Genomic DNA, 115,343 nt, shown 5'->3' with positions numbered 1-115,343 from the left:
GACCACATTATTATTTTCATCAAAAGCCAATGTGCCTGAGACATACACAATATTGTCTGCTTTGGTTGCAGGAACATAGGGTGCAAGTGGTAGGGATGTTCCTGCAGGAATAACAATTTGTTTAGACATAAGATGCTCCAAATCAAAAAAATTAGATAAAATTAAATGTATGAGTTAGGCAGATTGCTGTAGCAATGTTGATGCCGAACTAAAGGTTTCAATAAAACTATTGGTGTCAGATACCCATCCAAAAAAAGTTTTAATGTTATATAGGGCTGAGTCATGAGCCTCTTGAGGTCCGGCTTGATAACAAGCATCTTTAAGTGCAACACCGAAATATTCCAAAAAGAAACCATCACGTAAGGTCGACTCAACACAGACATTGGTGGCAATACCAACGAAGACTAAATTACGAATGCCACGGGCACGTAAAATGCTGTCGAGCGCCGTGTTAAAGAAACCGCTATAACGTGGCTTTTCAAGAATGATGTCTTGTGGGAGAGGTTGTAACTCATCAATTAAAGCAAAGTCCCAACCGCCTTTAGCTAAAAGTTGGCCTTGTAATTCGGGGCGTTTACGCATGGTTTTTAAGGCATTGGATTTATGAAAATTTGGTGAGCCTAAACCACCAGCTTCGACGTAGCCCTTATCCCAGCCATTTTGAAAATAGATGACCTGAATCCCTGCACTGTGTGCAGCATCAATCGCCTTTTTAATATTTTCGACTACAGGTTTAGTCTTTGACACATCAAAACCTGCTAAATCTAAATACCCACCTAAAGAGGTGTAGGCATTTTGCATATCAATGACAACAAGCGCAGTTTGTTCTGCTGCTAATTGAATATATTCAGGTTCGGCTTTCAACACTTTGCCTGTACCAATCTGTGCCGTGAATTCAGCACACACAATATTAGACATTTCATTCATGCGCTTTTCTCCAAAACAGTTGGTTCGGCTTGCTCTTTCAGTTCGGTAACGACACTTTCACGACATTTCATGAGCGGTTGAATACGTTGACCAAAATCTTCTACGCCTTGTAAAAAGTCATCAAAGGTCAACAAAATTCCCTCTGTCCCTTTAATCTCGGAAATTTGATCGAGCATTTCTGCGACATTTTTAAAAGAGCCAACAATGGTGCCCATATTGATATTGACGGGAGAAAGGCTAGAGGCCATGTGGCGAATATTGGTGTCAGTGCCAGACACTTTATCTTTTGCACCTTGATCTTGTAGCCAACGAATAGCTTCCATGTCCGCACCATCGTTATAGTGTTGCCACTTCTGCATTGCAGCTTCATCTGTTTCGGCAGCAATTACCATAAACAACACATAGGTCTGTACATTGCGTCCAGTTTTGTCGGTTTGAGCTTTTAAACGGTCATTAATTTCGGCATAGGCAGTTGGTGTGTTTAAACCTTTTCCAAAAACAAAATTGTAGTCGGCATATTTTGCGGAAAAAGCTAAACCTGCATCTGATTGTCCTGCACAGATAATTTTCATATCAGCTTGAGGCTGTGGTTTGACCTGACAATCATTCATCTGGAAGAACTCGCCTTTTAGGTCTGATTTTCCTGTTGCCCAAAGTTCACGTAAAACTTCAACATATTCAGATAAGTAGTCATAGCGCTTAGCAAAATATTCATCGCCAGGCCACATACCCATTTGGGAATATTCAGGCATTTGCCATCCGGTCACGACGTTTAGTCCAAACCGACCGTTAGAAATCGAATCTATGGTCGATGCCATACGTGCCACAATTGCAGGAGGCATGACTAATGTTGCAGCGGTTGCATAAATTTGGATTTTACTGGTGACAGCAGCGAGACCTGCCATGAGGGTAAATGTTTCAAGGTTATAGTCCCAAAACTCAGTTTTGCCACCGAAACCACGTAACTTAATCATGGAAAGTGCAAAGTCAAAACCGTAGTGTTCAGCACGTTGTACAATTTGTTTGTTTAACTCAAAGGTAGGTTTATATTGCGGTGCATTTTCTGAAAGCAGCCAGCCATTATTTCCAATTGGACAAAAAACGCCGATCTTCATCTTGATTCCCCATCGTGAGTTTAGGAAGTCGAACTGAAAGCTATAAAAGATATAATTTTCAGTATTTGTTTGTATTTTTAATAATGCATAGCGCGTGCCAACTTTAATATTTAAATATTTATCAATATCTTGTATTTATTGTTTGGTATAATTTTTATCAAATGGTAAAAAATAATGCGATTATGCACCAAGGAGGAACTAATTTGCTTCATTGTGCATCATTTGATCAATTTTACTTTTGGAAGGTGTATTACATCCAATTTTATAAAATAGCAGAATAAAAAAAGGCGACATTGAAGTCGCCGTGTAGATCTAAGGTATTTCTCTTTTGAGATTGAAGAGGGTGTTATGGACTTAATAACTCATTCCACCCGACAAGCCTCTTCAAAATTTAAACGGGGGAGGCGAGTATAAACTTTTTGAGGGTCGCCATAGCCGATATTAATAATGAGATTAATATGATGGTTTGTCCCTGCGAAAAATAGCTCATCCACTTGTTTCGCGTCAAAACCAGACATTGGACCTGTATCTAAACCTAAACTACGGCATGCCATAATCAAATATGCTGCTTGTAATGAGCTATTTCGAAAAGCAGTATCATGAGCCATTGTTTCACTGGATGTAAACCATGATTTTGCATCGGCATAAGGAAACAATTCTGGCAGTTTGTCATAAAATTTTGCATCGGTTGCAACCAAAACAGTGACAGGAGCTGTCATCGTCTTTTCTACATTGCCAGATGATAATGCTGGCTTGAGTTTTTGTTTAGCTTCAGGTGTTGTTAAAAATACAAAACGAGCAGGACTACAGTTGGCAGAAGTTGGTGCCATTTTGACTAAGGCATAAATCTGCTGAATTTGCTCAGGGCTGACGGCTTTGTCTAACCACGTGCTGTGGGTTCTAGCTTCTAAAAACAGTTGATCTAAAATATTTAATGTTTTTGTATTCATGATAAGGCCTTAATGCTATGGAAAAATTGAATGAAAGTTTGATTTAGTTGTTGGGGTTCGGTCACTGTTGAGGCGTGTGCGCCCGAGGGTAAAATGCAGAGTTGACCATGACCGAGTTTGGTAAAAAGATCTTGTGATTTATGTACAGGAACTAAAAAATCATCTTGATTGGCAACGATATGAATTGCAGTGTCTTGTAGTGCCTGTACGTGCTCTGCCTGTAATTCAAAATGCATTAATGCCTTGAGTCGGGCAAAGACATTTGTCTTGGGTGGAAAGCCTTGGAGTTGAATATCTTCGGTATTTTTAATATGGCTATGATTCTGAGAAATCCATACAGGAGGATACAAAAATAATGCCTGTGCACGCACATAGGCTTCAGCGCCCGCAGAGGCTAACAATGCGATACGGGCATCAAAACATTTTTGCGTATGGGCATCTAGTTCATCCCACGCATTAATCAGTGTAAGGCTGAGCATGGTAATTGAGCTAGATTGCAGTTGTTTTGAGAGTTCCATTCCGATGATGCCGCCTAAAGCATGCCCGATCATATGGAATTCATGAATTTGAAGATGTTCTAATAAGTGTAGTACTTGATTTGCCATGTCACACATATGGTAGTGTGCAGGTAATAAAGCACTGTCTTGGTGACAGCCTTCTTGGTCATAAGTCACGATGTTGAAATGCGTACTCAACGATTCAAGTTGTGGGCTCCAAAAACTAGCATGACCACCTAACCCAGATGAGAAAATCAAATAAGGGGCATCTTTTTGAGCTGAACACGGATAAATATAATATTTCATTTTTTACCATTTGATAAAATAATGAAAAATTCAAAAGCAATTTATATGCCTGAATTAATCAGTAATGGCAAATTGAGACAATATTTAGCGCAAAAGATTTAGATTGTAGAGGAAGGCAAATCAATGTGATGATTAAGCCAATGATATTTAGATTGAGCTGAGTAGGTGTCAGAAATGGATATCCAAATTAAAAGAATTTATGAAAAGGCCGACCCTAGTGACGGTAAGCGAGTTTTGGTTGACCGCCTATGGAGCAGGGGAATTAGTAAAGAGAACGCTCATTTAGATTTGTGGTTAAAAGAAGTGGCTCCTTCAACTGAACTTAGAAAGTGGTTCCATGCTGCAACACCAGATCATTGGGAAGAATTTAAGCAGCGTTATTTAAAAGAGCTTGAAACCAACTCCGCAGTTGAAGAGCTACAACACATCGTAGCAGAACATACAGTTACGCTTTTATATTCAGCAAAAGATGTTGAATATAACCATGCAATTATTTTGAAAGAATATCTATTAAGCAAAAAATCAAAATGAATATATAAATTTTTTTTTGGTAAAAGTCTTTTATTTAAAACTTTAAAAAATGAGTTGTATCTCGCATAATATACTTTTTGAGATTTTTTTCATGTCTTTGCCAAACTGCCCAAACTGCCCAAACTGCCCAAACTGCCAATCAGAATATACTTACCAAGATGGCGACTTATTGATTTGTCCTGAATGTTCACATGAGTGGAAAGAAGGAGAAGCATCGCTTACTGAAGAACAAGAAATTATTAAAGATGCGAATGGAAATGTCTTGGCAGATGGCGATAGTGTCACTGTAATCAAAGACTTAAAAATTAAAGGTTCATCTTCAGTCGTTAAAGTCGGTACAAAGGTAAAAACGATTCGTTTAGTTCCAGATGCAAGTGATGGTCACAATATTGATTGTAAAATTGATGGCATTGGTCAGATGAAATTAAAATCTGAATTTGTAAAAAAAGCTTAAACTGTTAATTATTATTACATTTCAGCAGAGATATATGTCTATATCTCTGCTTTTTAAATTCCTAACATCATTCTAATTTTATTACGAAAAAGTATAAAAAATGGGCTATCCAAGGAATATTTACGCCTTTATATTGTCATTAATAACAAATAACTTTCGTCCAGAATAATAACGAAAGTCATACCCACACCAACAAAAAAATGAGGTTTTTATGGCAGGATGGTACGAAATTTCGCAAGCGAGTGATGGTCAATATCGGTTTATTTTGAAGGCAGGAAATGGTGAACCTATTTTAAATAGTGAGCTATATAAGGCAAAAGCCTCTGCTGTAAATGGTATTGAATCTATTCAGAAAAATAGTGGTGATGACGACCGATATGAGCGTTTAACTGCAAAGAATGGGAAACCTTACTTCAATTTAAAAGCTGCAAATCATCAGATTATTGGCACGAGTCAGTTCTATGCGAGTGAAGCTTCACGAGATAAAGGAATTGAGTCGGTTAAAAACAATGGTTCATCGACAACTATTAAAGACTTAACTGTTTAAGCATAGATTTTTATGGTGATTTAAAAACTGTTTCTTTTAAGGGGCAGTTTTTTATTTGAGCAGAATAGTACGAAATTTAATATTGTGGTGGCGGCATGGATGCCGCTTGTATGGCTGCGGTAACATGGATGTACCGTCAGTCATACAAATGGTTTTGTTACTTTTGCCAAAACAAAAGTAAGGTATTGCCTATATAAATAACATTTGCATGTCACTACCATTTGACGCAGTGACATGCATGTAGTTAACGCGCTAACTTAGCTAAAAGCTCTTCTTTAGTTAAATTGCTCGCTTCAGCATCGCGGCGGCCTTTATATTCAAAAGTACCTGCATCAAGACCTTTTTCACCAATCACAATACGGTGTGGAATACCCATTAACTCAAGGTCAGAGAATTTAACGCCTGGGCGTTCATTACGATCATCAAGTAATACGTCAAAACCTTGAGCTTGAAGTTCTGCATAAAGTGATTCTGCTGCTTCAAGAGTACGTGGTGATTTATGCGCATTCATTGGAACAATTGCAATTTCAAAAGGTGCAATGGCTTGAGGCCAGATAATACCTTTGTCATCATAGTTTTGTTCAATTGCAGCTGCAACAACACGTGTTACACCAATACCGTAGCATCCCATAGTTACTGTAAATGGTTTGCCATCTTCACCTAGAACTTTACAGCCTAAAGCTTCAGAGTATTTAGTACCAAGCTGGAAAATATGACCTACTTCAATACCACGTTTAATTTGTAGTGTGCCTTTGCCATCTGGAGATGGATCGCCTTCAACCACATTACGTAAATCAAAAACTTCGCTAATTTGCGCATCACGTTCCCAGTTTACGCCAACTGCATGTTTGTCTGCTTCGTTTGCACCAGCAACGAAGTCTGAAAGAACAGATGCAGCACGGTCAACAATGACAGTTAAGCCTTTTTCGATTAAACCTTGTGGACCAGTAAAGCCAGCAGTTAAACCAAATGCTTGAAGTTGTTCTTCAGTTGCAAACGTAAGAGGAGCCGCAACTAAAGGATGCTTCTCAGCTTTAATCTCATTCAGTTCGTGGTCGCCACGTACAAATAGAGCAACGACAGGAACATTACCTTTTTCATCAGCAACACCTTGAACCAATAATGCTTTAACAGATTGCTTTGGATCTGTATTTAAGAATTGGCATACATCATCAATTGTTTTTTGGTTTGGTGTTTCAACCAATTTAAATTCTTGGGTAGGTGCTGCACGTTCACCAACTAAAACAGCCTCAGCCATTTCAACGTTTGCTGCATAATCAGATTCAGTTGAAAATGCGATGTCATCTTCACCACTAGCAGCCAATACGTGGAATTCGTGTGAAGCTGAACCACCAATAGAGCCTGTATCAGCTTGAACTGGGCGGAAATCTAAACCTAAGCGAGTGAAAATACGGCTATAAGTATCGTACATCACGTCATAAGTTTCTTGTAATGATTCTTGAGTTGCATGGAAGGAATAAGCATCTTTCATGATGAACTCACGTGAACGCATTACACCAAAACGTGGTCGAATTTCATCACGGAATTTGGTTTGAATTTGATAGAAATTTACAGGAAGCTGCTTATAACTTTTAAGTTCGTTACGCGCCATGTCTGTAATAACTTCTTCATGCGTTGGCCCAAGTACGAATGGGTTCGTATGACGATCTTTAAAGCGTAATAATTCAGGACCATATTGTTCATATCGACCCGATTCTTCCCAAAGACTTGCGGGTTGAGTCACGGGCATGAATACTTCCATTGCGCCTGAACGGTTCATTTCTTCACGAACAATCGCATCTACTTTTTTAAGCACACGTGTTCCCATCGGCAGCCATGTATATAAACCAGATGCCAATTTACGAATCATCCCCGCACGTAACATGAGCTGGTGTGAAATTACTTCAGCATCATTTGGGGTTTCTCTCAACGTTGCAAATAAAAAGCGGCTTGCGCGCATGGAAAAAGTCCTAAAAGTTAAGCGTTATAAAAACGCAGATTATACGATAATCGCTGCATTATGACATGAATCGTCGTGTTTGACGCAGCATAAAGTTTTTCAAGTCATCCAGATAAGTGAAAATGACGGGTACAACCACAAGAGTCAACAGAGTAGAGGTTATCACACCACCAATAACCGCATGAGCCATTGGTGCGCTTTGCTCACCGCCTTCGCCGAGACCTAAAGCTAAGGGAACCATTCCCATCACCATAGCACTTGTGGTCATTAAAATTGGACGTAAACGGGTCTTACCAGCTTGTAAAATAGCATCATAACGGCTCACACCCTGATCCATCGCTTTCTTAATAAAATCGATCAGCAAAATCGCATTTTTAGTGACAAGCCCCATCAGCATGATAATACCAATAATCGAAAACAGATTTAGGGTGCTTTGGAACAAGAATAGGGCAAGAAAAACACCAATTAATGATAATGGTAAAGACGCCATAATAGCCGCTGGATGAATAAAGCTATTGAACTGAGAACCTAACACAATATAGATAAATACAATCGATAGGGTAATAGCAGTTAATGCGTATCCCGCAGATTCAGCCATATCGGCATTTGCCCCTTGTGTATCAAATGTATAGCCTGCTGGTAGCTTAAATGCCTTTTGCATTTTGTCGATGTCTTGACCAATGTCTCCACTAGGGCGCCCTGAGGTATTTGCCTCAATAAGAACCTCGCGCTCAAGATCACGTCTGTTAATTTGCGAAGCCCCAAGCTTTTCTTCGGTCGTTGCGACTGCACTCAATGGAACTAATATATTTTGTCCGGTTGCATTGGTTTTATTAGAGTTGATATATAAATTTTGCACATCTTGCGGAAGCATACGTTTATTTTCATTTAAACGTAAATTCACATCATAAGTTTCGCCATCACGGTCTTCCCAAGTAGTGACATTATCACCAGCAATTAAAGGTCGAATGGCATTCGCAATTTGGGATACAGATAAGCCTAGGTCACTTGCCAATATACGATTAATATGGACACCCAAAGTCGGTTTAGGTTCTTTCAATGAACTTTCTAAATCAACTACGCCTTTAATTTTTTCCATTTCAGCGATAAAGCGATCTGAAATTTTCTGTAGTTCATTTAGGTCAGATCCTTTAATAGAAATCATGATGGGCTTTTGGCCGCCAGAGACAGAGTCTTGTGCTGCGGCAACAGAGGTCACTCGAATCCCTGCTACTGTTTGCAAACGATCACGGAACTCATTGTTGAGAGTATTAAGATCTGAGCTACGTTCTTGTTTTGGCTTTAAAGTCACCCCTAAACCAGCATGGTTTTTACCAGAGTCTACTTCACTGTTAACCACGCCATACGTAGAAACGACATCGGGGAATTGTCTAATAATTTGATCGACCTGATGTAATTTGGCTTGAGTATATTCTAAAGAAGAATCTACAGGGGTTTCGAACTGAATGCGGACTTCACCTTTATCTGGTGTAGGTACAAATTCGGTCCCGATGAGTTTAGACAGCCCTAATGCAGCAAATAATGAAGCGATTGCAACAATAACCGTGATTAAACGGAAGCGTAGAGCAAGCTTTAATAGCTTTTCATAAACATGAGTAAGCCGATCTAGCAAATTAGAAATATGGTTAAAAAAACGTTGTAGCCAATTATCTTTTTTCTTTACAGGATCTTTCCAATGAGCTGAAAGCATTGGGTCGAGCGTAAAGCTAATAAACATTGAAATTAAAACAGCCGTACTGACCGTCACACCAAACTGATAAAAGAAACGTCCAATCAGACCACCCATGAAGGCTACGGGTAGAAAGACTGCCACAATAGTCAGCGTGGTTGCGAGTACGGCTAAACCAATTTCTTTTGTCCCTTCAAGAGCTGCAGTCACATGATCTTTGCCGAGTTCAGTATGCCTGACAATATTTTCTCGAACTACAATTGCATCATCAATGAGTAAACCAATACTGAGCGATAAAGCTAACAGCGTCATCATGTTAATGCTAAACCCAAATGCCCAGATAAAAGTTAAGGTTCCGAGCAAAGTAATAGGTAAGGTTAGACCGGTAATCACTGTAGAACGGAAAGAGCCTAAAAATAATAAAACAATTAAAACTGCTAAAGCAGCACCTTCAATAATGGTTCGAACAACATCTTTGATTGAAGCGCGAATACCTTTAGAGCTATCAGCTACGACTTTGTAATCTAAACCCGCAGGCATTTGATCTTTTAATTTCTCTAACGTTTGATAAGTCTGATCGACGACTTTAATTACATTGGCATCGGAACTTTTTAAGATATCGACTGAAACTGCAGTTCTTCCATTATAAAAGGCACTCGATTGTAGTTCGGCTTGTGTGTCCTCAACGGTTGCCACTTGCTTTAAAAAAATGGGCGAACCATTTTTATTGGCAATCACCAAATCGCCAAATGCAAGGGGATGGATAACTTTCGATTGAATCTGTACGACCAGTTCAGAATTTTTTTGTTGTAAGGTTCCGGCAGGGACTTCAATATTTTCATTTTTTAAGGTGTTAATGACCTGATCAATACCAATGCCGTAGCTTTGTAATTGTGCAGGAATAACCTTTATTCGGATTTGCCGCTTTGCATCACCCAATAAATTCACATTACCGACACCTGAAACAGTTTTAAGCTGAGGCACAATTTTTTTATCTACATACGAACTTAATTGCGCCAAACTCATGCTGTTTGATTCAAATACGACTGACATGATTGGGCTGGAAGAAGGGTCATAGCGTTGCACAATCGGTGTATCAATTTCATCACGGAACTGTGCTGTGACAGGTGCAATTTTGTCACGGACATCCTGAGCAGCAATCGCCGAAGAAGTATCAAGATTAAACTCGGCAATCACCATTGAAAGGCCTTCACTTGAGCGTGAAGTAATCTGTTTAATCCCTGAAATTGTATTAATTTGATCTTCAAGTTTTTTTGTTATATCTGACTCAACCGCTTCTGGTGACGCACCCGTATATTGTGTAGTGACTACTACGAATGGGAAATCTATATTTGGAAACTCTTCGACAGTCATACGTTTCCAAGACGCCAACCCGAGTACCATTAAGCTGAGCATCATCATAATGGTAAAAACGGGGTATTTCACACTGATTCGAGTAAACCACATACGCTATTTGCTACCTTATTTATTTTTGTCGGTTGTAACCGTCACTTTTTTATTAATGTCGGAATCTTCAAATTGAATACGGCTGACCAGATCTGTACTTTGTAAACCTTCGACTAAAGCAATATTATCGTTATAACGCTGTTCAACCACTCGAATTTTAACTTTTTGAATGGTGTGATTGCGTATCACCCATACAAAAGGGTCATGTTGCATATTTTGAATGCTGTCTAAAGGAATAGTTTGGCCTGAATGAGTGTCATTGCGCAGAATATTTCCATTAATGAAAGCCCCAATGCTTAACGAATCAATTTTTTCTTTAGGAGCAGCGAAAAATTCGATTTGTCGGCTATCTTGATCGGCAACAGGTGAAATACGAGTAAGCGTTGCGTTTAATTGTTTTGAATTGCCCTGAATTTGATATTGAATGTTGCTACCTATCTTAAGCGCAGATTGTTGTTCAATAGGTAGCTTTGCCTGTATTTCAAGCTGATCTGGATTTACGATTTCAAATAGTGTTTGTCCAACTGAAACAGTTTGACCGGGTTCAACTTGTCGTTTAGTAATTACACCTGAAATTGGACTAGTAATAATTCCGTCCTGATCAGCTTTTTTAGCAATATCAACATTGGCTTGTTGTGCTTTTACACTTTCAAGTTGCCCTTTATAGTCCACCTGACTTTGTTCAAACTCGACCTGAGCAATAAAACCTTGATTGAATAATCTTTGTTTTCGATTCATTAAATTACGAGCAAGTTCAGCTTGTGATTGAGCCGATGCGAGGTTGGCGCGTGCTTGCGCTAATCTTGCAACATTGTCCTGATTATTCAATCTCACCAGAACTTGACCTTTTTGTACCTGTTGACCCACATTTGCCGTGACATTCGTCGCTGTTGCGCTGACTTGCGCCTGAATGGAACTTTGCTGAACCGCACGAATAGTTCCTGTAAATGCGGTTTGAGAGTCAAGTGCTCCTTGTTTAACTGCAATAAGATCTTGAGGAATAAGCTCAATTTTTACAGGAGCTGAGGCTGTGGTTTGAGTTGTTTCTTGCTTATTACATGCAGTTAAAATTAAACATAAACTAATAATACTCAGTTTAAAAAAAGTAGAAGGGGTGAGATGCATTGTGTGCATACAGCATCATCCTATAATTCAAATTTTATTTTGCCCCTATTCTTGATAAACCTTTGCAGTTATTCAAGCTTTTTTAAACGTTCGATAATATTTTCATACTCATTATTGGTTCGGTTATAGCTCTTGGAAAGGATTTCAAGTGTTTGTTTAACTCGATTAATATTATTTAGATTGTTCGCAATCAACGCTTTATGACGTTCAGGAATCGTTTCTCCTTTTCTGAAATACTCCATTTCCTGACGCTTAAATAAAATTTTGTCTTGTTGTAATTGATTAAGTTGTTCCTGCTGATAATTAATTTGCTTTTTTATAGACACTAATGCCTGATCTCTTTTAATCGAAGCGGTCTTACTATTGCTATAAGCTTTTTTTAATTTGATATCTTGTTCTTTATGCCTTGCCAATAATGCCCGTTGACTTGATTGATTTAAATCAGCTTCAGCATTATACGAGTGGTTTCTTTTTATCACTTGCATATTCCGATCAAGAGCTTCATAACCATAACGAATATGAGCGGGTGTGACGGATGTACTAATATTGGCAATACCATGTTGATCATAATAACGATACCAAACCGCTTTGGGCGTATCGGCAAGAGCAACACTAGACGGTAAGAAAAAGAGTGATCCGAAGGAAATAATGCCTATAAATACAGACAAGCAATTCCTGTAAAAGGCATATTTCATCCCATCATTCATTGAAAATCCCCAAAAAAGATAGCTAAGTCGCTTATTTTTAAATATTTAATCTTTATTATATTAATTATTATTTAGCTGAATAAAAATATAGTCATTATAAAAAAATTGATAATTTTAATTAAAGTGTGATGAGGTTAAAAGTTATTGTTTATAAATGAGAAAGTAGACAAAAAAGCCTCATTGAAAATAGACGACGAGATATGTTAAAAATGCGTGTAAATGTGTAAAAACAAATTTAAGTTAAATTGCATTTATATTTTATTTTTATGGGGATGGAAGATTAAATGGAAGATGCATTCCAAAATCTGAAAGTAATGGTGATTGATGACTCAAAAACCATTCGCCGTACAGCAGAAACCTTATTACAGCGCGAAGGCTGTGAAGTCATTACTGCTGTGGATGGATTTGAAGCTTTGTCCAAAATTGCAGAAGCAAATCCGGATATTGTTTTTGTCGATATCATGATGCCTCGTTTAGATGGTTATCAAACTTGTGCTTTGATAAAAAACTCTCAAAATTATCAGAACATTCCCGTTATCATGCTCTCTAGTAAAGATGGTTTATTTGATCAGGCAAAAGGGCGTGTGGTAGGTTCAGATGAATACTTGACGAAACCTTTTAGCAAAGATGAATTGTTAAACGCGATTCGTAATCATGTAAGTTCATAACCAGTAATTTGAGGGCAAAAAAATGGCACGTATTCTCATTGTAGATGATTCACCAACAGAAACTTTTCGTTTTAAAGAAATCCTAACCAAACATGGTTATGACGTGCTTGAAGCATCAAATGGTGCAGATGGTGTAACTCTTGCAAAGGCAGAGCAACCAGATCTTGTATTGATGGATGTTGTAATGCCGGGTGTAAATGGTTTTCAGGCAACACGTCAGATTACCCGTGATGAAGACACTAAGCATATCCCTGTTGTGATTGTGAGTACTAAAGATCAGGCAACTGACCGTGTATGGGGCAAGCGTCAAGGTGCAATCGATTATTTGATTAAGCCAATCGAAGAAAATCAATTGATTGATGTAATTAAACAATTTCTAAATTAACTCATCCATCCATAAAAACATAAATAACGGGCATTTTGTACCCGTTTTATAGGATCGAGTATGGCAGCGAATGGATTTATCGAGTTACTTCGTTTGTCTAAACGGGGTAATAAGAATTACGCTTCAGTTCAACATGAAGCACAGCGATGGTCAGGAATTGCTTTTGAAATGAGAGGGCAATACTTCGTCGCACCACTTGGGGAAGTGTCAGAAGTAATCTATCCGCCAAAATATACACCTGTTCCAAATACCCAAAGTTGGGTAAAGGGATTGGCAAATATTCGAGGAAGATTACTTTCAGTGTCTGATTTGGCGCATTTTATTTTAGGGCAACGAAGTTCATTTTCGTCAACTCAAAAAGTATTGTGTATTAGCCATCGCGACCAGTATGTGGGGTTGGTCGTGGATCAGGTTTTGGGGATTCAGCACTTTAATAAAAAAAGCTTTTTTTCTCAAAGCTTAGACTTAGAGGAAAATCTAAAAGAATATTGCCAAGGTTATTTTCATCAACATAACCAGCATTGGCATGTCTTTTTATTTAGTCGTTTATTGCAAAACCCACATTACATGAATGCATCGACAAAATTTATAAACTAATTTTTACGCTGTGAAAACAGAGTATTTTTCTGGGGAAAAGCTATGGGCTTTAAGCTTAAAAAGAAAGGCAGCAGTCGGGTTGCGTCCGAAAAATCGGGGGGCAATTTTATTGCAACAATCCAGTCAAGAATTGAGCAGTTTGCCAGTTTATTTGGGGAAAGTGAAAAGTCCAAGCCAATCCTATATGCAGCACTTTTATGTTTTGTGCTTGCATTAGTTTCTCTAGCTTATCTGTTTTATAACGTACCACGACATAACCAGTTAATTCGAAGTCTCGGTGAGTTACGGTTGTTATCTCAAACGATTTCTAAACAAGCAACTGAAGCAACTGAGTCTGGCTCTCAAGAAGCAATCACCAAGCTACAGCAGTCTCAAAAAGACTTTAATGAAAATTTACTTGAGATTGAAAATATTCACGGTAAGTCGAATGATGAATATCAAAAAGTTCAAGTTATGTGGACTGAACTTTCAAAAAACATTGATTTGATTTCAGCACATCAAAAAGTTCTTAACCAGCTATATGACACCAACATCTCTATTAGCGAGACGGTTCCTGAGATTCAGGCGGAATACAACTTGATGGTTGACCAAATGGCACGCCAAGGTTTGCCAAGTAGTCAGGTAATTATTGCTAAGAACCAAGTCTTCATTGCCGAACGTATTTTACGTTCTATTAACTCGGTATTGAGCGGTACCGATGGAAATGTATCGACTAGCGATTTTGGTGTAGATATTGATACGTTTGGTACGTACTTAAATGCTGAACTTAATGGTAATGCTGAATTGGGTGTAGACCGTATTGCTGATCCAGCCTTACGTGAGTCTTTAGAGAGTATTAAATCTGAATATGACAAAGTTTTAAAATCTGCTGCTGCCACGGTATTAAAAAATGGTAACCAGATTGTCAATGTTCGTCAGGCATCTTCTCAGATTTTCTCTAAATCAGATGTGATGTTAGATAACTTGGGACATTTATCTGATGTAGCAAGAAAGAACTGGCTTACTTTATTCTTGGGTGCGGTATTAATCAGTTCTTTAGCAGGCTTAATCTTCTCGGTATTTAAATTAATCACATTACGTAGTGTGATGGATAAGCAACGTGTTACTCGATTACAAGACGAGTATGACCGTAACCAAAACGCGATCTTACGTTTACTTGATGAAATCGCCGATCTTGCAGATGGTGACTTGCGTTCATATGCAACTGTATCTGAGGATTTTACAGGAGCAATTGCCGACTCGATTAACTTTGCGATTGACCAACTACGTGACCTTGTATCCCGTATTCATGAAACCTCTCAAGAAGTTGCTCGCTATACGCAAGATACGCAAAATATTACCAACCAATTAGCAGAGGCATCTGAGCATCAGGCTCAAGAAATTGCTGGTGCATCAACAGCCATGAATGAAATGGCGCAATCGATTGACCAAGTATCTTCAAATGCATCTGAATCTGCTGAGGTAGCAGAACGTTCGGTACAAATTGCCTCTAATGGTGCGCAAGTGGTAAACCGTTCGATTGAAGGTATGGATACAATCCGTGAACAGATTCAAGAAACGTCTAAACGTATTAAGCGATTGGGTGAGTCTTCACAAGAAATTGGTAATATCGTATCGCTCATTAATGATATTGCCGATCAAACAAACATTCTTGCATTAAACGCAGCAATTCAAGCATCTATGGCGGGTGAAGCAGGCCGTGGTTTCGCCGTGGTTGCTGACGAAGTACAGCGTCTTGCAGAGCGTTCTGCATCGGCAACTAAACAGATCGAAACTCTGGTTAAAACGATTCAGACCGATACAAATGAAGCTGTTATTTCGATGGAACAAACCACCACTGAAGTTGTGCGTGGTGCAAACTTGGCAAAAGACGCGGGTATTGCCCTGGATGAAATTCAAAAAGTATCGGGTGATTTGGCAAACTTAATTGCCAGCATTTCTGATGCAGCAAAACTTCAATCCGCATCTGCCAGCCACATTGCTACCACCATGACAGTCGTACAAGAAATTACTTCACAAACGACAACAGCAACCTTTGATACAGCACGCTCTGTTTCTGAACTAGCAAACATGGCAGAGTCATTACGTGAATCGGTAACGGACTTTAAATTACCTGATTAAATTGGGGATGAGAATAGCTGTTTCTGTACCGCTATTCTTCTAAAAAGTATTAACAACACCAGATAAATATTGGGGAAAACAGCTATTTTTCTGGTGTTGACTCTGTCGTTTTTCTCCATTTGGGAGACAAGCAAAAGAAGCCTTTGCTATGAAAGAAATATTAAAAACTTTAACTGAAGCAATGATGCTACCGGAAGATAGCTATTCTCAACAAGATGATGAATTTCTTGAAATCTTTGTCGAAGAAATTGAGGAAATTTTTGTTGAATTACAATCTTTGATTGACGAGTGGATGCAATCTGAAAATATTGCTAAGCTTATCGAAATCCGCCGTTATTTTCATACATTGAAAGGTTCTGGCCGGATGATTGGTGCCAAATCATCTGCTGAGCTTGCTTGGACTGTAGAAGATACGCTTAATCGGGTAATCAATCAGAGTCTCGGATTAACTCCTAACATCCAACAATATGTTCAGTTGGTATTTAAGTTCTATTTCTTTAAGTTAGTCGATGACTTCAAATCTAAAAAAGATCATAGCCTAGACTTTAGGCCCCTCATTTTATTGGGGCAACAATTACAACAACAGCAAAGTTTAGAACCCGCTTTAGACGAACTTTTATTATTATCAGATATCCTTACTGCTGAAACTCAAACTGGTTTAGAAACACATGATTTAGAACCAGAAACAGCTAAAGTTTTAACTATATCTACTCCAGAAGTCGCTATAGAAAATGAGCAGACCCTTGCTGAAACCTTAATTTTATTTATGGAAGAAGCAGAAGAACACTTAGCGACGATTGATCAGTTTTTAGAACAAGAAATACATCAGCATGAAAGTTATAATGCTTTAATACGTGCGTTACATACGTTACGCGGCAGCTCGGCCATGGCGCATGTTGAACCAATCTTTGATGCCAGTACCAAGGTTGAGCATTTATTTAAAACACTATTACAAGAAGAGCTTTCTTCTCACTCTGAAGAAATTTCATTACTCCGTGATTATCGTGAGTTTATTCGAAATAGTTTAGATCTATTGGCTGCACATTGTTCTACTGAGCAATTGGAATCTGATCTACAAAAATTTAATCAGATTTGGGATGCTTATATGGAGCAGCATGGTGAGCATTCAAGCCCGCTCATGCCTCCACATGGATTAGTGTCTCAGTTATTACAGCTAGATGTTGCTGAATTACTTGATGCGGAATTAGATTTTGAGAAGGGAATACGGACAGAGTTTCCTCATTATCTTGAACGGTTAAGTGAACAAGCAGATGTTTTGCTGCAACATACTCAATCGCAGGCAATGATTGGTTTATATGAATATACTAACCAGTTGAAAGAAAGCTATGACATATTACTTGAACGACCTGATTTATTACAATCAGACTATGTTTTTGAAATTTATCAAAAAGCGCACCAACAATTAATTCAATTATTTGATGCCTTAGCTGCGGGACAAAGAGTAAGTATTATTGAGCAACACCAAAATGTCTTGGAAGAGCTAAAACTATATACTCAATATATTCCAATTCTTAATATTGAACCAACCTTTAATACTGAAGTTGAACAAACAACGAATAAACCTCTGATAGAAAATGTATTCACTGATCAGGTCACAATAGGGCAAAGTGTACAACTAGATCGACAATTCATTTCGTCTGAGCATGTAAATCGTCATTTTGATCCAGATCTATTAGATATTTTTCTTGAAGAAGCTGATGAGTTGCTTGAAGGGATGGATACAGATCTTAATATTTGGGTTAAAGATCAAGAAAACTTTGCCGCTCTTAATAATCTGATGCGTTATTTGCATACCTTAAAAGGTGGGGCAAATATGATTCAGGCAACTTATATTGGTTTAATTGCACATGAATTAGAAAGTATTTATGAGCGATTAATTCAAAAACAGTTAATAGCTTCGTCTGCTCTCATTGATTTTATTCGACTAGTTCAAGATGACTTGGCTGACCGTCTTCAAATAGTACGTGAACAGCATCTAGATTATGCTGCTTCTCATACTATTCAAGCGCTTAAAAATGCAGCCCAGACCTATGATTCATTTAGTTCTACTGTTAAAGATGAGCAAACACAAACTGAAGCATATGTTATACCTGAATTAAATTTTGAAGCATTACAGCAAGAAGTAATAAATAATACGGCATTAAGCTTCAGTGAGTTAACTTCTGGTTCTGAGCAGATTGCCGAGTCTAATAATCAACTTGTTGAACACGCTGAATTACAAGTGCTTGATACTGACCAAGGCTATAAAGAAACTCTCCAAGATCAAGATATTAACTCTGTTGTCGAGCAGACGTTTATGGAGGAAGCGGCCGAACTATTAGAGATGGCCGATCACTTATTAAGACAATGGTTCGAGCAGCGTACAAACCGTAGTATCTTGCTTCAACTGCAAAGGGCAGTGCACAGCTTGAAAGGTGGTTCCCGTATGTTGGGACTTGAAACCGTACAAGCGATTGCTTATCAGCTCGAAAACGCTTTTGAACAGTTTGCGCTTCATCATTTTAGCTCAAATATCTATGACAACTTATTAGAGAGTGCAATTGTCTGGTTAAAAGAGGCAATTTTTAAACAAAATTATCAACACTTCGATGGTTTACAACAAAGTCTGGAAAATATTCAGTTCATTGAAACGGCAATTCAAATTCCTAGTAAGTTAACTAGAACGGATCTCTTTAGCTCGGAACCTTTAATGAGTTTTGTGCAAGGTGACGGTACAGAACCACCGCCAATGATGGGCGCGTGGGAGCACACAGAACGGCTTGATCAAAATAATGAGATGATTCGAGTTTCGGCAGATTTAATTGAAAAAATGATTGATCTGTCTGGTGAAAACTCGATTAACCGATCGCGAATTGAAATGGATTTAAGCCAATTTGGTCATACCTTAGCGGAAATGGAATTGGCTATTCAGCGACTTGCAAATCAGTTACGTCGAATGGAAGGCGAATTGGAAACCCAAATTATTGCAAAACACGGTATTGAGAACTCGCGTTATACGGAATTTGATCCTTTAGAGATGGACCAATATTCTTCATTAAATCAGTTATCAAAATCTCTTGCCGAGTCTGCATCGGATTTAGTAGATTTTAAAAATACATTATCTGAAAAGATCAGAGACACCGAAGGTTTATTGGTACAGCAATCGCGTATTCAGGCTGAAATTCAAGAAGGTCTTATGCGAACACGTTTAGTACCATTCTCTCGATTGCTACCTCGTTTACAAAGAATTGTAAGGCAGACTTCTACCGCGTTAAATCGACCAGCAGAGCTTTTTGTTAATAATACAGAGGGCGAGCTGGACCGGACAATGCTAGAGCGCTTGGTTACGCCACTTGAGCACATGCTTAGAAATGCAATTGACCATGGACTGGAAGACCGGGCGCAACGTGAGCAAGCGCAGAAGCCTGAAATTGGACGCATTGAACTGAATATTCATCGTCAAGGTACAGATGTTGTAGTTACATTTAAGGACGATGGACAAGGTATTGATATCGAGAAGGTTCGTCAAAAGGCATTAATATCTGGTTTGATTCACTCTGAACAAGTATTAGAACATCAAGATATTTTACAGCTGATTTTCCATCCTGGTTTAAGCACAGCCGATCAAGTCACTCAGATTTCAGGTCGTGGCGTAGGGTTGGATGTAGTGCAAAGTGATATTAAGGCCTTAGGTGGACACGTAAGTGTCGACTCTGTCTATGGGCAGGGCACTGTCTTTACCATACGTGTTCCAACGACAGTAGCCGTTAGTGATGCCTTAATGGTTAAAGTTGCTGATCAGCAATTTGCAATTCCATTGGCTCAAATTGATCGAATTGTGCGGGTTTCACCCGCCTCATTAGAGCAATATTTCGGAAGTGCACAAGAGTTCTTTGAATTTGAAAATAAGCGCTATCCACTACGTTATTTATCTGAGTTTATTGGTAATCAACCAATTCCGCGCTTAAGTGGAATGATGTATTCATTACCAGTATTAATGATTAAAGCAAATAATGGACAAACCGTTGCATTATTAGTTGACCAACTGATTGGCTCGCGCGCACAGATTGTAGTTAAACCAATTGGACAACAATTCTCTAGCATTGGCGCGATTGCAGGAGCAACTATTTTAGGTGATGGTCAAGTTTGCTTAATTTTAGATGGACAAAATATTGCTCGCCAAATTCAGTCTACTCGTCGACATAAGCCGCTTAATGAAACTATCTATAGACAACGCGAGTCTGACGAACGACGTCTTATCATGATTGTAGATGACTCGGTAACTGTACGTAAGGTGACGTCTCGCTTACTTGAACGTCAGAGCTATGATGTAGTCACAGCTAAAGACGGGGTTGATGCAATTGAACAGTTGGAAAATATTAAACCAGATCTCATGTTACTTGATATTGAAATGCCGCGAATGGATGGCTTTGAGGTGCTTAACCTCGTTCGACATCATGATCTACACCAAGATATGCCAGTGATTATGATTACATCACGAACTGGTGAAAAACACCGTGAACGAGCATTTGCTTTAGGTGTTAACCAGTACATGGGTAAACCTTTCCAAGAAGAAGACTTACTTCACAATATTGATGCCTTATTCATGACATTTGAAGGGGGACTTGCCTAATGCAAAGTAATATAACTACATCTTTAATTAATGAAATGGATCAGCAAGAGCTTCAGCATTTAATTACTGTCTCAACTGGTTTTATTGATGCATATATTATTGAGTGCCATCAGCAAGTGCCGATGCTATTGCCACAAAATATAGTGTTATCTGCTATGGATGTTAAAAATGGTATCAAGCATATTGAATGGCATGATGTAAAACTCCCTGTTTATTCGGTTCACAATGAAATGGATTCGCGAGCAGTAGCATTAGTCATTGAAAGTGAAGACATTAGTCAACGTTTTGCACTTATGTGTAAATCGATGCCAGTTTCAGTTCGTCTGCGTATTTCTGAAGTCGTAGATGAAAATGAAGATATACAAGAGTCTTTACAGCACCCAACTGTATTTAAATATGTACGTATGGACAATCAACGCTACTACGTTCCTAATTTGCAATATATCCAAAATTCATTTCATCTATAAAAAAAGGAACTCATTTCGAGTTCCTTTTTCTTATGAGAAATAAAACAATTTGTGGAGGATATTAAAATCTATATTCAGGATACTTAAACTAGAGTAAATTAATGAAATATGAAGATTTTTAAACTAATTAGGGAGGCGAATAATTGTATATTATACTTAAATATAATATATTTGTTGATATTTATTTTTAAGTATAATGACAATGGATATCGCTTCAATTAAAAATTTCATAGAAAAAAATAAAGTTAGACATTTATCAAATAAAGTTTTACATACTCATCCTTCACCTAAAATGTGGAAAACAGATTTACCAGAGAACGAAAAAAATTATTTGCTAAAGAATACCGAAGCTCAATATAAGTCTATAAATTTATATTTAGGTATTCCTTATTGTATTCCTACTGATCCACCTCATTGTGGATTTTGTCTTTTCCCTACTCAAGACTATAAAGGTAAAAAGGAAATAGACTATTATTTAAACTTTTTAAATAGAGAAGCTCATTTATATAAAGAATTTTATCAAGGCGCTCAACTAGAAAGTCTATATGTAGGAGGAGGTACACCTAATTTACTTCAACCTCATGATTATATAAAACTGGCTAACATTATATCATCCGTTTTTCCGGACATGGGGGTATCTACACCCATAGAAATGACTTTAGAAGGTATTCCTCAACTTTTTAATGAAGATAAAATAAGAGCAATTAAAGAAGCTGGTTTCAATCGAGTCAGTATGGGGGTACAACAGGTTAATGATGAGCTAATCGCTACCAGTGGTCGAAAACAAACAAGAAAGCAAGTTTTCGATGCGATTGAGTTATTTCACAAGTATTCTCTATCTTGCAATGTTGATCTGATCTATGGTTGGCCAAACCAATCGATTGAAGCAATGCTAGAAGATCTAGAAAGTATTGTTCAATCAGGAATAAAACATATTACTCATTATGAGCTTAATATTGCTGGTCGATCTGATTTTGCTACAAAACAAAAGCAGAATACGCCATCTATTGAGAGAAAAATTGAAATGTATAACATTGCAAAACAATTCTTAATAAGTAAAGGCTATAAACAAAAAACAGTATATGACTGGGAAAAACCAAATGATAATCATCTGATCTCAGAAAAATATTTATATGAAGATAATCTCCGAGACTGTTTACATGAAAATGGTCAAAATAAAATAACGACAATGAGCGGATTAGGCTATGCAGCGGTTAATATGAGATTATAGCCTAACTCATCAGAAATTAAGTCTGTTTCAGCAATGAACCACCGAAACCTAAATGAATATTATGATGCGATATCTTTGAATAAGCTTCCTATTGAACGTATGTTTGTTCATGATACTGAAGATGTAAAACTAATCTGGATATTCCAAGCATTACAAGAAATGAAAATTAATACTAAAAAATATGAGAAAATTTTTAGTAGTGATATTAAACTCGACTATAAGCCTATATGGGATGTCTTAGTTGAAGAAGGCTGGGTAGAGTATGGAGATGATTATATTAAAATTATTAATGAGGGTGAGTTTTATACTCCACTCATTCAAGCATTGCTAAGTCAACCTAGAATAAAGTCTTTACAAAAGTAGAAAAATAAATGTCAATTCATAAAGAACTACATATTTTAAAAACAGATGATCATGGCGAATTTGCTTTATGGGAAATTTCTAAAAGAAATAATTCTCTGATAAAAAAAGAAGCAATTTTCTTATCTCATGGTGCATTTTCGGATAAAACTGTCTGTATAGGCATTGCAGATTATTTGGCAAATCATGGTTATATTTGTTTTATTTTAGAGTGGCGAGGCCATGGTACTAGCCCAAAAACAGATATACCATTTAACTTTGAAACTGTTGCACTATATGAATATAAAACTGCATTCCATTATATTCAACAACATTTTAATATTACCTCATTACACTGTGTAACCCACAGTGGTGGAGGTTTATGCTTAACCATGTTCTTGATTAACTATCCTGAGTATTTAAAAAATATTCAAAGTATTACTTTTATTGCTTGCCAAGCATTTGGAGCGGTAAATAATTCCTTTGATTTTATTAAATTATTTTCTGCAAAACTAGTTGTAAAAGGTCTTGGTCAGATACCTGCTAATAAATTTAAGTTAGGAAGAGTAAATGAAAGCTATTACACGATGCGACCATGGTTTAATTGGAATTTGAAGCAAAATTTTATAAGTGAATATAAAAATATTGATTATAAAAAACATATGAGCTCTATTAGAGTTCCCATATATTCTATCTGTGGAACTGGCGATAAATTTATTGCACCTGTTAAAGGGTGTTATAAATATTTAGAGGCTTTTGAGAATAAAAATAATATATTTCGCGAATTTAGTGATTCTAATAATAACTTGGAAAATTATTCTCATAGTCGAATTGTACTTAGTCAAAATGCGGCTAAAGAAGTCTGGCCAACTATATTGCAATGGATAGATAAGAATTCCAAAGCAGCTTTTTAAGCTATTTATATTAAAACTAATTTTCTAGTTTATTGAATGTAAATAATATTCAACATTTTTAAAGAAGGTACTGATACTTTAAATATAAAAAAAAGCGCCCCAAAAAGGGCGCTTTTTCAATTTATTAGATCTTAACTTTTACTTAGCTAACAAATTTTCTAAAATTTGCTCATAAATATCGGTTAGTGGATCAAGGTCATGTACGTCAACATGTTCATTAATTTGATGAATTGTTGCGTTCAGAACACCTAACTCTAATACCTGTGCGCCTGTTGGAGCAATGAAACGTCCATCAGAAGTACCGCCACTCGTTGAAAGCTCGGTTTCTGTACCTGTTACGTTCAAAATTGCAGTCTGCGCCGCATTAACGAGTTCACCGACTGGTGTAAGGAACGGTAAACCAGAAAGATTCCACACGATTTCATACTGTAAACCGTGTTTGTCTAAAATTTCATGCACACGTTGTTTAAGTTGTTCTGCTGTCACTTCTGTTGAATAACGGAAGTTAAAAGTAACTTCCAATGTTCCAGGAATGACATTCGTTGCGCCAGTTCCAGCATGAATATTTGAAATCTGAAATGAAGTTGCAGGGAAATATTCATTTCCATTGTCCCAAACAGTTTGGCATAGCTCTGCCAAAGCGGGTGATGCCTCATGAATTGGGTTGCGTGCCAAATGTGGATAAGCTACATGTCCTTGCTTACCTTGAACCTTTAATACGGCATTAAGTGAACCGCGACGGCCATTCTTAACAATATCACCCAGTTTATGAGTGCTTGAAGGTTCACCAACTAAACACCACGTCATTTTTTCGTTACGTTTTTCAAGAGTCTCAATAACTTTAACCGTACCATTAATAGCAGGGCCTTCTTCATCAGAAGTAATTAAAAAGGCAATTGAACCTTTATGATCAGGATGTTTTGTGACAAAACGCTCAGATGCAACGACCATGGCTGCAAGAGCAGTTTTCATATCGGCCGAACCACGACCATATAATTTGCCATCGCGAATTTCAGGTATAAACGGATCTGAATTCCATGCTTCTAACTTACCTGTAGGAACTACGTCAGTATGACCGGCAAAACAAAATACAGGTTCTTCAGTTCCTCGGCGCGCCCAAAGATTATCAACTTCACCGAAACGCATTGGTTCAATATGAAATCCAATTTTGGCTAAACGGTCTGCCATGATGGTTTGGCATGTATGGTCAACAGGAGTAACAGAAGGCTGTTGTAACAGGTCTAAGCTAAGCGAGAGAGTATCTGAGTGGTTCATACCGAAAATTGCGTGCTGATCAGGTGAAATATAGTCCGATATAATAGGCGAATCTCTATAGGAAGGGTACGTAAAAATAAAAAAACCTTATCGGAAAGATAAGGTTTTTTCGTGACAACTCTAACTTACATTTTATCTTGTGTTTTTTCAGCAGTATTTGTTACGGCATCACCTGCTTTAGAAACATCTTGCCCAAAACCTTTAAACGTATTACACCCTGTTAAAATAACAGCAACCATTACAGACGCAGCTAAAACTTTTTTCATCATTTTCTCCGTTTAAATTTAATAATGAAGTAAATTTAGATTAAAAAACAAACGGAAAAAGAAACATGACTGTTTAATAGTAAAAACGTTATAAAATGTTTCTAGAAGCTTAAAACTTATTGTTAATTAGCTTAATTTTTGCAAGTTAGTGCGAAATCGACTTAATGTTTAAGTATGAAGGATGCCTAAACATATAAAATATGACCTCTTCACTACTTTTACAATATAAACCATCTGTCCACCAGTGCGCTGAATCTGAACTAGGCGATTGATTTGGACACAACCATTCGTGTCTTTCTAATCGATAAAAGGGAGAGTGTGGAATGGTAGTACCCCAATATCCTAAACGACGCTTTAAATTTATCCATTCTGGTAGCGACTTTTGAAAATTTAACTGAAGTGGCAAGTAGAGTTGTCCTTTTAAAACCGCAAAACGTTGTTCGATCTTAAAATTTAATGCTTCAGAGAACTGAAATTGCTTATTCGTAAAATGATAAAGTTTTTTGCTCAGAGTATCTTGGCGATTCAACCCAATCCATTGTTCTAAAAGTAAATCCGCTTCGCCTAAATAGTATTTTAGCGCGACTTCCCAGTGTTCAACTTGTTGAGTTTCTTTATTTAAAATCAAGAAATCTAACTCACCTAAAGTTATTGCTCCTTCAATTTTTTGAATACTATGACCCAACAATTGATATGGATGATAATTATCCTCTTGTAGCCAGAACCAAAGTAAATTCTCAAAGCGTAAGCCTAAGCGTGTACTTTTAAGTTGAGATAAAAACTGTATTAAAGGCTCTGGTGACTGATCGAGCTCTTTTAAACGTGGTAAATAATTTTGGAAATGCTCTTCCCATATTTCTGTGGGATGCAGCTTAAAGTGATGTTGTATAGAAAAACTTTTTGGTAATTGGCTAAGTAAATTCGGACTAGCGATACAAAAAGCCAGCTGTCGCACTATAGGATGTCGAAATTGAAGCCATGGTTCGAAATAGGAAGTTTTCACTGAGGCAATATTCATATATTTAATACTCGATGCAATTCATCCTAATTTCATAAGGGATCAACAAACAATATAAGAAAAACACTTTATACTAACGCTAACAGCAGGTTAAGGTTTATATATGCGAACATTGTTCTGGCGCTCTTTGGTCGTGATTTTTATCACACTAGGCATTATTGGAGCAATTTTACCAGGTATGCCCACAACAGTGTTTTTGATTCTGGCTGCATGGGCAGCTTCAAAGGGATGGCCACAAATGGATGACTGGTTATTAAATCATCCCAAATACGGTCCAACATTACGTGATTGGCGAGCCAATGGTACAGTGCCACGTAAAGCCAAGTGGATTGCAAGCATAATGATGGCAATCAGTGGCCTGATCATGCTATTTACTTCAGCACCGCTTTGGGTCAAGGTTTTTACTGATACTACCATGTTCATCGTTGCAGTTTGGTTATGGCTACGGCCTGAGCCAAAAAGTGAAACTGCGCGTAGATAAAAGAAGATTGAGAACCTTTTATTTTTGGCGCAAGACAACTTCTTCCTATAAATTTTTACTTAAACTCAAAATATTTGAGTTGATATAAGAGAGTAAGTTCAATGTCTCAATTTAAGCTCGAAGATGCTGATGTCCTCATCGATTTGGCAAACCAAACCTTAACTTTGCCTAAACATAATAAGTTTTATGTCATTTCTACCGGAAAGAACGGAATCGGTGAGCAGGAGAATACGGGTAAAACTCCACGTGGATGGCATAGAGTTGCAAAAAAAATTGGTGCCCAATCTCCTCAAAATGCGGTTTTTATTGCACGTAAGCCAACAGGGGAGGTTTATAGTAGTGAACTAGCGGCACAATTCCCTGAACGAGATTGGATATTGTCACGTATTCTTTGGTTAGATGGTTTGGAAGAAGGCTTTAACAAAGGCGAAGGTCACGACACCATGCAGCGTTATATCTATATTCATGGCACACCTGATAAAGAACTGATGGGTGTTCCCATGTCACATGGATGTATTCGAATGCGTAATGAGGAAATCATTGAATTGTTTGATTTAGTCTCTGAAGATGCATTGGTTTATTTGTCTGAGCAATCTTTAACCTAAAATAGGATTTTAAAAATTCTTATTTAATTAGCTGAATGATCAAAATATTAAAATAAGTGCTTAAATAAAATACAAAAAATTGTTTTTTACTTAATAATGACTTATTTTTAATCATTCATTCGCATTTTTTTGAAAAGTTGTCGAAAAGCGTTTGACACCTGTTAAAGATTCTCTATAATGCACCTCACAAACGATGAAGACGTTAAGGGCGCTTAGCTCAGTTGGTAGAGCGTCTGCCTTACAAGCAGAATGTCGGCGGTTCGATCCCGTCAGCGCCCACCAAGCCTTTACGTTAAGCTCTCAAGTGCAGCGGTAGTTCAGTTGGTTAGAATACCGGCCTGTCACGCCGGGGGTCGCGGGTTCGAGCCCCGTCCGCTGCGCCACTTAAGACTTAACATCGTTTACCCCACAATTTCGATATTGTGAAAGTGCAGCGGTAGTTCAGTTGGTTAGAATACCGGCCTGTCACGCCGGGGGTCGCGGGTTCGAGCCCCGTCCGCTGCGCCACTTTTCAGTTCGGGTTGTGTTTGGAAGAAGATTTGAGATGTAAAAATTTTAAATCAAAAAATTAATAATTTATTAGTTTTTTCTTCTTGGGGCGCTTAGCTCAGTTGGTAGAGCGTCTGCCTTACAAGCAGAATGTCGGCGGTTCGATCCCGTCAGCGCCCACCATATATGTGACCATGCTTTATTTTAAAGTATTGTAGTGCAGCGGTAGTTCAGTTGGTTAGAATACCGGCCTGTCACGCCGGGGGTCGCGGGTTCGAGCCCCGTCCGCTGCGCCATTCTCTTGATTCCCTTGTCTAGAGAATGTAGAGTATAGAGATACATTCATTATCTTTTCTCATTAAGGGCGCTTAGCTCAGTTGGTAGAGCGTCTGCCTTACAAGCAGAATGTCGGCGGTTCGATCCCGTCAGCGCCCACCATATTTCCTACCAGAAATTTAAATCTCTCTAAATTAATATTATTCTATAAATATCTTATGCTTGCATGTAAATTTATTTACTATGTGACTAACTATAGGCTCAATTTTTCTATTTTAAAATTAAAGCCTTTAGATTTTTAAGTTATTGTTTTATTGATCGTTAGTTTTTAATTCTTCAGCTTTATTACTTCTATACTTATGTCTTTGGTGGGTTTTTAGTGCTCATTAAATTTGTTTCATTAGAGACTAAATATAAGAACTTAATCTGTACTTTATTAACGTCAACGTATCTCAATTTTATAGTTGTACTGCTCACTAATTTTTCAAAATAAAAAAAACTGCTATTTTTTAAATAGCAGTTTTTTAGATTAAATTATTTTAATATTCGTTTAAAAGCCATCCACTCGCGTATGCGAAGTATTCACGTAACCATGCATTGTAGCGAGTAGCCAATGGTGTCTCGGCAGCGACTCCATAAACTTGGGTATAGCCCTGTTTTTTTGCGATTGCTACTGCTCGAGGAATATGAAAGTCACTTGTCACGATAGCGATTGGCTGGTCTAAGGTAATCTGATGTTGTTCTAATAAGGGTTTACTATTTTTTAAATTAAGCTCAGTACTAGTACTCTTATCTTCAAGGATCATTTGGTTTCTTGCGATATGATACTTTTGTTCAAGATAACGAGACATAACCAATGCTTCGCTTTCTTTTTCTGAAAAATCAAGACCACCTGTTAAAACAATCTGTGCTTGCTGCTGTTTTAGGGCTAAAGGGGCAGCTGTATCTAAACGTTTTGCAAGAATTGTAGATGGCTGGCCATTTTCGACACCACTTCCTAAGACAATAATTGCTTTTACTGGGGGAATATTATTTGAAGTATTCTTATTTTCTTTAATAAAGCTAAAGAAATAGCCTAAGCCAATTAACCATATCCAGAAGCATAACCACCCAAAACGCCAAAGTGTGTGTAAGCGATAGTGATAGAAGAAAAAGCGCTCTAAGTGATAATAAAATAAAGAATATAGGCAGAAGAAAGCACCTAAAATTAAAGGAATAACAGTGCCTACATTAATTTTATTGAGACAAATTAGAACTAATCCATCTAAAAATAAAATCGAACCAATGATTGCTAGGAAAATACGGATCCACTTACTGACTTGCATTGTGCTTAGAGTTGCAATTTAAATTGCAGACAGTGTATGCAAAATCATTCTGAATGCAATAAAAAACCGAGTAAAGCATTTAAGCTATTACTCGGTTTTTTGTTTTTATTGGTCTTTAATAAACATCACGGCGGTAGCGGCCATGTTGTCTTAGCTCATCTACCTGTTCTTCACCTAGAATTTCGATAAGTGCTTGATCGACTCCACTTGCCATACCATCAATACTACCGCATACATAAAGAACAGCACCGCGCTTTATCCAGCTTACTAATTCTGCTGCATTTTGACGGATTACATCTTGAACATACATGCGTTGTTCTTGATCTCTCGAAAATGCTAAATCGAGACGTTTTAACATTCCTGTGGTTTGCCATGCCTTAATAGTTGACGCATAGAAGAAATCATATGCTCTTTGACGTTCACCAAAGATTAACCAGTTTTCAGTGTAATCATGGCGCGTACGGGTGTGTAATAGGCTCATTAAGCCAGCAATACCAGTTCCGTTACCGATACAAATAATAGGGCGGTTATCGTCAATAAGATGGAATGATTCATTAGTGCGAATACGCAAAGCAATTTCATCATTGACTTGCGTATGTTGAGTGAGCCAACCCGAACCTAAACCTAAGTTACCAGACGCATCATATTGTTGACGAACAACTAAACGAAGGACTTGTTGAGAAGGAATACTCGCAATCGAATACTCCCGTGTTGGTAAGTTAGGAAGCTGTTCTAATAAATGGTCCAGATTAGCAAATGGTTCAATTTCTCCTGTTAAATCTTTATTCCAAAGTGCTTTTTCGATTGAAATCTGTAATGAATCAACTTTTGTATTTTTAAGAATATGATGCTTCTGCAAAAAGTCGTGAATTCGTTCAGGGCTATTACCAGGTTGAATTTCAGCAATATCACCCGCTTGCCATAGTGCTTCGTGCTTTGCATTAAGCTCAATATTATAAGCAGGTTGGCCTAAGCTATTTGGATTGAGTAAGTCACGTTGCTGCAATGTCCATGTATCAAAGACTTTTTCTAGATTTACAGCATGCAAATCTAATTTAGTTGCTTTTGCTAGAGATTGATTCCAGTTCTGAATATCCGATGGGTTTGCATTATCAACTTCAATTGTATTGAAGAGGGCATGAGCACCATTCGCTTTGAGCCAAGCGTCCACTGCATGACCAAAACTACAATAAGTGTCTGGATATTCTTTAGAACCGAGAGCCAAAACAGCATAGTTGATGTGCTTAAGGTCTAAATTCGATTTTAAAAGCTTCTTAGCAAAGCTTGTAGCGAGATCAGGAGCATCACCAGTACCATAAGTACTGATCACGAATAAAACCTGTTGATGTTGTTCTAGATCAGTTTGTGTGAGTTGCTGTACAGGTTTAACCTGAACAGGTTGGTGAGCTTCTTGTAAACTTGTTGCCGTACTCCAAGCGAGTTGTTCTGCTACACCCGTTTGAGTTGCATAAGTAATCAACCAAGGCTTTGCATTTGGATCAATGTATTGTCCTGCTAAAGACTGGCGAGCCGCCTGTGTTAATTTTTTCTGTTTACGGCGTTTAAGATACAGCATCCACCCAGTAACCAAGAACAAAGGCATTGCTAATGAAGCAAGCATCGCAACGAATTGATAAATTGGTCCAAAAAAGCTACCACGGTGTACAGGTAACATGCTGCTCATAATCTTTTGATTAAGCTTTTTATCTTCGTAAAGCTCTATCTTTTCGATATTACCAGTTTGGTAATTATAGATGGCTTGGTTACGTGCACGTTCGTGTTGTGGAGTAGCATCGATAAAAGTTAACTCAATTTTTCCATCATCTTTTTTTGGTAAGTTCATGGTTAGAGTTGAATAACCACGTCCAATCTGACTATTGAAGCCACTCCATGTTTCATTAAGTGCTGTAATGAGCTGAGTATTATCTAATTGGGGTTCTGATTTTTTATCATGATTACGGTCAGCTTGTTTACCTTGTTGCATTCCACGATTTTGAGGAGTAACATCATGACCTTGTGGTTTAGGTTGCTCGACTCCCATTACTTTGAACATGCCACTACGCCACCAATCATAAGACCAATATAGACCTGTGCATGCAAAAAGTAGATAAAAAACAATGACCCATGTGCCGACAACAGCATGTAGATCCCAAATAAAATTTCGGCCTTTGAGTTTCGCTTTAACAGCAAGCCATTGACGAGCAGAGTGCTTCTTAGGCCAGCGTAAATACAATCCACTAAGTACGAAGTAAATTAACATAAGTGCGCAGGCACCAGTAATTTGTTTACCAACTTCACCAGCGGTTAAATTACGATGAATTTGTTGTATGAGTAACAACAACTTTCGGCCTTTAATATCTGGAAGAACCTCAGCGTTATAAGGGTTCACCATCATATTGTAGCCGCGGCGTTCACCTTCTTTTTCAATATTTACAATAGAAGAAGAGGTAGGGTCCTTGGCGATCGTAATGCTATTAATTTTGATTTCAGGCTGAGTTGTATTGAAATGCTGATAAAGCTGCGCAGGAGTTAATTTTGGAGTGCTTTCAGCTTGAACAACATAACTATCAGAATTCACCCATTTTAAAATTTGTTGGTCATAAGAATAAATTGCACCTGTTACACCCATAATGGATAAGATTAGGCCAGCAGTAATACCCAGAAACCAATGAATTTGAAATAAAATTTTTTTAAACATGGTCGAAAATGTAAACATGATGGAGATCTTGTAACGAAGTATAGCGGAAGATTGGGGAGATAATATGGATTTTGGAGATAATATTAATTTTCATTATCATTTATTTTTAGCTTAATAAAAAACCTCCATGAGGAGGCTTTTTATGAAATATAGAATTACAAGGTTTTTGGCTCGCCAACAGATTCTTTTAAGTGCGTGCGAATTGTATTGAAGGAAAAGTTCTTAGAATCCATGCGCTTAGGTAGGATATAAGCACCTTGTTGTTCTTGGCCTTTTGGATCTTTTACTTTGAAATTGACCAAAATAAAATCAGGTGTATTGTACCATTCGTAGATATTTTTCCATCCAATAGTACCTACGCCTTCTTGTAAGCCCATTTGTTGACGCATCACAATACCATGAGGCTGCACACCTAAACGAATACCTTTAATTTCCTGTACCGGAAATTCATTCATTTTGCGTTTAACGTACCACTCTAATCCGTATTTACGACCTAGGTAGTAAAGTACTACAGCAACAATAGCAACCCAGCAAAAAACAGTAGAGTAGTTCTTAATAAAAATAAGACCTAATATAGCAAGGGCTAAAACGACACCCATAATTGCCCAAATTTTTGTGCTGATTTTATTGGTGCTGCGCCAGATAAGAAGCTGTGCATTACGTTGTTCAGCTTCTGACACGTCATAGGGAACAGGCTGAAGCGTATAAGCGTATAAAGTTTTCGCGGTCATAGTGCAAATAACAAATTGTAAACTGTTTTAAGTTTAGCATTAATTGGCATGAGTCAGGAAAGGATATTATGCCAATTTCATACTAATTTCCGACTCAAATTTATAACGATGCAAGCTCGCTGGCATCATTATCCAGATCATGACTTAGCCGTTGTTTTAGCATACTAAAACGGTTCAATACGCCAAGCATGAGTGATAACTGCTGTAAAATAATGAGTGATTTTTGATCCTCTTCATTATTTTGACTTAGACGCTGCCGTATCGTTTGGAGCATATTTTGTGCTGTAAGATCAGGCATTTCGTCTCTCAATAAAGCCCCTTGAATGTCATCCAGCGCTTGGTCTAAGAGTTTAAGCACAGCTTCATCTTGAATGCTTTCCCGATGTGCTCCAAGTGCTGCGATATAACTTAAAAAGGTATGATTTAAACATAAAAATTCAAAGATATCTGACTTACGGGTAGGGTCAAAGTCTGGCTCTGTCGCTAAAGTTGAAATAAGTGAAGCAACCTCGGCATCAGTATTATGGGCAGCACGTCTTACAATACGGTAATTCAGCGCATGATTGCGACCTTCATGATATTGTTTAACAACTTCAGCTAAATAGTTGCATTGAGCTTGTAATGAACGTCTGATGTTGCGAGGTAAGCGACGGAACTTCCAGTCGGGCCAAATAAATGTCACCCCAAACCAAGCTAGGGCACAGCCAATTAAAGTATCTACAAATCGCGGAATAGCAGCGGCCATTGCCGAACCATCTAGATTAAAGTTAATTAATGCCAAAATTGTAATAAACGCGGTTGCTTGAGCATATTGCTTACTGCGTAACTCAAAAAACAAAACTCCGCTCAGGATTAACATTATTAGTTGTCCTTCTACAGAAGGTACTAGAAATACAATTGCTAGGCCAACAATAATCCCAACTAATGTTCCGACAATTCTTAAGCGTAAGCGACGTTTGGTTGCATTAAAGTTAGGTTGGCTTACAAATAGTGCTGTAAGCATAATCCAATAGCCGTACTCAATATTGGTCATTTGAATCAACACATAACCAATAAAAAGAACAATTGAGACGCGAATTGCGTGGCGGAAGAGTACAGATTCGGGAGTTAAATTTTGTTTTATTCGAACAACAATATCATTCCATCCTTGTAAATCATCATCTTTCAGCTGATTTTCGGCTTGCTTTACTTTATCAGATTGAATGTGTTGTTCTGTTTCTAAGTTGAGTAACTGAGAGTCGATAGATTTTAAGTTTTGATATAAAGCGAAAAGAGCATTTACCCATAAAAGGTCATAATGCTGATCACGTCTTAGCTTCTCTAAAGATAGTCTTAGGTTCTCAAAACTTTGCTTAAAGCGTTTATTATGATTATAAGGTTTACGTTGTAAAATACATTCATTTAGTTCTTGGCAAGCTTTACCTTGAACTGCCAAAATTCGTTGAAATCTAAATAAGATATCGCTGTGCTGAAAAATTTTGGCTAATTTTTGATAGTCGATATGGGCTGAGTCAGCACGCTCATGAATATCTTGAGCGACAAAATAATAATGTAGGCTTCGGCGCGTATCTTTTTGTCCACGGTCACCTTTTAAACGAGTCAATAACGCCGTTTTTAAATCATTAAAAATCGTAATTAACTTACCATTTTCTAATGACAGCTCAATCATGCTTTGCTGATAGCTGGCAGGTGTCATATCTACATCAAATAAATTTGATTTTGCAAATAGAAAATCACCTAGAGATGCGTAAGACGCTGCGAGTTTGTCTTGAAGTTGGCGAACGGGAAATAATAAAAAGCTAATCGTTGCAATGAGGCCATACCATGCTGCACCTGCAACTAAAAGGGCAGGTTGAATATACCAATGATCAAAAAGGTGAACACCCAACATGGTATAGACGGACACAACTAAACAACCATAAGAAATGGTAGCGTAACGACGTCCTAGCGAACCTAATAAAATCCAACCAATACATGAAGCAATTAAGCCTAAGGCAAAAGCCATGGGATAGGGGAAAAGTAATTGTACTGAAGCTGCGGTAACGAAGAATCCAATATAAGTATAAATCAGGTTCATGATTCGCACTGAAAAGCGATCATCAATATCACTTAAACCTGCTGCGACTACACCTAAAGTGAGTGGAATGGTTGCTAATTGATGGCCCAAAAAATAAGGCACGAAAGCAGTTCCTGAAAAGGCTATCAGCATTCGTACGTTATACATAAATGTTGTGTTATAAGTCGCTCTTTTTAGGCGTTTAAACCAAGATTTCAAAGGAAGTCCTTGCTGATCAACCTGAGTGATAAAGGATTTGTGTATTTCTACACCAATGTTGCACAAATCATACGATAGACAGTGTAAGCTTGTCTGTATGCAAATGATTGAAAAATGAAATATCGTTATGTCTGAACAAACGGCCCAGCGTCAATATTCTATTGGCTGGATTATGTTGCTCGCTTTGCTTACGGCTTTAGGGCCGTTATCCATTGATATGTACTTGCCTGCATTGCCACAAATGGCTCATGATTTTGGGGTAAGTACGCAAATGGTGGCAAATACACTACCAGCTTATTTTTTTGGTTTAGCTATCGGACAATTAGTTTATGGTCCTCTAAGCGATCGTATTGGAAGAAAGAAACCACTTTATTTTGGCCTTGCGCTTTATGCAGTCGCCAGCTTATTTTGTGTAATGGCTACCAGTGAATGGAGCTTGATTGCGGCCCGTATTTTGCAAGCCTTAGGTGGTTGTGTTGGTGTAGTCATGGCTCGTGCGGCAATACGCGATAAATTGGACGTTCAAGGCTCTGCACAAGCTTTCTCAAGCATGATGATTGTCATGGGGCTTGCACCAATTTTGGCTCCTATGATCGGGGCATGGATTTTAATTTGGTTCCCTTGGCAAGCTATTTTTATCGCGCTTTCAATTGTGGGTGCACTATGTTGGCTGTGTGTACATTTCTTTTTTAAAGAAACTTTGGCAACTGATAAAAGGCTTAAGTTATCGCTCTATCAAGTGGTGACTTTATATGGAGCTATTTTCAAGGATGCGAGTTTCCGCTTACCTATGTTTGCAGGCTGTTTAACAGGGGCTGCATTATTTTGCTATATCAGCTCAGCACCTGCCGTATTTATGGATCAGTACGGACTTAATCAACAAGAGTTTGCTTACGTATTTGGACTAAATGCTTTTGGCATTATGTTGATGTCTTCTTTAAACAAGCATTTAACAACACGTGTTGAAATTACCAAACGCTTAAAATCGGGTTCCCTTGTGCAAGTGACTGGGGCCATTATTGTGTTTATTGCTGGTTTAATCCCTGCAGCGCCTTTATGGCTGGTTATGGTAGGATTATTTTTAGCTATTTCAGGTATTGGTTTAACAGGCCCAAATGCAATGGCACTCGCAATGTCCAAACAAGGTGCTCGCGCAGGGACAGCAAGTGCGATCATGGGAAGTATGCAATTCGCTTGTGGCCTTTTAGGTGGCGTGCTTCTTAACTTCCTGATTTGGTCTGCATCGCTCAATATGGGAATAATGATGGTGTTATTTACATTGAGTGGTTTTATTGTTGTATTGAAAGCGACACAACAGGTAAAAGCCAAGCCATTCCCTTAACTTTTAGAGAATGGCAACTTATAGTTTATTCGTCTAGAAAAACTGCGAAATTTTCAACAGGTTCTCTAGGTGTGGTAAAGGTATTTACAATATGATCAGGGTCAGCATGACCTAGTGCAATTGCACATACTAGCTCTTCGTCATCTGATGCACCCAACACATCTAAAACTATAGGATGGAAATGGTTCCAAGCTGCTTGCGGGCATGTGTCTAAACCACGTGCTTTGGCAGCGACCATCACATTTTGGATCATCATTGCGATATCCATTTTAGAGCCGATTCCCATCGTTTTATTTACGGTAAAGAAAAGACCGACTGGAGCATCAAACAGTTTAAAATTACGTAACTGCTGCTCAGCCATTTTTTCTTTTTCGCCCTTTTTGATTTCGAGTAAACCGTAGAGTCCCCAACCATTCTCGCGGCGGCGGTCAATAAAAGGGGATATCCATTTTTCAGGGTAATAGGCAAAAGTTTCTTTATATTGTTCTGCAAGTTCAGGATTTTTTGAAACTTCAATTTGTGCTGCACAGACGCGCTCAACCATTTCATCACGCTTTTTACCTGTGACCACATAGACTTTCCATGGTTGAGTGTTCGTTCCAGAAGGCGCTCGACTTGCGACTCGTAATATATCTTTAATGACTTCTGGCTCAATTGGGGTATTTAAAAAAGCGCGGACAGAATGTCGAGAAGTGATAGCTTCATCAACGAGACGAACTTGTTCCAGATTCATGCGTACTCCTATATCTTTTCTTAAATACTTAATACTTTTTGAAGCTTAATTTCATGTTTTGAAAGTACTTCATTTATAAGCAAAAAATATTAGAAAAGGGATATCCTTAAAGGTATGATAACTCGTTTGGTTTGGACATAATGTCTAATTAATTCTAATGTGAATATGCCACTTTAGATCTAAATAGACAAAAAAGTATGATGTTTTTGACTATAAAAATAAATCTATAGCATCAGTTGGATTAAAAATTACTCAATTGAAAAAAAGGTATAATATGTTTAAAAACAGTACAAAACAGATGGTTTTGGATGAAAAACAGTCGGGAATAACATAAAATTTTAATGAAAAACATACACAAAATTTTAAATTTCTGCATAATACCGACTTTTTTACGCAGGTATGATTTCTCCATACTCATGTTAGGAAAGAAATGGCTGCATACAAAATCCCTTTACAAAAAGGATTTGGATGTAGAAATGGAGAAATACACGAGGAATAAGGAGCTTTACATGAGTTTACCGCTCATCAACAAGCAGTTCATGAAACAAGGATTGGCGATTACCATTGCAACCATGAAGATGAACATGACTCACGCAACTACTGGGCTACAAGAAATACAACAGCTTAGTACAGATCTAAACGCACTCTTCTCCAATCTAGTGGAAAAGGGTACAGATAGTCGCGTTATGGCGATGGCTCGTTACAGTCTTTGAAATTCATATCCAGTTTAGACATTTGCTCACAAGTATATGTAAATATGCTTATTGGCTTAAATCCAGATTTGTATAACTCGCTTAATTGATGGGAATCATTGGACGAGATTATTTAGCGGTGGTCATTTGTTAGTTTCCAAGTTTGTAGCTGAGTCGATTTATACCGTTCTTCCGAAAAAGGAGATGTTCGGTGGTGCGATGATATTATTTTTTTTGAAGGTAGCTTTCTCTCATGCAACCTTCAAAGGCATAGTGTTGGGCATGATGTTGCTTAAACTTGTGACGATAATTGCTATTCAATTGACATTAAAAGTTTTTTCTTAAATGTACTGAAGAAGTCCCTATTTTTAGGGGCTTTTTTGTTTATTGCAGTATTTTGGCTTGTGCTAATAGCACATTAGCAAGAACATAAGCGGACCGAGTATGAATGAACAACTCAATGCCACACTGATGTCGTGGGTACAATTTTTTAATGAACCTTTATGGGACTTTTTGGTTATTTTCTTGTTGGCTGTAGGTATTTTTTATACAGTCTTAACAGGAGCTGTGCAAATTCGCATGTTCTTGCAAAGCATTCGAGTCATGAAAAGCAGCCGTACAGAAGGTGAAGATGAACATGGTCTTACACCTTTCCAGGCGTTTGTAACAGGTCTTGCGAGCCGTGTTGGGGTAGGTAATATTGCTGGTGTGGCAATCGCAATCGCAATCGGTGGTCCAGGTGCAGTGTTCTGGATGTGGGTGACTGCTATTCTTGGTATGAGCTCTGCTTTTATTGAGTCTACACTTGCTCAGCTATTTAAAGTTAGAGATAGCAAAACTCAACAGTTCCGCGGTGGACCAGCTTACTATATTACTCAAGGTTTACGCAGTAAAACCTTTGGTGTGGTTTTCGCACTTGCTTTGATCTTTACCTATGGTTTCGTATTCAACTCAGTTCAAATTAATGCGATTGCTAATGCCTCTTCACATGCTTGGGGTTGGGATAAAGCCAATCTTATTGCACATTTAGGTGGCGTTGATCTAGAAATTTCATGGGTTGGCCTTGCTCTTGTCGTTTTAGTGGCGTTGGCAATTTTTGGTGGTATCAAACGTATTGCTAAATTTGCAGAGATGTTTGTACCTTTAAAAGCAGGTCTTTACCTAGCTGTTGCTCTCTATATTGCATTAAGCAACTACGCAATTTTGCCTGATATTTTAAAGCTGATTGTGACTGAAGCTTTCAATTTTAATGCAGCAGCAGGTGGTTTCTTTGGTGCGGCAGTGTCAATGGCAATGATGCAAGGGATTAAGCGTGGTTTATTCTCTAACGAAGCAGGTATGGGTTCAGCACCAAACGCAGCAGCAGCGTCTGATGTGAAACATCCTGTCAACCAAGGTTTGGTTCAAATGCTTGGTGTATTCGTAGACACTTTCATTGTGTGTACAAGCACTGCAATCATCATTTTAGTTTCTGGTGTTTATCAAGATGCAGGTTTTGTGGGTGTTGAATTAACTCAACGTGCATTAGAAACCCAAGTTGGACACTGGGGATCTGACTTCCTTGCAGTTTTATTATTCTTATTCTGTTATTCAGCTGTATTAGGTAACTATGCCTATGCAGAAGGTAACGTACAGTTTATTAATAACAATCCGAAAGTCATGTTCATCTTCCGTATTTTCGTATTGGTGATGGTGTACTTCGGTGCAATTGGTAGTGTTCCTCTCGTTTGGTCTATGGCTGACTTGTTTATGGGTATCATGGCAACCATTAACTTGATTGCAATTGTACTATTAACGCCAATGGCACGTACTTTGTTAAAAGATTACCGCGAGCAATTGAAACGAGGCATCAAAGAGCCTGAGTTTAAAATTGATAAATATCCGGAATTGAAGAAAAAAGTTGATTCGGATATCTGGTAAGTTTCAAAAGGCCTCTTATACATAAGGGGCCTTTTTTATGGGGGCATAGATAAAATACTTGAGTCTAAATTTTAAACATGACAAATTAAATAAATTCAATACAGCTTTTCACGAAAGTAGCAACTAAAATTGCAATCCGAACTTAAACCTCATAGTGCGAAGATGGGCCATGAAACAACTTAAATTGTGGGTTCTCGGACTCTCTATGGTGTTGGCGGGATGCCAGACCACCACACACTTGTCTGCTGCTCTAAAACCACAAACGACAGAAGCTTATGCTCGCTCTGTCGATCAGCCATTTGCAAGAATTAAAAAAATGCAAAAACGCCCTGTCGTTGCGCTTGTATTAGGGAGTGGTGGGGCACGAGGTTATGCTCATATAGGGGTGATTGAAGTTCTAGAACAACATGGTATTCGACCAGATTTTATTGTTGGTACGAGTGCGGGTAGTATTGTTGGAGCAATTTACGCGAGTGGTAAAACGCCTGCTGAACTGCGTGAGACTGCTTTAAAAATGAAAGCTGGCGATGTTCGTGACATTAGTATCGGCTTAAAAGGTTTTTTTGATGGCAAAAAAGTAGAGAACTACGTTAACCAGCAAGTAAATAACATGCCACTCGAAAAAATGAAGATTCCAATGTACGTGGTGGCAACTGAACTCAAGCATGGCACCAAAACCGTATTTAACTATGGCAATACTGGTCAAGCTGTAAGAGCCTCTACTTCTATTCCAAGTATGTTTGTGCCGACTAAAATTGGCAAATCTGAATATGTGGATGGCGGGTTGGTGAGCCCCGTACCAGTTGAAGTCGCTCGCGACTTAGGGGCTGATGTTATTATTGCTGTTGATATTCTAGCTCAGCCTATTTACACAGAAACATCGAATGTCTGGGGGCTGTTTAACCAGAATATTAATATCATGCAAGGGCGTTTGGCGGCGGAAGAATTGCAATATGCGGACGTTGTTATTCAACCAGATTTAAGAGAAAAAGCACATATTTTTGATGTAAAAGGCCGTGAAGCCACTATGAAATCTGGGATAGACGCCGCTAATGCCAAGCTTTCTGATATTCAGTTTGCTATTGATGAAAAAATAGCTGAACAGAATATATCTACAGAAGGCTTGAGTGCCCAAACCCAATAAATAAACGTTAATATTTTGAGAATTAAATAAAAAGCCTGAAACGGGCTTTTTTTATGGAAGTTTAAAACTTCAATTTTTGGAATAAAATTTTTTGTATATTAGAGACATGTTGGATATGCTGAAAACTCTAATGGCCAATATGAAATATTGTGGCCATTTTTAAAAAATAATTGATTTGTAGTGTATTGAGGCTGACTGGATAAATGATACAGCAACAGGTTAAAAATGGGTTTCCAACATTAAATGATGTTCATGCTGCCGCAGAGCGTTTGGAAGGTTTAGTTGTAAAAACTCCCTTTGTTTTCTCAGAAACCATTTCTAAAACCTTAGGGGCTGAGATGTGGCTGAAATTTGAAAACTTACAATTTACAGCTTCATTTAAAGAACGGGGTGCTCTGAATAAACTGTTGTGTTTATCTGAGCAAGAAAAGCAGCATGGTGTTATTGCTGCTTCGGCGGGCAACCATGCACAAGGTGTAGCCTATCATGCTCAGCGTACAGGGGTGACTGCGACCATTGTAATGCCGAAATCTACGCCAAACGTTAAGGTGCAACGAGTACGTGAGTATGGTGCACGCGTTATTTTGCATGGGCAGGATTTCTCAGAAGCTGCTGCTGAAATGCACCGTGTTGCACAAGAAGAATCTTTAACCATTATCCACCCATTCGATGATGCTGAAATTATTGCAGGTCAAGGAACCATTGCGCTTGAAATGCTTTCGGCTGTGCCTGATCTGGACATTTTAGTTGTCCCAATTGGTGGTGGTGGTTTAATTTCTGGTATTGGAATTGCTGCTAAAGCGATCAATCCAAAAATTAAAATTATTGGGGTCCAATCTGTTGTATACCCAAGTATGGCTAAGTTGCTTTGTAACTATCAACTTGCTGTTTCAATGGGATCTACTGTTGCTGAAGGTATTGCAGTAAAAACTCCGGGTGAGCTTACGACTCAAGTTGCTAAAGAATATGTTGATGACATTGTCGTTGTCACTGAAGACATGATTGAAGAAGCGATTGCACTATTACTTAATATTGAAAAAACAGTATGCGAAGGAGCGGGGGCAACAGGTATTGCTGCCATTATGTCTCGTCCCGATCTGTTTTTAGGTCATAAATTAGGTGTGGTACTGTCTGGTGGCAATATTGATACACGCGTAATGGTCTCTGTATTGCAACGTCATTTAACCCGTACAGGCCGGATGGTTCGTATTCGTGTTGAATTACCGGACAATCCCGGTGCCTTAGCTCGTTTAACGGCCATTATTGCTGAGCAGGGCGGTAATATTTATGAATTGCGTCATGAACGCTTTGCGGCAACAAGCCGTGCGAAAGAAAGTGCCGTAAGCGTCGATGTTGAGCTTAAAAGCGCTTCGGACCTAGATCTGCTCATTCAAGCAATGCAACTAGAAGGCTATATTGTTCGTAAAGAAGAGATTTAATCTCTGATATCACTGTGTTATAAAAGCCGTATATGGCTCTATCGAGAGTCATATACAAGGTAATTTAAATGGATTAAATTGCCAAAAAAGGGATGAATTTACAAAAAAACGATCAAATCCTTCAATGAAACGGAAAAAACTGACAATTCTCTAAACTTTGTTCTTCACAATTTTAAGGTTTAGGTTTTAGTATTCCTTTCATTGTAAATTTGAAGAAATATAGGGATATCCACGCTCAATGTTCAAATCATTTTTTCCATCACCACGGTATTTTTTCATATCTGCGGTTGTTTGGATTGCGCTCAATATGGTGCTTTGGTACTCAGGTGGAAACACGTGGGGAACTTTTATCGGGTTTGCTCAAGGTTACCATGAGGCACAACTACCAGTGGGTGTGAGCCGTTTTTGGTCTCCAACTTTCTTATGGTTTTATATCTGGTTTTTAGTCTCTACTGCGCTTTTTGCTGGCTTCTGGAAAATTGTATCTAATAATCCATGGCAGCGATGGTCAGTGTGGGGTTCGGCGTTTATTTTGTTCAACATTTGGTTTAGCGTTCAGGTTAGTGTCGCCATTAATGCATGGTATGTACCATTTTGGGATTTAATCCAAAAAATGCTTTCCGATGGTGGGGGAGATGTCTCGGCACTGTATAGAGAGACAATGGTTTTTCTTTATATTGCTATGGTCGCTGTAACTTTAGCTGTGATTAATGCGTTTTTCACAAGCCATTATGTATTCCGTTGGCGCACGGCAATGAATGAATACTACACAAAACATTGGGAAAAACTGCGTCATGTTGAAGGTGCTTCACAGCGTGTGCAAGAAGATACCATGCGCTTTGCAACCATTATGGAAGACTTAGGCGTTGAACTGGTAAAAGCTGTGATGATCTTAATTGCCTTTTTACCTATTTTATTTCAACTTTCTAAACATGTCCCTGTTTTACCAATTGTGGGTGAGCTAGAGCATTCTTTAGTATGGGCCGCAATTGTATGGGCTGTTTTTGGTACAGTTCTATTAATGGTGGTTGGTATTAAATTGCCTGGACTGCAATTTAATAATCAAAAAGTAGAAGCAGCCTATCGTAAAGAACTCGTTTATGGTGAAGATTATGCAGAGCGTGCAAGACCAGCTACTTTAAAAGAACTATTTAGCCGAGTTCGTAAAAACTATTTCCGACTCTATTTCCATTATGCTTACTTTAACTTGGTCGCAACTTGGTATAAGCAGTTAGACATTTTATATAGTCTGGTTGTATTGTTCCCGGCAATTGCAAGCGGCAAAATGACTTTAGGATTAATTAACCAGATTGCTGGTGTATTCGATAAGGTTCGTGAATCATTCCAATACTTAATTAGTTCATGGAAAACAATTATTGAACTGCTTTCAATTTATAAGCGTTTAAAAGCCTTTGAGTCGATATTACATAAGTAAAAAAAGCCCGCGAAAGCGGGTTTTTTCATAAACCTTTGGTTAATGTGTTGCATTATAAAAATTGAGAATAGGACCTACTAGAGACTGCTGCGATTTATCTAAAGTGACTTGAATCTCTTTATAGTTAAAAGTATCTTCATCATAATATTTGGCAATATCATGGGTTTTATTGTTCACTTGTGGAATTTGATAACTAAAAAAAGCCACTTTCTTAGAAGGATGAACAATATTGATCAATTTTTTAGAATCCTTATAACCACCAAATTCATTTTCCAAACTTTCTTTTAACAATTCAGGAAAATAAAGCGTTGCATTTGGTAGGCCACACCCAACGCAAAATGAAGAGTCATAAAGTTTTATTGCTTGTTTTTGATCTGGACTCATTGCTAAAGCAAAACCACTACCATTCGCACCTGCATTTGCTTGCACATCTTGCCAACTTCGTGGAACGAGCACTAAACCTGTTTCAGGTAATGCAAGAAGTTTTAATTGTTTGGCATGTTGAGCCTCGAGTTTGAAATTAAAACGGCAGTTTTTAGGTGTACAGGTTTCAAAGTCTTTAAGTAAACCATTCTCTGTGGGGCTTTGCGCAGTAACGCCATAAAACGGAACTGTAACACCGTTCAAAAATTTTGCATCTCCTAGAGCATAGAATTGATTGTCTGCTTTACGGGTTGCAGCAGAGCTATAAAATTTGGGGAAATGAGGTGTAAAGCTTTTGACTTCTGCATAAGCAGATGAAGTTAGACTGGTAAATGCAGTAAATAATAAAAAATTCAGTTTTTTCATTTTTAGTAAGTAATCAATTTAAATTTTATATAAATCTAACATATTCTTTTAAACTAGATGGTAATTCAAAATTTTAAACTGTTTTTAACCTAATAAGAAAAACAGTCTTATAGAGATATGAAATAATGAAAAATATGCTTTCAATCTGCTGTTTAGCGGTAATGAGTTCTTATAGTTTTGCTCAAGAAATCAAAGGTATTTCATTTTCACACCAAGAGTGGGAGGTTTCTTGCAGCAATACGGGAACATGTAAGGCTGCAGGATATCAAAACGAGGAAAATGGTGATAATCCAGCTTCAATTTTATTAACACGTAAAGCAGGTCCAAGACAACCTGTGCAAATTGAATTTGCTTTGTCAGACTATGAACAAAGCATGCCAGCAAACCAACTTAAAAAATATTCATTTTTATATAAATGGCAAAGACTTAGGAGTGGTGACTGTAGATAGTGCTGAGTTACCACTTATGGGTAAACTGAACAGCTCGCAAGTCAATGCTGTACTACAGCAATCCAAACAGAAGACAGAAATTATATTTAAAAATGCGCAGCATGAATGGAAAATTTCTGATGCTGGAATGACTGCTGTGTTATTAAAAATGGATGATTTTCAGAAGCGTATAGGAACTGTTGGTGCTTTGGTTAAAAAGGGCAGTGCCAATGAAACCAAAGTGCTTATGCCTGAGCCAAAACTACTTGTTAAACGTATTAAGACTTCAAACAAACCTTATTTAACTTTACAGCCTAAAAATAAACAGTACCAAGCAATACACCGTAGCTTAATGGCAGCCAATCCAAATCCTAAAGAAGACTTTTGTGAAGGCATTTATGGCGGTAATAGCGATGGAGTTGAACCACAGAAAATTGAGCTATATAAACTAACCAATATGAAAGTTCTGGCGACTACGTTGTGCTGGAGAGGGGCTTATAACGAAGGATATGGTGCTTGGGTACTTGATGAATCTTTAAATGGTAAGGCAACATTTGTGACTGAGTCCGCTTCAGATTTTGATAGCGGTATTATTAGTAGTGCTCAAAAAGGACGAGGCATTGGGGATTGCTGGGCAAGTGAAGAATGGGTATGGGATGGCAAGAGTTTTGTACACACTAAAGATATGTGGACAGGTATGTGCAAAGGCTTGGCAGCAGGTGGGGTGTGGGAGCTTGATCAAATAGAGTCTGTGGTGAAATAAGTATTTTGCAGTTACAGAGTCATAACAGGTAACTTTAGTGACTCTGTGATAAAAAGAACAGATTGTTTATTAGAGCTAGACCTATGTCACGTCATTTTTACACTATTGCTCGCCGTAAGTTTTCACACCTGAGCCGTTCAATATGTGTGGCGGCGGCTGTACTGGGTGCAACACAAATTACAATGGCTGGTCCAACAGTTGATCAGCTCAGTGATTGTTTAGTTAAAGCAACGACTGCTTCGGATAAAACCACGGTACTTCAATGGACATTTACAGCTTTAGCGGCACATCCAGATTTAAAAGCATTTAGTAATGTAACGCCTGAGCAAAAAGATCAGTTAGACCAAAAACTAGCGCAGGTTTTACAACGCGTGATTGTGGAGCAATGTTCTACCCAAACTAAGGCCGTGATTCAAGCTGAAGGTGTGAAAGCAGTTGGAGAGGCTTTCCAGCAGTTAGGTCAAAGTGCTGGTGAAGATATTGTTAAAGACCCCGCAGTTAAACAGCAGTTACAAGGTACATTGCGTTATATCGACTTAAATAAATTGGTAACAACGTTTTTAACACCCGAAATTTGGAATAAATTAGGAATCACAAGATAAAAATCTAGTTTTCTATTTTAGTAATAAAGCCTGCTATCTAAGTGCAGGCTTTACTGTATTTGGGATGAAGAGTCTTATTAGATACTAATCTTAGCGCCTAAAACTTTCACAAACTGTGCTAACCAAGCCGGATGTGCAGGCCAAGCAGGTGCAGTCACCAAATGTCCATCTGTAATAGCTTCGGTCACAGCAATATCTGCATATTGCCCACCTGCCAATTTTACTTCGGCAGCACATGCTGGATAAGCCGAACACAATCGGTCTTTTAATACATCTGCCGCAGCAAGTAACTGAGCGCCATGACATACCGCTGCAATTGGTTTTTTCACTCGATCAAACTCACGCACAATTTCGATAACACGTTCATTCATGCGTAAATATTCTGGTGCACGACCACCCGGAATGACTAAACCTACATAGTCTTCAGTATTAACTGCATCAAAATCATAGTTAATGGCAAAATTGTGACCGCGTTTTTCGCTATAGGTTTGGTCACCTTCAAAGTCATGAATAGCAGTAGCAATATGGTCGCCGTTTTTTTTATTTGGGCAAACAGCATGCACGGTATAACCTAAACCAGTTAAAAACTGGAAAGGGACCATGGTTTCATAATCTTCAGCATAGTCGCCGACTAACATTAAAATCTTTTTAGTCATGTTTTATCTCTCTTTTTTAAAATTTAAGTTATCTAAATTCTTAATTTAAATTAGCACAGTCATTGAGTAATTTTTTAGGAAAAAAGTGCATTCTTTAGTCGAAGGGTGTTTCATAAGGATGAAAAAAAAGCCCCGATAAATCGAGGCTTTTTCTTGAGTTGACTAGTCAAATTAACCAATCAATTTTTTCATTAATTCGTTTACTTGAGCAGGGTTGGCTTTACCCTTAGATGCTTTCATGACTTGACCAACAAGACCGTTAAAGGCTTTTTCTTTACCAGACTTGTATTCTTCAACCATTTTTTCATTGGCTGCAAGCACTTCTTTAATGATTGCTTCAATTGCACCTGTGTCGGTTTCTTGCTTTAAACCTTTTTCAGTAATGATGTCATCGGCAGATTTACCTTCCGATTCCCACATAAAGCCAAAGACTTGTTTTGCAATCTTACCGCTAATGGTGTTATCAACAATGCGTGCAATCATGCCGCCAAGTTGTTCAGCAGAAACAGGAGAGTCTGCTAAGTCTAGGCCTGCTTTGTTTAACGCACCTGAGAATTCACCCATTACCCAGTTTGCTGATACTTTACCTTGCTTCGCACCGCCAGCAGCAGCCACAACAGCTTCATAGAAGTCAGCCATTTCGCGTGAGAGCGTAAGTACATGAGCATCGTATTCAGTTGCACCAAAGTCTGCAATAAAACGTGCACGGCGAGCAGCAGGTAACTCTGGAAGTGCAGCGCGAGCAGCTTCAATTTGTTCATCTGCAATAATCACGGGTAACAAGTCTGGATCTGGGAAGTAGCGGTAGTCATTCGCTTCTTCTTTAGAACGCATAGAACGCGTTTCCATTTTGTTTGGATCGAACAAACGAGTTTCTTGGTCGATACTTCCGCCGTATTCCAAAATCTCCATTTGGCGTTCAATTTCAACATTGATCGCTTGCTCAATGAAACGGAATGAGTTGAGGTTTTTAAGCTCACAGCGTGTACCAAATGGTTGGCCCGGACGGCGTAAAGACACGTTACAGTCGGCACGGAATGAACCTTCAGCCATGTTACCGTCAGAGATACCTAACCAGCGTACCAGTGTGTGAATCGCTTTAATGTAAGCAACCGCTTCTTCAACCGAACGCATGTCAGGTTCAGAAACGATTTCAAGCAAAGGTGTACCAGCACGGTTTAAGTCAATGCCAGACATACCTTCAAATTGGTCATGAACAGATTTACCCGCATCTTCTTCAAGGTGAGCACGAGTTACACCAATGCGTTTAGTCGTACCATCTTCAAGTTGAATGTCGATGTGACCCAAGCCCACAATCGGGTTGTCCATTTGGCTAATTTGATAGCCTTTTGGTGAGTCAGGGTAGAAGTAGTTTTTACGTGCAAACACAGATGCTTGGTCGATGTAAGCATCGATTCCTAAACCAAAGCGAATTGCAAGATCAACTACTTTTTCATTCAGCACAGGCAACACACCTGGCATTGCCAAGTCTACAAGGCTTGCTTGTGTGTTTGGGTCTTGACCAAATTCAGTTGATGAACCTGAGAAAATTTTAGAATTGGTTGCAAGCTGAGTGTGAATCTCGATACCAATAACGACTTCCCAACCGTCAATCAATTTCAACTTTTGAGCTTCAGCCATTATGCATTCTCCTCAGCAATTGCCGCACGTTGAGTATGGAAATCGGTGTTTTGTTGGTATTGATGAACAATCGACAATAATTGTGATTCTGACCAATAGTTACCAATCAACTGTAAGCCTACAGGTAAGCTGTCTTTATCAAAACCAACAGGAGCATTAATCGCTGGTAAGCCTGCCAAGTTCACTGCAAGTGTATAAATATCGCCTAAATACATTTCAGTTGGACTTAAGTTCGCACCAATTTTATATGCAGTTGTTGGAGCAGCAGGAGCAGCAATCACGTCTACATTTTCAAATGCTTTTAAGAAGTCTTGTTGAATTAGACGACGTACTTTTTGAGCTTTTACATAGTAGGCATCGTAATAACCCGCAGAAAGCGCGTATGTACCAATAAGGATACGGCGCTGAACTTCTGGACCAAAACCTTCCGAGCGAGAACGTTTGTAAAGATCCATCAAGTCAGCTGGATTCTCACAGCGGTAGCCGTAACGAACGCCATCGTAGCGAGACAAGTTAGATGATGCTTCTGCTGGCGCGATGAGGTAATAGGTTGGTACATAAGCTTCGGTCATGTTGAGGTCAATCTCAACAAGAGTAGCACCCATTTCTTCAAGCTTTTTCAAAGACTCTTCAACACGTGCTTTAACGTCTGCATCTAAACCTGCAACGTTAAAGTATTGTTTAGGAATACCAATGCGTAAACCTTTTACAGATGTGTTATTCAAGTTTGCAACATAGTCATCAACTTCTTTTTTAACAGAGGTTGAGTCTTTTGCATCGTGACCTGCAATTACATTCATGAGGTAAGCACAGTCTTCAGCAGAGTGTGCCATTGGACCCGCTTGGTCTAAAGATGATGCATAAGCAATGATACCAAAGCGAGATACACGACCATAGGTTGGTTTTAGGCCTGTTAAACCACAGAAAGAAGCTGGTTGGCGAATTGAACCACCTGTATCAGTACCTGTAGCAAATGGTGCTAAATCAGCCGCTACAGCCGCAGCAGAACCACCTGATGAACCACCCGGAACATGGTCAAGTGCCCATGGGTTACTTGTTGCGCCAACATATGAGCTTTCAGATGTTGAGCCCATCGCAAACTCATCCATGTTCACTTTACCTAAAGTGACAAGACCAGCTGCTTTAGTTTTTTCAACAACAGTTGCATCGTAAGGAGAAATGAAGTTGTCTAGTATTTTTGAACCAGCAGTCGTTTTAATGCCTTTGGTACAAAAGATATCTTTATGCGCAAGAGGAATACCCGTTAAAGCTGTTGCATTACCTGCTTTTAGTGCAGCATCGGCAGCGTCAGCTTCGCGAAGCGCCTGTTCAGGTGTAACCGTCACATAGCTTTTAACTTGTGGGTCAATTTTAGCAATACGTTTTAAATAGTGTTCAGTCAGTTCGCGAGATGAAAACTTCGCTTGGCTTAAGCCCTCAGCAAGTTCACGAATTGATAAGCGATGTAAATCAGTCATGAGTAAAATTTCTTTACATTCAAAATAGGGAAGATGGGTTAATTGAGTAAAAGTTATTCAATCACGCGAGGAACAAGATACAAACCGTCTTGAGTTGCAGGCGCAACCGCTTGGTATTCATCTCGATGATTGCTTTCAGTTACCACATCAGCACGTAAAGGTTGAGGATTGTCAAAAGGACTTTTCAAAGGTTCTACGCCTTCCGTATCAATGCCTTTTAAGGTTTCCATCATGCCTAAAATTTTATTTAGACTTTGAGCATATTCAGCAGATTGCGTATCATTGAGCGACAATCGAGCAAGATTGGCGATTGCTGAAACTGTTTGTGCATTTAAATCTGCTGAATGCTGTGCATCCGATGTAGACATAACATCACCTAATCAGTATTAAAAATTTTCAAAATATCGTGCGTTATAATAAGCGATTGACTTGTTCAAATCATCACATTTAGTTTAAAGTTGCCACCTTGCATCCACATGAAAGTTTAACTGAGAACGAACCGTGATTCTAAAACGACTAATTGGCTTGTTTTCGCCGGATCTAGCCATTGATTTAGGTACAGCAAATACACTTATTTATGCACCAGGCCGCGGCATTATATTAAATGAACCAACAGTTGTGGCAATTCGTCACAGTGGTTCACAAAAAATTGTTGCTGCTGTAGGTCTAGATGCTAAGCAAATGCTGGGCCGTACGCCTGCGAATATTTCTGCAATTCGTCCAATGAAAGACGGTGTAATTGCGGATTTTGAAGTGACTGAAACCATGTTGAATCAGTTTATTGGTAAAGTTCACGAAAAACGTTTGTTCCCACCTGCACCTCGTGTAGTTGTATGTGTACCATGTAAATCAACTTTGGTCGAGCGTCGTGCGATTCGCGAAGCAGTATTTAATGCTGGTGCCCGTGATGTTCGTTTGATTGAAGAGCCTATGGCAGCAGCAATTGGCGCAGGTATGCCAGTTGAACAAGCATGTGGTTCTATGGTTGTGGATGTTGGTGGCGGTACAACAGAAATTGCAATTATTTCATTGCAAGGTTGCGTCTATGCTGACTCTTTACGCATCGGCGGCGATGTTTTTGATGAGCAAATCATCAATTATGTTCGTAAAGCTCACGGTTGTGTGATTGGTGAAACCACTGCTGAAATTATTAAAAAAGAAGTAGGTATGGCTGTTTCTGATGGTACAACATTAGAAATCGAAGTACGTGGCCGTAACCTTGCAGAAGGTGTGCCTCGTGCAATTACCGTAACTTCTGACGAAATTACTCAAGCAATCTCTGATCCATTACAAAGTATTGTAAGCGCTGTTAAATCGGCACTTGAGCAAACTCCTCCTGAACTTTCTTCTGATATTGCTGAGCGCGGTATTGTATTGACAGGTGGTGGTGCGTTACTTCGTAACCTTGATAAATTATTAGCTCAAGAAACTGGTTTACCGGTTGTTGTTGCTGAAGATCCTCTTACTTGCGTAACCCGTGGTGGTGGTAAGGTATTGGAATTCTTCGACAATCCGAACCATGACATGCTTTTCGTCGGTTAAGTTTAAGGATTAGGCGGTGCAACCGAATATTTTTTCAAGACAGCCGCCATCTTTCCGCTCGTTCATTATTGCGGTCATTACATGCTTGGTTGTGCTGTTCTTTGATTGGCGCATGCCTTATGTAATTCAGCCAGCAAGGGATGTCTTGTACGCTGCATATAACCCAATTTATGCATTGGCCAGTTATCCAGTACTGTCGAGAGAATGGCTGAATCAACAAACAAAATCTGAAGCACAACTGCGTCGTGAAAATACCGCGATGCAGGCTGAGCTTTTACAAGCTCAAGTCCGCTTACAGAAACTTTCTGAATTATCTGCTGAAAATACCCGTTTACGAGGACTTCTTGATACACCGTTAATTATTGATGGTCGTATGGAAATTGCCGAAGTGATTGGGACAGATGCAGACCCATTGCGTCATATCATCATTATTAACCGAGGTTCTATGGACCATATCAAGGTCGGGCAAACGGTTTTGGATGATAAGGGGATTATGGGGCAGATCATTAATGTATACCCTCATAGCTCACGTGTAATGTTGTTATCAGATAAAGAGCATTCACTGTCGGTACGTCTTGAGCGTACAGGAATGCGAGCAATTGTTTCTGGTACAGGTGATTTAGGCCGTTTAAAAATGGAATATGTTCCGACCAGCGCTAATATTCTGGTGGGTGATAAAGTGTTTAGCTCAGGCTTGGGTGAACATTTCCCAGCAGGTTACGCTGTGGGTACAGTTGCCAAAATAAGACGTCATAATTCAGGTGAGTTTGCTGAAATTGATGTCACACCAGCAGCGCAATTAGCCACAGGGCACCATGTAGTTGTACTTTTCTCTGAGTCCTTAGCGAAGGAGCAGCCTTATGCCGATCGCTAAACTCAAACGAGAAAAGCGTAAAGACCCATTATGGGGAATTATTCTCTCCGTTATTGTGGGTTCTGTACTCATGGTTTATCCGCTATCTTATGATATTTCAGGCTGGCGGCCTCTATTCATGTTGATGATCATGCTATTTTGGGTAGTATGTCAGCCAACATGGTGTGGGGTCTGGTTCGCATTCGGGATGGGGATTTTTACAGACTTATTGCTTGATGCGCCTTTAGGTCTCAATGCCTTAAGCTTTGTAATTGTGACTTTTCTTACCCGTTTTTTAATTCGGGAACGCCGTATTTTAACTTTTGTTAATTTATGGACGATAGCAACGCTGGTCATTATTGCCCACTTAGCATTTATGTGGGTAACACAGACTATGGGTGGAATTCATTTTTCGATTGCTAGACATTGGCAACCTTTGATGACAAGTATCATCACGTGGCCAGTCGTCTATTATTGTTTGGCAAAATGGCGCATATAGTTTTAGCATCTAGCTCTCCTCGTCGGAAAGAGCTGTTACAACAGCTAGGCTTAGATTTTGAAATCTATAGTCCTGAAATTGATGAGTCTGTTCATGAAAATGAGCTTGTTCATCATTATGTTGAACGTTTGGCTAGAGAAAAAGCTCAAACTGTATTGAAGCTTTTTCCAGAAGCAATTGTTATTGCTGCCGATACTAGTCTTGGACTTGATGGTCAAATTATTGGTAAGCCTGAATCGAAAAATCATGCCTTTGAAATCTGGAAGCAATTATCTGGACGTTGGCACGATGTGTTTTCTGGACTATGCGTTGCGACTCAACAACAAATGTTAAGTCAGGTAGTGCAAACACAAGTTGAGTTTCAGCACCTGACTACACAAGATATGGAAGATTATTGGACCACGGGTGAGCCTGTTGGAAAAGCGGGTGGATATGCAATTCAAGGAATTGCCTCGCAATATATTCCCCAAATTCAAGGAAGTTATAGTAATGTGGTAGGACTTCCTTTATACGAATTTGCACAGTTATTAAAAAGAGTAAAGACATAAGGGGTTGTTATCATTCTTAAGTGAATAGCATTGTCGACGAACACTAGACAAAGTTAAAGTTAACAGCTTCTCTGACTCTTTAATAAAAATTTTATAATGCTTTGAGTTTATGTATGTCAGAAGAACTACTTATTAATGTCACGCCTATGGAGTGTCGGGTGGCATTAATCGAAAATGGAACTGTTAATGAGCTGTATGTCGAACGTACAGTCAAGCGCGGTCTAGTCGGCAATATTTACAAAGGTAAAGTAGTACGAGTGCTTCCGGGCATGCAAGCTGCTTTTGTGGATATTGGTTTGTCTCGAACAGCCTTTTTACATATCAATGATATGGTTTGGCCTCGTTCACAGCCTACGCCAAATGTCTTTGAGCTATTACATCCCGGTCAAACGCTTACTGTTCAAGTCATGAAAGACATGTTGGGTACAAAAGGCGCACGTCTGAGTACAGATCTTTCAATTCCTTCTCGCTATTTAGTTTTAATGCCATATGGAAATCACATTGGTGTTTCTCAGCGTATTGAGTCAGAAGAAGAGCGAGAGCGACTGCGTAATATTATTGAAGGTATTCAAACTGAGCATAATTTACCTGGTAGCGTGATTGTCCGCACAGCCGCCGAAGGTGTCGATGAGGCAGAAATTGCCCAGGACATGTGCTATCTGAGTAAGTTGTGGGAATACATTCAGCGTAAACAAACTGACGTTGCTGTTCCTTCTCTAATTTTTGAAGAGCTCCCATTACCTCAACGTATTATTCGAGATTTGGCGAGTGAAGAAACGGCAAAGATTTATGTCGATTCGCGAGAGATTCATGCAAAACTGCTTGAGTTTGTAGATGAGTTTGTCCCGAATATGAAGAGTCGTCTTATCCATTATCCGGGAGAGCGACCGCTATTTGATCTTTACAATGTTGAAGAAGATATTCAAAAAGCCTTGCAAACCCGCGTAGCTTTGAAGTCGGGCGGCTATCTGATGATTGACCAGACTGAAGCGATGACAACGATTGACGTTAATACAGGTTCGTATGTCGGTGGTCGTAGTCTTGAAGACACGGTTTTTAAAACCAATATGGAGGCGACTCAAGTTATCGCGCGTCAACTCAGATTGCGTAATTTGGGTGGTATTCTCATTATTGATTTTATTGACATGCAAGAAGCAACTCACCGTGAAGAGGTGATGCGTCAGTTTGAGAAAATGCTTGAGCGAGATCACGCTAAGACCAAAATTACTCAAGTCTCAGAACTTGGTCTGGTCGAAATGACGCGTAAACGAACTCGTGAATCATTAGAACACTTGTTATGTGAATCTTGTCCAACGTGTCAGGGGCGTGGTTTTGTCAAAACAGCAGAGACAGTGTGTTACGAAATATTTCGCGAGATATTACGTTATACGCGCGCATTCGAGTCAACGAGTGGCTTTACTGTTGTTGCCAATCCTTCTGTGATTGACCGATTATTAACAGCAGAAGCACCAGCAGTAGCCGATTTAGAGCATTTTATTAACCGTGTTATTAAATTTCAGGTCGAAAATTTATATACGCAAGAGCAATACGATATCATTTTAAGTTAAAGTTGTAACAAGATATCGCTTAATCCTTGTTACAACTGAAATTTTACTTTCATTCATGAATTTTAAATACTACTTACATACAGTAGCCGTAGACGTTCTCCCTATTAAACGTCTTAGCAAACAATAAGAGGTATAACCCATGAATGTAAGTGAAAATTTAATTAGCAATGGTCTTAAACATGTTTTAGAAAGCACGCCAGTAAATAGCTGCTATATGTTGAATGACCAAGGTAAAGAAGTACCAATCACAACTGCAATGATTCGTTCAGTATGTCATCAGTTGCTTAACCAGTGCCGCACAATCAAAAAATAAGGGGCCAATTTAAAGCCCCTTAACTTTTACTAACTTGCTGAATGATGTTTCAGTTGTTTCTCTGCAATAATTTCTTCAAAACGTTGAATCTCATCTTCTAAATGAGTCAAAAGGTTTTGCATTTTTGGTAAAGCATTTCGGCAAGCTGTTAATCCAACTTCAAGCTTATCTAAATAGCTGGTCATGGTAATGTTTAGAGCTTGACCATCCATGACAATCGAAGCAGGGTAGAGGGCATCTAATTTCGCGCCATTCCAATAAAGCGGCTCACGTGGTCCTGGTACATTCGAAATCACTAAATTGAAAGCCTGACGCTTAGGAAGCATTCCTGACATGATGTTTAATCCTGCCGGACCATAAACAACTGCACTATAGTTTAAAATTTCATTAGCTGTCATGCGGCTAAAGCGTTGCTTTGAATTTTGCATGCTACGGCGAATGATTTCTAGGCGTTCTAAGGGTTGATCTTTATGAGTCCCCAAATTGGCCAAAATCATGGTAATTCGGTTACTCATATCAGAATCATCTGTACGTAATGAAGCTGGAACCATCGCAATAAGTGGCTTTTTAGGTAAGCTGTTTTGGCTAATCAAATATTCACGTAAAGCCCCTGAACATACAGCCAGCACAACATCATTAATCGTCACGCCTAATGCTTTTGAAATTTTTCTGAGGCGGCTCAGTTCAAATGATTGGGCCGCAAAACGACGTGAAGCACTTACTCTTTGGTTTAAAATAGAAACTGGTGCCTGAAAGGTAGAAACATAATCAGGATTTTTACCCATTTCTTTGAAGATTGTCTGAGATAGCTCTTGCATGACTTTCGGAGCGATATCGAGTTGGGACTTAATTCCACCTAAAATACTTTTAATTTTACTTGTACTTGGCGTCGGTACTTTTAGACGTTTAGTTCTTTTGCTCTCAACACACCATAAAGGAACGACGTGTTTCTCTTCTGGTGTTTTTGATAGAGATTTTTCGATCAAACGCATGCCAGCGACACCATCTACCATTGCATGATGTATTTTAAAATACATGGCAAAACGATTGCCTTCGATTCCTTCAATAATGTCACAGGTCCAAAGTGGCTTTGCGCGATCAATTAGTGAGCTATGCTGCTGTGAAATATAAACCAATAATTCACGAATACGGCCTGGATGAGGCAAAGCAATGTGGCGAAAGTGATGATCGATATCGAATTCTTCATCTTCATCCCAAAATAAGCCATTTAAACGGTTATTGAAGGGAGGAATAGGAATACTTTTTGAGCGTCTAATATCTTCTACTAAATCATGTACAAAGGTTTCTGGTGCATTTTCAGGAATTTCAAATAAAAATAATCCACCGACATGCATGGGTTGCTGTCTTTTTTCGAGTGACAGAAAAATGAAATCAATTGGGTGTAATGGACGCATAAATCATCGTGCCTCATGCATTTTTCTAAGAAGCCCTTATCTGAGCTCTTGTTAGAATTATAGAACCGTAAAATTAAGTATATAGCGTTTAGAGTAGAGAAAATATGACTTTGTGTACGCAACATGACACAAAAAAAACCACTGATTTACCAGTGGTTTTTTGATAAAAAATTACTTTTTCATATTGCCTGCATGTAATCCACATTCTTTTTGAGTGGCTTCTTCCCACCACCAGCGACCTTCACGCTCATGTTGGTTTGGTAATACAGGTCGAGTACATGGTTCACAGCCAATAGAAACAAAACCACGCTCATGAAGAGGGTTATATGGAATCTCCATCATACGGATATAACTCCATACTTCAGCACTTGTCCAGTTCGCTAAAGGATTATATTTAATAAGTTGCTTACCTGGACCAGAGAAACCTGCGTCAGCTTGTACTACTGGAATTTCTGTACGTGTACCAGGGCTTTGATCTTTACGTTGACCTGTAATCCAGCCATCTAAAGTCGCAAGTTTTTTACGTAAAGGCTGAACTTTTCGAATACCGCAACATTCTTGATGCCCATCTGTGAAAAAGCTGAATAAACCTTTTTCATTGACCATGTTTTGGACAGCTTCAGATTCAGGGAAACAAATTTCGATATTGATATTGTAGTGTTTACGGACAGTTTCAATAAATTGATACGTTTCAGCATGTAGGCGACCAGTGTCGAGACTAAAGACACGGAACGGCTTACCCAAACGTGAAGCAATATCAATTAAAACAACATCTTCTGCTCCCGAAAAAGAAATTGCGATTTCACCTTGTTGGCTTAAGGCAAGTTCTAAAATTTCTCGTGGGCTTTTGGTTGCATACTCAGCAGCAAGAGCATCTACGATGTCAATAGTCGGAATAACGGTCATGTGTGTTCCTGGCAAAAGGCTTGGGCGCATTGAGTTATGAAAAATATTCTAAAGGATAGTTGATAAAGTGCTTAGCACTTTAATTTCGATCCTTATGAATAAAATTGATTTGATCAATAACAACGCAAAACTGAAAATCTTAATGGTATGATACAGCAATTTTTAACCAACGTTGGAAGCATTCATGGAAATCGTATGCCTAGATCTGGAAGGGGTTTTAGTTCCTGAAATCTGGATCAATTTCGCAAAAAAAACAGGGATTAAAGAACTCGAAGCAACTACTCGTGATATTCCGGATTATGATGTTTTAATGACTCAACGTCTGAATATTTTAAAACAACACGGTTTAGGCTTAAATGATATTCAAGAAGTCATTGCCGAGATGGGGCCATTACCAGGCGCAAAAGAGTTTGTTGAATGGGTGAGTACGCATTTCCAACTCGTGATCTTATCAGATACCTTCTATGAATTTGCGCATCCTTTAATGAAGCAATTAGGATGGCCAACGATTTTCTGTCATAAGTTAGAGACAGATGAAGAAGGAATGATTACGGCTTATAAATTACGACAACCAGATCAAAAACGTGAGTCGGTTAAAGCACTACATGGTTTAAATTTCCGTGTAATCGCAGCTGGTGATTCATATAATGATACAACGATGCTTGGTGAAGCTGACCATGGTTTCTTGTTTGATGCGCCAGAAAATGTGATTGCTGAGTTTCCACAGTTTCCTGCTATCCGCGGATATGATGCATTAAAAGAAGCAATCCGTTCAGTTTCACAGCGTAATATCCCAGCTTAAAAACAAATAATAAAAAAGGCGCTTAAAGCGCCTTTTTTATTATTTGTTTTTAAAACTTAGAATTTATAACCAAGTTTTAAACCATAAGCGATAGCATTGTTGTCAGAAAAGTCTGCAACATATTGATCAGTACCTGCTTGTGCACCAGTTTGAGCTTTAGCATCACCCAACCAGAAGTATTTTACACCGCCAGCAAGGAAAGTTTGTGGAGTCGGACTATATTGAAGACCTAAGCCTACGTTCCAGTAACCTTCAGTTGGGCCTAAGGTTGTTACAGGGTTACCCGCGCCAGAGTCCCAGCCCACAGAAACGTTACCCGCCCACTTATCAGTAAGTTTACGGCCAACACCGGCGTTAACAGACCATTGGTCATCAGAATATTCAACTAAGTTAAAACCATTTGGACGTCCAACAAGCCCACCTACAGCTTCCGATACTTTGCCGAATTTATATGGTTGAATCGAGAAGTCTTTCCAGTTTACCCATCGTACATTCGCGAATGCCACTGTATTTGCCATGATACCTGTTTGGAAATCAAGGTTTACAGATTGAGGGGTAGTAATTGTAGTTTTGCCTTCTGAATTAATAGCTTGAAGCTTAGATGCAGGAACATCTAAACCAGCGAGCACAGAAGTAAGACCAGGGAAATTTAATAAAGATAAGTCTTCATTAATATTGGTTTTATGGTCGATTTCAGAACGATAAGTTAAAGATGCTTTAAACGCAATTTCTGGAATTTGATAAGCTGCACCTGCTAACCAACCTACACCAGTAGTTTCTTTAATATTCGCATCATAACCATTGTAAAGGCTATAAGCTTGACCTCGAAGACTTACATTACCTTTAACTGTTTGTAATACTGGACCCGCATAGAAGTTAAAGTTTTGGTTTGGTTGGAAGCCAAAAACAAAAGATAAGTTTTGTGTATCTACCTCTACTTTAGTTCCGCCAGTGCCTAAATAATTATTTGCTACAGCAAGAGCACCAGCAAGTTGTTGAAATTGAGGACTTGCTAAAACTTGGCCTTTTGCTATTGCTAAGGTTTGATCATTTACAGGTAAACCTTGTGCTACTAAAGCTTCTTTTGCTTTTTTAGTAACAATCCCGTCAATTGCACCAGCTGATAAAACTGAGTCAGACCCTGAGTTTGAAACAAATGCATTATTACCTGTGTATTCTGCATCTGAACCAAATGGTTGATCGTAAAGTAAACCAAAAGAAAATTTATCGTTAAGTTGTAGTTTTAAGGCTGCACTTGGGAAAAAATAATCATCGGCCATATCGCCAATATTACGATTTGTTGGGCTTGATCCTGCTTCTTTACCCGATACATCTGGATCTAAAATAGAAATACCAGCTTCAAAGTAGTTTCCAGGCTGTAAAAATGCAGACATTGATTGTCCAGAGCGATCCAATGCTGCTGCAAAAACCCCAGTTGCAGGCAGCGTTGCTAAAATCATTGCAGTGCTCAGATGTTTTAATTTCATTTTAATCTTTCCTTGAACTTCAAGACATTTTTTTAAAAGTAACAGAGTTAAACCGTTTAAACTGTGTTGCCTTCAAAGCTCCTAATTACAACTAATAGAAGCTTTGATAACTCCATGTAACAAAAATAGCATAATTACAATAAGAGTAAATCTGTTATATGAACTGAAGAGTACTCACTTTTTATACAAATAATGTCGATAATGGATGAAAAATGAAGGAATATTTTCATTGTTAATTTATTTTAATTAATTGATATTTATATTTTTTATCTATTATTAGTAGCCTCTGTTTTTATGACATTTTTGTCACAAATCCAAGAAAAATGGTCAAAGATTTTTTTGTAAAAATATGAATTAAATGATTATGAAATGAGTATTAGTCGTCATTTTTAGTTGATAAGTCTAGTTTCTCTACATCTGTATATTATTGATTCACTTTTATATTCTTAATTTTATAAAAAAGTTTAGCTTAATTTTTTTACCATTTGATCTATTTTTTGAGCGAATTTGGCCTCTATATTTAAAAGTTCGAAGTAAGAAAATAACCGAAAATAATAATCTAGATTCGGTTATTTAATTTTTAGAGCTAAAACATACCATTAAAATGGATATAGTTTTTCATCAAATTGCTCAAGCTTAGGGAATATTAAAGGTTCGAGCTGGTCTAGATAAGTGAGATAAGTTCCATAATCTTCCAGAAGGACTTCTCGTGCTTCTTGGCTAATATATGGTACATGATAAGCAATAAATGGTGGTAAAACCTCAAAACCCGCATATGCCAATGTACCACGCTGAATTGGTGATAAATAATTTTCAATTGGGCCATGAATTGAGTTTTCTCCAAACATATGGGTTCTACCACCGAGTGTTAAACACAGCATGGCTTTTTTACCAGTCATTCCGCCGTGGTTATAAAAGCGTTTACCACCGTAAAAGAGTCCTGAAACAAATACACGATCAATCCAGCCTTTTAAAATTGCTGGTACAGATGTCCAATAAAGCGGGAAATTTAAAATAACTAAATCAGCTTTTTTTACTTTTTCTATTTCTGCTTGAATATCTGGAGCTAGAAGTTGATTTTTGCTGGCATTTCTTTGCTCTAATGCGTAGTTAAAATAATCAGGTTGGTTAAGCTCCAAAAAGTCCTCTTTGGATGCAACTGGGTTAAATTGCATCGCATATAAATCTGAAACTTCTACGCGGTGCCCCAATTTTTCTAAGGTTTGCTTGGCTGTACTTTTTAGAGCAGCGGTAAAAGACTGTGGTTCTGGATGAGCATGGACAATCAGAATGTTCATAAGGTGACCTATATTCTTTTTCAGAAATTGTGCTGTCTAGTGCAATTCGGCGGATTTTGTTTTGAATAACTATGCATCAATTTAAAAGCATGGCATAGTTCATGAACAGACAGTTTTTACCATTTCACGCCATTTTATTTTGCTCAATGGGTCGCTCATGAATCCAGAATTACCCGGAACTTATATTAATTTAATAGTAGAAACTATTAAGCGATGGGGTGTCTCTGGTGAGCAGCTTTTAAATGGAAGTGGAATAACTTTAGACCAATTAGAAAAGCCTTACTGGTATGTCGAGTTCAACATTTTAAATCAGCTTATTGAACGGGCGATCAAATTATGCAAAGAGCCAGCATTAGCTGGGTATTTAGCTTTAAGCATGACGGCTTCATATTATGGTTCAGTCGGAATTGCTGCCATAGTTTCTCCAAATTTAGGAGAAGCGCTGAAAATACTTGAACAATTCATTGGTTCACGTTGTAAGGTTTTTAAACCAGAATTAAAACAAGAAAATAATGATGCATGTTGGTCAATTCATCAGCCCGTCAATGCATTTCAGCTGAGCCCAAATGCCAACATTTTTTTGTTAGTCGGTTTTGTTCAAATTGCGAAAAAATTAACAGGGCTTTCTCATTTGGGAAAAGTTGAATTACAAATGCCAGAGCCGATAGGTTTTGACCAAATCAGTCATCAACTGGCTGTGACTTGTTTATTTAACCAAAAGCGTAATCGTTGGATATTTCCAAAAGAGTATTTAAAACAACCTGTATTAACGGCAGACCCAATGCTAGCGCCATTGTTAAATGCGCAATGTAAGCGGAATATAGAGAAGTTAAAGTTAAAAGATGGTTGGAAAGGGCGAGTCAAACAAGTTGTTGAAAAATTGCTTTTGGATGGGGAGGGGGAGACATTAAAAGTTGGGCAAGTGGCTCAAATCATGAATATGTCAGAGCGAACCTTACAACGTTATTTAGCCCTTGATCATACTAGTTTTACACTCTTGGTTGACTCACTGAAAAAGGAGCAGGCCCAGAAACTTTTAACTCAAAATAACATGTCGGTCGAAAAAGTTGCTTTAATGCTAGGTTATGCCGAGACTTCTCACTTCACTCGTGCGTTTAAGCGTTGGATGGGGGTAACGCCAAAATATTTCCAAACCCAGCATAAAATGGCTGATTTAAATTAAAAGGCCATAAATTTAAATTCATGGCCTCTCACTTATTATTTGAGTCAATTAAGTAGATTGTTCTGGCTTAGAGGAGAGCGATTCAATCACTTCAAAATAGCTAGGTGGTGCCGGAACATGACCGCGGTCTCTTAATAGTCGATGCACGCGCGGCAGTTTGAAGTAGGGCGCCGAAGCCATTAAGTGATGCTCCATGTGGTAATTGACATGAATAGGCGCCACAAAGCTTCTAGCAATCCAACCTGCACGTGTTGTTCGTGTATTGGTTAAAGCAGTATTACTCGTTTGCATACCTGCATGTTCGGCCATTGAGCGAATTCTTAAAAATAATGGAAACGGTGTTAAATAAGCTAGGGGCCATAACCAATAAAACCGCTGTTGACCGAAAGCTTTTAAAACACCATAAAGAGCGATATTGGTTGCAATGGCGCCGCTACTGTTTTTTATAAGACTTTTTGCATAATCAACGAAATCTTTATTGCTTCGATCTAGCCAGACTTGATCATTTGCAACAGTCCATTTCATTAAATCGAGATCCATTAACACTCGGCCAAAGCTAAACTTTAATCCGGTCATACCCGTTAAGTCGCGTAAGAATTTACGAGTAAGAGATTTCTTACTTACAGGAAAACCAGAAACTAAAGAAAGGTCAGGGTCATCTGGAGTAGAGGTTTTTGCATGATGGCGGACATGGTGTGCGCGGTATTTTTGTAGATCATTCCAGATTGGACGGGCGCATAGCCATTCACCTACGAAGTCATTTATTTTCTTATTTTTAAATAGGCTTTTATGCGATGCATCATGCATCAAAATCGCTAGGCATAACTGGCGACCTGCCAATATTGCTAAGGCAAGCATACAAGCAAGTAATTTGCCCCAGTTAGGTAAGTAATCCCACATCATGATTAAGCTAGCAAATGTTCCGCCAATAACGGCCCATGTGCTTGCAACAGCCCAAGCACCGTAAATATCTGAGGGTTGTGTGAGCTCCTGTATTTCTTCTCTGCTAAATAGATCGGTCACACTCACTTGTGCATTCATTTTTATTCTCCCAAATCAGATTTTGGCATTCATATTTTATATTACAAATGTAGTCATAAAATTTTAAAAAGTGAAATATTTGTTTGTAAAAAAATAAATCGTCTTTTAATGGGCTAATTCATTTTCATAAAGTTTCTGCCATAGCTTTTGTCCAATCGAATCGAGCTGCTGTACATTCTGAGCAAACTGATTGCGGGCATGTTCGTTAACAAATGGAGGGGGCAGCAGAGGATCATTCATGAGTAAGGTAATCGTTTCACGTCCTAATAACAAAGCTTGAGTCGCAGCTTCATTTAAGGATAAATTTTTATAGTTCAAAAGCCATTCTTGAATATCCTGACTATACATTTCATAGTTTTTTTCAAGCTTTTTGGTATCCCATAAAGAAGGAATTAACAAAACTGTTTTTGAGTCAAATTTTTGAATAATAGAAATTTTGGCTTCATTTTCAAGACCCGCTATAACGAGCTCTTCACATGTTTTTTCAAAGCTATACGCTAAATTATCTGGACGTATGTAAATACCAGTTTCGAGCTCTCTAAAACCAAATTGATGTAGGGCGTGCTCTCTCTTTTTTAAAGCGGTCCGATCTATACGGCCTAAAGTTCCAGTAAATACTGCCAGATAGTGCTGTTGCCATTCTTTAGTCTGCTTAATGCCATTTTTACGATTCAAAATGACTTTTGCCCATTCTTTGGTTGAAGGCGAAAGTTGATAAATACCGCGCTCGACGCTTTCAATCATGCCTTCATTTAATAGCCGAGTCGTCGCAACACGAATACCGTTGTCACTCATATTAAAGAGTTTAGCGGCAATCAATATTTGTTTAATGGTGAGCTGAGGATAAGCTGAGGAAAGAAATAGATCGATAATAAGATGACGTGCATTAATTTTGGTATTTTTCATTCAGATAGAATTTTTGATATGAGTTGCATTTGAACAGAATAATATCATGTTTCTTTAAGGACATTTTAAGATGATTTTGTAGAGTAAGTAAGGGCGAAAAGCTTTATCTATAACAAAAAAAATTTTGGCAGTTCTTAACCAAGTTTTATCTTTTTACGATAGTTAACCCAAGTTTGTCATCATGTTGTGATACATTATCGCACTTTAAATAAACTGCCTTTAACTAGGGGCAATAACCACAAACGTTAGAAATGATCTGATATTGAACATGTGTTAAGTCTAATTTTAGGCTTATCAGTTTCGATAAAACAAATTTTAGATCGTTCTAATGATTAACTTTCTTTGAGCAAGTTATGGAAAATTTTGAAGTTATAAAAGCACTGTTTTTAGGCTTTGTCGAAGGCTTAACTGAATTTTTACCCATCTCGAGTACAGGCCATTTAATTTTATTTGGTCATATTATCGATTTCCACTCAGACGGCGGTCGTGTATTTGAGGTCGTAATCCAGTTAGGTGCTATTTTGGCAGTGTGCTGGTTATACCGACAAAAAATTATTAACTTGATTAAGGGATTCTTTAGTGGTGATGTGGAGTCACGTCATTTTGCGATCAGTGTGCTTATTGCATTCTTTCCAGCAGTCATTATTGGCGTTTTAGCTGTCGACTTTATTAAAAGTGTTCTATTTAGCCCAATTGTGGTTGCGATTGCTTTGATTGTCGGTGCCCTGATCATTTTCTGGGTTGAATCTAGACAATTTGAACATAAGACACTCGATGCAACTAAAATTACTTTTAAACAAGCGTTTTTAGTTGGTCTTGCTCAATGTGTGGCGATGATTCCGGGCACTTCACGTTCAGGCGCAACAATTGTGGGTGGAATGTTTGCGGGCTTATCACGTAAAGCTGCTACAGAATTCTCTTTCTTCCTTGCAATGCCAACCATGTTGGGCGCTGCAACTTTTGACTTAATTAAAAATGCTGACGTACTTACCTCAGACAATATGGTTAATATTGGCGTAGGTTTCGTTGCTGCTTTTATTGCCGCGCTGTTTGTTGTAAAAGCATTGGTACTGTTTGTAGAGCGTCACACGTTACGTGTATTTGCATGGTACCGAATTGTACTTGGTGTAATTATTTTAATTGCAGCAATGTTCTTCAATTTATCAGCTTAAAGAGCTTGATAAAGTGAAAAAACCTAGAATGCTCTAGGTTTTTTTATGCCTAAAAATTGATTTGAATTGCCTATTTATACAAAGTAAACGTAAGACAGATGTTTTCATTTTAGGTTCATTGTTATATTGATTATTAGATTACCTCTCACAATAAAACTATGCCGCAAAATCATCTTACAGAACATTTGGTCGATGCATTTTTGCACTTGGCTCCAGCAGAAGGTCTTTATCCTACTTTTATTTCTAATATCACTTTAATGCGGGTAGATCATTCCACGAAACCTATTGCTGTGCTGCAAGAACCCTCAATTGTTTTAGTGATACAGGGATTAAAGAGAGGGTATATTGGTAAAGAAATCTTTCAGTTTCAACAAGGGCAGTGCCTGTTCATCTCAATTGCAATACCATTTGATTGCGATACTGTGGTTGAAAATGATGAACCAATGCTGGCGATAGCAATAAAATTTGAACCACAAATGATGGCTGATCTCATTACTAAAATGGATAAACAGCAACAAGTGATTACTGAAGATGCCCACTCGGAAGATTTAGAATTAAGCTGTGGGCTTAGAGTGATTGATATGAATACGATCATTTCAGAGGTCGCTCTAAGATTGCTCAATTTACTTCGTTCTAAACAAGATACTTTTATATTGGGTGAGCAAGTTAAAAGAGAATTGGTTTATCGTGTGGTGCAAGCTTCAGGTAGTAATCTAGTCGAGAGTTTATCGGCTATGACTAGTCGAGATGGCGTAATTTACACCATTTGTGAAATTATTCAGCGTGATTATTATCATAACTTAACGGTTCAAGAGTTGGCGAAACAAGCGGGCATGAGCATATCGCTTTTTCATCAGACTTTTAAAAAGGTGACGAATTATTCACCCTTACAGTACCTCAAAATTACTCGGTTACATAAGGCACGCGAACTTATCATGAACAATAAAATGGGTGTGGCAGAAGCAGCCTATGAAGTTGGTTATGTCAGTGCGTCACAATTTAGCCGAGAATTTAAGCGACTGTTTGGCGTTCCACCCAAGTCATCAATTATTTAACGTAGATTAGTATTTGAAATATAAATCAAACATGGAGCATTTTATGACCTTTCCAACAACCATGAAAATTATTGAAATTACGGCTCCCGGTGGACCTGAGGTTCTAAAAGTTCAAGATGCTAATATTCCAGCACCTCAAGCAGATGAAGTCTTAATTGAGGTAAAGGCTGCTGGAATTAACCGCCCTGATTTATTGCAGCGTATGGGGTTATATCCAATGCCTAAAGGTGTTACTCAAATACCGGGGCTTGAAGTCGCTGGTGCTGTGGTTGCGGTAGGTGAGCAAGTCGATCAATTCAAGGTTGGTGATAAAGTTTGTGCTCTAACAAATGGCGGTGGTTATGCTGAGTACTGTGCGGTAACTGCAACCCAAGTATTGCCAATACCTGAAAATTTATCATTTACGCAAGCTGCTGCGATTCCGGAAACATTTTTTACGGTTTGGGCAAACCTCTTTGATATTGGCCGTTTAAAGAAAGATGAAACCGCACTGATTCATGGTGGGGCAAGTGGGATCGGAACCACTGCTTTAGCCATTTGCCACGCTTTGGGGATTAAAACTTTTGCTACCGTTGGTAGTGAAGATAAAGTTGAAGCACTCTCTGACTTAACCACAGCAATTAATTATAAAACCCAAGATTTTGAGCAAGAAGTTTTGAAACATACCCAAGACCAAGGTGTTGACGTCATTTTAGATATTGTGGGTGGTTCCTATTTCACGAAAAATTTAAATCTATTAAAACGTGATGGCCGACTGGTCATTATTGGTTTTATGGGGGGGCGTATTGCAAAAGAATTTGATTTACAAAAACTGATTTTAAAACGTGCCACAATTACGGGTTCAACGATGCGAGCGCGTAATAGCCAAGAAAAAGCACAAATTGCCCAATCTTTGCATGAGCATGTGTGGCCATTACTGGCAGAAGGTAAGTGTTTACCTCAAATCTATAAAACGTATGCTTTTTCAGATGTACAAAGTGCTCATGCGTGTATGGAGCAGGGTGATCATATTGGAAAGATCGTTTTAGAAATGAATGCGTAATGCTGTAATCATTAAAGTTTGGGCGAACGACGGGTTTGCCTAAACTGAATTTTATAATTCTAGATTCTGCCTATTTCTCTATAAAAATTGCCAAATTCTATTGGTAGATTGCACCAGTTCTATAACTTCACCTATAAATTGAGTAAGAAATAACAATTGGTTCTTACCTTATTATTTCTTTCCATACTGATGAAAAAGGATAGTAACAATGAATACCGCAAATATTGATGATAAAAATCCTACTCCAGATTTGGCTGAAGATAATGCCTTTTTCCCATCACCTTATTCACTGAGTCAATATACTGCTCCTAAAACCGATTACGATGGCACGACTTATTCAACGCCGTATACAGGTAATAAAAAAGTTTTAATGATTGCAACTGATGAGCGTTACATCCAGATGCAAAATGGTAAGTTCTTTTCAACAGGCAACCATCCTGTAGAAATGCTTTTACCGATGTTTCATTTAGATAATGCAGGCTTTGAAATTGATGTTGCGACACTTTCAGGGAACCCTGCTAAACTTGAAATGTGGGCGATGCCAAAGCAAGAACAAGTGGTGTTAGATACTTTCCAGAAATATGCAGATAAATTAAAAAATCCATTAAAACTAACTAATATTTTAGAAAACGCAGTGGGGGAAAACTCTCCATATGCGGCTGTATTTATTCCGGGTGGGCATGGCGTATTAGCTAAAATTCCACATAGCCTTGAGGTGAAAAAAGTCCTGAAATGGGCGGTTGAACAAGATAAATTTATTATTACTTTATGTCATGGTCCAGCTTCATTACTTGCTGCCGCAGTAGATGAACAGCCAGAAAACTATATTTTTAAAGGCTATCAAATTTGTGTATTCCCTGATTCATTAGATAAAGGAGCAAATATTGATATCGGTTATATGCCGGGGGCTTTACCTTGGCTAGTAGGGGAAAACCTTGAAAAGCTCGGTGTCGAAATTTTAAATAAGGGCATTACAGGTCAATGTCATAGAGACCGTAAATTGCTAACTGGTGATAGTCCGCTTGCTTCTAATAATTTAGGCAAACTTGCAGCTGAAACATTGTTGGCTGAAGTGAAGGATTAAGTTTAGAAGTATGTGCGCCCTGCGGGACTCGAACCCACGTCGGTCGCTTAGGAGGCAACTGCTCTATCCAGTTAAGCTAAGGGCGCATAATTTTATGATTATAAACAAAAAAGCTATTGCCAAGGCAATGGCTTTTTCATGTTTTAGGTATTAAAACTTTTGCCACAGTGACTAATAAAAATAAACCTGTACCACTCAACCGTTTCTAGCCGCTTATTTCTTTTGAAAAACAGTTTATAAAGCTAAAAAATCACAAAAAATTCATGTTGATCTTTCTATGATTTCAGGCAAAACACGAGAGAGTTTAAGACAAGCAATTGAGTAAATGAAACTATTCCCGAAAGGTTATTTGTTAAAAATCAGATTTGACTATCTATAATTCAAAAGGGCATAACATGAAAAAAATTGATGAACAGGACTTATCTAGAATTATTGAAATGGCATGGGAAGATCGAACCCCATTTGAAGCAATTGAGCGAGAGTATGGCTTACGTGAAAGTGAAGTTATTCGTTTAATGAGATACAACCTCACAACCAATAGTTTTAAACTTTGGCGTAAACGTATGGCAGGGCGTAAAACTAAGCATCAGCAATTACGTTCACCAGAGGTTGAACGAGCTTACTGTTCGCGTCAGTATAAATATGCATAATTTTCTGATCATAAATAAAAAAGCCATTGTCTAAACAATGGCTTTTTAGATTTATTTATTGTTCAGGATTCTCAACCGAATCGAGTTTTTTAGGATTTAAATAGTCAAAAAGTACGAGCATTGCTGTAATCCAAATAGGGATCATCATTACTGACTCTTTGAAACCTTGAGTCCACATAATATAGAGAACCACAGCAATAAACGCTAAAACTAAATAATTACTAAATGGCGACCATAACGCTGGAAAAGATGTCTTAACATTCGCGTGCTTAACAAAGCGTCTATACTTCAAATGTGTAATTGATATCATTGCCCAGTTTAGAACAAGTGCACCAACTACAACGTACATAAGATGTCCAAGAGCATCTTCAGGTACAAAGTAATTTAAAAGAACGCAACCAAAGATTAATAAAGCAGAAAGCAGAACAGCGGGAATAGGAACCCCCTGTTTATTGGTTTTTGCAAAAACTTTTGGTGCATTGCCTTGTTGAGCGAGACTGTAGAGCATACGGCTATTTGCAAACATCCCACTGTTATAAACAGAGAGGGCAGCAGTTAAAATAATAAAGTTCAGTAAGTGTGCAGCCCAACCAATTCCCATTTGGCTAAAAATCATAACAAATGGACTTTTGTCGAGACCGCCAAGATCTAATTGGTTCCATGGCACTAATGAAAGTAAGATTGCCAATGAACCGATATAGAAAATCAAGATACGGAAAACGACTTGGTTAATTGCTTTTGGAATGGTTTTTTTCGGATCTTTTGCTTCCGCTGCGGCCATACCAATCAGTTCAATACCACCAAAAGCGAACATCAAGAAAGCCAACATATAGAAGAGGCCGCTAAAGCCATTTGGAAAAAATCCACCATGAGACCAAAGGTTACTAAATGAAATGTTTGAACCTACGTCTGCTGTAAATAGCAAATAAAGTCCAAATATGATCATAGAGATAACCGCAGCAACTTTAATAATAGCGAGCCAGAATTCGGACTCACCATAAAATTTGACGTTGGTTAAGTTAATTGCCGTAATCACGACAAAGAAAAATAAGACAGACGTCCATGCTGGAATATGAGGCCACCAATAATTAATATATTTGGCTACCGCGGTGAGCTCACTCATCGCCACCAGAACATAGAGTATCCAATAGTTCCATCCGGTTAAAAATCCGGGAAATTTCCCCCAATATTTATACGCAAAATGGCTGAACGATCCTGCAACAGGTTCTTCAACAATCATTTCTCCCAAGTGACGCATAATCAAAAACGCGATTAAGCCGCCAATGGCATATCCTAAAATAATGGATGGTCCCGCAGATTGAATCACTTGCGCCGAGCCTAAAAATAATCCGGTACCAATTGCTCCACCCATAGCAATTAATTGGATGTGTCGATTTTTTAGTCCTCGTTGCAGTGTAGAAGATTCGTTGGTCAAAGGTCTTCACTCACAATGAATAAGTAAATTATTCTAATAGATGGAGTTATTTTAGCCTAGACTACAAATTAATAAGGAGTGACTGAAAAGTAATTGTAAAAGTTATTTAAAATCATTATGTTACTTTTAATATTCCTATATCGGGTGAAAAGTACTCTAAAAAAATATAATTTCATATAGACTTTTTTTCTTAGATTTTGCTTAGATTAAGTCATTGCCAGCATATTGCTAAATTCTCAAAATATGCTCGCGTCAATACGATTGATGTATAAAGCAGATCGCTATCTCTTGGCCTTAAAACAATTTAAGATGCAGAGAAGGGTAAACAAGAATGCTTGTTTTGATATAGAAGAACATAATAGTAAGGATAACAGTTGATATGAGCTCAGTACCGCAAATTAAAATTCCAGCAACTTATATGCGTGGTGGAACCAGTAAAGGTGTCTTTTTAAAGCTTGATGATTTGCCAGAAAAAGCCCAAGTTGCAGGACAAGCAAGAGATCAGCTCTTACTACGTGTCATTGGTAGCCCAGACCCCTATGGAAAACAAATTGATGGGATGGGGGGAGCCACTTCGAGTACCAGCAAAACTGTTATTCTCGCTAAAAGTACTCAGCCAGAGCATGATGTTGATTATTTATTTGGTCAGGTTTCAATAGATCAAGCTTTCGTAGATTGGAGCGGTAACTGCGGTAATTTGACTGCGGCTGTTGGTTCTTTTGCGATTTCAAATGGCTTGGTAGATGCAGATCGTATTCCAGAAAATGGTCTATGCACGGTTCGAATCTGGCAAAAAAATATTCAAAAAACCATTATCGCGCATGTGCCTATCACCAATGGTCAAGTTCAAGAAACTGGTGATTTCGAACTCGATGGAGTGACTTTCCCTGCCGCTGAAGTTCAAATTGAGTTTTTAGATCCGGCCGATGATGGTGAAGAAGGCGGTGATATGTTCCCGACAGGGAATGTTGTTGACCAATTAGATGTTCCAGAGATTGGTAGTTTTCAAGCCACATTTATTAATGCTGGTATTCCAACCATTTTCTTAAATGCAGAAGATTTAGGATACGAAGGTACTGAGTTACAAGATCATATTAATAGTGACGCAACTGCATTGGCACGTTTTGAAAAAATTCGTGCCTATGGCGCAGTTCAGATGGGCTTAATTAAAGATATTTCAGAAGCAGCTGCGCGTCAGCACACACCAAAAATTGCATTTGTTTCTAAACCGAAGAACTATACGGCATCAAGTGGTAAAAACGTTGTAAAGAATGATGTCGACTTATTGGTTCGTGCTTTGTCGATGGGTAAATTACACCATGCTATGATGGGAACAGCGGCAGTAGCGATTGGCACGGCAGCCGCTATTCCGGGGACTTTAGTAAATTTAGCTGCGGGCGGTGGCGAACGTGAAGCGGTACGTTTCGGTCATCCATCTGGAACATTACGTGTTGGCGCTCAAGCTGAACTTGTTAATGATCAATGGGTCGTTAAAAAGGCAATTATGAGCCGTAGTGCACGTGTGTTAATGGAAGGTTGGGTACGCGTTCCGGGTGACAGTTTCTAAAACAGTTAAGAATGAAAAAGCCTCTCCATTTTGTAGAGGCTTTTTTACATAGGCCTTCGAAAACTCATCACGCACTTTTCACAGTGAATCGTGTATGATGTAGCGCATGAATGCTTCATAACATTCAATAAAATTTCTCTACTGATTTTATCGAGGCGACTGTGTCATCACTCTCTCAAGTTAATGCGGATGTTTTAAAACAAGCTCAACAACGTATTCAACAAGATTTATTGACGACATTGTCCGCATTCTCAATTCCAGAGCCTTTAAAAAGTGCAGTACACCATGCAGTCATGCTTGGTGGAAAACGTGTGCGTCCGGCTTTATGTTATGCCACTGCCTCTTTACAGCCAAATCCAAATTTTGCTGCGGCTCGTCGTGCTGCGGTTGCGGTTGAACTTATTCATTGTTACTCACTAGCGCATGATGATTTGCCTTGTATGGATAATGATTTACTGCGTCGTGGTCAACCGACTTGTCATGTTGCGTTTGGTGAAGATACTGCTTTGCTTGCAGGCGATATTTTACAATCAATGGCTTTTGAGATTTTAGGTAGCCGTTTGTTTGATGAACAAGGGCAGGGTACCGATGCCGCGATTGTATTAAAACAAATGCAGATTTTAGCAACTGCCAGCTCCAAAATGGTCTCTGGACAGGTTTTAGATTTGCAAGCTGAAGGCAAGCAAATTACTCAAGACGAACTTGAAAATATCCATCGCAATAAAACTGGTGCGCTCATTCAAGCAGCCATTATGATGGGTGCAGTGACAATTTTCTCTGGAACTGATCAAGCAATTCCAAAGTTGCGTCAATATGGACAGACCATTGGACTGGCTTTTCAGGTGTTAGACGATATTCTTGATATTACTTCGAGTACTGAAACCTTGGGTAAAACTGCGGGTAAGGATGAGCAAGTACAAAAGTCGACTTACCCAGCCTTAATGGGGCTCGAACAAGCAAAGGCCTATGCTAAAGAATTGCATGATCAAGCTTTTGAAGCCTTAGCTCATTTTGGTGACGATGCAAAAGAATTAATAGATATCTCACAATTTCTTTTAGCTCGTACCAATTAATAAGATTAAATCAATATTCATACTTCTATTCATATTCAATGAATAAAGGAGAAAAGAATGAATGGTGCGCAACTCCATCAAAATGCAATTGAAATTGCACGAAATCTTCCTTTTAGCCAACAGACTCATCCATTTGGACCTGAATATAAAGTTTTTAAAATATTAGAAAAAATATTCATGCTGACTACAGAAGTCGCGGGCGTCAAAATGATTAATGTCAAATGTGATCCGTATAAAAGTCAGGAATATCAGGAGCTCTATTCATTTATTATTCCGGGCTATCATATGAATAAAAAGCACTGGATTTCGATTACACCGCATAAGAACTTAACAAGTGATTTACTTCAAGATTTGATTCATGATTCTTATGATTTAGTTGTAAAAAAACTTCCTTTGAAAGATCAGAAAAAATTAAAAAACCAATAATATAAAAGATAAAAAACGGTGGCATGATAGCCACCGTTTTGCTTTTAAATACTTATTTAAAGTAACTAAATTAATTATGTTTTCCCATAATGCCGCGAATTGTATTTAAAACATCGGCAGGTAAAACCACGGTTTTAGCATTGCTTGATTTCGCCATATCTTGCATTGCTTTGACATACTGCTCGCCTAACAGATAAGCAACAGGTGTTTCTTTATCACCCACTGCACTTGTGACCATTTCAATCGCTTTTTGTGAAGCTTCAGCCAAAACAACTTGTGCTTCTGCATCACGGCGAGAGGCTTCCAAGCGACCGTCAGCCTCTAAAATAGCAGCTTGTTTTTCACCATCAGCTCTTGTTACTGTCGCACGGCGTTGACGTTCTGCCGCAGCTTGAGCTTCCATGGCAGCTTGCATGGTTGAAGAGGGCTGAATATCTTGAATTTCTACAGTTTTTAATGTGATACCCCAATCTGAAATATCATCAGAAATAGCTGCTTTTAACTTAGCTTTAATATGGTCTCGTGAAGACAAGGCATCATCTAAATCCATTTCACCGACAATAGAACGTAATGAGGTTTGTACAAGGTTTTGAATCGCCCATGTATAGTTTTCAATACCGTAAACTGCTTTTTCTGGTGTGGTTAAATTAATATAGGCTACCGCATTCATGAGCAATACGGCATTGTCACGCGTAATCACTTCTTGAGACGGGATATCTAACACAATATCTTTGGTGGTAACTTTATAAGCCACTTCATCAACATAGGGAATCACAAAATTAAGCCCCGGATTTAGGGTAGAGTGATATTTACCTAAACGTTGAACAATCCACTTATAACCCTGAGGAACAATACGAACCCCTTTAAAAATGGTGACAGCCACAAAAGCCAAAAAGGCTAAAACAATAATAGTACCGACTGGCATGAAAATACCCTCTCTTTATCTTTAATGTTTATGAAGTACCGTGGGATTGAACAATTAAGTCATTACCCGAAATATCAATAACTCTGACACGATCACCGACTTTAACTGGTGTGGTGCTTCGACAGTTCCACTCATCGGCCCCTAAAATTGGCATTGGAAAGCGAACAATAATTTGTTCGTGGTCGAGACCAGTTTGAATCACCATACCAATTTGACCAATGGTTGCTTCGCGAGGTAATCCCGCTTTAGTTTTATCAATTGATAATGGTTTAATAAATTTGAACCAAAGAATGGTGCATAGCACTGACAGAACTATCCACAGTACAACTTGCGTAGTGAGGCTAATATCTGGAAATAACCAGTAGAGAAAGCACACCATAATGGCGGCAATACCAAACCAAAGTGCGGCAAAGGCGGGTAGAATCAGTTCAGAAAGAATAAGTAAGATACCCAATACAAACCAGTGCCAAGGTTGTATAACAAACTCCATAGATCTGCTCTTTTATATATCTTTATGATGGGTAAAAGTGACTCAATATCACTTTTACCACTGTAGCAGATGATGGAGAGTGTGGATAGAAAAAAACCAACTCAATTAGAATTTAGGACGTGGTGCAGGCTTAAATGCGGCTGGAGATTTTTTGAAGTTTGCAATTGCGGTTTCAACTTGGCGTATTTGCGCTTGAGCAGCTTTTTCGCCTTCTAAAATTGCTTGGTTACTTGATTTGAGATCAAGCGTACCTAAGTGGCCAACTTTAGGTTGAATCACTACATTTGCTTGCTTGAGCTCTTCATTAATACTTTGTTGGCCCATAATATTAATGGTTTGATCCAGTAGTCCCCACATATTGGCTGGGCGATTTCCTGCTGGACGAGCAGAAATATCGACTGCAATGACAATGTCTGCACCCATGTCACGAGCTGTTTTAACAGGAATTGGGCTAACCAATCCGCCATCTACATACTTCTGCTTGCCAATTGTTGCTGGTACAAATACATTTGGAATACTGCAAGATGCACGTACTGCTTGGCCTGCATTACCTTTAATAAAGTCTGCTTTTTGACCATTATCAAGGCGAGTTGCCACGGCCGCAAAACGGATTGGGAACTTCTCAATCGGTTTATTGCCTACGTTACGGTTAACGTAGTCCTGTAACTTTTGTCCAAGAATAATGCCCTGACGATTAAGTGTTAAATCTCGGATATCTGACTCTTGTAACTTTAGCGCTAGACTTTGCAATTGATAAGGCGTTTGTCCACTTGCGTAGATACTTCCAACAAAGCTACCGGCACTGGTACCCGTCACAATTTTAGGTTTAATTCCGTGAGACTCTAAAACCTTGATTACACCAATATGTGAAAATCCTTTTGCTCCACCGCCACCTAAAGCAAGTGCAATCACAGGTTCACGGGCTTTCATTGAGGTTGTCGGTGTTGGTGTTTTGCTAAATTTATCACAGCCAAATAGTGCTAGAGAGATAAATCCAATACTGGCAAATTGAGCAATTTTCATCTTTAAAAATAATCTACGTCGAGATAAATTAAGAGGGCTCATGAGACCAGATTTGCTCAATTTTTGCTAGATTTTTTTCACTAGATTTTGTAAAGGTTCAGCAAGCCAATTACGATTTTTAGGTGATATTTTTCCTTCATAACGCTCAAAAATCTTGGTGAGATCTTCGTCGTAGTTGCCACTTGGATTTAAGTGACCTAAGCAGTGAATCGTCTTGTGATCATAATCAAAAGAAAACATCACAATGGGAATATTTGTTTTTGCGGCGATATGGTAAAAGCCACTTTTCATTTTTTTTGCTTTTTTACGTGTGCCTTCGGGCGCCATTCCAATCCAGATCTTGTCATATTTTTGAATGGTTGCAACGACTTGCTCAGTAAGTCCATTGGCTGTGTCACGTTTAACAGGAATGACCCCAGCCCAATCTAAAGCTCGTTTAAACGGTGGTTTAAAAAGAGCGTCTTTACCTAATACGGTAATTTGAATACCTAATCCGAAAATCGCTAGAAAGCCATACCATCCATCAATATTGGAAGTATGGGGGGAAATAATCGCCACTGCTTTTGGAAAATTAGGAACTTCGCCTTCAATTGTCCAACCTTGCGCTAAAAAAAGTTTTTTAAATAGCGCTCGGCTTAAAGCAGTGCCACGTTGGGGTACCAAATCAGGTAAATTAGGGAAATGTTGATCCATATTTTTTTAAATTTTAACTTGTCCTAGTTTTATCTTAATCTTTTGAAATATATGCTTCATTGGCAAAATGTAAGAACAAAATGACATTTGATGTTATTCCTTATTAAACAAATAAAAAGTAGGTTTCTATGTTGCGGCAGCAAAATCCCTATCTTCTGCTATTTTCTTTATATTGGGCACAAGGACTGCCTGTCGGGTTTATGACGCATGCTTTACCCGTGATTTTAAGAGCAGAAGGTGTTTCACTCGCCCATATTGGCGGTTTTGGTCTACTAATGTTGCCGTGGTCAATTAAGATCTTTTGGGCGCCGTGGGTCGACCGACACGCACTTTCCCGTTTAGGACACTATCGTAGTTGGATTCTACCTACTCAGTTTTTGATGGTAGCTGTACTTTGTATTTTGTCTTTTTTCCCCGTTCAAGCTTTAGATCAGCCCATTTATTTATTTGCCTTTTTTATTTCACTTCTTTTTATGAATTTAACAGGAGCAACCCAAGATATTGCGACCGATGCTTTGGCCGTCAATTTATTGAAACATGATCAACAACATTGGGGGAATACATTTCAGGTTATTGGTTCGCGGTTAGGTTTTATTGTCGGTGGAGGAGCTGTACTTTGGTGTTTAGACTGGCTGACATGGCAACCTACTTTTTTGCTATTAGCAACCTTAGTATTTTTAAATACTTTACCCGTTTTATTATTTAAAGAACCCCAACATACTTCCAATTCAAATCGTGAACTCAAATTTGACCAACAAAATTTAGTCCTAAAGATTAAAGTTTACTTAAGATATTTCTCTCAGAATAAAGAACTCCGCTCTTGGTTAGTGGTACTGATCACTTTTAAAGTAGCAGACGGCTTAGCTGGGCCATTACTTAAACCTTTAATGGTGGATATGGGGCTGAGTTTTACTCAAATTGGTGTTTATATCACGATGCTCGGTGCAGTAGCGGCACTCACTGGGGCGGCAATAGCGGGAGGAGTTCTTAAATATTTTTCTAGACCAACAGCACTAATTGTTTTTTCAATTTTTAAAATTATGAGCCTAGGAGGCTATGCTTATTTAGCCTATGCCCATGAACAAAACATTCAGTTGAATGTCTGGGCTATCTATTCAGTCAATGCTTTAGAAGATGCATTCTCGGCAATGTTGTTAGTGGTTATGTTGACTCTGGTCATGCATTACAGTCGAAAAGAATATGCGGGAACAGATTTTACGTTTCAGGTATCAGTCATGGCGACTGTTAGCGGTCTCCTTTATAGTTTTAGTGGTGTGATTGGAGATGTACTGGGTTATTTCCATTATTTGATAGCTATTGTCATTATTGGAGTGATCAGTTTACTGCCTATTTTCCTCTGGAAACATGCGAAACTGCAGGAAAAATAATGTTAACTAAATGAAATAAAGAATTTTAATGTTGCTTAAGCCGTGATCTAAGCTTTATCTCATACCTTCGTCTATGTTTTTAAAAATGTATATTTTTAGCTATTTAAATGCTCAATTAATTGTGCCATCTTGTGTGGATAGCAAATGGAAGCTAAATGGAGAAAAAATGGAATTGGATAACAAGAAAAATCATGTGAATCAATCGAGATGGGCAGAAAAATGTTCAATTAGATTGGTTATTAGCCTAAAGTCTAAAAAAGAATAATGAAATAACGATTTAATCATTCTATAAGATAAGAGAGTTGTGTAGGATTCGTTACAACATGAAGTTAAGGTAAAAATCTGTAAACCAAAGTATGTTTTTTATGTCTTTGGTTATGGGCTTTTGGTCTTGCATAACGTTGAAATTGGTTTTGGTTGCGGTAATAAAATTAATGTAGCCAAAGTGGAAGATAGTTGATTTTTTAGCCCCTAATTTAATGGCATAAATCAACTTGGCATGGATAGGCAACATAAAATATATTTTTAGGAGTTTTTGATGGATCTATTCCTTAATCGTAAATCTTTTGTTATTAAAAGCTTAGCTCTTACAGTTACAGCTTTAATGATGAGTGGGGCACATGCTGCGACTTCCGACAAAGCGGAAATTCAACAGCTTCGTAAAGAAGTTGAAGCGCTGAAAGCTTTAATTCAACAGCAGCAACAAGTTCAGCAACAACAACAGCAAGTACAGCAACAACAGCAAGTACAGTTAGCTGAAGTTAAAGCACAACCTCAAGCTGCTGCACCAGCTTCTCCTTTAGCAGGATTTAAATCTAAAGCTGGCGCTGATGTGAACCTATATGGTTATGTTCGTGGTGATGCTAACTACATTATCGAAGGTGCGGATAACGACTTTAACAAAGTAGCTGAATCAAAAGGTGAAGCAAAAGACAAAATTCGTGCAACACCTAAAACGACTCGTTTAGGTTTAGATTTTACTGCTCCTGTAAGTAATGCCAAAGTTGGGGGTAAAATCGAAGTTGACTTTGCAGGTACAAATGATGGATTGCGTATTCGTCATGCTTACTTAACTTATAACAACTGGTTGTTCGGTCAAACAACGTCTAACTTCTTGTCTAATCATGCACCAGAAATGATCGATTTCTCGACAAACATTGGTGGTGGTACAACACGTGTTCCGCAAGTACGTTATAACTATAAACTTGGACCAACCACTCAATTGTTTGTAGCAGCTGAAGAGGGCGATAGTGCTGGTCTTACGGGTACAAAGGATGAAGATGGTGCTTGGGTAAATGACAGTATCAAATATAGCCTACCAGTCTTAACTGCTAAAATCACTCAAGGTTATGCAGATGGCAAGGGTTCGGCTTCAGCTCGTGCATTAGTTGAAAACTATAAATCAAAAGCTGGCGGTGACAACCAAACTGGTTGGGGTGTAGCAGTTGGTACAGACTTTAAAGTATCTGATCCTTTAAAACTATTTGCTGATGCATCATATGTAGTAGGTAATAGCAACTATCTATATGGTAGTAATAAGGCCTATACAATCGTAAATGGTGATATTGAGCAAAATGAATTTGTAGCAGTACAAGTGGGTGGAACTTATAAGATTTTACCTAACTTACGTTCTACTCTAGCATATGGTGCTCAATTCGCTGATGATGGTACTGATTATGCAAAAGCATATGCAGCAGGGAATGAAAAAGTTCAACAAGCATGGCTTAACGTGATTTATACGCCAGTTAAACCAATTGATTTAGGTGTTGAGTACGTTAACGGTAAGCGTGATACTTTTGACGGTAAGTCTTACAAAGATAACCGTGTTGGTTTAATGGCTAAATATAGTTTCTAAGAACAATATTTAGTTAAAAATTAAAAAAGGCGAGATTAATCAATCTCGCCTTTTTGTTGTTTAAAATTTAAAAAATAAGTATGTGATAAGGCCTCTGGATTAGATCATTTTTATTTAAGTGATTTTTAAGTTTTAATTTCTACAGTGAAGCATCATAAAAAGATTGTAGTCGTCCGGGATGCTGAATTTTTTTTCTACTTTAAAACATAAACAGATTTCACTGTTTATGTTTAATTTGATTATAGCCATTTGGTTAGGGGTAATTCTAAATGTTGGTTTTTATCATGAAGTACATCTTTTAACTCCATATATTGGACTAAAAGCTATTCTATTCTTAGCTGCTACTATAGTTATTGTGGTTGCTGCCTATTATGCAATTTTACAGATTTTAAACTGGAAATGGACTGCTAAAATTATTGCAATTTTATTGGTCTTCGTTGGCGGTTTTAGCTCTTATTTCGTCAATACATTGGGGGTAATCATCTCACCCGATCAGATTCAAAATATGATACAAACTGATGTATCTGAAGTTTCTGATTTAATTTCATTACGTTTCGGGCTTTGGACAGTTTTCTTTGTGGTTTTACCTATCTTTTTAATTTTTCAAATAAATCTTAAAAAAGAAAAATTATCTCATTTAGTGTTTAAAAAAATCGGATCAATTATTGCCTCGTGTGCAATCGTGGGTATTTTGCTATTTGTTTATTATGTTGATTTTGCATCTATTTTTCGTGAGCATCGCGATTTAAAAGGTATGATTTCTCCACAAAATAGTATTTCATCTTTAATATCTTATTATCACAAAATGGCACCTAAGAAGAACTTACCACTCATACATTATGGTGAAGATGCTCATCAAGTTCAGCAAGTGCAAACGAACCTACCTAAATTAATGGTACTCGTTGTTGGCGAGACAGCTCGTGCAGAAAGTTTTGCATTAAATGGTTATTCGAAAAATACGAATCCGGAACTTTCTAAACAAGATATTTTGAATTTTTCCCAAGTCAGCTCATGTGGTACAGCAACTGCTGTGTCTGTTCCATGTATGTTCTCTGGAATGCCTCGCGTTGACTATAATGAACAACTTGCGAGTCATCGTGAAGGTCTATTGGACATTGCAAAGCGTGCGGGTTACCAAGTGACTTGGATTGATAATAACTCTGGGTGTAAGGGCACTTGTGATCGTGTTGACCAGTACAAAATACCAGAAAAGTTAAAGCAAAAATGGTGTAAAGACGGCGAATGCTATGATGATATTTTAATTGATAGCTTAAATGAATATTTAGCGACTATTCCTAAAGAAGATACCCGTCCACGACTGATTGTTTTACATCAAGTCGGAAGTCATGGTCCAGCCTATTACAAGCGCGCGCCAGCTCAATATCAACTGTTTAAACCGACTTGCGATACTAATGCGATACAGGGTTGCTCTCAAACAGAGTTATTAAATAGTTATGATGACACCATTGTATACACAGATCATGTGTTAAGTCAGATCATTAATAATCTAAAAGAATTATCGAAATATCAAACAGGTTTATGGTATTTATCTGATCATGGTGAATCAACGGGTGAACATGGTTTATATTTACATGGTTCACCGTATGCAATCGCACCGACCCAACAAACACATGTACCCATGATGATGTGGTTTTCAGATCGCTGGAAACAGAACAATTTTGCACAAGTAAGTTGTTTAAGCCAACAAACTAAAGAGAAGTTAAGTCAGGATAATTTATTCCCAAGCTTACTGAGTTTATTAGGCGTAAAAACTCAGGTCATCAACCCTCAACTGGATATGCTGCACTCATGTGCACATGTGAATTAAAGCGAGCCTAGAACATGACAAAAATCTTGATGATTGAAGATGATTTTATGATTGCAGAGTCAACAATAACGTTGCTGCAATATCATCAATTTGAGGTGGAATGGGTCAATAATGGCTTAGATGGTCTGGCTCAGTTAGCTAAAAATAAATTCGATTTAATTCTTTTAGACTTAGGGCTACCGATGATGGATGGCATGCAAGTCTTAAAGCAAATTCGCCAAAGAGCAGCGACACCAGTCTTAATTATTTCAGCACGAGATCAGTTACAAAACCGCGTGGATGGCTTAAACCATGGCGCAGATGATTACTTAATTAAACCCTATGAGTTTGATGAGTTACTTGCTCGTATTCACGCGCTATTACGCCGTAGCGGGGTAGAGGCTCAGCTTGCCAATCATGAGCAGCTATTACAAAGTGGCGATCTGGTTTTAAATGTTGAACAGCACATTGCTACTTTTAAAGGTCAACGTATTGATTTGTCTAATCGTGAATGGGCAATTCTTATTCCTTTGATGAGCCACCCAAATAAAATCTTTTCTAAAGCAAATCTTGAAGATAAGTTATATGATTTCGATAGTGATGTAACCAGTAATACGATTGAAGTATATGTGCATCACTTGAGAGCTAAACTCGGGAAAGACTTTATTCGAACGATTCGAGGGCTGGGTTATCGTTTAGGGCAATCGTAACTTAAATTTTGGAACTTCATAACAGTGCATTATTCATTAAAAAAACGACTGATTTGGGGCACCTCAGTTTTCAGTGTCATTTTAGGTTGTATATTAATTTTTAGTGCTTATAAAGTTGCACTTCAAGAAGTCGATGAAATTTTAGATACGCAAATGCGTTATTTAGCTGAGCGAACAGCTGAATATCCATTGAAAACAGTAACAAGTAAGTTTGATTTTCATAAAACTTATCATGAAGAAGATTTATTTGTAGATATTTGGGCATATAAAGATCAAGCCCATTTATCTCACCATCTCCATTTATTGGTTCCACCTGTTAAACAAGCTGGCTTTTACTCACATAAAACCAGTAACGGCTTAATCCGTACCTATGTTTTGCCGTTAAAGGATTATCAAATTCAGATTAGCCAGCAAGAAAAGGTTCGTGAGGCTTTTGCTTGGGAACTTGCAGGCAGCATGTTCATTCCATATTTGATTATCTTACCATTTGCGATTTTTGCTTTAGCTGCAATTATTCGTCGGGGCCTAAAGCCGATCGATGACTTTAAAAATGAATTGACTCATCGTGATTCAGAAGAGCTCACGCCCATTGAAGTTGTAGATTATCCTCAAGAATTGTTACCCACAATTGATGAAATGAACCGACTGTTTGAGCGTATTTCTAAGGCACAAAATGAACAGAAACAGTTTATTGCAGATGCTGCTCATGAACTTCGAACTCCTGTGACTGCTCTGAATTTACAAACCAAGATTTTAATTAGTCAATTTCCTGAGCAGGAATCGCTACAAAATTTAAGTAAAGGATTAGCGCGTATTCAGCACTTGGTGACACAGCTTTTAGCGCTGGCTAAGCAGGATGTTTCTTTAAGTGTGATTGAACCAACGAGGGCTTTTCAGCTTAATGATGTCGCTTTAAATTGTGTTGAACAGCTTGTGAATTTAGCGATGCAAAAAGAAATCGACTTGGGATTTGTTCGTAATGAACCAATCGAAATGCATAGTGTTGAGCCAACAGTTCATTCAATCATTTTTAACTTAATTGATAACGCAATCAAATATACGCCTCATGAAGGAATGATTAATATCTCTGTTTTCACTGCTACAGATGGCGATGCATGTATACAAATTGAAGATAGCGGCGCGGGGATTGACCCAGAACATTATGACAAAGTTCTAAAGCGTTTTTATCGTGTACATCACCATCTTGAAGTGGGGAGTGGTTTAGGCCTATCCATTGTTGACCGAGCAACTCAACGTTTAGGTGGGACTTTGACACTAGACAGAAGTTTAGAGCTTGGTGGACTTTCGGTCTTAGTCAAACTTCCAAAGATTTTACATGTTCACGAAACTAGAATTTAATTTAGACCCGTTCTTGTTTAATTTGTTTTTCAAATTCAAAGCGGTGAATACAAACTGCATAAAATAAGACATTTACCGCCCAAACCACCCAACCTGTCCATAAGTTATGACTCAGGAAATGTGCTCCACGCATCATTTGTGCCCATCCCATCATAAAGCCTAATAGAATGCCCGCAATGAGATAAAAATAGGCACGTTTAGGCTGCTCAAGGCGATAAACAAAATAACCTGTTATTAAAATAAAACCAGCGCTTGCATGCCCACCCGGAAAACAATGTCCATGTTTCGCAGTAAAGTCCCAAATATAGCCACCTAAGCTGTTAGGATGAATCATATTCCAAGGACACGCATGAGCAGATTGTGATTTTAAGAGACTAACCAATGCGCTACCAATCATGCTCACAAAAAACATATAACCATATTGCCAACGATAAGGCTTTAATTTCTCAACTTTAAATGACGCAAGCCATAGACCGAAAAAGATGACGTAAATGGTAGTAATGATTTGTTTAACAATTTCATGATTAAGTCTTTCTAGATACCAGTTGTCTCGATTGAAAAAATGACCTGTTGAATCAATCCAAGGCTGGATGAGGTACATATCAATTTTCCCACCCACTGGAAAAACAATTAAAAGCAGAAAAAAACTGAGAAAAAGAAAGATGATATTAATTTGGAAAAATTGTTTTTGTGTAGTCATTCTGATGCAATATCAATCGACAATGGATACAACTAATTACATAAAATTAAACTTAAATTGCTCTTAAACCATACAGAAGAAAGGGGACCAATTTTCCTTAAAAAATAAAAAAGCGACGAGAAGTATCGTCGCTTTGGGCACATTAGAAAGTATTAAAACATACCTTCTTCAGAGTTTGCCGAAATTTTATGAATAGACAAATCTGCACCACGGAACTCATCTTCTTGAGATAGACGAATACCAATGGTCGCTTTCAGTAAGCCATAAACAATAAAGCCACCAGCAAGTGCAATGGCAATCGCGAGCGCTGTCCCGATGAGTTGAGAGATGAATGAGACACCGCCTAAACCACCAAGCCATTGTTGACCAAATAAACCTACTGCAATACCACCAAATGCACCGCATACGCCGTGCAAAGGCCATACACCTAACACATCGTCAACTTTGAGTTTGTTTTGAGTATAAGTGAATAGATATACAAACATTGCACCAGCTGCACCACCAATAACAAGCGCACTAATTGGGTGAACAATGTCAGAGCCTGCACAGATCGCAACTAAGCCTGCAAGTGGGCCGTTATGTAAGAAACCAGGGTCATTTTTTCCAATCGCATTTGCTGTAATGGTGCCGCCGACCATTGCCATGAGTGAGTTAATGGCAACCAGACCAGAAATCGCATCAACACGCTGAGCACTCATCACGTTAAAGCCAAACCAGCCAACAATTAAAATCCATGAACCAAGCGCCAAAAAGGGAATAGAAGACGGCGGGTGAGCACTTACACGACCATCTTTCTTATAACGACCAGAACGTGCACCCAATAAAATCACGGCTGCAAGTGCAATCCAACCGCCCATAGCATGTACTACGACTGAACCGGCAAAATCATGAAAAGCTGCACCGAAGGTTGTTTCTAACCACTTTTGCAAACCGTAGTTGCCATTCCAGACCATGCCTTCAAAAAACGGATAAACCAGCGCCACTAAAGCAAGTGTCGCAATTGCTTGTGAACGCATTTTTGCGCGTTCTGCAATACCACCCGAAATAATGGCGGGAATTGCCGCAGCAAAAGTGAGCAAAAAGAAGCAACGCATCAGGTTGTAGCCATGATCACTTGATAAAACCGTACCATCATGGAAGAAGTGCTGACCATAGGAAATGTAATAGCCAACAAAAAAATATGCGATTGCAGAGAGGGCAAAGTCAGTCAGAATTTTACTCAGTGCGTTCACCTGATTTTTATGGCGAACCGTACCAAGTTCCAAGAATGCAAAACCTGCGTGCATGGCAAGAACCAAAACTGCACCAAGTACTAAGAAAAATAGATCTACATTTTGCATAGCATGCTCGAAAAAAGTGCTAAATTCCATTTTGGAACAAATCTGGGACTGTAAATTGCACCAAAATAGATTTAAGGAATCTAAAAACCTAAGTTTGTCGAAACAAACTCAATTGCATAAAAGTGAATATGCAATAAGCGCACCAATTTGGATTAAATAAATAGTTTTTGGCGATAAATGGTGCGCTGATTTGGTCAGGATGGGGCAGTAATGGCGCTTTTTACGTTAAAAGTCATCTAATGTGCTTGAAAATTGACCTGAAAAAGTTCGTTATAAAATTCCTAAAAATTATCTGTAATCATTTAATGATCTGACCAAACTGATTGGGCAACCTCAATAAATGCTTTCGCAGCGGGGCTCATGTGCTTTTTATTCTTGACTGCGAGACCAATAGAACGTTTAAGGTTCGGTTTAAACGGGCGTTTGACTACGTTTGGATAGAGCGCGAGCAACTCTTTGGTGATGACCATATCAGAGACAATCGAAACTCCTAATTGATTGTGAACCATACTCACGATACTTAAAATTTGTGAAACATAAAATTTGATGTCTGGTTTCACATTAAAGTTTTTTAAAATTAATTCGACCTGATGTCGACTACCCGCCATTGTCATAATAAAAGGGCTGTTTTCTAGTTGTGCTGGATCAATATAGAGCTGCTCTGCGAGTGGGTAACCATTTGGAATTAGGGCAACAAAACGGTCTTCAATTAAGGGGAATGTATCGAAGCGCTCATCGGGCATAATTAAAAAACCAACCTCAATGCGCCGTTCTAATAACCACTGAGCAACTTCTTTATCTTCACCTTCATCAATATAAATCTCGATTTTAGGGTAGCGCTGCCGAAAGGTTTCTAAAATTTCAGGCAATAGATAAATAGAGGACGAAGCCCCAAAAGATCCAATACGTAATGTGCCTTCATTTAAACCGTGGATAGCAGCTACTTCTTTTTCTAACGTGTTGGAAATACTCAATAACTCTTTTACATGCGTAAGAAGCTGTTGACCTGTGGGGGTGAGCTCAATATCACTTTGGGATCTTGAAATCAGGTTAATGCCCCATTGTTGTTCTAATGATTTAAGCGCATGAGAAACAGCCGACTGTGAAATTCCCAGCTTTTCTGCTGTAGCAGTAAAGCTTTTTAGTTCAGCAATGAGTGCAAAAATTTCAAGCTGGGTAAATGTCATGTTGTATTTGTTATGAGTAAAAACTCATTTTATCATGAGTTTTCATTATCTTTAATATATGAGTAAGCCAAGGTCATTGCCAAAAATAGCAAGCCTCAACAAAACTCGAGTAAAGAAATGAATAGCATTGTTTTATCTCTTTTTCCTTTAGTTGCATTAATTGCATCAGGGTACCTGTTTAAAAAATATCGTTTTTTTAGCGATGAGTTTTGGGCTGGGGCAGAGAAGCTGAATTACTATATTCTATTTCCCGCTTTGCTTTTCAGTACGCTATCGACCGCAAAAATTGACTTACAAAGTTTGAGTACAGCCATTATTGCAATGTTGATTGTGGTTTTAGCAGTGACCGCCTTTTTATACATACTTCGAATGTTTTGGCACATACCGCCTGCACGTTTTGGTGTGCACGTACAAAGTATGGTTCGCTTTAATACCTATATTGGTCTGGCTTTAGTGACTTCTCTTTTTAAAAGTGAAGGAATGGCAATACTGGCAATTTTATTAGCACTTTGCATTCCACTGGTAAACGTTATTTCGGTGCTTGCTCTAACCTCCAAAGAACACATGGCAATTAAACCTGTTTTGATTGCACTCCTTAAAAATCCTTTAATTGCATCGTGTGTAGTGGGGGCGGTAGTCAATGTACTTCACATCCCGATTTGGGAAGGCTTTACTCAGTTTATTAAGCTTTTTTCAGTGTCTAGTTTGCCACTGGGCCTGTTATGTGTGGGTGCAGCTTTACAGTTTATACGAATTAAAAAAGACATTGTGGTATTGGCAGCCGACACCTTTGCTCGACTTTTAGCTGTGCCTGCTTTGGCTTATATGGTCTGTACGTGGTTCGGTTTACCAAGTTTGCAAACACAGATTTTAGTCATTTTCTTTGCGCTACCGACGGCTTCTGCTTCATACATTTTAACCAAAGTTTTGGGTGGTGATAGTCAGCTTATGGCTGCCGTGATTAGCTTTCAAACTTTATGTGCTGCCGTAACCTTGCCATTAGTGATTTGGTGGATTTCTTAAGATATAAATCTTTAGACTGACTCGTATTTAAAGAATGCTTTGCTACCTTCCTCATCTGATTATTGCTACACTTTTTTCTTTTTCGGGTGGATGAGTATGTCCTTTGATCTCAAAGTCAGCTTGCAGCAAAGATCTGAACCATCTGCACAGCAGAAAAAACTGAATCGCCTGATTGATAAAATAGAACAGCAAAAAGTTAGCCTAAGCACATGGCAAAATGCACAAGCTGAAATTCAACAGCACATTCGGCAAAAACTGATGCCTGTATATGGCGATTTGCATGAGGTCTTATTTCAGCAGTTGGACCAACTCTGGAATATGTTGCATAGCCATGAGTTTTCAAAAGCAGACATGCAACAACTCAATGAAAAAAATGCCCAGCTTGCACAAATGTTGAAGCGCTCCAAAATGTTATCTACTGAACAGTTAGAGTTAGTAAAGCAGATCGATAACTTTTATCAGCAACATGCGGGGGAGTCTGTAAAAAAGAATAAAAAAGCTCAGTCAATAGAATTTGAATATGATGAAAGTACGGAGCAAAGTGGAGAGTCAGAAGAAGACTTTGAACGGTACGCTGCCGAGCAACAACAAGCAAGAGAACAAGCCAAACAGCAAAGACAGCAACAAAAACGTGAACAAGCTGAGCAAATAGCAGCTCAGTCACTCAAAACAGTCTATTTAAAAATTGCCGCGATGATTCACCCAGACCGTGAGCAAGATGAAACAAAGAAACAGGAAAAAACTGAGCTGTTCCAACAAGCAAGTCAGGCCTACGAGAAGCAGGATTTGTTTTATTTACTCAAACTCCAGTTACAGCTTGAACAGAATAAGGGGCTAGGTGCTAAAGAGTTATCTGCCGAGCAATTGAGGTTTTATAAACTTGCTTTGGATGCACAAAGTCAGCAGCTTGAAAGTCAAATTGCTGAGATTTTGGATTCTTTTCAGTTAGCGAAGAATGTGAAAGCAGAACATGTACACATTAGTGATATTTATAAAGCTGTAGATGCTGACTGTGCTGAGCTAAAGCAGCAGGTGAAGTGGGAAAAGGAACGTTTAAAGCATATGAAAAAGATGAGTGGGGTAGAGATGTTATTGGGGCATGGGGTGCTTTGATTTATTAGATAATCTTATCGAGATAGCTAGCTGATGACAGTAATGACTAGCTTTCAGGATTTTCCCAACTTGGTGGTTGTTTTTGCCAGTAACACCGAATAAATTCGATTAAAGCTTTTACTTTTGGGGAAATATGTCTTTTTGATGGATATACAGCATAGATCGAGTGTTGTATTGGTGCAATATCCTCCAAGACTGGTACAAGTGTTCCTTGATAAATGTCATTGGTAACAAGATAAGCACCCACTTGGATAATACCAAAATTATTTAGTGCCGCATCGCGTAGTGATTCAACATCGTATAAGCGAATTCTACCTTGTGCTACATAGTCAATATTATTTCCTTCAATATGAAAACGCCAAGGTGTTTGATGGCCTTGATGTAAATAAATAAGATTTTGATGTTGCTGTAGATCTTCTATTTTGTATGGTTTACCTTTTTCTTTCAGATAGCTAGGGCTAGCACAAGTGATTAACCAATGGCTGGCTAATTTTTGTTGAACTAGATTGCTGCTCACATGTTGCCCAAATCGTATCGCAACGTCTATGCCATCATGTATTAAATCTTGAAACTCATCAGAAAAAATTACTTCAATCTCGATTTCAGCATATACATTTAAAAAATCTAATATGATTGGCATCATATAAACTCGACCAAAAGCAACAGGTACTGTAAGACGTAAACGTCCCTTCAGCTTTTGAGTGCGTGTCATAATCAAGGTTTCAGTTTCTTCAACTTCTTGTAATATGCGTTGTGCGTACTCATAGAATAGATGCCCCTCGTCACTTAAGCTCAAGGTGCGTGTAGTACGATAAATTAAACGGGTGTGGAACCTATATTCTAGGCGTTGAATACATTTACCTATTGCTGAGCGTGACAAATTAAGAGAGTCAGCTGCAGCGGTAAAGCTCCCAGTTTCTACGACACGTACAAAAATTAAAAGGTCAGATAAATTAGTCATCTCTGTTATAGCGAGATTAACCACTTTTATTCCCCATTGCTGGCACTCAAATGGAGTTTATCAAGTACAGGGGGGTAAGTATATTTTAGTACAACATTATATTTGATGTACCCGCTCAATATGAAAACCCCCATTCTTAATGAACAAAAATCTCAAGCTGGTTTGCATGCTTGGTTAGCAGTTATAGCTGTTGCTTTGGCGATTTTTATTGTAGTTAGTGTAGAAATGCTACCTATTGGATTATTAACACCTATTGCAAAAAGTATGCAACAACAATTAGGAAGCATGAGTCTTATTGTTTCTACTCCATCTTTAGTTGCTGCAATTACTGCACCATGTGTCATTTTAGTATTTAACCGCATTACTTGTCGTAAATTAATTCTTTTATTTATGTTGTTATTGTTTATTTCAACATTAGTTTTTGCAATGGCTAATGCATTTCATTGGTTGTTGCTGGCCCGAGTATTATTTGGAATTTCTATGGGGGGAATATGGTCCCTAGCAGGAAGTATTGCAGTTCGTTTAGTTCCAACTGCACAAGTTGGACTCGCCACTTCACTTATTTTTAGTGGTGTTGCAGCAGCTTCGGTATTGGGTGTGCCAATGGGAGTTTATCTAGGGGATTTATTTGGATGGAGGATGGCATTTATTAGTATATCGATGTTAGTTGCAATAGTATTTTTAATGCTATTTTGGTCATTACCACCTCTTACGGTTCAACAAACGAGTACATGGAGAGATACTTTAGTTGTATTAAAAAAAACAAATATTGTCGTTGGGCTAGGGATGACCTTATTTATAGTTACAGGGCATTTTTCAGCATATACTTTTATACGTCCGCTACTACAAGAAATGGCCCATTTCTCTGATTCTTCTATTGGAGCTTTATTACTAATTTATGGTGTTTTTGGAATTCTAGGTAATTTTATTTTAGGATTTAGTATTCAAAAATTTCTTTGGCAAACATTGTTTATCATTGCTTTATTATTGGGTAGTACATTATTTTTATTTATGTTTTTCGGTGATTCTAAGTTCCTTAGTCTAGTGTTACTTTTAATTTGGGGGCTTTCATATGGTGGGGTTTCAATATCATTAATGACTTGGATGATTCGTTCAGCTCCTATGCATATTGAATTAGCATCTGCACTTAATATTACTATGTTTAATTTATCAATAGGATTAGGAGCTTTTTTAGGTGGGCTAATTTTTGATGCTTTTGGAAGCGGGTTGAATCTATTTTTTGGAAGTGTATTAGCTTGTATTGCGGCCATTTTAATATTTATTAATCACAATAAAAATCCCCTCAAGTGAGGGGATTTTCTACATCAAATCACTGCATCAAAGCGCAGCAATCTGCTCCATATTCGCTTTAACTTTCTCTAACTGCGCAGCAAACTCAGCAAGCTTTGCTTTTTCACCTTCAACCACCGCTGCTGGCGCTTTAGACACAAAGCCTTCATTTGCAAGTTTGCCCGCGATTTGGTCGTGTTGCTTTTGGATTTTATCTAAATCTTTTTGCAAACGAGCAAGCTCAGCTTTAGGGTCAATTAAGCCTTTCATTGGTACAAATACCGATGCATGGCTCACAACGCTAGAGCAAGACAAAGGTGGCTCTTGGTCTTTATTCAAGAACTCAATACTTTCAACTTTAGCCAATGCTTTGAACAATGCTTCAATACGAATAATTTGTTCACGTTCAGCGTCAGACGTGTTTTGAAGTAATACTGGCAACAAGCGCGCATTACCTAGCCCTAACTCACCACGAATGTTACGTACTGCACCAATCAAGCCTTGAAGCCATTGCATATCTGCTTCAGCTTGTTCATTGATTTTTGCTTGCTCAGGAATAGGGTATTGAGCAGTCATAATCGTTGGGCCGCCTTGACCAAGCATTGGTGCAAGCGTTTGCCAGATTTCTTCTGTCAAATACGGCATTAACGGATGAGCCAAACGTAAAGAAGCTTCCATTACAGCAAGCAATACACGACGTACTTCAGCTTTACGCTCTTCAGAAACTTCTGCATCGTTCAGAACTGGTTTAGTTAACTCAACGTACCAGTCACAGTACTCATTCCAGATAAAGTCGTAAATCGCTTGAGCAGCAAGGTCTAAACGATACGTTGCAAATGCTTGATGTACAGCAGCTTCAGCTTTTTGCAGACGGCTCATAATCCATTGTTCTGGAAGTTCCCATAGATCAGGACGCGCTTCTTGACCAACAGTTTGACCTTCAACATTCATGAGAACGAAACGAGTTGCGTTCCAGATTTTGTTACAGAAGTTACGGTAGCCTTCAACACGTTTTAAATCGAACTTAATGTCACGACCAGTGTTTGCAAGCGCACAGAACGTGAAACGAACTGCGTCAGTACCATAAGCATTAATACCTTCTGGGAACTCTTTACGTGTTGATTTTTCAATCTTCGCAGCGTCTTTCGGGTTCATTAAGCCAGTTGTACGTTTTGCAACTAAGCTTTCTAAATCAATACCGTCAATCAAGTCTAATGGGTCAAGTACGTTACCTTTAGACTTCGACATTTTTTGACCTTCACCATCACGTACCAAGCCGTGAACGTAAACAGTCTTAAATGGAACTTGCGATGAACCATCTTCATTTTTCATGAAGTGTAGGGTCATCATGATCATGCGGGCAACCCAGAAGAAAATGATGTCAAAACCAGTTACCAACACATCTGTTGGGTGGAAGGTTTTTAAGAAATCATTCGCTACGTCTTTTTGTGCGTCGCCTGTCCAACCTAAAGTTGAGAATGTCCAAAGTGCAGATGAGAACCATGTATCAAGAACATCTTCATCTTGTTTAAGTTCAACGTCAGCAGCGATGTTATTTTTCGCGCGTACTTCTTCTTCGTTACGACCTACATAGATGTTGCCATTCGCATCGTACCAAGCTGGAATACGATGACCCCACCAAAGCTGACGTGAAATACACCAGTCTTGAATGTCACGCATCCATGCCATGTACATGTTGCTGTACTGCTCTGGAACAAACTTAATACGGCCATCTTGAACCGCTTCAATTGCAGGCTCAGCAAGAGGCGCAATTTTTACATACCATTGGTCAGTCAGTAATGGCTCAATGATCACGCCTGAACGGTCGCCGCGTGGAGCTTTTAAATCATACGGTTGGATTTGATCTAACCAGCTTTCCGCTTCAGCTTGAGCAACTAATTTTTTACGTGCTTCAAAACGCTCTAAACCAGCATAGTCCGCAGGTGCAGTAATCGTTTTAGAAATTTGTTCGCCAGCTTTTGCAATATATTCAAACTCACCTAAAACTTCGGCGTTTTTGTTGAAGATATTAATGATTGGCAAGCTATTACGTTTACCTAGGTCATAGTCATTGAAGTCATGAGCAGGGGTGATTTTTACACAGCCAGTACCGAAGTCTTTTTCAACGTAGTCGTCGGCAACGATCGGAATTAAACGACCTGTGATTGGCAATACAATATTTTTACCAACAAGGTGTGCATAACGCTCATCTTCAGGGTGAACAGCAACCGCAGTATCACCAAGTAAAGTTTCAGGACGAGTTGTTGCAACGACTAAATAGTCTTTGCCGTCTTGAGTTTTAACTGATTTGTCTTCAAAGAAATATTTAAAATGCCAAAGTGAGCCTTTTTCTTCTTTGCTTTCTACTTCAAGGTCAGAAAGTGCTGTTTGAAGTTTAGGGTCCCAGTTTACAAGACGCTTACCACGGTAAATTAAACCGTCTTCATGTAAACGAACGAATACTTCTTTAACTGCGTTTGATAAACCTTCGTCCATCGTGAAGCGTTCACGTGACCAGTCTACCGAAGAACCTAAGCGACGAATTTGTTTAGTGATCGTGCCGCCAGATTGTTCTTTCCATTCCCAAACTTTTTCGATGAACTTTTCACGGCCTAAGTCGTGACGAGTTACGCCTTGTAAGCCAAGTTGACGCTCAACAACCATTTGCGTTGCAATACCAGCATGGTCTGTACCTGGTTGCCACAAAGTGTTTTTACCCATCATGCGGTTATAACGGGTGAGGGCATCCATAATGGCATTGTTAAAACCATGGCCCATGTGCAAACTACCAGTGACGTTTGGTGGCGGAATCATGATACAGAATGATTCACCGTGACCAGAAGGTTTAAAGTAACCTTGTTCTTCCCACGTTTTGTACCACTTCTTTTCGATCTCGGTTGGATCGTATGTGGTTGCAATATTTTGAGCGGTTTGAGCGTCAGTCATAGTAGCTTAGATCGAATATGCATAAAAAATTGCATCTATTGTAGCAAAAAAATGCCTCGAAATTAATGTGCTGAAAACAGATAAACGGTTTTGTATTTTTTTCAAAAAACGGTAGATTTATGAAAGATGGATCACAATTTAATCGTGTGGCGACACGGCACAAAAATTACAAAAGAATTGAAAAAGGATGCTGCTGATGAGTTATGAAGTTTTTTTGAAAATTTCCGATTCGACTTATACACAATTCGAGGCTATTCGGCAAAAACTGCATGATGGGGTAAGCCAAAGTCAGGCAAAACCTTTAGGCGATGTACTCTCTGATCTTTCTTGTGAAATTATTGAGCAGGTTTTTTCTGTGCTTTTACAGTCAGGAAATGCAAGCATGTCTTCAAAACAACAAGCTGAGTCTGAAAAAGTTATTCAGCAAGTTTTAGAGACTTTTCGAAAATACATGCCTTGGTCAGTTTCATTCTTTGGAAATGAACGTCTTTTACCTTTAGTTGACTACATGACATCTCTCATGAAAGAGCAAGGGCAGCAAGTTTATATTACCTATCCAGTTACACTTCAACTGGTGCAACAAGCCGAAACCCTTACACAGCAAATTCGTGACGGTAATATGCAAAGTATTACGGCTGCATTTGAAACGCTTATACAAATTGTGGATTTAGGCGTAACAAGCCTAGTACGTGAACCTAAAAAGCGTTTAAAATTTAATTTGGTTGTCGATAAAACTCTTAATGGAGTCATCAACATGACGACGCATTTGGGCTATAAACGTTTGGAAAAGTTAGGGACACAGGTCGATCAGACCACAGCAACTCATTATATCAATCACTTTTTGGCCTTCATGCATCAAGCAGCATAATTTAAAAAGATAATAGGAACATTACATGGCCAAACTTGATACTTTGCAAAATAAAGTGGTATGGATTACGGGCGCATCTTCTGGTTTGGGTAAGGCCTTAGCAGGGGAATTGGCTTTACAAGGCGCAAAGCTGATTTTGACTTCGCGTCGTTTTGAAGAATTAGAAGAGGTTCGGGTTGGCTTATTAAATCCCGATCATCATTTGTCTGTGGTCGCAGATATTACTGATGAAAAGCAGGTTCAAGAGGCTTACAAGCAGATTTTAAAGGCGAAAGGCCGTATTGACTGGCTCATCAATAATGCAGGTTTGAGCCAACGCGCTTTAATTAAAGACACGACAATGGCAACTGAACGCGCCATTATGGAAGTCGATTATTTCTCACAAGTCGCACTCACCAAAACCGTCCTACCAACGATGCTAAAACAAAAGTCTGGCAGAGTTGTATTTGTGTCGAGTGTAGCGGGCTTATTAGGTACACAGTACCGTGCAAGCTACTCGGCTGCTAAAGCGGCAATTCATATGTGGGCAAATAGTTTACGTGCTGAGGTTTCAGATCAAGGTGTTGAAGTTTCAGTTATTTTCCCGGGTTTCGTAAAAACTAATGTTTCTTTCAATGCACTCAATGGCGCAGGGCAACCTCAAGGCCATCAAGATGAAGCAATTGAAAATGGTTTAGAGGCAGATGTTTTTGCAGAGCAAGCTGTAAAAGCTTTAGTACAGGGGCAAGAATATATTGTTGTGGGTGGGGCCAAAGAAAAACTAGGGGTGATGGTTTCTCGGATGTCACCAAAACTTCTTTATAAAATGATTCGGAAAACAAAAGTAAAATAAAAAAGTGATTTCGCCGTGCTAAATTGGTGAAAAACCCGCATAGAAGGTTCACCATGGATCAGGATTATCACCGTATTTTAGAAGTCGTCACGCGTTTTCAATTGGTCTTTGATCAGAAAAATTGGGACGCTTTTGACGAGTTGTTGGCAGATCAACTTGAGGTGGACTATTTCCAATTTAGAGGAGAGCCTTTATGTGTCGTATCTTGTCATGAATATAAAGGTTCTCGGCAGCAAGCTTTATCGCATTTGCGACTACAGCACAATGTGAGTAATCCAATTATTCGTATTGAACAAGACCAAGCATGGCTAGAATGTAATTATCAAATTTATCGTTTTTCAGAAAATGACTATTTTCATTCTTTTGGTCGTTATTATTTTACTTTGGCGAAACAACAAGACCATTGGAAAATTACTCGAATTTGCCAACATTTAACTAAAAATATTGGTAATCCACGTATTCACTTTTCTGCTGTGGGGCAGTATTAATCTTTTACTGCTGTACCATATGCAAAAACTTCAACCATTCCACCTTGCATACCAAGTTCGGTTGTACTCAGCCGAACTCCCATAATATGAGTAGCACCGACACTTTGAGCTTGTTGTTTTAAACGTACAATCGCTTCACGGCGAGCACGTTCAACAATACTTTCATAACTGTTTAGTCGTCCGCCCAAAATGTTTTTTATAGATGCCAATACATATTTAAAGTAGTCATGAGAAATCACGACATTACTGCTAATAAAGTGACCCAGTTGATCACTTGTTGCAAAACGATTGGTATCAATTCTGATATGGGCAAATTGTTGCTCTTTTTCTAGAAGTTCATTCAAATGTTTTCGTTCAATATGGCGGCCAAAAGCCCAACCAATACTGAAAAGAATGAGAAAAATAACAAGCTGAAAAATAAGATTGTCCATTTTCTACCTATGCATTAAATGGATCGGGTAGATGAGGGGCTTGAGGCTGCACAACCACTGCTGTGCCATATACAAATAATTCAGAAGCACCTTGGGCAATATTTGAAGTTGAAAAACGAATACCGACTATTGCATTCGCACCAAGTTGCTGAGCTTTTACAATCATACGCTGCATGGCTTCTTGGCGAGATTCTTCTAATAATTCGGTATAACCCGTAAGTTCACCACCAACAATATTTTTTAAACTTGCCATCAAGTCACGGCCAACATGCTTGCTACGAACGGTACTTCCGTAAACAACATCCAGCTGCTTTAAAATTTGGTGGCCTGGAACACTTTCTAAATTACTCAGTAACATTGTTTTTTATCAATCTAAATTCTTAAGGTTTCAAGATAAAAAATATTCAGCTGAGTTGCAATAAAAAAGCCCACCGAAGTGAGCTTTTATGAATAAGTTATTTAAAACTTATTGCTTTTTAAGTTCAGCACTAGATGGTTGATTAACCACTGTATCTGAAGTATTTGCTTTTAAACCACCACCTAGAGTTTTGTATAACTCGATTTGGTTATTTAAGTTTGCTTGTTGAAGCAATAACAAACCTTGTTCTGCTGAATAAGATGAACGCTGTGCATCAAGAACCGTCAAGTAACTATCAATACCAGCACGGAAGCGGGCATTTGAAAGTGTGTAGTTGCGGTTAGTTGCTTCTACTAGACGTTGTTGAGCTGTTAAACGCTCACCAATGTTGGCACGAGTTGCAAGCGCATCATTAACTTCGCGGAACGCAGACTGAACTGATTTTTCATAATCAGACAATGCAATTTTCTGATCAGTTTCAGAAATTTTTACATTGGCACGACGAGTGCCCCAGTCAAAGATTGGTAAGTCTAAGCTTGGTCCAATTGACCATACAAAACCACCAGACTTAAATAGATCACTTAAGTCAGTTGATGCATAACCTGCAGAACCCGTTAAGCTAATCGTTGGGAATAAACGTGCTTTTGCAGCACCGATATTCGCACCAGCAGCGCTTAAGTTATATTCAGCAGCTTTTACATCTGGACGGTTGTTAAGCAAGTCGCTTGGTAAACCCGCTGTAAATACATTTTGTTGCGTAATGCGTTTTACAGGTTGGGTTGGCAACAAGTTTTGTGGAACTGATTGACCTACTAACAAGTTCAACAAGTTTTGTGCTTGAGCAATTTGTGTTTTGTAGTTCGCTACATCATTACGCGCAGTTTCTACAGAAATCTGTGCCTGACGTAATGGAACTTCACTGTCGATGCCCACATCAAAACGTTTTTTGTTGAGATTGTAAGAGTCTTGCTGTGCTTTAAGAGTTTGCTCTGCAAGTCTTAAATTCGCTGTTGCGAAAGAATAGTTCAACCACGCTTGAGCCACTTGACTAATTAGACTGATTTGAGTCGAATCACGTGCACTTTGTGTTGAAAGGTAACTATCTAACGCAGCATCTTTTAAGCTACGTACGCGGCCCCAAAAATCAAGCTCATAGGCAGTTACACCCAAACCTACTTGATAAGTAGAGTAGGGGTTATTCGGATCACGGCTTTGAGAAACCTGACGAATTGCACTACCACTTGCTCCGATAGTTGGAAGCTGGTTGTTTTGCGTAATTCGATATTGCTGTTGAGCACGTTCGATATTAAGCGTTGCTGTACGTAAGTCGCGGTTGTTGGCAAGGGCCAAATCAATCACTCCGAGCAAACGAGGGTCAGCAAAGAATTCTTTGTAACCTTGTTCAGCAATAGACGTACCAGAAGCGCTATATGCATAGCTTTGTGGAATATCGGTTTTCACGACTGGTTCTGGGCCGCGCATGCTTTGACAAGCTGTCAAAGCAAGCGCAAGTGCAGATACCGCAATGCTACGACCTGAAATAGACCATACTGTTTGCATCACGATTTATGCTCCTGAGTGTTTATGGTTTTTGGTTTGTACTTAAAGATACTACGAATCCACACATAGAATACAGGGATAAAGAAGATACCTAAGAACGTTGCACTGATTACGCCGCCGAGTACACCGTAACCTACGGAGTGCTGACTTCCTGCGCCTGCACCTGTTGAAAGGGCAAGTGGAAGTACACCGAAACCGAAGGCAAGGGTAGTCATGATAATTGGGCGTAAACGCATTTTTGCAGCATGTAAAGTTGCATCAATGAGGTCTTCACCTTTTTCCTGCAGCTCTTTCGCGAACTCAACAATCAAGATCGCATTTTTTGCAGAAAGACCGATTACCGCAATCATCGCTACTTGGAAGTAAATGTTATTTGAGAGATTTGGATCTCCTTTAATAATCATACCCAAGTAAGTCAATACGATTGCACCAATAATACCGAGTGGTACCACAAGTAAAACCGAGAATGGAATAGACCAGCTTTCGTACAATGCAGCCAAACAAAGGAAAACGATTAACAATGAAAGCGCATATAAGAATGGAGCTTGAGCACCAGACTCACGTTCTTCAAGTGATAAACCTGTCCATTCATAGTCGAAACCTTGTAAGCCCATAGAAGGTAACTTAGCAATAATTTCTTCCATCGCCTTCATTGAGTCACCAGAGCTCACGCCAGGTGCAGGTGTACCTTGAATGTTAACCGATGAAACGCCGTTATAACGTTCAAGACGTGGAGAACCGTATGTCCATTCGCCAGTAGCAAATGCAGAGAACGGAACCATTTCGCCTTTGTTATTACGTACATACCACTTGTTTAAGTCTTCAGGCATCATACGGCTATTCGAATCACCTTGAACATAAACTTTTTTCACACGTCCACGGTCAACGAAATCGTTGATGTATGAACCACCCCATGCAATACGCATTGTATTGTTAATGTCGGCAATGCTCACGCCCATGGCACCAGCTTGAGCCTGATCTACATTAATTTGATATTGAGGTGTATCTTCTTGACCATTAGGGCGAACACCGACAAGACGTTTATCTTGTGAAGCCAAACCTAAAATTGCGTTACGTGCGGCAATAAGTTTCTCATGGCCTTGACCACTTGAATCTTTAAGCTGCAAGTTAAAACCGGCTGTTACACCAAGTTCAGGCATTGCTGGAAGTTGTAATGGCATGATGTAAGATGCGTCTTTAACGATCATGTTCAATGCCATACCACGCTGAATCAATGCGCCAATTTGAGATTCTGGTGAAGTACGCTCACTCCAATCTTTCAATTTAACGAAGCCAATACCAGCATTTTGACCAACACCTGTGAATGAGAAGCCTGAAACGGTGAAAATAGATTGCACAGTATCTTTTTCATTCATGAAGAAGTTGGTCATGGTGTCAATCACTTTACCGGTACGGTCAAGCGTTGCATTTGGCGGTAATTGAACAAGTGTCATGACCACACCTTGATCTTCTTCTGGTAAGAATGAAGATGGGAGTTTTTGGAACAAGAACACTAATAAAGCAATCACTACAGCGTAAAGTACGCCAGAGAAGATTTTGCCCTTAAGCATGCGGCTAACACCATTTTGGTAGCTATGCGACATGCGGTCAAAACCATTGTTAAAGCCTCTAAAGAAACGAGCAAAAATATTATTGCTTGGTTCTTTGTTAGGATCATGCTGTTTTAAAATGGTTGCACAAAGTGCCGGTGTGAATGTTAACGCCACAATTAACGATAGAACCATTGCTGTTACAAGGGTAATCGAGAACTGACGGTAAATAACACCAGTTGTACCACCAAAGAATGCCATTGGTACGAATACAGCTGTTAATACACTCGTAATACCAACTAACGCGCCAGAAATCTGTTGCATTGATCGTGAAGTCGCCGTAACCGGATCGGTATGCTCTTCACTCATAACACGTTCGACGTTCTCGACTACAACAATAGCATCATCGACCAGAAGACCAATTGCCAATACCATGGCGAACATGGTTAAGGTGTTAATTGAGAAGCCAAAGATATTAATAACAGCGAATGTACCTAATACAACAACAGGTACAGCAAGTGTTGGAATAATCGTTGCACGCCAGTTCTGTAAGAACAAGAACATGACAATGAATACCAAAATTACTGCTTCAATTAATGTGTGTACAACACTTTCAATTGAAAGACGAATAAATGGAGTCGTGTCATAAGCCAGTTTGTCTTCAAGACCCGCTGGATAATTCTTGCGTAGTTCAGATAAACGTTGTTCAACAGCTTCTGCTGTGTCGAGTGCATTGGCACCGGTTGCAATTTTAATTGCAAGACCACCAGCAGGTTTACCATTAAACTTCGAATCGAACTGATAGTTATCAGAACCTAACTCTACACGTGCAACATCTTTTAAACGAACCTCAGCACCAGATGCTGTGTTCTTTAAAAAGATATTTTTAAACTGTTCAGGTGTTTGCAACAAACTTTGAGCATTCACTGTTGCGTTAAGCACTTGACCTTGTACAGCTGGTGCACCACCTAATTGACCTACCGCTACTTGTGAGTTTTGCGCTTGTAAAGCTGTCGCAATATCACTAGGGGTAAGCTGATAACTGGTTAACTTAGCTGGATCAAGCCAAATACGCATCGCGTATGAACCACCAAAGACAGTTACCTCACCCACACCAGCAACACGGCTCAGTGGTTCTTTAATTGATGAGTTTACATAGTCTTTAATGTCTGAGTCAGAAAGACTGTTATCTGGTGAGTAAAATGCAATAACTTGCAGGAAGCTTGCACCAGATTTAGTTACTGTTACACCTTGACGTTGTACATCTTCTGGTAAAAGTGCAGTTGCAGATTGCAGTTTGTTTTGAACCTGAACCTGTGCAATATCTGGATCAATACCTTGTTGAAAGTTTAATTCAATAGAGGCCTGACCGTTACCAGCACTGTTAGAAGAGATATAACGTAAACCATCTAGACCATTCATTTGTTGTTCAATGATCTGGGTTACGGTGTTTTCAACAGTTTCAGCCGATGCACCAGGATAAGTTGCAGAAATCGTAACTGTCGGTGGTGCAATCGTCGGATACTGTGCAATAGGCATTTTTGTTAGCGTGAGAATACCCGCCAACATAATGACTAATGCAATCACCCACGCAAAAATGGGGCGATGAATAAAAAATTGTGCCATTCAATCTACCCCTTATGCATTTGAAGATGCTTTCTGTTCTGCTTGAGGTTTACCTGATTGAGCCGGTTTTGTCGCATTTGGAGCTGCACCTTGTGGATTCGCTGGTTGAGCTTGGTAAGGCTTTGCTGAAACTTCTTGCCCTTCTTTAACTTTGGCAACACCGTCAACAATCACTTTATCACCAGCTTTAAGACCGTTAGTCACAATCCAGTTTTGTCCTTGAACACCAGAGGTTACAACAGGACGACTCTCAACAGTACCTTTGGCATTAACAAGCATTGCTACAGCTTGACCTGTAGGTAAACGCGTAATTGCAGCCTGAGGAATCAGGTAAGCATTAGGAACTACACCTTGAACAATTTGTGCAGTTGTATACATGCCTGGAAGTAACAGATGATTCGGGTTCGAGAATACAGCACGTAAAGTAATCGTTCCTGTATCCTGATTTACAGAAGCATCAGAGAAAGCAAGTTGTCCTTCGATTGGGTAAGTTGAACCGTCTTCGAGCTTCAATTTCACTTTCGTGTTGTTACTGTTGTTTAAACTGCCTTTGCTAAGTTGTTGACGTAAACGTAATAACTCGGCACTAGACTGGTTAATATCAACATAGATCGGATCTAACTGTTGAATCGTCACTAAAGGATCAGTTTGGTTTGCAGTAACTAAAGCACCAGCTGTTACAGAAGAACGTCCAGACTGACCAGAAATTGGTGAGCGAATTGTAGAGTAGCCAAGATCAACATTTGCATTCGTTACTTGAGCTTTTGCAGCAGAAACTTGTGCTTCGGCAACATTAACCTGACCAAGTAAGTCGTCATATTCTTGTTTAGATACAGCATTACTCGAAACAAGCTGCTTATAACGGTTTAACTTAGTACGTAGTGAAGCTAGATTTGCCTGTTGTTGTAAAAGGGTAGCCTTTGCATTTTCAAGCGTTGCACGGTTAGTTCGAGAGTCCAGTTCATAAAGAGCCTGTCCTTCACGAACGTAACTTCCTTCAGCAAACAAGCGTTTTAAAATCACACCACTTGTTTGAGGACGAACTTCAGAAATTTGATATGCTGAAGTACGGCCGGAAAGCTCAACGCTTTGTTCAACACTTTGTGGTTGAGCAACAATAACACCTACTTCTGTAGGCGGCATTTTTTGAGCAGCAGCAGCTTGCTGTTTCTCATCGGAGCCTTTGCTACAACCAACAAGTGCGATACTTGTTGCTAATGCGCAAGCAGTAAGGGCAGGAGCCCAAAGCTTAGCCGACATCATTGTTCCACCTCGTTTAGATAAAATCTAAAAATATATTTGTTTTCTACTTAACCTACTTTGTGTTTGTAATAACCAGAGCCAAAGCAGTGCAATCCAAATAAAACCTATGCCCCAACCGGCGAGTACATCTGTTGGAAAATGAACTCCAGCATATATTCTTGAAAGCCCCATGCAGATAAACCAAAAACAGGAGATCAAAATGATATAAGGAGAGTTAATGTTGGGTTTATGGCATAACATTAAGATTGCCATACAAGCTAGTGTTGATGCATAAACACTATGTGCACTTGGGAACGATGCACCATAACTTTCGACAATATGATATGCCAGTGGAGGTCTTGGGCGGTCAACACACCACTTGAGCAGCCAACCCGTGATGATACTGCCAAGAACACCCACGCTAATGAAAATAACAGTAATATATTTTTTATACCATGCTTGATATAGACATACCAGAAAGGATAAAAAACATACAAAAGGCATACCACCTATACGCGCTAAAAAGATCGTAATAGAGTTAAGATAATCTGATCGATTTTCACTCAATATTTGAACGGTGAGAAGATCCAAAGATTGAAGTCTTGGTACAAAAAGACCAAGAACACCTAATCCTAAAAAAATACAACCAATAAAAAGCAATATATAGGGCATGTATATACCTTTGCTTGTTCAAGCAGTGTCCACTACTGAAAGCCGTTAAAAGTGTACTTGCCAGTACACTTTTTTTCAAGCCTGATAGATCATCGTAAATTCATTTTGAAAATTTTTTAACATTTGGAAAAACAATCACAACAAAATTGACGAAACTCACATTCTGTGTACAAAGCAAAACTTTTAGTGCTCTGTTTTTTTTCCCTGGTTTGTTGACGTATTTTCTTCAAGTTCTAATGGTTGTTTTGGTGGCCAAAAAAAATCGCTTGGACGAGTTAAAAAATGGGTCATAACCAATTTGGCTAAAGGTTTCCATTGTTCAAAACGGACTCTACGTGCTCGTAATGCCACAATAATCGTTAAGGTGAAACTCACGAATAAGTTAGTAAGACCAATGCATAGCACCCCTAGAAAGGACACGATAATCAGGCCAATATCTGGGCTGCCATTAATTGTCATCAAACCTTGAATAAAGTTAGCAGATGCAAAGGCAATATGGCGGATATCTAAAGGTAACCCTAGAATAAAACCTATGGTCCCCATACTTCCTAACATGATCCCGAATAAGAAGTTACCAGCTAAGGCACCTAAATTACGTTCAATATATTCAGCAAAACGGTTAAGGCGATCTTGCCCAAACCAGCTAGCTAAGCGACGATGCGCTCTTAGGCGTGGACCAACTTTTCGGTAAACAGCCATGTTGTCAAAGTATCCAGCAATGAGACCTGACAAAAACAGACATACTCCAGCAATTGCCGCATGTGGAACTGCTAGTGAAGTAAAGGGGTTTAGACTGTGTAATAGATAAGTTGCTTTAGTATGGGTTAATAACGGTTCATCAAGGTAAAACTGCCAAGCAAAAGTAATGAGTGCTGCAGTAGGAATCGCAATCGAAATATTGCCCAAAATAGCAATAAATTGCGTGCGAATAATATTAATAATCAGGGCCGCTAACTCTGCAATTTGAGCTGTTTTAGAGCCTTTACGTTGCTGTACTGTTGCAGCAAGAGCCGCAGCCGTCATAGCGGGTTGCTTGGTTGCAACAGTAAAGTGCAGAACATGAATTAGAATGAAACCTAGAGAGTAATTCATACTGAAAGTAAAGGCTTGCATAAGCGGAGCCATTGTCATTCTTGCAGCAAGAATTTTTAGAGATGCCATAAAGGCAATAATGACACCTGCACCAGCGGCAGCTTTATACATTCCCCAAAAGCCTTTGGTATCGGTACTTACATAATGTTCACCTGTACGGCTGGCATTCTCTGTTACCTGAAATGCAATAAGTTCACTTGTTGTGCTGAGCAAAGATCGAACACTTTTTTCACTGTAGTGCGCCTTGGTTAAATCGGAAATAAGATGCCCTAAAGAGACATATTTTCCTTTGGTGTTATCTACGACCAAATAAAGGAGTAATTCAATTCGGTCAAGGCACTGCTCGAGTAAGGACAGCAAATAAGTCAAACTTAAACTGACACCAATTCTTTTCGTAGCGCGGCGAATCTTTAATACAACATCCCGACATTGTTCCAACATAACGAATGCTTGTGATGCATCGGGAGGAGCAATTACCGCAATTTCATGATCAGAAAGCTCTTGTTTCTTATATTTTTCTATGAACTCAATAATTTCACGGTTCTGAACTAGAAAAGGGGATTCATATTCCGTTAATTCTGGTTGAGCATTAATAAATTCGGGATAAAGCCCAATTCCACTAATTCGATAAGATAAGACAGTGATGGCTTTAATCATTTCACTTTGAATGACTAACTTCTCATCGACATTACTTTGGCTTTGTCCAATAAGACTAAATAAATTTGCCCAATCTTCATCAGCAATATTATTGAGCCAGATTTTGTCACTTTCTAAATAGAAAATTTTTCCAATTAATATTTTGAGTTGGCTTGAGTCTTCTATGAGCGGTAAAAAATGTGCTCCTAATCTTTGCCCAAGCTGGTTCCAAAAACCATCTAAAGACAAAATCCCACTGTCTGCATATAAGCTGACTTGTTTATAGTGATTAATTAAACGTAGTAAAAAAGTTTGTAGTAAGAAGGGCGCTGTAGGTGTGCGCAAAAGACTTTCAATAAAAGCCTGTATTTTTTTCTTAATTTCATCCGTATCTTGTGGGTCGGAAGGACGGACGACATTGACGAGTTCAATCAGTAGATTTTCATCAATGACAGCTTGAGGATCCTCAAGCTGTTTCTCTATTTTTAAAAAATGATCTGAAAAATTTATATGCATAGGCAAAATAATATCTATTGTATTCGATGTAACGCAAGCTGAGTTAAGTTAATCAAAGCCTGACGATACGGTGTATCAGGGAGGTTTGATAAAGCTTGCAGTGCTGCTTCTGTTTCTTCTTGGGCACGTTGGTGGCAATAATCTAAAGCACCAGACTTTTGTACAATTTCGATGACCTGAGGTAGTTGGTCTACTCCACCAGTTGCGATACTGCGACGAATAATCGCATGCTCTTCACCTGTTGAGTGTGCTAATGCAGAAATTAACGGTAAAGTTGGTTTTCCTTCCATTAAATCATCACCAATATTTTTACCTAATGTTTCAGCATCTGATGTGTAGTCTAAAATATCATCAATGATTTGGAATGCATTACCAAAATGACCGGCAAACAATCTTAATGGTTCACGATATGCTTCTTGTCCAGCCAAAATAGCGGCACCTTCTGTAGCCAGCTCAAATAGGCGAGAGGTTTTGCCATGAATAATTTTTAAATAAGTTTCTTCAGTTGTATCTGGTTGATGCTGCGATTGAAGTTGTAATACTTCACCTTCAGCAATTTCACATGTACCTGTTGAAAAGTCTTTCAATAGAGTCATGTTGTTTAAATCGACCAATAAATCGAAAGCACGAGCAATCAGGAAGTCGCCAACTAAAACGGCTGTCTGATTATTCCATGTTGCATTTGCTGTAGGGCGACCACGACGAAGCCCGGATTCATCTACCACATCATCATGAACCAATGTCGCAGTGTGCAACATTTCAATGATTGCAGCTAAACGCTGTGCGTTTGCCATATTATCTAAACCACAAGCACGGGCTGCGAGTAAACACATGATTGGACGCATACGCTTTCCGCCAGCTTCAACAACATGTTTGCTGACAGACATGACTAAACCGACTTTTGAGCTAATTCCTTCATTAATCAAGTGATCCATCGCAGCAAAGTCTGAGGCAACAGGCGCAAGAATGTCTTGCTTGAAATCGATGACCATATGAAGAAAAACCCCGTATTGGTAGATAAGTGGCGTTAGTGTATCAATTAAAGGTGTGTTGCACAGGTTAACAAGTGGCTGATATTAATCATTTCTATTGTCTTTAAGCGTTCTTTGTTTTTTATTTAAGCAAAACATGATGTTTCCGGCAAAACAATAAATTTAATGACATCAGCATTAATACAACTTGTTCTTGACGCAATTTGTGTCTGGAACTGTATTTTAATTTTCATTCAGAATCAATGAAAACTGCTAAATTCCAGTCCAAGCTGTTTGATTTTGTAAGAATAGGGGATCATGCTTTACTGATATATAGAAAATACTTGTCGTTTGATCAAATTTCACTTAAAATCTGTCGCCTTGTATAACCCCAGTGGCGATCGTTTTAAGATCGATATATCCCTTTATCGACACGACGACACGGGCTGATTGGAGTACATTATGTACGCAGTAATCCAAAGCGGTGGTAAACAGCACCGTGTAGTTGAGGGTGAAACCCTTAAAGTTGAATTATTGAAAGCTGAATCTGGTGCGACTATTACATTTGATGATGTATTAATGGTTGTAAACGGTGACAACATTCAAATCGGTGCTCCAGTTGTGGCTGGCGCTAAAGTAACTGCAGAAGTGATTGGTCATGGTCGTCACGACAAAATCCGCATCATTAAAATGCGTCGTCGTAAACACTACCGTAAACAACAAGGTCACCGTCAATGGTTCACTGAGTTGAAAATTACTGGTATTTCAGGCTAATCACGAGGAGTAAGAGACATGGCAACTAAAAAAGCCGGTGGATCGACGAAGAACGGTCGTGATTCAAACCCAAAAATGTTAGGTGTTAAAGTTTACGGCGGTCAAGCTGTAACTGCTGGTAACATCATCGTTCGTCAACGTGGTACAGAGTTCCACGCTGGTGCAAATGTTGGTATGGGCCGTGACCATACTTTATTTGCTACTGCTGACGGCGTAGTAAAATTCGAAGTGAAAGGTCAATTTGGCCGTCGCTACGTAAAAGTTGAAACTGTATAAGTTTTAGCTTCAAAAAAGCCCACATTTTGTGGGCTTTTTTTATGGCTCTAATTTTTATTTATCTTCATCATGATGAATGAAATTCTACAAACATCATGAATAACATAACAAAATATCTTATTTTCTCAATGATTAGCACAGAGTTTGTCGGTTAATATGAGTCTTGAATTAAGAGCTTACTCAGTTTCATAACTTTGAAAGAGGGTAAGTTGTCTTACAGCAACTAAAAAGGTGATGACATGAATATGCTTCGTAAAACTATGTGTGCTATTACACTTAGCGCGTCAGTGCTTGCTCCTGTAATGAGTACTACAGTGTTTGCTGCGCCTGTAGCAGCACCGGAGCAACAGGCAATTGGGAACCTGGTTAATCAGTTATCAGGTTTACAGCGTTTGACTGCCGACTTTGAACAAACTACTAAAGCAAATGCGAAAACTGTCGCACAGAAAAAGAGTTTAAGTGCACAGCATATGAACCAGACATTTAAAGGCTCAATGAAAGTTGAGCGTCCGGGGAAATTTTATTGGGAAACAGTAAGTCCTGCTAAACAAACGATTGTAACAAGCGGAAAAACAGTTTGGATCTATGACCCAGATTTACAACAAGCAGTCCGCCAAAGCTTAGATGATCAGGTTGCAGATACACCAGCCTTATTACTTTCTGGTAATACTAACCAAATCATGAAGTCTTATCGTGTAACACAACCGGATAAATCTAAACTTTATTTCACATTATTTCCTAAAAAAGAAGATGGTGCTTTCCAAAGCTTAACCATTAGTTTCGGTGCGAATAAAGCGCCTACACTGATGGTGTTACAAGATTCACTAGGTCAAACCACCTATGTGCGCTTCAAAAACGTGAAAGTAAATGCTTCAATTCCATCATCTGTCTTTAACTTTACGCCACCAAAAGGCACAGATGTTATTGACCAATAATTAAAGCCTCTTCAAAAAAAGCTACCGTAAAAGGTAGCTTTTTTATATAAGAGAGACAGATACATTTTTTAACCCCGTCTTATTCCTACGCTTTGTATAGTGTTAGAGGTAAATTCATGGGGATTATTATGCGACTTTACGATAAGAAAATTATTTGTATTCTTCCATTAATGGCTGCAATGGCAATTGTGACTGGTTGCCAACCAAAGTCTGCGGCTAAAGAGGAGCAGGCCACTTCAACTGCAAAAGTTAAAGAGACTACAGAGGCTGGTGTTCCTGTAATTCAAGCAAAAGTAATCCCAGTAAAATTGCCAAAATCAAAAGTTTGCTTAGAAGATGGTTGTACTGAGTATGACTTCCAAACAGTACAGACCAATCAAAAATGGATTAATGATTACTTTACCAATCGTATAAAGAAAGCAGATCCGAATGCTTTTGCAAATTTAGCTGATCAACCAGTTGAAGTACCTGAAGGTGAACCAAGTTCAAGTCAAAGTGCAATTTATGTTCGCTATTTAGGGCAAAACTATAATCTTGCTACCTTTGTATTACAGACGTATTCATACTCAGCTGGTGCTGCACACGGCATGTCTCATCAAGAATTTGTAAATTTTGACTTATTAAATAAAAAGCACATTACTGTTGCTGAACTTATTCAGCCAGATGTTGAAAAACAGTTGGTTGATGCTCTTTTTGAAGCAAATACAAATTGGCTTCAAGAGCACAATATCAGCCGTGAAAAACTGCAATTAAGTGATAATTTTTACTATGGTGCTAATGGTATTGTTTTTGTCTATCCGATCTATGAATTAGCTTCTTATGCAGAAGGAATGTCTGAGTTAACGCTGCCATATTTTGAAGCGAGTAAATTCATTAAACCTGAGTATTTGCCAAGTGTGCCAAACTATAACTTGTAAAATAGGTGGTCTATTCTAACAATTGTGTGAAAGCTATTCGTTATGAAGATGATCACTATATTTTTTAGTGTGAAGGCCTTACACTATAGCCAGTTTTTTACCCATATTATGATTGATTATGATCGACCCTAAGTTACTCAGAAATAATATTGAAGCTGTTAATGCGGCTTTGGCAAAACGTGGTGTTCAATTAGATGTTCAAGAATGGGCTTCTTTAGAAACTCGCCGTAAAGACTTGCAATCAAAAACTGAAAAATTGCAGGCAGAACGTAATGCTGGTGCAAAACAAGTGGGTCAGATTAAAAAATCCGGTGGTGATGCTTCTGAAATCATGGTGCGTATGCAAGCCATTGGTGATGAAATCAAAGCTGCTGAAGTTGCTTTGTCAGAGTTACAAAACGAGATTGAACAAAAAGCGTTAAGTATTCCTAACTTACCAGATGAGTCTGTTCCTGCTGGTAAAGATGAAGATGATAACGTTGAAATCTCAAAATGGGGTACGCCTCGTCAGTTTGATTTTGAAATCAAAGATCATACTGATTTAGGTGAGTGGATGGGCGGTTTAGAGTTTGAAACTGCTACTAAATTGACTGGTTCACGTTTTAGCGTATTAAAAGGTTCTTTAGCGCGCCTACAACGTGCATTAACGCAGTTTATGCTTGATACCCATACTTTAAAAAATGGCTATACAGAAGCTTATGTGCCTTATTTAGTCAATGCTGATTCACTGCGCGGTACTGGTCAGTTACCAAAATTTGAAGAAGATTTATTCAAACTTCAAGGCGAAAAAGAATATTACCTCATCCCTACAGCAGAAGTTCCTGTTACTAACTTTGTTCGTGATGAGATTATTGATGCCGAACGTTTACCTTTAAAATATGCAGCGCACACGCCATGTTTCCGTAGTGAAGCGGGTTCTTATGGCCGCGATACGCGTGGTTTAATTCGTCAGCATCAATTTGATAAAGTTGAGATGGTGCAAATCGTTAAACCTGAAACATCAATGCAGGCACTTGAAGAGCTTACTGCACATGCTGAGGGCATTTTGCAGGCACTCGGTTTGCCATACCGTAAAATTTTGCTCTGTGGTGGGGATATGGGCTTCGGTGCGACTAAAACTTACGATTTAGAAGTTTGGGTTCCAAGTCAAAATACATATCGTGAAATCTCAAGCTGCTCTAATATGGGTGATTTTCAGGCACGCCGCATGAAAGCACGCTACAGAATGGATCAAAAGAAGACCGAATTGGTGCACACACTAAATGGTTCAGGTCTGGCTGTAGGCCGTACTTTGCTTGCTGTAATGGAAAATTACCAACGTGAAGACGGTTCTATCGAGATTCCAGAAGTATTACGCCCATATATGGGTGGTGCAACTTTTATTGACTAAGCTTTGCATCTAAATTGTGCACGGTTTTTGCTTAACCTAAATCAGATGATTAATGTAGAGGTTTAAGGTGGATATTTTTCCAATCTCTTTAAAGTTGCAACAGCAACATTGTCTGATTGTGGGTGGTGGGCATATTGCGCTGCGCAAAGCAAACCTTTTAGCCAAAGCAGGAGCAGTAATCGATATTATTGCTCCTGCAATTGAAGAGCAGCTTTTACAGTTAGTCAAAACGACAGGTGGGGAGTATTTTGCCGAGTCCTTTGCCGAAAAAATATTAAATACACCATATCGATTAGTTATTGCTGCAACTAATGATGCACAAGTGAATAAAGCTGTTTTTGAACAATGTGAAGCGCGTAATTTACTGGTAAATAGTGTCGATGATATTCCACACTGCCGCTTTATGGTTCCAGCTATTATTGACCGTTCTCCATTGATTATCTCTGTTGCGTCAAATGGTGCATCGCCAGTTTTATCAAGACAACTTCGTACTCAAATAGAAACGATTGTTCCGCACGGCATGGGGAAACTTGCTGAGTTTTCTGGTCAATGGCGTAAGCAGGTAAAAGAAAGAATTCCCAATCCAGATGAGCGTCGGATTTTTTGGGAAAACTTATATGCCAGCCCATTAAAAGAACAAGTTTTTAATGACAATTTAGAAGTTGCAAATGATTTGATTCAGCAAGCCTTAACGGAATGGACTGCACCTAAAGGTGAAGTTTATTTGGTAGGGGCAGGACCCGGTGATCCAGAGTTACTGACACTAAAAGCATTACGTCTTATGCAGCAAGCAGATGTGGTGATTTATGATCGTCTTGTTTCTGCGCCCATTTTAGAACTTTGCCGCCGTGATGCGACTAAAATTTATGTGGGTAAAGCTCGTTCAAATCACTCTGTTCCCCAAGATGGCATCAATGCTTTATTGGTGGAGTATGCTCAAAAAGGAAAGCGTGTTTGTCGTCTAAAAGGTGGTGATCCATTTATCTTTGGGCGTGGTGGTGAGGAGATTCAAGAGCTAGTTGAGGCGAATGTCACTTTCCAAGTTGTACCGGGTATAACTGCAGCATCAGGCTGTTCAGCTTATGCAGGTATTCCTTTAACACATCGTGATTATGCGCAAAGTGTTCGTTTCTTGACTGGACATTTAAAGGAGGGTTCACCTGAACTCCCTTGGAATGAACTGGTTTATGAAAATCAAACTTTGGTTTTATATATGGGGCTAGTTGGCTTGGAGCGTATTTGTGAGCAACTTATTGCTCATGGTCAACGTGCTGATATGCCAGTGGCTTTAATCTCTAAAGGAACCACACCAGAACAGAAAGTTGTCGTTGGAACATTAGCTGATATTGCAACTAAAGTGTCTGAACATCATATCGTAGCACCAACTTTAACCATTATTGGTGAAGTGGTGAGTTTACGTGAACAGTTAAAATGGCAGTAAGTTCATCTGAGTTTATTGCTGGTTATTAAAGTCGAGAAAATTTGTGATTCATGTTGTCCTCTACGAGCCTGAAATTCCTGCCAATACAGGCAATATCATTCGTTTATGTGCTAATACGGGCGCACAGTTGCACTTAGTCAAACCTCTAGGTTTTGAATTAGATGATAAGAAGCTCAAACGAGCAGGTCTTGATTATCATGAATGGGCTCGTATGCAAATTTGGGACAACATAGAGCTTTGCCTTGCGGATTTAAAAGCTAAAGGTGTCGAGCATGTTTTTCCACTCACCACTAAAGGCTCAGCGACTCCGCATACAGTTGATTTGAATCGACCAGTGGCTTTACTGATGGGACCAGAAACACGCGGCTTGCCTGAGCATGTTCGCTTAATGTTTCCTCAAGAACAGTGGATTCGTTTGCCAATGGCTGAAAACTCAAGAAGTTTAAATTTATCTAATGCAACGGCCGTTATTGTTTATGAAGCATGGCGTCAGCAGGGTTTTAAAAACTTAGGATAAGTTTATAGCTTTTAAAAAAAATAAGGCCACAGTTGTGGCCTTATTTTTTAGATGTCTTATTTAGGGAAAACAACACCACTTGCTAAGTCATAATTTGTTGGGGAGTTGGTATAGACCGATCCAAGTCGAACTGCAAAGAACCAACCTAATTTACCTTGGTCTTGAATTCGATTTTCAAAGATATATGGCTCATCTGTTTCGGATGCAGCATCTTCAATAAATACTTTGTATTCAATAGGTCCTGTATTTTCACTATCACGCTCAAATAAGTAACCATCAATATTAAAGAAGCCTAAATTATTGTTTGCATCAACTAGTCTGTAACCTTCGGCTGCCTGCTCTTTAAGAATTTTTTCAAGCTTAATTGCATCGTCCTTGTTAAACGGAATATGTTGTGGAACTTCAAAATAACGATAAGCATAAGTCCCGTTATGTGTGCTGCTATTTACACAAGTAGGTACATAGAAAGTTCCATTCGTTGTGCCATTATTGGTGAACTCTGAGTTAGCATAAATTAGTTTACAACCCTGTGCACCAAGTTCATTGAAGGCATTTAAAATGCTTGTGCGAGAAGTGTTGGTTAAGAAACGATTAGAATAAGAATATGTTGCTGGTTTCTTATCATTTTTCACAAATAAATATTTGTCTGTATCAGATGTAACCTCGCCAAATGAAAGCTTATATATATAGCCTAAGCTACCTTGTTTATTTAACTCATTCACCCATAGTAAATAACGGTTTGCTACTGAATTAGTTTTAACATCAACTGTTTTATAGGTGTATGTGTCAGTGGATTTATTGTTTTTAACATATAAATTTTTATACAGCGCAAAGCTTCCATCCGGATTATCTAAACTTACAGATGGCGTGAGAAGAGCGTAGCCTTGGCGTCCTTGGTCATTCAGTTGATTTAATACATCTGCCCAAGATTCTTTATTATCTCCTAATCTATAACTTGCTGTTGCCAATACTTGAGTTGGCTTTTGCATGCTTGCTGGTGGAGTTGTTTTTGTGAAGCACGTATTTGTGAGATCAAAGTTTGCTTGCTGGAGATAGTTATGTATTGCATTTGGCTCATCTGTAGGAACCAGACAGAATTGGTTTGCATTTTTAAAACCCAGAATGGCTGGCTGTTTCTGAGTTAGCTTTCCTGCTACTACAAGCTGCCAATCTACTTTGTTGTAGCTTGATGTTTGTACGGTCTGTGGCGCTCCCATATTTGAAACAAGACTAAAATCTTCAGCTTGGCGGTAACTTGCCACAATGTTACCTGTACAGTTTGATTCATTTTCATAGCGTACAGTTTCACTGGCAAATCGAACGCTGTTATCTGAAACCTTGATGACGTTCATTTTTAGAGCAGAGCCGTTAATACAACCTCCTTTGCCTGCTAACCAACTTCCAACGAAGCGGTCCGCTACACTTGTTGGTGTTGGTGTTGGTG

Annotated in this window: 102 protein-coding genes, 7 tRNA genes and 2 pseudogenes (1 of these 111 running past the window's edge); 63 read left to right on the top strand and 48 right to left on the bottom strand. The window is 38.7% G+C overall.

All coding sequences use genetic code 11. The annotated features are described in order from the left end of the window. The 5 genes from rutC to rutD all read right to left on the bottom strand — a co-directional run. Window positions 1-129 carry the start of a pyrimidine utilization protein C gene (rutC, locus tag AWW73_RS15335; RefSeq protein WP_062850081.1) on the bottom strand. 255 nt of this gene lie to the left of the window's left edge, so 129 of the gene's 384 nt are visible here — the first part of the coding sequence; it begins with the start codon at window positions 127-129; its stop codon lies off the left edge, out of view. Between the two features lie 45 nt (window positions 130-174). After that, complete coding sequence (rutB, locus tag AWW73_RS15330) at window positions 175-927, bottom strand: pyrimidine utilization protein B (protein WP_062850080.1); 753 nt, start codon at window positions 925-927, stop codon at window positions 175-177. After that, window positions 924-2,042 (bottom strand): pyrimidine utilization protein A, encoded by a 1,119-nt coding sequence (gene rutA / locus AWW73_RS15325; RefSeq protein WP_062850079.1) that lies wholly within the window; start codon window positions 2,040-2,042, stop codon window positions 924-926. Before rutA ends, rutB begins: the two co-directional genes overlap by 4 nt. Window positions 2,043-2,404: 362 nt before the next feature. Continuing rightward, the gene (locus AWW73_RS15320) at window positions 2,405-2,992 is read right to left on the bottom strand and encodes a malonic semialdehyde reductase (protein WP_062850078.1); all 588 of its coding nucleotides are present in this window, start codon (window positions 2,990-2,992) and stop codon (window positions 2,405-2,407) included. Beyond that, window positions 2,989-3,795 carry a pyrimidine utilization protein D gene (gene rutD / locus AWW73_RS15315; protein ID WP_016143410.1) on the bottom strand — a complete coding sequence of 269 codons (807 nt, stop codon included), beginning with the start codon at window positions 3,793-3,795 and terminating at the stop codon, window positions 2,989-2,991. Before rutD ends, AWW73_RS15320 begins: the two co-directional genes overlap by 4 nt. 174 nt (window positions 3,796-3,969) lie before the next feature. Between rutD and AWW73_RS15310 the strand changes: the two genes are divergently transcribed. The 3 genes from AWW73_RS15310 to AWW73_RS15300 all read left to right on the top strand — a co-directional run bounded on the left by AWW73_RS15310 (window position 3,970) and on the right by AWW73_RS15300 (window position 5,327). Then, window positions 3,970-4,326, top strand: a complete 357-nt coding sequence (locus tag AWW73_RS15310) for a DUF488 domain-containing protein (RefSeq protein WP_062850077.1) — start codon at window positions 3,970-3,972, stop codon at window positions 4,324-4,326. Window positions 4,327-4,417: 91 nt separating this feature from the next. Beyond that, window positions 4,418-4,780: a zinc ribbon domain-containing protein YjdM gene (locus tag AWW73_RS15305; RefSeq protein ID WP_062850076.1), complete on the top strand. Its 363-nt coding sequence runs from the start codon at window positions 4,418-4,420 to the stop codon at window positions 4,778-4,780. A gap of 211 nt (window positions 4,781-4,991) precedes the next feature. Next, window positions 4,992-5,327 carry a YegP family protein gene (locus tag AWW73_RS15300; protein ID WP_062850075.1) on the top strand — a complete coding sequence of 112 codons (336 nt, stop codon included), beginning with the start codon at window positions 4,992-4,994 and terminating at the stop codon, window positions 5,325-5,327. Window positions 5,328-5,571: 244 nt separating this feature from the next. On the opposite strand, the gene AWW73_RS15295 is transcribed toward AWW73_RS15300, so the two are convergent. From AWW73_RS15295 to AWW73_RS15280, 4 genes are all read right to left on the bottom strand, one after another. Further along, the gene (locus tag AWW73_RS15295; RefSeq protein WP_061874134.1) at window positions 5,572-7,287 is read right to left on the bottom strand and encodes a proline--tRNA ligase; all 1,716 of its coding nucleotides are present in this window, start codon (window positions 7,285-7,287) and stop codon (window positions 5,572-5,574) included. A 58-nt stretch (window positions 7,288-7,345) separates the two neighbouring features. Beyond that, a complete protein-coding gene (locus AWW73_RS15290) occupies window positions 7,346-10,444 on the bottom strand; it encodes an efflux RND transporter permease subunit (RefSeq protein ID WP_062850074.1) in 3,099 nt (1,032 codons plus the stop codon). A 15-nt stretch (window positions 10,445-10,459) separates the two neighbouring features. Further along, window positions 10,460-11,569 carry an efflux RND transporter periplasmic adaptor subunit gene (locus tag AWW73_RS15285; protein WP_081409663.1) on the bottom strand — a complete coding sequence of 370 codons (1,110 nt, stop codon included), beginning with the start codon at window positions 11,567-11,569 and terminating at the stop codon, window positions 10,460-10,462. 68 nt (window positions 11,570-11,637) lie between these two features. Continuing rightward, complete coding sequence (locus AWW73_RS15280) at window positions 11,638-12,276, bottom strand: hypothetical protein (protein WP_062850073.1); 639 nt, start codon at window positions 12,274-12,276, stop codon at window positions 11,638-11,640. A 284-nt stretch (window positions 12,277-12,560) separates the two neighbouring features. On the opposite strand from AWW73_RS15280, the gene pilG reads away from it, so the two are divergent. The 8 genes and pseudogenes from pilG (at window position 12,561) to AWW73_RS15240 (ending at window position 23,631) form a co-directional block, all read left to right on the top strand. Then, window positions 12,561-12,944, top strand: a complete 384-nt coding sequence (gene pilG / locus AWW73_RS15275; protein ID WP_000389061.1) for a twitching motility response regulator PilG — start codon at window positions 12,561-12,563, stop codon at window positions 12,942-12,944. A 22-nt stretch (window positions 12,945-12,966) separates the two neighbouring features. Beyond that, window positions 12,967-13,329: a response regulator gene (locus tag AWW73_RS15270; RefSeq protein ID WP_002116220.1), complete on the top strand. Its 363-nt coding sequence runs from the start codon at window positions 12,967-12,969 to the stop codon at window positions 13,327-13,329. 60 nt (window positions 13,330-13,389) lie between these two features. Next, window positions 13,390-13,926, top strand: a complete 537-nt coding sequence (locus AWW73_RS15265) for a chemotaxis protein CheW (protein ID WP_062850072.1) — start codon at window positions 13,390-13,392, stop codon at window positions 13,924-13,926. A 42-nt stretch (window positions 13,927-13,968) separates the two neighbouring features. Next, a complete protein-coding gene (locus AWW73_RS15260; RefSeq protein WP_061874138.1) occupies window positions 13,969-16,047 on the top strand; it encodes a methyl-accepting chemotaxis protein in 2,079 nt (692 codons plus the stop codon). A gap of 148 nt (window positions 16,048-16,195) precedes the next feature. After that, on the top strand, window positions 16,196-20,680 hold the full coding sequence (locus tag AWW73_RS15255) for an Hpt domain-containing protein (protein ID WP_062850071.1): 4,485 nt from the start codon (window positions 16,196-16,198) through the stop codon (window positions 20,678-20,680). After that, window positions 20,680-21,147, top strand: a complete 468-nt coding sequence (locus tag AWW73_RS15250) for a hypothetical protein (RefSeq protein ID WP_031949217.1) — start codon at window positions 20,680-20,682, stop codon at window positions 21,145-21,147. Before AWW73_RS15255 ends, AWW73_RS15250 begins: the two co-directional genes overlap by 1 nt. A 202-nt stretch (window positions 21,148-21,349) precedes the next feature. Next, window positions 21,350-22,741 (top strand): annotated as a pseudogene (locus AWW73_RS15245) (coproporphyrinogen-III oxidase family protein). Window positions 22,742-22,749: 8 nt separating this feature from the next. Further along, on the top strand, window positions 22,750-23,631 hold the full coding sequence (locus tag AWW73_RS15240; RefSeq protein WP_062850070.1) for an alpha/beta fold hydrolase: 882 nt from the start codon (window positions 22,750-22,752) through the stop codon (window positions 23,629-23,631). A 138-nt stretch (window positions 23,632-23,769) separates the two neighbouring features. Here AWW73_RS15240 and dapE read toward each other — a convergent pair whose 3' ends face one another. The 3 genes from dapE to AWW73_RS15225 form a co-directional block, all read right to left on the bottom strand. Then, window positions 23,770-24,906, bottom strand: coding sequence for a succinyl-diaminopimelate desuccinylase (gene dapE / locus AWW73_RS15235; protein WP_062850069.1), 1,137 nt, complete (start codon window positions 24,904-24,906; stop codon window positions 23,770-23,772). 125 nt (window positions 24,907-25,031) lie between these two features. Next, window positions 25,032-25,175 (bottom strand): entericidin A/B family lipoprotein, encoded by a 144-nt coding sequence (locus tag AWW73_RS15230; protein ID WP_014207555.1) that lies wholly within the window; start codon window positions 25,173-25,175, stop codon window positions 25,032-25,034. Window positions 25,176-25,317: 142 nt separating this feature from the next. Continuing rightward, a complete protein-coding gene (locus AWW73_RS15225; RefSeq protein ID WP_062850068.1) occupies window positions 25,318-26,190 on the bottom strand; it encodes a DUF1853 family protein in 873 nt (290 codons plus the stop codon). Window positions 26,191-26,293: 103 nt separating this feature from the next. On the opposite strand from AWW73_RS15225, the gene AWW73_RS15220 reads away from it, so the two are divergent. The 8 genes from AWW73_RS15220 (at window position 26,294) to AWW73_RS15185 (ending at window position 28,203) form a co-directional block, all read left to right on the top strand. After that, window positions 26,294-26,671, top strand: a complete 378-nt coding sequence (locus tag AWW73_RS15220) for a YbaN family protein (protein WP_016143396.1) — start codon at window positions 26,294-26,296, stop codon at window positions 26,669-26,671. A 101-nt stretch (window positions 26,672-26,772) separates the two neighbouring features. Further along, window positions 26,773-27,276, top strand: a complete 504-nt coding sequence (gene elsL, locus AWW73_RS15215) for a cell wall-recycling L,D-carboxypeptidase ElsL (RefSeq protein ID WP_016143395.1) — start codon at window positions 26,773-26,775, stop codon at window positions 27,274-27,276. A 206-nt stretch (window positions 27,277-27,482) separates the two neighbouring features. Next, window positions 27,483-27,558: transfer RNA gene (locus AWW73_RS15210), tRNA-Val, on the top strand. 24 nt (window positions 27,559-27,582) lie between these two features. Next, window positions 27,583-27,659: transfer RNA gene (locus tag AWW73_RS15205), tRNA-Asp, on the top strand. 47 nt (window positions 27,660-27,706) lie between these two features. Next, window positions 27,707-27,783 (top strand) — tRNA-Asp (locus AWW73_RS15200). Between the two features lie 89 nt (window positions 27,784-27,872). After that, a tRNA-Val gene (locus AWW73_RS15195) sits at window positions 27,873-27,948 on the top strand. A 36-nt stretch (window positions 27,949-27,984) separates the two neighbouring features. Beyond that, window positions 27,985-28,061 (top strand) — tRNA-Asp (locus AWW73_RS15190). 66 nt (window positions 28,062-28,127) lie between these two features. Beyond that, a tRNA-Val gene (locus AWW73_RS15185) sits at window positions 28,128-28,203 on the top strand. Between the two features lie 377 nt (window positions 28,204-28,580). Here the strand turns inward: AWW73_RS15185 and AWW73_RS15180 are convergent. From AWW73_RS15180 to yccS, 4 genes are all read right to left on the bottom strand, one after another. Beyond that, window positions 28,581-29,366: a YdcF family protein gene (locus AWW73_RS15180; protein WP_057105751.1), complete on the bottom strand. Its 786-nt coding sequence runs from the start codon at window positions 29,364-29,366 to the stop codon at window positions 28,581-28,583. Between the two features lie 115 nt (window positions 29,367-29,481). Beyond that, window positions 29,482-32,064: a PepSY domain-containing protein gene (locus AWW73_RS15175; RefSeq protein ID WP_062850139.1), complete on the bottom strand. Its 2,583-nt coding sequence runs from the start codon at window positions 32,062-32,064 to the stop codon at window positions 29,482-29,484. Between the two features lie 155 nt (window positions 32,065-32,219). Next, window positions 32,220-32,795 (bottom strand): SdpI family protein, encoded by a 576-nt coding sequence (locus AWW73_RS15170; RefSeq protein ID WP_002116136.1) that lies wholly within the window; start codon window positions 32,793-32,795, stop codon window positions 32,220-32,222. Between the two features lie 100 nt (window positions 32,796-32,895). Next, the gene (gene yccS / locus AWW73_RS15165) at window positions 32,896-35,070 is read right to left on the bottom strand and encodes a YccS family putative transporter (RefSeq protein WP_025470480.1); all 2,175 of its coding nucleotides are present in this window, start codon (window positions 35,068-35,070) and stop codon (window positions 32,896-32,898) included. A 127-nt stretch (window positions 35,071-35,197) separates the two neighbouring features. On the opposite strand from yccS, the gene AWW73_RS15160 reads away from it, so the two are divergent. After that, window positions 35,198-36,412: a multidrug effflux MFS transporter gene (locus AWW73_RS15160; protein ID WP_062850067.1), complete on the top strand. Its 1,215-nt coding sequence runs from the start codon at window positions 35,198-35,200 to the stop codon at window positions 36,410-36,412. A gap of 25 nt (window positions 36,413-36,437) precedes the next feature. On the opposite strand, the gene AWW73_RS15155 is transcribed toward AWW73_RS15160, so the two are convergent. Beyond that, window positions 36,438-37,145 carry a nitroreductase gene (locus tag AWW73_RS15155; RefSeq protein ID WP_062850066.1) on the bottom strand — a complete coding sequence of 236 codons (708 nt, stop codon included), beginning with the start codon at window positions 37,143-37,145 and terminating at the stop codon, window positions 36,438-36,440. 509 nt (window positions 37,146-37,654) lie between these two features. On the opposite strand from AWW73_RS15155, the gene AWW73_RS15150 reads away from it, so the two are divergent. The 6 genes from AWW73_RS15150 to sbmA all read left to right on the top strand — a co-directional run bounded on the left by AWW73_RS15150 (window position 37,655) and on the right by sbmA (window position 43,775). Further along, complete coding sequence (locus tag AWW73_RS15150; protein WP_057105762.1) at window positions 37,655-37,858, top strand: hypothetical protein; 204 nt, start codon at window positions 37,655-37,657, stop codon at window positions 37,856-37,858. 183 nt (window positions 37,859-38,041) lie between these two features. Beyond that, a complete protein-coding gene (locus tag AWW73_RS15145; protein WP_079748516.1) occupies window positions 38,042-38,182 on the top strand; it encodes a hypothetical protein in 141 nt (46 codons plus the stop codon). A gap of 99 nt (window positions 38,183-38,281) precedes the next feature. Beyond that, the gene (locus tag AWW73_RS15140; RefSeq protein WP_016143388.1) at window positions 38,282-39,757 is read left to right on the top strand and encodes an alanine/glycine:cation symporter family protein; all 1,476 of its coding nucleotides are present in this window, start codon (window positions 38,282-38,284) and stop codon (window positions 39,755-39,757) included. Between the two features lie 169 nt (window positions 39,758-39,926). Further along, on the top strand, window positions 39,927-40,901 hold the full coding sequence (locus tag AWW73_RS15135; RefSeq protein ID WP_057105754.1) for a patatin-like phospholipase family protein: 975 nt from the start codon (window positions 39,927-39,929) through the stop codon (window positions 40,899-40,901). A gap of 203 nt (window positions 40,902-41,104) precedes the next feature. Then, the gene (locus AWW73_RS15130; protein WP_062850065.1) at window positions 41,105-42,340 is read left to right on the top strand and encodes a threonine ammonia-lyase; all 1,236 of its coding nucleotides are present in this window, start codon (window positions 41,105-41,107) and stop codon (window positions 42,338-42,340) included. A gap of 238 nt (window positions 42,341-42,578) precedes the next feature. Then, window positions 42,579-43,775: a peptide antibiotic transporter SbmA gene (gene sbmA / locus AWW73_RS15125; protein ID WP_031949205.1), complete on the top strand. Its 1,197-nt coding sequence runs from the start codon at window positions 42,579-42,581 to the stop codon at window positions 43,773-43,775. 39 nt (window positions 43,776-43,814) lie between these two features. Here sbmA and AWW73_RS15120 read toward each other — a convergent pair whose 3' ends face one another. Further along, the gene (locus tag AWW73_RS15120) at window positions 43,815-44,564 is read right to left on the bottom strand and encodes a DUF4850 domain-containing protein (RefSeq protein WP_062850064.1); all 750 of its coding nucleotides are present in this window, start codon (window positions 44,562-44,564) and stop codon (window positions 43,815-43,817) included. 125 nt (window positions 44,565-44,689) lie between these two features. On the opposite strand from AWW73_RS15120, the pseudogene AWW73_RS15115 reads away from it, so the two are divergent. Next, window positions 44,690-45,755 (top strand): annotated as a pseudogene (locus tag AWW73_RS15115) (DUF1176 domain-containing protein). 83 nt (window positions 45,756-45,838) lie between these two features. Continuing rightward, the gene (locus tag AWW73_RS15110; protein WP_062850063.1) at window positions 45,839-46,357 is read left to right on the top strand and encodes a hypothetical protein; all 519 of its coding nucleotides are present in this window, start codon (window positions 45,839-45,841) and stop codon (window positions 46,355-46,357) included. A 77-nt stretch (window positions 46,358-46,434) separates the two neighbouring features. On the opposite strand, the gene AWW73_RS15105 is transcribed toward AWW73_RS15110, so the two are convergent. The 4 genes from AWW73_RS15105 to gatC all read right to left on the bottom strand — a co-directional run bounded on the left by AWW73_RS15105 (window position 46,435) and on the right by gatC (window position 50,500). After that, window positions 46,435-47,013 (bottom strand): DJ-1/PfpI family protein, encoded by a 579-nt coding sequence (locus AWW73_RS15105; protein WP_062850062.1) that lies wholly within the window; start codon window positions 47,011-47,013, stop codon window positions 46,435-46,437. Between the two features lie 171 nt (window positions 47,014-47,184). Next, complete coding sequence (gene gatB / locus AWW73_RS15100; protein WP_062850061.1) at window positions 47,185-48,654, bottom strand: Asp-tRNA(Asn)/Glu-tRNA(Gln) amidotransferase subunit GatB; 1,470 nt, start codon at window positions 48,652-48,654, stop codon at window positions 47,185-47,187. Then, the gene (gene gatA / locus AWW73_RS15095) at window positions 48,654-50,132 is read right to left on the bottom strand and encodes an Asp-tRNA(Asn)/Glu-tRNA(Gln) amidotransferase subunit GatA (RefSeq protein ID WP_062850060.1); all 1,479 of its coding nucleotides are present in this window, start codon (window positions 50,130-50,132) and stop codon (window positions 48,654-48,656) included. The genes gatB and gatA overlap by 1 nt, the downstream gene beginning before the upstream one ends. Window positions 50,133-50,185: 53 nt before the next feature. Continuing rightward, window positions 50,186-50,500 carry an Asp-tRNA(Asn)/Glu-tRNA(Gln) amidotransferase subunit GatC gene (gatC, locus tag AWW73_RS15090; protein ID WP_000107699.1) on the bottom strand — a complete coding sequence of 105 codons (315 nt, stop codon included), beginning with the start codon at window positions 50,498-50,500 and terminating at the stop codon, window positions 50,186-50,188. Between the two features lie 133 nt (window positions 50,501-50,633). Here gatC and AWW73_RS15085 point away from each other — a divergent pair, with 133 nt between their 5' ends. The 6 genes from AWW73_RS15085 (at window position 50,634) to AWW73_RS18815 (ending at window position 55,455) form a co-directional block, all read left to right on the top strand. After that, window positions 50,634-51,674, top strand: coding sequence for a rod shape-determining protein (locus tag AWW73_RS15085; RefSeq protein ID WP_000601379.1), 1,041 nt, complete (start codon window positions 50,634-50,636; stop codon window positions 51,672-51,674). A 16-nt stretch (window positions 51,675-51,690) separates the two neighbouring features. Beyond that, window positions 51,691-52,548, top strand: coding sequence for a rod shape-determining protein MreC (mreC, locus tag AWW73_RS15080; RefSeq protein ID WP_016143153.1), 858 nt, complete (start codon window positions 51,691-51,693; stop codon window positions 52,546-52,548). Continuing rightward, window positions 52,535-53,026 (top strand): rod shape-determining protein MreD, encoded by a 492-nt coding sequence (gene mreD / locus AWW73_RS15075; protein ID WP_002116279.1) that lies wholly within the window; start codon window positions 52,535-52,537, stop codon window positions 53,024-53,026. Before mreC ends, mreD begins: the two co-directional genes overlap by 14 nt. Further along, window positions 53,014-53,574 carry a Maf-like protein gene (locus tag AWW73_RS15070; protein ID WP_031949195.1) on the top strand — a complete coding sequence of 187 codons (561 nt, stop codon included), beginning with the start codon at window positions 53,014-53,016 and terminating at the stop codon, window positions 53,572-53,574. Before mreD ends, AWW73_RS15070 begins: the two co-directional genes overlap by 13 nt. A gap of 113 nt (window positions 53,575-53,687) precedes the next feature. Then, on the top strand, window positions 53,688-55,142 hold the full coding sequence (gene rng, locus AWW73_RS15065; protein ID WP_062850059.1) for a ribonuclease G: 1,455 nt from the start codon (window positions 53,688-53,690) through the stop codon (window positions 55,140-55,142). 139 nt (window positions 55,143-55,281) lie between these two features. Beyond that, a complete protein-coding gene (locus AWW73_RS18815) occupies window positions 55,282-55,455 on the top strand; it encodes a PA1571 family protein (RefSeq protein WP_002116397.1) in 174 nt (57 codons plus the stop codon). A 29-nt stretch (window positions 55,456-55,484) separates the two neighbouring features. Here AWW73_RS18815 and AWW73_RS15060 read toward each other — a convergent pair whose 3' ends face one another. Together AWW73_RS15060 and AWW73_RS15055 are read right to left on the bottom strand one after the other, a co-directional pair. Further along, on the bottom strand, window positions 55,485-56,870 hold the full coding sequence (locus AWW73_RS15060) for a WS/DGAT/MGAT family O-acyltransferase (protein ID WP_016143156.1): 1,386 nt from the start codon (window positions 56,868-56,870) through the stop codon (window positions 55,485-55,487). A gap of 171 nt (window positions 56,871-57,041) precedes the next feature. Beyond that, window positions 57,042-57,776 (bottom strand): phosphoadenylyl-sulfate reductase, encoded by a 735-nt coding sequence (locus AWW73_RS15055; RefSeq protein ID WP_005064416.1) that lies wholly within the window; start codon window positions 57,774-57,776, stop codon window positions 57,042-57,044. A gap of 184 nt (window positions 57,777-57,960) precedes the next feature. On the opposite strand from AWW73_RS15055, the gene thrH reads away from it, so the two are divergent. Further along, a complete protein-coding gene (gene thrH, locus AWW73_RS15050; protein ID WP_016143370.1) occupies window positions 57,961-58,578 on the top strand; it encodes a bifunctional phosphoserine phosphatase/homoserine phosphotransferase ThrH in 618 nt (205 codons plus the stop codon). 56 nt (window positions 58,579-58,634) lie between these two features. Here the strand turns inward: thrH and AWW73_RS15045 are convergent, their stop codons facing one another. Further along, window positions 58,635-60,065 carry an OmpP1/FadL family transporter gene (locus AWW73_RS15045; RefSeq protein ID WP_062850058.1) on the bottom strand — a complete coding sequence of 477 codons (1,431 nt, stop codon included), beginning with the start codon at window positions 60,063-60,065 and terminating at the stop codon, window positions 58,635-58,637. Window positions 60,066-60,664: 599 nt separating this feature from the next. Next, window positions 60,665-61,363 (bottom strand): NAD(P)H-dependent oxidoreductase, encoded by a 699-nt coding sequence (locus AWW73_RS15040; RefSeq protein ID WP_062850057.1) that lies wholly within the window; start codon window positions 61,361-61,363, stop codon window positions 60,665-60,667. A gap of 157 nt (window positions 61,364-61,520) precedes the next feature. Between AWW73_RS15040 and AWW73_RS15035 the strand changes: the two genes are divergently transcribed. Beyond that, complete coding sequence (locus tag AWW73_RS15035) at window positions 61,521-62,546, top strand: AraC family transcriptional regulator (RefSeq protein WP_062850056.1); 1,026 nt, start codon at window positions 61,521-61,523, stop codon at window positions 62,544-62,546. Between the two features lie 48 nt (window positions 62,547-62,594). Here the strand turns inward: AWW73_RS15035 and AWW73_RS15030 are convergent, their stop codons facing one another. Both AWW73_RS15030 and AWW73_RS15025 read right to left on the bottom strand, forming a co-directional pair. Next, the gene (locus AWW73_RS15030; RefSeq protein WP_062850055.1) at window positions 62,595-63,587 is read right to left on the bottom strand and encodes a fatty acid desaturase family protein; all 993 of its coding nucleotides are present in this window, start codon (window positions 63,585-63,587) and stop codon (window positions 62,595-62,597) included. A gap of 105 nt (window positions 63,588-63,692) precedes the next feature. Continuing rightward, window positions 63,693-64,493: a PaaX family transcriptional regulator C-terminal domain-containing protein gene (locus AWW73_RS15025; protein WP_061874869.1), complete on the bottom strand. Its 801-nt coding sequence runs from the start codon at window positions 64,491-64,493 to the stop codon at window positions 63,693-63,695. A gap of 353 nt (window positions 64,494-64,846) precedes the next feature. Here AWW73_RS15025 and AWW73_RS15020 point away from each other — a divergent pair, with 353 nt between their 5' ends. From AWW73_RS15020 to hchA, 4 genes are all read left to right on the top strand, one after another. Further along, window positions 64,847-65,665 (top strand): undecaprenyl-diphosphate phosphatase, encoded by an 819-nt coding sequence (locus AWW73_RS15020; protein ID WP_016143364.1) that lies wholly within the window; start codon window positions 64,847-64,849, stop codon window positions 65,663-65,665. A gap of 158 nt (window positions 65,666-65,823) precedes the next feature. Then, window positions 65,824-66,720, top strand: a complete 897-nt coding sequence (locus AWW73_RS15015) for an AraC family transcriptional regulator (protein WP_062850054.1) — start codon at window positions 65,824-65,826, stop codon at window positions 66,718-66,720. 31 nt (window positions 66,721-66,751) lie between these two features. Beyond that, entirely contained in the window at window positions 66,752-67,762 is a 1,011-nt protein-coding gene (locus AWW73_RS15010) for an NAD(P)H-quinone oxidoreductase (RefSeq protein WP_081409653.1), read from the top strand. A 208-nt stretch (window positions 67,763-67,970) separates the two neighbouring features. Then, a complete protein-coding gene (gene hchA / locus AWW73_RS15005) occupies window positions 67,971-68,846 on the top strand; it encodes a glyoxalase III HchA (RefSeq protein WP_062850052.1) in 876 nt (291 codons plus the stop codon). Window positions 68,847-68,859: 13 nt separating this feature from the next. Here hchA and AWW73_RS15000 read toward each other — a convergent pair. Continuing rightward, window positions 68,860-68,932, bottom strand: a tRNA-Arg gene (locus AWW73_RS15000). A gap of 309 nt (window positions 68,933-69,241) precedes the next feature. On the opposite strand from AWW73_RS15000, the gene AWW73_RS14995 reads away from it, so the two are divergent. Next, complete coding sequence (locus AWW73_RS14995) at window positions 69,242-69,496, top strand: TIGR03643 family protein (protein WP_031949182.1); 255 nt, start codon at window positions 69,242-69,244, stop codon at window positions 69,494-69,496. 55 nt (window positions 69,497-69,551) lie between these two features. On the opposite strand, the gene AWW73_RS14990 is transcribed toward AWW73_RS14995, so the two are convergent. After that, on the bottom strand, window positions 69,552-70,931 hold the full coding sequence (locus AWW73_RS14990) for an amino acid permease (RefSeq protein WP_081409652.1): 1,380 nt from the start codon (window positions 70,929-70,931) through the stop codon (window positions 69,552-69,554). A 379-nt stretch (window positions 70,932-71,310) separates the two neighbouring features. Between AWW73_RS14990 and prpF the strand changes: the two genes are divergently transcribed. From prpF to AWW73_RS14975, 3 genes are all read left to right on the top strand, one after another. After that, window positions 71,311-72,498: a 2-methylaconitate cis-trans isomerase PrpF gene (gene prpF, locus AWW73_RS14985; protein WP_062850050.1), complete on the top strand. Its 1,188-nt coding sequence runs from the start codon at window positions 71,311-71,313 to the stop codon at window positions 72,496-72,498. Window positions 72,499-72,659: 161 nt separating this feature from the next. After that, window positions 72,660-73,571 carry a polyprenyl synthetase family protein gene (locus AWW73_RS14980; RefSeq protein WP_062850049.1) on the top strand — a complete coding sequence of 304 codons (912 nt, stop codon included), beginning with the start codon at window positions 72,660-72,662 and terminating at the stop codon, window positions 73,569-73,571. Window positions 73,572-73,628: 57 nt separating this feature from the next. Next, a complete protein-coding gene (locus AWW73_RS14975) occupies window positions 73,629-73,997 on the top strand; it encodes an MmcQ/YjbR family DNA-binding protein (protein WP_062850048.1) in 369 nt (122 codons plus the stop codon). A 70-nt stretch (window positions 73,998-74,067) separates the two neighbouring features. Here AWW73_RS14975 and AWW73_RS14970 read toward each other — a convergent pair whose 3' ends face one another. The 4 genes from AWW73_RS14970 to AWW73_RS14955 all read right to left on the bottom strand — a co-directional run bounded on the left by AWW73_RS14970 (window position 74,068) and on the right by AWW73_RS14955 (window position 77,128). After that, window positions 74,068-74,922, bottom strand: a complete 855-nt coding sequence (locus AWW73_RS14970; protein WP_002116544.1) for an SPFH domain-containing protein — start codon at window positions 74,920-74,922, stop codon at window positions 74,068-74,070. A 28-nt stretch (window positions 74,923-74,950) separates the two neighbouring features. Continuing rightward, window positions 74,951-75,412, bottom strand: coding sequence for an NfeD family protein (locus tag AWW73_RS14965; protein ID WP_016143355.1), 462 nt, complete (start codon window positions 75,410-75,412; stop codon window positions 74,951-74,953). Between the two features lie 105 nt (window positions 75,413-75,517). Beyond that, window positions 75,518-76,435 carry a patatin-like phospholipase family protein gene (locus AWW73_RS14960; RefSeq protein ID WP_014207516.1) on the bottom strand — a complete coding sequence of 306 codons (918 nt, stop codon included), beginning with the start codon at window positions 76,433-76,435 and terminating at the stop codon, window positions 75,518-75,520. Window positions 76,436-76,501: 66 nt separating this feature from the next. Continuing rightward, complete coding sequence (locus AWW73_RS14955; RefSeq protein WP_062850047.1) at window positions 76,502-77,128, bottom strand: lysophospholipid acyltransferase family protein; 627 nt, start codon at window positions 77,126-77,128, stop codon at window positions 76,502-76,504. A 128-nt stretch (window positions 77,129-77,256) separates the two neighbouring features. Here AWW73_RS14955 and AWW73_RS14950 point away from each other — a divergent pair, with 128 nt between their 5' ends. From AWW73_RS14950 to AWW73_RS14920, 6 genes are all read left to right on the top strand, one after another. Further along, the gene (locus AWW73_RS14950) at window positions 77,257-78,516 is read left to right on the top strand and encodes an MFS transporter (protein WP_062850046.1); all 1,260 of its coding nucleotides are present in this window, start codon (window positions 77,257-77,259) and stop codon (window positions 78,514-78,516) included. A 73-nt stretch (window positions 78,517-78,589) separates the two neighbouring features. After that, entirely contained in the window at window positions 78,590-78,781 is a 192-nt protein-coding gene (locus AWW73_RS14945; protein ID WP_081409651.1) for a hypothetical protein, read from the top strand. A 273-nt stretch (window positions 78,782-79,054) separates the two neighbouring features. After that, the gene (locus AWW73_RS14935; RefSeq protein WP_062850044.1) at window positions 79,055-80,371 is read left to right on the top strand and encodes a DcaP family trimeric outer membrane transporter; all 1,317 of its coding nucleotides are present in this window, start codon (window positions 79,055-79,057) and stop codon (window positions 80,369-80,371) included. 178 nt (window positions 80,372-80,549) lie between these two features. Beyond that, the gene (locus tag AWW73_RS14930; RefSeq protein ID WP_062850043.1) at window positions 80,550-82,199 is read left to right on the top strand and encodes a phosphoethanolamine transferase; all 1,650 of its coding nucleotides are present in this window, start codon (window positions 80,550-80,552) and stop codon (window positions 82,197-82,199) included. Between the two features lie 14 nt (window positions 82,200-82,213). Beyond that, window positions 82,214-82,888 (top strand): DNA-binding response regulator PmrA, encoded by a 675-nt coding sequence (locus AWW73_RS14925; RefSeq protein ID WP_002116411.1) that lies wholly within the window; start codon window positions 82,214-82,216, stop codon window positions 82,886-82,888. A gap of 24 nt (window positions 82,889-82,912) precedes the next feature. Next, on the top strand, window positions 82,913-84,247 hold the full coding sequence (locus AWW73_RS14920; protein WP_062850042.1) for a sensor histidine kinase: 1,335 nt from the start codon (window positions 82,913-82,915) through the stop codon (window positions 84,245-84,247). A 1-nt stretch (window position 84,248) separates the two neighbouring features. Here AWW73_RS14920 and AWW73_RS14915 read toward each other — a convergent pair whose 3' ends face one another. The 3 genes from AWW73_RS14915 to AWW73_RS14905 form a co-directional block, all read right to left on the bottom strand. Beyond that, window positions 84,249-84,947, bottom strand: a complete 699-nt coding sequence (locus AWW73_RS14915) for a phosphatase PAP2 family protein (RefSeq protein ID WP_062850041.1) — start codon at window positions 84,945-84,947, stop codon at window positions 84,249-84,251. 152 nt (window positions 84,948-85,099) lie between these two features. After that, on the bottom strand, window positions 85,100-86,287 hold the full coding sequence (locus AWW73_RS14910) for an ammonium transporter (protein WP_062850138.1): 1,188 nt from the start codon (window positions 86,285-86,287) through the stop codon (window positions 85,100-85,102). A gap of 302 nt (window positions 86,288-86,589) precedes the next feature. Next, on the bottom strand, window positions 86,590-87,474 hold the full coding sequence (locus AWW73_RS14905; protein WP_062850040.1) for a LysR family transcriptional regulator: 885 nt from the start codon (window positions 87,472-87,474) through the stop codon (window positions 86,590-86,592). A gap of 117 nt (window positions 87,475-87,591) precedes the next feature. Between AWW73_RS14905 and AWW73_RS14900 the strand changes: the two genes are divergently transcribed. Together AWW73_RS14900 and AWW73_RS14895 are read left to right on the top strand one after the other, a co-directional pair. Next, on the top strand, window positions 87,592-88,497 hold the full coding sequence (locus AWW73_RS14900; protein ID WP_062850039.1) for an AEC family transporter: 906 nt from the start codon (window positions 87,592-87,594) through the stop codon (window positions 88,495-88,497). A gap of 96 nt (window positions 88,498-88,593) precedes the next feature. Continuing rightward, window positions 88,594-89,610: a hypothetical protein gene (locus AWW73_RS14895; protein ID WP_062850038.1), complete on the top strand. Its 1,017-nt coding sequence runs from the start codon at window positions 88,594-88,596 to the stop codon at window positions 89,608-89,610. Between the two features lie 46 nt (window positions 89,611-89,656). Here AWW73_RS14895 and AWW73_RS14890 read toward each other — a convergent pair whose 3' ends face one another. Further along, window positions 89,657-90,595, bottom strand: coding sequence for a LysR family transcriptional regulator (locus tag AWW73_RS14890; RefSeq protein ID WP_205630329.1), 939 nt, complete (start codon window positions 90,593-90,595; stop codon window positions 89,657-89,659). A 96-nt stretch (window positions 90,596-90,691) separates the two neighbouring features. Here AWW73_RS14890 and AWW73_RS14885 point away from each other — a divergent pair, with 96 nt between their 5' ends. Next, entirely contained in the window at window positions 90,692-91,882 is a 1,191-nt protein-coding gene (locus AWW73_RS14885) for an MFS transporter (RefSeq protein ID WP_065129217.1), read from the top strand. A 27-nt stretch (window positions 91,883-91,909) separates the two neighbouring features. On the opposite strand, the gene AWW73_RS14880 is transcribed toward AWW73_RS14885, so the two are convergent. Continuing rightward, window positions 91,910-94,807 (bottom strand): valine--tRNA ligase, encoded by a 2,898-nt coding sequence (locus AWW73_RS14880; RefSeq protein ID WP_062850035.1) that lies wholly within the window; start codon window positions 94,805-94,807, stop codon window positions 91,910-91,912. Between the two features lie 196 nt (window positions 94,808-95,003). On the opposite strand from AWW73_RS14880, the gene AWW73_RS14875 reads away from it, so the two are divergent. From AWW73_RS14875 to AWW73_RS14865, 3 genes are read left to right on the top strand one after another with little or no spacing between them, the layout of a single operon-like run. After that, window positions 95,004-95,675 carry a hypothetical protein gene (locus AWW73_RS14875; protein ID WP_005064493.1) on the top strand — a complete coding sequence of 224 codons (672 nt, stop codon included), beginning with the start codon at window positions 95,004-95,006 and terminating at the stop codon, window positions 95,673-95,675. A gap of 25 nt (window positions 95,676-95,700) precedes the next feature. Further along, on the top strand, window positions 95,701-96,507 hold the full coding sequence (locus AWW73_RS14870) for an SDR family NAD(P)-dependent oxidoreductase (RefSeq protein WP_057077447.1): 807 nt from the start codon (window positions 95,701-95,703) through the stop codon (window positions 96,505-96,507). 53 nt (window positions 96,508-96,560) lie between these two features. Then, entirely contained in the window at window positions 96,561-96,995 is a 435-nt protein-coding gene (locus tag AWW73_RS14865) for a nuclear transport factor 2 family protein (RefSeq protein ID WP_062850034.1), read from the top strand. On the opposite strand, the gene AWW73_RS14860 is transcribed toward AWW73_RS14865, so the two are convergent. From AWW73_RS14860 to sdsA, 8 genes are all read right to left on the bottom strand, one after another. Further along, complete coding sequence (locus AWW73_RS14860) at window positions 96,992-97,426, bottom strand: YbjQ family protein (protein WP_016143339.1); 435 nt, start codon at window positions 97,424-97,426, stop codon at window positions 96,992-96,994. The two genes, AWW73_RS14865 and AWW73_RS14860, sit on opposite strands and share 4 nt — an antisense overlap. 7 nt (window positions 97,427-97,433) lie before the next feature. Beyond that, on the bottom strand, window positions 97,434-97,784 hold the full coding sequence (locus AWW73_RS14855) for a YbjQ family protein (protein ID WP_000927245.1): 351 nt from the start codon (window positions 97,782-97,784) through the stop codon (window positions 97,434-97,436). A 108-nt stretch (window positions 97,785-97,892) separates the two neighbouring features. Then, window positions 97,893-99,344: a multidrug efflux RND transporter outer membrane channel subunit AdeK gene (gene adeK, locus AWW73_RS14850; RefSeq protein ID WP_016143337.1), complete on the bottom strand. Its 1,452-nt coding sequence runs from the start codon at window positions 99,342-99,344 to the stop codon at window positions 97,893-97,895. Beyond that, window positions 99,344-102,520 (bottom strand): multidrug efflux RND transporter permease subunit AdeJ, encoded by a 3,177-nt coding sequence (gene adeJ, locus AWW73_RS14845; protein WP_062850033.1) that lies wholly within the window; start codon window positions 102,518-102,520, stop codon window positions 99,344-99,346. Before adeJ ends, adeK begins: the two co-directional genes overlap by 1 nt. Before the next feature lie 12 nt (window positions 102,521-102,532). Then, the gene (gene adeI / locus AWW73_RS14840; RefSeq protein WP_062850032.1) at window positions 102,533-103,783 is read right to left on the bottom strand and encodes a multidrug efflux RND transporter periplasmic adaptor subunit AdeI; all 1,251 of its coding nucleotides are present in this window, start codon (window positions 103,781-103,783) and stop codon (window positions 102,533-102,535) included. A 24-nt stretch (window positions 103,784-103,807) separates the two neighbouring features. Continuing rightward, window positions 103,808-104,434 (bottom strand): phosphatase PAP2 family protein, encoded by a 627-nt coding sequence (locus AWW73_RS14835; protein ID WP_061874892.1) that lies wholly within the window; start codon window positions 104,432-104,434, stop codon window positions 103,808-103,810. 183 nt (window positions 104,435-104,617) lie between these two features. Further along, entirely contained in the window at window positions 104,618-106,678 is a 2,061-nt protein-coding gene (locus AWW73_RS14830; RefSeq protein ID WP_062850031.1) for a site-specific recombinase, read from the bottom strand. Between the two features lie 14 nt (window positions 106,679-106,692). Then, window positions 106,693-107,670 (bottom strand): All-trans-nonaprenyl-diphosphate synthase, encoded by a 978-nt coding sequence (gene sdsA / locus AWW73_RS14825; protein ID WP_016143332.1) that lies wholly within the window; start codon window positions 107,668-107,670, stop codon window positions 106,693-106,695. A 441-nt stretch (window positions 107,671-108,111) separates the two neighbouring features. Between sdsA and rplU the strand changes: the two genes are divergently transcribed. The 7 genes from rplU (at window position 108,112) to AWW73_RS14790 (ending at window position 113,899) form a co-directional block, all read left to right on the top strand. Then, window positions 108,112-108,423: a 50S ribosomal protein L21 gene (gene rplU / locus AWW73_RS14820; RefSeq protein WP_000271409.1), complete on the top strand. Its 312-nt coding sequence runs from the start codon at window positions 108,112-108,114 to the stop codon at window positions 108,421-108,423. A gap of 18 nt (window positions 108,424-108,441) precedes the next feature. Beyond that, window positions 108,442-108,699, top strand: coding sequence for a 50S ribosomal protein L27 (rpmA, locus tag AWW73_RS14815; protein ID WP_002116037.1), 258 nt, complete (start codon window positions 108,442-108,444; stop codon window positions 108,697-108,699). A gap of 239 nt (window positions 108,700-108,938) precedes the next feature. Continuing rightward, entirely contained in the window at window positions 108,939-109,634 is a 696-nt protein-coding gene (lolA, locus tag AWW73_RS14810; protein WP_062850030.1) for an outer membrane lipoprotein periplasmic chaperone LolA, read from the top strand. Window positions 109,635-109,750: 116 nt separating this feature from the next. Then, complete coding sequence (locus tag AWW73_RS14805; protein ID WP_062850029.1) at window positions 109,751-110,551, top strand: RsiV family protein; 801 nt, start codon at window positions 109,751-109,753, stop codon at window positions 110,549-110,551. Between the two features lie 118 nt (window positions 110,552-110,669). Continuing rightward, entirely contained in the window at window positions 110,670-111,941 is a 1,272-nt protein-coding gene (serS, locus tag AWW73_RS14800; RefSeq protein WP_057106112.1) for a serine--tRNA ligase, read from the top strand. 67 nt (window positions 111,942-112,008) lie between these two features. Continuing rightward, window positions 112,009-113,382: a siroheme synthase CysG gene (gene cysG / locus AWW73_RS14795; RefSeq protein ID WP_016143328.1), complete on the top strand. Its 1,374-nt coding sequence runs from the start codon at window positions 112,009-112,011 to the stop codon at window positions 113,380-113,382. A 43-nt stretch (window positions 113,383-113,425) separates the two neighbouring features. Beyond that, window positions 113,426-113,899, top strand: a complete 474-nt coding sequence (locus AWW73_RS14790; RefSeq protein ID WP_002116042.1) for a tRNA (cytidine(34)-2'-O)-methyltransferase — start codon at window positions 113,426-113,428, stop codon at window positions 113,897-113,899. A 56-nt stretch (window positions 113,900-113,955) separates the two neighbouring features. On the opposite strand, the gene AWW73_RS14785 is transcribed toward AWW73_RS14790, so the two are convergent. Next, a partial coding sequence (locus AWW73_RS14785) for a PT dipeptide repeat lipoprotein (protein WP_240491659.1) occupies window positions 113,956-115,343 on the bottom strand: 1,388 nt, incomplete at its 5' end.

This window comes from Acinetobacter lactucae, assembly GCF_001605885.1.
In the GTDB taxonomy this organism is placed as follows: domain Bacteria; phylum Pseudomonadota; class Gammaproteobacteria; order Pseudomonadales; family Moraxellaceae; genus Acinetobacter; species Acinetobacter lactucae.
The sequence above is the reverse complement of the archived record's forward strand: the minus strand, read 5'-3'. Positions and strand labels throughout refer to the sequence as shown.

What these genes read in the sequence shown, in the direction of transcription:
- AWW73_RS14955 (WP_062850047.1), bottom strand. Translation starts at nt 77,128, where the DNA reads ATGGATCAACATTTCCCTAATTTACCTGATTTGGTACCCCAACGTGGC.
- AWW73_RS14835 (WP_061874892.1), bottom strand. Translation starts at nt 104,434, where the DNA reads ATGCCCTATATATTGCTTTTTATTGGTTGTATTTTTTTAGGATTAGGT.
- AWW73_RS14965 (WP_016143355.1), bottom strand. Translation starts at nt 75,412, where the DNA reads ATGGAGTTTGTTATACAACCTTGGCACTGGTTTGTATTGGGTATCTTA.
- rng (WP_062850059.1), top strand. Translation starts at nt 53,688, where the DNA reads ATGTCAGAAGAACTACTTATTAATGTCACGCCTATGGAGTGTCGGGTG.
- dapE (WP_062850069.1), bottom strand. Translation starts at nt 24,906, where the DNA reads ATGAACCACTCAGATACTCTCTCGCTTAGCTTAGACCTGTTACAACAG.
- AWW73_RS15230 (WP_014207555.1), bottom strand. Translation starts at nt 25,175, where the DNA reads ATGATGAAAAAAGTTTTAGCTGCGTCTGTAATGGTTGCTGTTATTTTA.
- thrH (WP_016143370.1), top strand. Translation starts at nt 57,961, where the DNA reads ATGGAAATCGTATGCCTAGATCTGGAAGGGGTTTTAGTTCCTGAAATC.
- AWW73_RS15070 (WP_031949195.1), top strand. Translation starts at nt 53,014, where the DNA reads ATGGCGCATATAGTTTTAGCATCTAGCTCTCCTCGTCGGAAAGAGCTG.
- gatC (WP_000107699.1), bottom strand. Translation starts at nt 50,500, where the DNA reads ATGTCTACATCGGATGCACAGCATTCAGCAGATTTAAATGCACAAACA.
- AWW73_RS15035 (WP_062850056.1), top strand. Translation starts at nt 61,521, where the DNA reads ATGAATCCAGAATTACCCGGAACTTATATTAATTTAATAGTAGAAACT.
- AWW73_RS15175 (WP_062850139.1), bottom strand. Translation starts at nt 32,064, where the DNA reads ATGTTTAAAAAAATTTTATTTCAAATTCATTGGTTTCTGGGTATTACT.
- AWW73_RS15140 (WP_016143388.1), top strand. Translation starts at nt 38,282, where the DNA reads ATGAATGAACAACTCAATGCCACACTGATGTCGTGGGTACAATTTTTT.
- rpmA (WP_002116037.1), top strand. Translation starts at nt 108,442, where the DNA reads ATGGCAACTAAAAAAGCCGGTGGATCGACGAAGAACGGTCGTGATTCA.
- AWW73_RS14900 (WP_062850039.1), top strand. Translation starts at nt 87,592, where the DNA reads ATGAATAGCATTGTTTTATCTCTTTTTCCTTTAGTTGCATTAATTGCA.
- AWW73_RS15105 (WP_062850062.1), bottom strand. Translation starts at nt 47,013, where the DNA reads ATGACTAAAAAGATTTTAATGTTAGTCGGCGACTATGCTGAAGATTAT.
- AWW73_RS15255 (WP_062850071.1), top strand. Translation starts at nt 16,196, where the DNA reads ATGAAAGAAATATTAAAAACTTTAACTGAAGCAATGATGCTACCGGAA.
- rutD (WP_016143410.1), bottom strand. Translation starts at nt 3,795, where the DNA reads ATGAAATATTATATTTATCCGTGTTCAGCTCAAAAAGATGCCCCTTAT.
- AWW73_RS14970 (WP_002116544.1), bottom strand. Translation starts at nt 74,922, where the DNA reads ATGCCAGTCGGTACTATTATTGTTTTAGCCTTTTTGGCTTTTGTGGCT.
- AWW73_RS15045 (WP_062850058.1), bottom strand. Translation starts at nt 60,065, where the DNA reads ATGAAATTAAAACATCTGAGCACTGCAATGATTTTAGCAACGCTGCCT.
- AWW73_RS15295 (WP_061874134.1), bottom strand. Translation starts at nt 7,287, where the DNA reads ATGCGCGCAAGCCGCTTTTTATTTGCAACGTTGAGAGAAACCCCAAAT.
- gatB (WP_062850061.1), bottom strand. Translation starts at nt 48,654, where the DNA reads ATGGCTGAAGCTCAAAAGTTGAAATTGATTGACGGTTGGGAAGTCGTT.
- AWW73_RS14885 (WP_065129217.1), top strand. Translation starts at nt 90,692, where the DNA reads ATGAAAACCCCCATTCTTAATGAACAAAAATCTCAAGCTGGTTTGCAT.
- AWW73_RS15030 (WP_062850055.1), bottom strand. Translation starts at nt 63,587, where the DNA reads ATGAATGCACAAGTGAGTGTGACCGATCTATTTAGCAGAGAAGAAATA.
- adeI (WP_062850032.1), bottom strand. Translation starts at nt 103,783, where the DNA reads ATGATGTCGGCTAAGCTTTGGGCTCCTGCCCTTACTGCTTGCGCATTA.
- AWW73_RS14870 (WP_057077447.1), top strand. Translation starts at nt 95,701, where the DNA reads ATGGCCAAACTTGATACTTTGCAAAATAAAGTGGTATGGATTACGGGC.
- AWW73_RS15305 (WP_062850076.1), top strand. Translation starts at nt 4,418, where the DNA reads ATGTCTTTGCCAAACTGCCCAAACTGCCCAAACTGCCCAAACTGCCAA.
- lolA (WP_062850030.1), top strand. Translation starts at nt 108,939, where the DNA reads ATGAATATGCTTCGTAAAACTATGTGTGCTATTACACTTAGCGCGTCA.
- AWW73_RS14880 (WP_062850035.1), bottom strand. Translation starts at nt 94,807, where the DNA reads ATGACTGACGCTCAAACCGCTCAAAATATTGCAACCACATACGATCCA.
- AWW73_RS15180 (WP_057105751.1), bottom strand. Translation starts at nt 29,366, where the DNA reads ATGCAAGTCAGTAAGTGGATCCGTATTTTCCTAGCAATCATTGGTTCG.
- AWW73_RS15110 (WP_062850063.1), top strand. Translation starts at nt 45,839, where the DNA reads ATGTCACGTCATTTTTACACTATTGCTCGCCGTAAGTTTTCACACCTG.
- serS (WP_057106112.1), top strand. Translation starts at nt 110,670, where the DNA reads ATGATCGACCCTAAGTTACTCAGAAATAATATTGAAGCTGTTAATGCG.
- AWW73_RS14945 (WP_081409651.1), top strand. Translation starts at nt 78,590, where the DNA reads ATGTTTTTAAAAATGTATATTTTTAGCTATTTAAATGCTCAATTAATT.
- AWW73_RS15155 (WP_062850066.1), bottom strand. Translation starts at nt 37,145, where the DNA reads ATGAATCTGGAACAAGTTCGTCTCGTTGATGAAGCTATCACTTCTCGA.
- elsL (WP_016143395.1), top strand. Translation starts at nt 26,773, where the DNA reads ATGTCTCAATTTAAGCTCGAAGATGCTGATGTCCTCATCGATTTGGCA.
- AWW73_RS14975 (WP_062850048.1), top strand. Translation starts at nt 73,629, where the DNA reads ATGAATGGTGCGCAACTCCATCAAAATGCAATTGAAATTGCACGAAAT.
- AWW73_RS14855 (WP_000927245.1), bottom strand. Translation starts at nt 97,784, where the DNA reads ATGTTACTGAGTAATTTAGAAAGTGTTCCAGGCCACCAAATTTTAAAG.
- AWW73_RS15120 (WP_062850064.1), bottom strand. Translation starts at nt 44,564, where the DNA reads ATGAAAAAACTGAATTTTTTATTATTTACTGCATTTACCAGTCTAACT.
- AWW73_RS15145 (WP_079748516.1), top strand. Translation starts at nt 38,042, where the DNA reads ATGTTCGGTGGTGCGATGATATTATTTTTTTTGAAGGTAGCTTTCTCT.
- AWW73_RS15060 (WP_016143156.1), bottom strand. Translation starts at nt 56,870, where the DNA reads ATGCGTCCATTACACCCAATTGATTTCATTTTTCTGTCACTCGAAAAA.
- AWW73_RS15150 (WP_057105762.1), top strand. Translation starts at nt 37,655, where the DNA reads ATGAGTTTACCGCTCATCAACAAGCAGTTCATGAAACAAGGATTGGCG.
- hchA (WP_062850052.1), top strand. Translation starts at nt 67,971, where the DNA reads ATGAATACCGCAAATATTGATGATAAAAATCCTACTCCAGATTTGGCT.
- gatA (WP_062850060.1), bottom strand. Translation starts at nt 50,132, where the DNA reads ATGACTGATTTACATCGCTTATCAATTCGTGAACTTGCTGAGGGCTTA.
- AWW73_RS15300 (WP_062850075.1), top strand. Translation starts at nt 4,992, where the DNA reads ATGGCAGGATGGTACGAAATTTCGCAAGCGAGTGATGGTCAATATCGG.
- AWW73_RS14905 (WP_062850040.1), bottom strand. Translation starts at nt 87,474, where the DNA reads ATGACATTTACCCAGCTTGAAATTTTTGCACTCATTGCTGAACTAAAA.
- AWW73_RS15015 (WP_062850054.1), top strand. Translation starts at nt 65,824, where the DNA reads ATGCCGCAAAATCATCTTACAGAACATTTGGTCGATGCATTTTTGCAC.
- rutA (WP_062850079.1), bottom strand. Translation starts at nt 2,042, where the DNA reads ATGAAGATCGGCGTTTTTTGTCCAATTGGAAATAATGGCTGGCTGCTT.
- AWW73_RS15010 (WP_081409653.1), top strand. Translation starts at nt 66,752, where the DNA reads ATGGAGCATTTTATGACCTTTCCAACAACCATGAAAATTATTGAAATT.
- prpF (WP_062850050.1), top strand. Translation starts at nt 71,311, where the DNA reads ATGAGCTCAGTACCGCAAATTAAAATTCCAGCAACTTATATGCGTGGT.
- AWW73_RS14875 (WP_005064493.1), top strand. Translation starts at nt 95,004, where the DNA reads ATGAGTTATGAAGTTTTTTTGAAAATTTCCGATTCGACTTATACACAA.
- AWW73_RS15040 (WP_062850057.1), bottom strand. Translation starts at nt 61,363, where the DNA reads ATGAACATTCTGATTGTCCATGCTCATCCAGAACCACAGTCTTTTACC.
- mreD (WP_002116279.1), top strand. Translation starts at nt 52,535, where the DNA reads ATGCCGATCGCTAAACTCAAACGAGAAAAGCGTAAAGACCCATTATGG.
- AWW73_RS15020 (WP_016143364.1), top strand. Translation starts at nt 64,847, where the DNA reads ATGGAAAATTTTGAAGTTATAAAAGCACTGTTTTTAGGCTTTGTCGAA.
- AWW73_RS15225 (WP_062850068.1), bottom strand. Translation starts at nt 26,190, where the DNA reads ATGAATATTGCCTCAGTGAAAACTTCCTATTTCGAACCATGGCTTCAA.
- AWW73_RS14925 (WP_002116411.1), top strand. Translation starts at nt 82,214, where the DNA reads ATGACAAAAATCTTGATGATTGAAGATGATTTTATGATTGCAGAGTCA.
- AWW73_RS15220 (WP_016143396.1), top strand. Translation starts at nt 26,294, where the DNA reads ATGCGAACATTGTTCTGGCGCTCTTTGGTCGTGATTTTTATCACACTA.
- AWW73_RS15025 (WP_061874869.1), bottom strand. Translation starts at nt 64,493, where the DNA reads ATGAAAAATACCAAAATTAATGCACGTCATCTTATTATCGATCTATTT.
- AWW73_RS14950 (WP_062850046.1), top strand. Translation starts at nt 77,257, where the DNA reads ATGTTGCGGCAGCAAAATCCCTATCTTCTGCTATTTTCTTTATATTGG.
- sbmA (WP_031949205.1), top strand. Translation starts at nt 42,579, where the DNA reads ATGTTCAAATCATTTTTTCCATCACCACGGTATTTTTTCATATCTGCG.
- AWW73_RS14935 (WP_062850044.1), top strand. Translation starts at nt 79,055, where the DNA reads ATGGATCTATTCCTTAATCGTAAATCTTTTGTTATTAAAAGCTTAGCT.
- pilG (WP_000389061.1), top strand. Translation starts at nt 12,561, where the DNA reads ATGGAAGATGCATTCCAAAATCTGAAAGTAATGGTGATTGATGACTCA.
- AWW73_RS14915 (WP_062850041.1), bottom strand. Translation starts at nt 84,947, where the DNA reads ATGACTACACAAAAACAATTTTTCCAAATTAATATCATCTTTCTTTTT.
- AWW73_RS15240 (WP_062850070.1), top strand. Translation starts at nt 22,750, where the DNA reads ATGTCAATTCATAAAGAACTACATATTTTAAAAACAGATGATCATGGC.
- AWW73_RS15265 (WP_062850072.1), top strand. Translation starts at nt 13,390, where the DNA reads ATGGCAGCGAATGGATTTATCGAGTTACTTCGTTTGTCTAAACGGGGT.
- AWW73_RS15055 (WP_005064416.1), bottom strand. Translation starts at nt 57,776, where the DNA reads ATGACCGTTATTCCGACTATTGACATCGTAGATGCTCTTGCTGCTGAG.
- AWW73_RS14895 (WP_062850038.1), top strand. Translation starts at nt 88,594, where the DNA reads ATGTCCTTTGATCTCAAAGTCAGCTTGCAGCAAAGATCTGAACCATCT.
- AWW73_RS14960 (WP_014207516.1), bottom strand. Translation starts at nt 76,435, where the DNA reads ATGAAAATTGCTCAATTTGCCAGTATTGGATTTATCTCTCTAGCACTA.
- AWW73_RS15160 (WP_062850067.1), top strand. Translation starts at nt 35,198, where the DNA reads ATGTCTGAACAAACGGCCCAGCGTCAATATTCTATTGGCTGGATTATG.
- AWW73_RS15250 (WP_031949217.1), top strand. Translation starts at nt 20,680, where the DNA reads ATGCAAAGTAATATAACTACATCTTTAATTAATGAAATGGATCAGCAA.
- AWW73_RS15310 (WP_062850077.1), top strand. Translation starts at nt 3,970, where the DNA reads ATGGATATCCAAATTAAAAGAATTTATGAAAAGGCCGACCCTAGTGAC.
- AWW73_RS18815 (WP_002116397.1), top strand. Translation starts at nt 55,282, where the DNA reads ATGAATGTAAGTGAAAATTTAATTAGCAATGGTCTTAAACATGTTTTA.
- AWW73_RS14830 (WP_062850031.1), bottom strand. Translation starts at nt 106,678, where the DNA reads ATGCATATAAATTTTTCAGATCATTTTTTAAAAATAGAGAAACAGCTT.
- AWW73_RS15135 (WP_057105754.1), top strand. Translation starts at nt 39,927, where the DNA reads ATGAAACAACTTAAATTGTGGGTTCTCGGACTCTCTATGGTGTTGGCG.
- AWW73_RS15320 (WP_062850078.1), bottom strand. Translation starts at nt 2,992, where the DNA reads ATGAATACAAAAACATTAAATATTTTAGATCAACTGTTTTTAGAAGCT.
- AWW73_RS15270 (WP_002116220.1), top strand. Translation starts at nt 12,967, where the DNA reads ATGGCACGTATTCTCATTGTAGATGATTCACCAACAGAAACTTTTCGT.
- AWW73_RS14805 (WP_062850029.1), top strand. Translation starts at nt 109,751, where the DNA reads ATGGGGATTATTATGCGACTTTACGATAAGAAAATTATTTGTATTCTT.
- rplU (WP_000271409.1), top strand. Translation starts at nt 108,112, where the DNA reads ATGTACGCAGTAATCCAAAGCGGTGGTAAACAGCACCGTGTAGTTGAG.
- AWW73_RS14910 (WP_062850138.1), bottom strand. Translation starts at nt 86,287, where the DNA reads ATGCAAAATGTAGATCTATTTTTCTTAGTACTTGGTGCAGTTTTGGTT.
- AWW73_RS15260 (WP_061874138.1), top strand. Translation starts at nt 13,969, where the DNA reads ATGGGCTTTAAGCTTAAAAAGAAAGGCAGCAGTCGGGTTGCGTCCGAA.
- AWW73_RS15290 (WP_062850074.1), bottom strand. Translation starts at nt 10,444, where the DNA reads ATGTGGTTTACTCGAATCAGTGTGAAATACCCCGTTTTTACCATTATG.
- sdsA (WP_016143332.1), bottom strand. Translation starts at nt 107,670, where the DNA reads ATGGTCATCGATTTCAAGCAAGACATTCTTGCGCCTGTTGCCTCAGAC.
- AWW73_RS15280 (WP_062850073.1), bottom strand. Translation starts at nt 12,276, where the DNA reads ATGAATGATGGGATGAAATATGCCTTTTACAGGAATTGCTTGTCTGTA.
- AWW73_RS14995 (WP_031949182.1), top strand. Translation starts at nt 69,242, where the DNA reads ATGAAAAAAATTGATGAACAGGACTTATCTAGAATTATTGAAATGGCA.
- rutB (WP_062850080.1), bottom strand. Translation starts at nt 927, where the DNA reads ATGAATGAAATGTCTAATATTGTGTGTGCTGAATTCACGGCACAGATT.
- AWW73_RS14860 (WP_016143339.1), bottom strand. Translation starts at nt 97,426, where the DNA reads ATGGACAATCTTATTTTTCAGCTTGTTATTTTTCTCATTCTTTTCAGT.
- AWW73_RS15170 (WP_002116136.1), bottom strand. Translation starts at nt 32,795, where the DNA reads ATGACCGCGAAAACTTTATACGCTTATACGCTTCAGCCTGTTCCCTAT.
- AWW73_RS14865 (WP_062850034.1), top strand. Translation starts at nt 96,561, where the DNA reads ATGGATCAGGATTATCACCGTATTTTAGAAGTCGTCACGCGTTTTCAA.
- AWW73_RS15285 (WP_081409663.1), bottom strand. Translation starts at nt 11,569, where the DNA reads ATGCATCTCACCCCTTCTACTTTTTTTAAACTGAGTATTATTAGTTTA.
- AWW73_RS15130 (WP_062850065.1), top strand. Translation starts at nt 41,105, where the DNA reads ATGATACAGCAACAGGTTAAAAATGGGTTTCCAACATTAAATGATGTT.
- adeK (WP_016143337.1), bottom strand. Translation starts at nt 99,344, where the DNA reads ATGCAAACAGTATGGTCTATTTCAGGTCGTAGCATTGCGGTATCTGCA.
- adeJ (WP_062850033.1), bottom strand. Translation starts at nt 102,520, where the DNA reads ATGGCACAATTTTTTATTCATCGCCCCATTTTTGCGTGGGTGATTGCA.
- AWW73_RS14930 (WP_062850043.1), top strand. Translation starts at nt 80,550, where the DNA reads ATGCTGAATTTTTTTTCTACTTTAAAACATAAACAGATTTCACTGTTT.